Genomic DNA, 115,343 nt, shown 5'->3' on the forward strand with positions numbered 1-115,343 from the left:
AGACGATCGAGCACGGCGTCCGCCACTTCGCGCGCGGACACTTCGCGCTGCCGCACAAGTTTCGCGAGCTCGGTTGCCGACAGTTGCCAGAGATGCGTCATCACTTCTCCTTGTGGAAGGACATCACAATCACTCGCGGCGCCACGCTTCAACGATAACGTGGCGCCTCATCCGCTTACTGTGCGTCGTGCTTCGCACGTTCCGCGGCCGCGATGATCGCGTCGGCCACGGCCTTCGGCTGGCTCAGCATCGCGACATGGCTGCCGTTCACGTGCGTGACCGTCGCACCGATCCGCTTCGCCATCGCCTCCTGCAGCTTCGGATCGATCATCCGGTCCTGCGTCGCGACGACGAACGTCGACGGCTTTGCATGCCACGCGGCCTGCGCGACCTTCTCCGAAATGCAACCGCCGTACCACGGCCCTTGCGTCGCCGCAACGATGCGCTGCTGCGCGGGCGGCAGGTCCGGCGCGAAATCCTGCGCGATCGCCTTGTCCGACAGCCGCGCGAAGCCGCCCGTGTCCTTGCGCAGTTCACCGGCCCATGCCGGTGCCGGCAGACCTTGCGTGACGTCGGCGATCGACTGGCCGTTGTCGGGCGCGAATGCCGCGACGTAGACGAGCGACTTCACCTTGTCGTCGTTACCCGCATCGCTGATCACGACGCCGGCCCACGAATGACCGACCAGCACGACCGGCCCCTTCTGCTCGTCGATCGTACGCTTCGTTGCGGCCGCATCGTCGGCAAGCGAGCTCAGCGGATTCTGCACCGACACCACGTGCAGCCCGCGTGCTTCGAGCAGTGGAATCACGCGGTTCCAGCTCGAACCGTCGGCGAACGCGCCGTGCACGAGCACGACATTCGTGCCCTTCAGGTCGTCCTTCGGCGCGGCCTGCGCCGCGACCGCACCGAACAGTCCGCCGATCACCGCGGCGGATACCAGAACCCGTTTCATCGAACCGGCCATCGTCATGCTCCTTTCTCTGTTGTGTTGTTACATGAAGTGAAGTGCCGCGGTAGCGGCCGCGCCGGCATGCAGCAGGCGCGGCAACGGATCACGAATGCGCGTACAGGTCGTCGGCGGCGTTCCGCGCGGCGCGCGCCGGTGCCGCGTCGCGATGGCTGGCGGGCGTCGACGCATCGGCCACGTTGTCGCCCTGCGACTTCGACGGGCCGTTCTGGTCGGAACGCGCGACTTGCAGCGCGGCGGCGACATCCTCCGGGTAATGCGGTTCGCTGCGGGCCGGGTTGTAGCCGGCCTGTTCCAGCCGGACGAGTTCGGCGCGCACGTCGGCACGCGACAGGCCATGGCCGGTATCGGCGAACGACAAAGCGGGGACGGCGGCGAGGACGGCAACAGCGAGGATTCGGGCGGCTTTCATGAGTGTTCTCCTTGACGGAAGTTGGGGTGTCGATCACTTGGCATCCGATGCGAACGTCGGGCATCGAACGTTTCCTGCATGTCGACAGTAGAACCCGCCCACGTATCCGGCATGTTTCCGAAACCGGTGCTTTGTGCATGCCATTTTTTCCGGAACGGCCGCAGATACAGTGCGATACAAACCCGCCTGCCGACGTGGTCCCCGACACACACGCACTACAAAAAAAGGCGTGCCTCGCACGGCACGCCTTTCCGTCAAACCCGTCGCTTCGTGTCACGTCACGGCGCGAGCCGTGTGAACACGTAGTCATGATTCTTCACAAGCGCCTGGTGACACGCGAAACACGTCTGATGCTGGCCGATATCGGCCGGCACACCGTTGATGAAGCGCCCGAAACCCCAGCCGCCCGTCGACGCATAACGACGCGAGTCCTTCACCATCACCTGCACGGTCGTCGCCTGGCCCGGCACCGTCGCCGGCGCGAACTCGTCGGACTGCTTGCGCTTGTATGCGAGCTTCACGAGGATCGTGCCGTCCGGAAACGGCAGCGTCGCCTGTTCGAGCGCGCGGATCGCGACGGGGTTGCCGAGCACCACGCGCAGCTCGTCGAGCGGCGCGGCCTCTTCGGCCGGCGCAACCATTTCCCATTTCCGGTAGCCGGGCGGGATCGTCACGCCGTAGATCGGCGACGCGGCCGGTTTCGGCTGTTCCGCGAACGCGGCCGGACCGCTCGCCGACAGCGAGCCGGCCAGCAACGCGCCCGCGACGAGCGCGCGGCCCATGCCGCGACGCCGGATGCCACTGCGAGCCCGCATCACAGATGCTCCACTTGCAGGATCGCGTCGGCGAACGCCTGCGGCGCTTCCTGCGGCAGGTTGTGGCCGATGCCGCCGTTGATCGTCCGGTGCTGGTACTTGCCCGTGAATTTCTTCGCGTACGCGGCCGGGTCCGGATGCGGCGCGCCGTTCGCGTCGCCTTCCATCGTGATCGTCGGCACGGCAATCGCGGGCCCGGCGGCGAGACGCCGCTCGATGTCGTCGTATTGCGCTTCGCCCTTCGCGAGCCCGAGGCGCCAGCGATAGTTGTGGATCACGACGGCCACGTGGTCGGGGTTCTGGAACGACGCAGCCGAGCGCGCATAGGTTTCGTCGGAGAACTGCCACTTCGGCGACGCGAGCTGCCAGATCAGCTTGTTGAACGCGTCGCGGTTCGCCGCGTAGCCGAGCTCGCCGCGCTCGGTCGTGAAGTAGAACTGATACCACCACTGGAATTCGGCCTGCGGCGGCAGCGGCTTGCGGTTCGCCTCCTGGCTGCCGATCAGGTAGCCGCTCACCGACACCAGCGCCTTCACGCGCTGCGGCCACAGCGCCGCGATGATGTCGGCCGTGCGCGCGCCCCAGTCGTAGCCGCCGAACACCGCGCGGTCGATCTTCAGCGCATCCATCAGCGCGACGATGTCGACGGCCGTCACCGCCTGCTGGCCGTTGCGCACCGTGTCGGCCGAGCGGAACGTCGTCGACCCGTAGCCGCGCAGGTACGGCACGATCACGCGATAGCCGGCCGCGACCAGCAGCGGCGCGACTTCCGCGTAACTGTAGATGTCGTACGGCCAGCCGTGCAGCAGGAACACGACCGGGCCCTTCTTCGGCCCGAGGTCCGCATACCCGACGTTGAGCACGCCCGCGTCGATCTGATGGATCGTACCCAGCGACGCAACGCCGGCCGCGCGCTTCGCCGTCGATGCATCGGGCGCCGACTGCGCGCGCGCCAGGTTGCCGAACCCGAGGTCGGCGAGGCTCAGGCCCGCAAGCGCCGTACCCAGGATCAGGCGGCGGCGGGTGTTCACGGTATCAGGCATGACTCGTTCTCCATTGTCGATCGTCAAGGAAGGGGCCCGCGGCACGTGCGGGCGCTCCGGTATCACCGTTCGCAGCGGCGGCGCATGGCACCGCGCGGCCGTGTGAAACGCTTCACCGGTTTTATATCCGAACCATCGGGATGCTTTGTATCGCAACGTATCTGTGTGCGAACACGACACACAGCGATTCAAAAAACGTTGGGGAAACGACGGTTTTCTGCAGGCCGCGCGGCTGATCGGCTCGGCTCGACACAGTCGACAGAACGAAAACAAGCGCGAGCCGCAAGCAAGCCAGCCCGCACCCACCGCTCAACCCACCCTTACCCGCGCCGCAACGGCCGGAACCCGGCACGCACTTCGCGAGCAAACAGTTCCGGCTCCTCCCATGCCGCGAAATGCCCGCCCTTGTCGACTTCGTTGAAGTAGATCAGGTTGCGATAACTGCGCTCGGCCCAGCTGCGCGGCGCCTGGTAGATCTCGCCCGGAAACACCGTGATCGCCGCCGGCAGCGAGATATCCACCGCATTGAAGTTGTTCGAATGATCCTCCCAGTAGATCTGCGCGGCCGACGTCGCGGTGTTCGTCAGCCAGTACAACGAAATGTCGTCGAGAATCTCGTCACGCGGGATCGAGCGTTCGGGCACGCCGCCGCTGTACGTCCACTGCGAGATCTTGTCGTACATCCACGCGGCCTGACCGGACGGCGAATCGGCGAGCGCATAACCGACCGTCTGCGGACGCGTGACCATCATCGCCGAGTAGCCGCAGTTGTCGCGATAGAACGTCGCGAGCTTCTCGTACGCGGCCCTCTCCTTCGGCGACAGCGAAGCCGGCGCGGGCGAGTCGGTCGCGAGCAGCGCAGCGATGTCCGGCGGTACCGTCGCCGGCATGTTCACGTGAATCCCGGCCAGGCCCTGTACGCGCTGCATCGCCATCCGGTGCGAGATCACCGAGCCGCAGTCGCCGCCCTGCGACACGAAGCGCGTATAGCCGAGCCGCGCCATCAGCTCGCCCCACGCGCGCGCGATGTGGTCGGAACCCCATCCCGTCTGCGTCGGCCGGCCCGAAAAACCGAAGCCCGGCAACGACGGCACGACGACGTGAAACGCATCGTCCGCGCTCGCGCCGTGCGCGGTCGGGTCGGTCAGCGGGCCGATCGCCTTCAGCAGCTCGAAGATCGAACCGGGCCAGCCGTGCGTCATGATCATCGGCATCGCATTCGCGTGCCGCGAGCGCACGTGGATGAAGTGAATGTCGAGCCCGTCGATTTCCGTGATGAACATCGGGAAACCGTTCAGGCGCGCCTCGCCCTTGCGCCAGTCGTAGTCGGTGCCCCAGTAGCGCAGCAGCGCCTGCATGCGCGCGAGCCGCACGCCCTGCGATTCGTCGGCGACGGTCTCGCGGCCCGGCCAGCGCGTCGCCGCAATGCGGCGGCGCAGGTCGGCCACGGCTTCATCGGGAATGTGCGCGGTGAACGGGCGTATGCCGCTGCCGCCGGTCGCGGCATGCAGCGCGGTGGGTAGCATCGCCGATACCCCGGCGGCCACGGAAGTGGCCAGCAGGTGGCGACGCATCGGGGAAAACGGTGTGGAAGACATCGTTCGGCATCTCCTTTCGTGAAGTGGAAAGTGAACATGCCGCGCGCCCGCTCGCGCCCTGGCTTTCAATCCGGCGCGCCCTGGTCACGCGGCGTCGCCCATTTGAAAGGTCTGATGTATCCGGGAGTTGTCTGATTTGTACGCGTTTGTAGCCGCTGCGCGGCGAGCGAGCGGCCCGCGCGGCCGCTCGCCGATACGATGCTCAGAGCGCGTTGACGATCGCGCCGTCGACGCGAATGTTCTGCCCTGTGATATAGCCCGCGCCGTCCGACAGCAGGAACGCGACCGTCTTCGCGATCTCGCCGGTCTTGCCGAAGCGGCCGGCCGGAATGCGCGCGACGATCTCGGGCGTTTCCGGCCAGCTGTCGATGAAGCCCGGCAGCACCGCGTTCATCCGGATGTTCTCGGCCGCATAGCGTTCCGCGTAGAGACGCGTCCATGCGCTCAGCGCCGCGCGCAGCGCCGACGACACCGGCATCGGCTGCTCCGGCGCGTCCGCCGCGAAGCTCGAGATGTTGACCACCGCGCCGCCGCCCTGTTTCTGGAAGATCGGCGTCACGCGGCGCATCACGCGCACGACGTTCAGCAGGATCAGGTCGAGCCCTGCGTGCCAGTTGTCGTCGGTGATCGCCAGCAGTTCGCCCTTCGGCGGATGACCGGTGTTGTTCACGACCGCGTCGATCCGGCCGTAGCGCGCGACCGCCTCCTGCACGAGCCGGTCGATATCGGCTTCTTCCGTCACCGATCCCTGGATGCCGAACCCGCCCAGTTCCTCGCCGAGCGCCACCGCGCTGCCCGACGGCGACATCAGCGCGACGCGATAGCCCGTGGCTGCCAGTTCGCGCGCGATCGCCGCGCCCATGCCCTTGCCCGCCGCCGTGATCAACGCCACTTTTTCTACAGTCACGATCTGCTCCCTCGCTTGAATCCTGCCGCCGCGCAGCCGCCATTCGGCGCGCCATGGTGGTAATGTAGGCGCATCGCAGACGACTGTCGAACCAGTATTTCTGCCTCCAGACGATAGTTTTTCTACATCCTGACAATGCTGCCCCGCCCTTCCCGCCTGCCGCCGCTGAATGCGCTTCGCGCGTTCGAAGTGTCCGCGCGGCACCTCAATTTCCGCGCCGCGGCCGACGAGATCGGCGTCACGCAAGGCGCCGTCGCGCAACAGGTGCGCCACCTCGAGGACGTGCTCGGCCTGAAGCTGTTCGAGCGCCTGCCGCGCGGCCTCGCGCTGACGCACGACGGCGCCGCGTATTTCTCCGACGTGCAGCGCGCGCTGCACGCGATCGCCGATGCAACCGACAAGCTCGTGAAGCGGCGCGCGGCGCTGACGATCAGCACGACGCCGTCGTTCGCGTCGAAGTGGCTGATCCCGCGGCTCGCGCAGTTCACCGACGCGCATCCCGACTACGACGTGCGCGTGATCGCCGACCAGCAGCTCGCGACGTTCCGCCACGACGGCGTCGATCTCGCGATCCGCTACGGCAAGCCGCCGTTCGGCAAGCATCTCGCCGCGCATGCACTGTTCCCGCTCGATGTGTGCGCCGTATGCAGCCCCGCGCTGCTGGCCGCACCCGCGTCGCCGCGCGCACTCGCCGGCCACGTGCTGCTGCACGACGCGCACGACCTGTGGCCCGAGTTCATTGAAGCGATGCCCGAGCCGGTCGATATCGATCCGCACAAGGGGCTGCGCTTCAACCAGACGTCGCTCGCGATCGATGCGGCCGTCGCCGGCCAGGGCATCGCGCTCGCGACCGATCCTTTGGTCGAACGCGATATCGCAGCAGGCCGGCTGTGCAAGCCGTTCGATTTCGCGTTTCCGCTGTCGGTGGGGTTCTATCTCGTGTATCCGGCCGAGCGCCGCGACGACGATGCGATCGTGATGATGCGCGACTGGATGATCGGGCAGGCGGTGGCGGACGAGCGGCCTTGAGCGGCCATCGCCCGGATCAGGGGGCGATCCAGCGGCCTTCGTAGCCGCTTTCTTGCAGATCGAATACCGCTCGGCGATTGCCCGCGCGCGCGAGTTCGAGCCAATCGATCCGCGTTACCGTCATGTGGATCACGCAAAAGTTTTCGTAGCCGTCGCCGGACGGCGCGGTGTCTTGCCTCGCCGAGACATGCGCTGCTTCTGGCGACTCGACCGGCGTGCCGGGCGGCAACGGTGCGCGATACAGCAGCAGCGTATGCGGGCGGCTCGATTGCCAGATCGCGCGCCGCTGCGCTTCGTCGTCGCAGATCGACGCAACGCCTTCCGCGCGAATCTGCACGAGCGCATCGAGATCGCTCGCGACAATCGCGATACGCGGATCGCGGCGCAGCTCCGCGACCTTCTGCGAACGCGCATCGGTATGAAACGACAGCACGCGATCGGCGCGGCTCGCCTGGCGCAGCACGATCGTCCGCACCTTCGGCGCGCCATCGAGGCCGAGCGTTGCCGCCTGCAGCATCGTGAACGGCGAGCGCTGCACGCCGACGCCGGATTCGAGGCAGGACCACAGGCGGTCGTACGTTTGCGCGAGCGATTCGGAAGTCGAGTCGGACATGACGGGCGGCGATCGGACGTGTTTCGATCGCGCAAGCTTAACCGTTTGCTCCGGCCACGGCTCGCGTGCGATGCGGCCGCCGCCTTGGTGCCGCTCAGTTATAGCCGAGCACGACCGGCACCGCATCGCCGACATCGGTCGCCGGCTCCGCGCCGAACCGGCCGAGCACGTCGGCCACATACTGCGGCCCCGCGCTGATCTGCGACGAGCGATGCTTTGCCGGCCGGTTATCGCCGGCGCCAGACGCTGCGTCCATCGATGCCGTTTCGTTGACGGTGATAGTCACGTTCATGTCTCCTCACGCGGCCAGCGCCGCACCATACGCGCGCACGAGGCGCGCGACGCCTTCCCGGATCGCGTCGACGTCCGGCGCGGCGAACGACAGGCGCAGCGATGCCGCGTCGACGTTGTCCGCGAAGAACGCGTTGCCGGGTACGAACACGATCTTGTTTGCGATCGCCTGTTGCAGCAGCACGTCCGACGACACCGCGCCGATCCGCGCCCACACGAACATCCCCCCTTCGGGGCGATGGAATTCGATCGCATCGCCGAAACCGTCGCGCAGCGCGTCGCACATCGCGTCGCATTTGCGCTGGTACGCGGCCGTGATGCGCGGCAGATGGCGTTCGAGCGCGCCGTCGGCCAGATATTCGGCGGCGGCCGCCTGCGTCCACGGCGAGCTGCACAGATCGACCGTCTGCTTCGCGATCACGCAGCGTCGCGCGATTTCGGCCGGCGCGATCGTCCAGCCCACGCGCAGCCCCGGTGCGACGATCTTCGACAGGCTCGCGAAATGCACGATCCAGTCGCGTGCGCCGTCCACTTCATCGGCGAGCGCGAGCATCGACGGCACGGCTTCGCCCGCGAAGCGCAGGTCGCCGTACGGATCGTCCTCGACGATCAGGAAACGGTATTGCGCCGCGAGACGCAGCAGCTTCAGCCGGCGTTCGCGCGTAAGCGTCGCGCCCGTCGGGTTCGCGAAGGTCGGGACGGTATAGAGCAGTTTCGGCTGTGCGATCGCGCCGGACGCGAGTTGTGCTGCGAGACGATCGACATCGAGGCCGTCGCCGTCGACCGGAATCGTGACGATGCGCGCCTGCTGCAGACGCAGCGCCTGCAGCGTCGCCGGGTAAGCCGGCTGTTCGGTCAGCACGACGTCGCCTGGCGACACCATCACGCGCAGCAGCAGGTCGAGACCCTGCTGCGAGCCGGTCGTGACAAGCAGTTCGGCCGGCGCGCACGCGACGCCGCGACGCCCCATCAAGGCGATCAGTTGCTGCTTCAGTTCGGCGAGGCCGTCGGTCGGGCCGTATTGCAGGCAGCGGACGGGCTGCGCGTATGCGCGTTCGGCGGCCGTGTTCAGGCCGTCGACGTCGAACAGGTCGCTGGCCGGATAACCGCCCGCGAACGAAATCATGCCCGGTTCGGACAGGTACTTGAACAACTCGCGGATCGGCGAGCCGGCGGGATTCTGGAATGAGGGCGTGAACGCGTACATGTCGTCGTGAGCAGGATGGCGCGGACGGCCGGGATAGCCGCCAGGTGCCTGCCACCGGGGCGCTTCTGGCGCCACGGCGGCGAATTCGAGCCACGATTGTCGATAGTCATTAAGGCCGCGGCAAACGATATCTATGCACTAGGTCTTGCGGTTTGGTCATCAAATGGGGTTGTCTCGGCGATCCAGTCCGGCCGATTGTTTCGTCACGCACAGCCCTTGCCGGCCCCTGTTTGCCGGGGTGAAGCAGACTCAGCGCCCCGTCCCGGCGGGCTCGCCCGCGGGCGGCTTGGCCGTCCGGTTGTTGAGTTCGCGCATGAGGTCGTCCGACACATAGTGGGGACCATCGAACAGATACACCGGATAGCCGCGATAAACCACGAGCTGCTTGCTCAATTCCTCGGCGCTGGCTGAACGGAATCCGCCACGTTCGGCCGGCCGGAAGGCCTCGGCGATGACCCGCACGCGCCGTTTGCCCAGGCGTGAAGCCAGCTCGTCGAGGTAGGTGCGCGCGACCTGCGGCTCGCGGGCATAGACGCCGCAGCCGTCCTGGAAGAACACCCCGACGTCCGCGGGCAGCCACGTTGCGAGCCAGTCCGCCAGCGTTTTTCCGCCGATATTGGTCTGGTCGTAGACGCTCACCCAAAGCGGACGAGGCAGTCGCTGCAGGATCTCGGCAAGCTTGGGCGCCTCCTGCCAGGTCGGATCGATTTCGACCGGGAAGTAGTAACCGGTGACATGCAGCGGCAGATGCACGCGCGCCACCTCCGCGGACTGGTCCGCGAGCGTCGACAGGTGGGTGCGTGCGCGTTTTTCGTCCTGGTAGCCGGCCAGGCCCAGGATCACGTTTCTGGCCCACGGCGCACGACCGATGCGTTCCCAGTCGGGAAGGCGCGCCGCGGTATGGATGCGGGTATTGGCAACGAACGCGGTATCGTCCACGACGGTCCATTGGATCAACAGATCGTGTACGCCGAGCATCTGCCAGTTTCCGACGGGATTCGTCGTCGTGTTGTCCACCTGCCAGACGATTCCGTCGGCGTGAACGTCGTGCGCTGTCCAGCTGCATGCGGCCACGACCAGCGATGCGCCGATTGCCGCGAGCGTCGCCGCCCGATGCAAACGCGGCGCGCCGGAAAGCCGACGCGGTCGGCCTGCCGGTCGAAACTGGTCCATACGCTGTTGAATTTTGCGCACGGCCGGGATGGCGGATGTGGTCATCGCTGGCTCCCCTAGCATTGTCGCGCGTCATCGTAGCCGATCAAACGCAAACGTGCGACCCGCATTTCCGATGCGGGTCGCACGAGGTTACCACCACACTCGCGTCACTTGGCAGTCGTGCCGTCTACCCACTTGTAGCCGAGATTCGTAATGCCGGTGATCAGGCTCTGGAAGTCCTGGTACGCCGGCAATCCGAGATCGGGTTCAAGCCAGTACGGATGGAAGAAGAAGGACGCGAAACCGTCCCGCACCGCCAAACCATATTGAGCATTGGTGACGAGTTGCTGCCACGGATACGAGATACACGAGAACGGGTCGATATTGCAGATGTTGTACTGGACACTGCCCAGGTTCTCCGGGATGATCCGCACTCCGTAGTAATCGGCGTTGATGATGTACGGGAAGAACTGCCCGGCCGAAAAGTCCTGGTTGGCTGCCCCCGTTCCGATTTGAGGCTTAGTCGCGGTGTAGTAGACGGCCCGCTGGAACGTCGTCGGGAACGTGAGGGCGGTGGCCGCCGCTGCCAACGGCGACACCTGGTACTGCGGCGCAGCCCAGCCGACGACCTTGTAGCCGTTGGTCGTGAACTCGAGGATGCCCTCGGCCATTCTGCCTGCCGCCCATTGAACGGAGTCCTCGTCGACGGGACGGTTCTGGACCGCATACCAGAACTCATAGTCGCTGCCGCTGACCGCGGTAAGAAGATTCGGCGTCGAATCGTACTGGTGCGTAAGGCCGTGCACCACGATCGAACCGCCGCGCGCGACCGCGTAGTTCAGCGAACTCCTGAGGCCCGTTGCCTGCGCAAGATGGATCGTCTCCGGGACGCCGCCGGTGTAATAGCCATTCGGATCCGTATACACGGGGATGGTGGCCATCGTGAACGGAATCCTCTTCAAGTACAGGTAGTCCGTGAGCTTTTTCATCGAACTCGTCGTTGTATATGCGTCGAGATCCTCCAGACGTACGAGAGCACGGTGATTCACCGGTGCATTGGTCTGCAGTATGTCGTGCAGGATGTCGCATATCACCAGGTACCGATCCGTCGGGCCGATGTAGGAAAACGGCATATCCGCGAAATACCAGAACTTGCCCGAGCGCATGACGTATGGCGTGGTCGCCCCGCTCTTGCTGTTCTTGATGGTGACGAGTGCCTGCGCCTTGGTGGCATCGACGATCTGGGTCAGCCCGATATCCGGGTCCGCACTGATGGCACCGGTTGACGCGTTATACGCGTAGTACTTGACCATCGGCAGGTTCTTGTACGTGACCGTGTCGTAGAAGCCGGGATTGGGATTGCTCGACGAAGGCGGCGCGTTCAACCCGGCAATGCCGAGAAAGCTGAACCCGAAGGTCTGGTTGAAGGTGTAGGCCGTGTTCCATGCAAGCTGCCACAAGTTGTATTTGAACCAGACCACGGTCTTCGTGGTGGTCATCACGTCGCTCATGAACGCCGTCGGAATCGGGTTGTTGTAGTAATCGCCGATGTAGAACGTGACGTCGTGGTTCGTGACCATGCCGGACGTGTAGTTCTGTATCGGAACCAGATCGACCGTCGCGTTGAAATGGCCAAGCAGGTTCCTCAACATGATGCTGTACATCAGGCCAAGCTTCGAATACGGGTCGTTGGCCGGGTTATCGTATAGCACGAGCGTACGTGCCGTGGTGACCTGCGCGTGCGCCGTGCCCGGCAACGTCATTTGCGCGAGTCCGGCAAGCAGGGCTATGACAAGCAAGATCTTTTTCATGGCCGTTTCTCCCTAGTCGCGTTGCACGTTGCCACCGGCTTTCTTGACGGACTTCAAGTTGAACTTGGGGCGCCCCGTCTCCTTGTATGCCTTCTCCCATTCCTCGTCGGACATACCCGGCTTCACCTTGACCTGGGCGGAACCGTTGGGTAACGGAGGCGGCTTGATCTTTACCGCAGACGAATTGCCCTTCTCCTGCGCATTCGTATCCTGAACAGCGACGGCGAAGGCGAGCGCGGAGATTAATGTGACGAGTGATCCAACGGTGCTCAGTCCGTTCTGAAAATATCGATTGCGATGAGAAATCATGATTTTCATCCTTTGATATGCAAAATAAATTCATCTCGTTAACGAAACGAGCACGGCTGGTGCCATTTAATAATCAGGGCGTTATGTCGTTATTTTTTCCTGCGCACTTGATGCCAGACAAAAATACAGGACGGGATTGTTTTTATTTCAAGCTAGAAACGTACCATCGGTCGCAAATGGGCACGGGATCAGGGCGCCGAAATCGGCACACCATGGCAATCCAAAATTGTTTAGAAAAAACGTTTCAGGTGTGCAACGTATCCGCTTTCGAGGCTGTCATCTGACAAACAAGTGAAGCCTGTTCGGACGATTCAGGGAAAACCAGTTCCCTCAACGCTTTGCGCATGGTGACGCGGCAATCGACTCGTATGGCTCGAACATGTCTTGGCGACTGGAGAGGCCGGTGATCGCCGGATTCGCGTGACGATTCCCCCGACGGGGGCAGCCGGGGCGCGGCAACGGGTCCGCAAATCATGTTTCGTCAGATCAATCGATCATGCGTTTCAGCACTGAAACGTTTGGCTCGAATTCGGTGGGTCGATCTTGTGCGACGCCCCGCAGACGCCCGGACGGCCAAGGGCGGCGCGGCAATGGCGCGCGACTTGCTTTATGACCTGCGTATTGAAACGACTGAAACGACGGTGCGCAGGGAGCGCTGCGGGGAGCTGGATCGAGAGCGGATGCAAGCATTAATGGTGCAGGATCCATCCCGGCGGGAGACGGAAGTATGCGAGGCAAATACCAACTTTCAAAAGTCACCCACTGAACACGTTTCACCTTTAAGGATATTACGTGGTCGCATCGAGAAAGCTCCAGGCTGACCGAGTCTTTTTCGAGTGACAGGAGTTTTTGCGGTTCAAGCCGCGAAGTGGGAGTGACGGGGTCGACGAGGACGGGCAGATATTCGTCCTTCGTTGGTGCAAGGGAGAAGAATTGCATACAAGATAAAATCGCGGGGAAATGATGGATAACACAATATGGATTGCATATTTATATGCACTTAACATTATCACCATTCTGACCGCGATCGTCATCCTGGTAAGCACACTGGATGACCTTACGCTCGACGCCTGTTATTGGTCATTCGAAATCGGGCGATTTCTGCGTCACGAAAAAACACAGACTATCGATATCGGCATGCTGCGCGCCGAGGAAGAACGCTATCTGGCGCTCATGGTGCCGGCGTGGAAAGAGTATGACGTGATCGCCAAAATGATTGAAAACACATTGGCGACCATGGAGTACGAGCGATATGTCATCTTCGTTGGAACCTATCACAACGACGCCGAAACCACGGCGGAGGTCGAACGGATGGTCCGTCGTTATCCGGGCAGGGTGACGCGCGCAACGGTCATGAACGATGGGCCGACCTGCAAGGCAGACTGCCTGAACTGGATCATCGAAGCGATCCTGCGCTACGAAGAAACGCATCATATTCAGTTCGCGGGCGTCGTGATGCACGACTGCGAAGATGTCATTCACCCGATTGAACTCAAATACCTCAGTCATGCGATTGCGGATAGCGACCTGGTCCAGCTCCCCGTTCTGTCATTGCCGCGGAAATGGAACGAGTTCGTGGCCGGATGCTACATGGACGACTTCAGCGAAACGCACCAGAAGGACGTACCGGCGCGAGCCCGTCTGACCGGCGTCGTCCCCGGCGCGGGCGTTGCATCCTGCTACAGCAGGCGCGCCATCGAAGCAGCGATGAAGGAGAGCGGCGGCTGTCCGTTCAACACCAGCTCGCTGACCGAGGACTACGACTTCAGCTTTCGGTTGAGAGACCTGGGCATGAAGGAAACCTTTGCCCGCTTTCCGCTTTCGGATATCCCGCAGGATGCAGGGGCCAAGCCCGCAAAGGGCGGAGCCGCCAATCGAAACCTGCTGGCCACCCGAGAATATTTTCCGAAGACATTTCGCACCGCATATCGACAGCGTGCGCGCTGGATCCTCGGCATCGCCTTTCAGGGGTGGGAGCAACTCGGCTGGAAGGGCGATTTCCTCACCCGCTACATGTTCTTCCATGACCGGAAGGGTATCGTCACATCTCTTTTTTCCGTGATTGCTTATGGTGTACTGATCAATTTCGTAGCGATTGCCGCCCTTCAGAAATTCGGTCATGCCGTCCCCGTCAGCGCCCCTCTCGTCACGGCGAGCGAATGGATGGCTCCGCTGCTCTGGGTGAACACCGTCATGCTGTTTGCCCGCGCCGGGCAGCGCTACTACTTTGTCAGCAAGCTGAACGGTCCCGTCCAGGGGCTGCTCTCGATCCCGCGGATGTTCGTCAACAACCTGATCAATTTCTACGCGGTTTGCCGGGCGTGGCGCATCTATCTCGGCCACCTCGCAAGCGGCAAGCCGATCGCATGGGACAAGACCAGTCATACCTACCTGTCGAACGAACAGCTCGGGAAAGTACGCCGCAAGATTGGCGAGATTCTCGTCGGCTGGGGCGTGGTCTCACTGGAACAATTGCAGGCAGGCCTGGAGAGACAGCTGACATGCGGCAAGCGGCTGGGCGAACTGTTGATCGAAGGTAGTGCGATCTCCACCGAATCGCTGGCGGATGCGATCGCGGAACAAGCGGAACTCCCGCGGGTAAGCCTGGGCAATGTGGCGGTCGGCCACTTCGCGGATTCGCTGGCATTCGAACTGCAGTACACGTATCGGGCTATCCCGTTTTCAACCGCGGACGACGGAACGTTGAACGTGGCGGTCGGGCGGCCGCTCACGCAAGACGAACAGGATATCGTGCGGCGCGGCGCCAAAGCGAACATAGCGTATTTCATTGCCTGCGATACGGAGATTGCAGCCGAACTCGCCCGACACTCGCGCTTCGTCGAACTCGCGCGAGTGCGTGACGGCGACGATGCAGCGTCGCAGGTTTCTCCAATGCAAAAGCCGTCGGGAGAACAGGCATGAAACGCTCCAGACTCCCGATCGCTGTTGGCCTCAAGCGCTGCGCGCGATTGAGCGCACTGGCGATCGCCGTATCGCTGGCCTGGCAGGCCCCCGCACACGCCACGCAGCCGCTCGCTCCCAAGGCTTATCGGCTCGCCGACGGCGCATACAAGGCAATCAGTGCCGGCGACCTGCCCCGCGCGGAAGAGTATGCACAGCGCGCCCTGAAGATTCAGCCCGGAAGCGAACAGCTCGGGTTGCTGCTCCTCGATGTATTCAAACGTGAAGGGAAAATCGACGAAGCGGACGCCATGATGGAATCGTTAAGCGTTCGTTTTCCGAAAAGCGCCGCGGTACGGGCCGAGCATGGCTACCTGGCGCAGCGGCAGGAACGTTACGACGTGGCATGCAGCGATTTCTCGGCCGCCGTCGCGACAGGTAAATGGAGCAAGGAGCAGCAGCGCAACCTGCGTCTCGCATGGTCGGACAGTGCGCTCGCGGCGCATCGTCCGCATGAAGCCGGCGTTGCGCTGGCGCCGCTGGCAGATGAGAAATCGGCCGCGATTCAGTTGCGTATCGCGCAGTTGAGCCTGATGTCGGGCGATCGCGAAAGCGCGATCCGCGTGGCGGATCTTGCCGCCCGCGACGCGACGACGGACGCCGAGCGGAAGATGGCCGCGTCGATCGTGACGCAGGCCCAGCAACCCGAGCAGGCGCCGCAGATACCGGTGGACGATACCGCGACACAGAAGTTGCAGCAGGCCTATGACCTGCTGCGCGAACACAAGGATCGCGAGGCGCTCGACGCATTCCAGGAGGGTTTCGACGGCGGAGCCGGCAACGCGATGAACTACGCGGACGCAGGTTATGCCGCCAAGCGTATCGGCTTGAACCAGCAGTCCGTCGAGCTGTTCGAGCACAGTCTCGACGCCGATGAAAACGAACACAAGTTCGATGCGCAGCACAAGTTCGGCTATCGGCGAGAAGTCGAGCAACTTCAGCGCACCTGGGGCTTCGTGCTGAGCGCGCCCTACCAGTCGGCCGCGTTCGGCCCGCAAGGCACCATCAGCGTGTTGCAGCCGGGTATCGAAGCGTACTGGCAGCCACCGAAGATCGGCTACCAGAACGGACGCATTCTCCAGTTCTTCGTGCGCGGATACGGCACGGCATACGACGGAAGCGGCAACGTGACCGGCATGCCGACCGTGCAGGGTTCGGTGGGGGTTCGCTACAAGCCGATACCCGACCAGAACGTGGTGATGACCGCCGAGCGGCTTTTCCACGTCGGCAGCCTGTCGATGACGGACTGGCTGATGCGCCTGGGCTATTCGTCGGAAGCGGGGACCGACCTGCGGGTCACCGAACCGAGCTGGCGTAGCTGGCAGGCCTATGTCGAAGGTGCGTACTTCATCAAGGCAGGCCGATACATCATCTATTCGGAGTTGCGTTACGGGCACACCTGGCGTTTGACGGCGCTCAGCGATCGGCTGACCGTCTATCCGCATGCCGCGGTGGCCGGCGATCACGACAACCGCCAGCCGGACAAGACGGCGATCGGTGCAGGGCCCGGCATCCAGTTCCGGTACTGGTTTCGCGAAGGCAGGTATAGCGCGCCGGCAAGCTATCTGGATGTCACGGTGCAATACAGGTTTCCGTTGACGTCAGCGGTACGCGCACGTGGTCTCGTGGTACGCGCAACATTGTGGTTTTAACCTGCGACGCTGACGCTTACGCGCGGATGGCGCAATTAGCTGGGCGACTTAAGCGTGATGATCGTTTGACGCAGCAACTGGAAGTAGGAGCTCGTCGAGTACGGGAGCATTTGTTCGACGTAGTTCCACCAGAAGAAACCGCCGATGAAACGCGGGTCGGTCATGCTGTTGACCATCGGGTAATAGGTTTTGATCAGGTTCTGCTGTACCGACGCCGGCGCGGAGATATCCGACGTACCGATTTCGCCGAAGCCGACCTTCGCGTTCGGGAAAATGCTTTCCAGCGCCGCGAAATCGTTCTTCCACGACGGGCTCAGCCCCGGGCAATCCTGGTACGGGTAGTAGCTGAACAACGCGTAGTCGGCCTGCTGGCGAACCGTCGAGGACAGGAAGTTCGTCGGCCAGGTCTTCCAGTAATCCTGGGGTTTCTCCCAGCAGTTGGTACCCTTGCTGTCGTCGTTGTAGTACAGCGTGATCGCAGTCTTGCCGCCGTTCGATTTCACGATCGTGTTGGCCGCGGCGACCATCTGGCCGATCTGCTGTTCTTGCGAATTGACCACCGAGTTCGTACCGCTCGGGTCGTTGCGCAGCCACTCACCGTTGATTTCGTTGGCGATCTCCCACACGTCGACGGTGTTCTTCAGTTGCGACACCAATTCCTGCGTTCTCGCTTGATACGTCGAGAGCGTCGTCGGGAAATAGTAAGAATCGTAGATCTCGCCCATCACATACGCGACCGAATGCAGGCGCAGCAGCGGTGCGTAGTAGTCCGAGGCCGGCGTACCCGGATCGAACACGACACGCACCGTCGGCCGATACGGCAGGTTCTGCAGCGACGCGATGATCGCATCGAGTTTCGTCAGATCGTCGAGCGTGACGCCGTAGACCGGATTCTTCAGGGGTTCGACCTGAGCTTGGGCGGACTGGGACAAAGGCAAGAGCCCAGCATAAGCAATGCACGCGGCAACGGCCGTGCGCGAGATGTTTTTCGTCAGTCTTTTCAAAACGTCCTTCCGTCCTAAAGTAAGAAGAAGCGCGATTTTAGACGAAAATAAAAGATAATTATCGGACGATATCGACAGAAATGGCTCCGGAACATCGCGGGGCGATGCCTCGCGCAGGAGAAGTTGCGACGCGATGCCTTCGGGAGAAATGTCCAGCATCCCTAAACGAATACCCAACAACATTGGTTCACAAGGCGGCCGAATAGTGAAACCCGTCACCAGCGGGATTCGGCCATGGATGCCTTGCGAACCCGTCGCCGCCCCGCTTCCGACGCTCGATCGCGCAAACGTATGCGGGTGATTTCAATCACCTCAACGCCGCCATAGTCACCATCCGCCGCGCCGGCGAACTCGAAGCGAGGGTGTTCACGGATGCGCTGACGCTCGGCACGAACGGTCCCATCGCCGCGTGACTACCCGTTTCGGTCTTGAGCCGGCTGTACGCGATGCGGCTGGCGCCCACGTTCGGACCGACCGGCAGGTTGACAGCGCTCTCGAGCAGCGACATCGGAAAAAAGCACGACCGCAGCAATCGTGAATTCCTCAGTCCGCTCCGCGTTCGGATCATCGTTGATATGCGTATCCGCCAACGCCGCCGTCCGCAGATCGAGCAACGGAGTGTTCCTTGCCGGGTAGGTGGAAACGCCAGGCTTCTTGCCGATCACTGCGTAGACGAATCCGTGCGGGCGTGACAGTTGTCGATGTGCGTATCGACGGACATCGCGACTCCCGCGGCAAGGGCCGGAGCGATAGCGCCCCGGCGGTCAGTCGCGTTCATGCGAAGCCCGGGACAGCCCGCAGTCGACCTTTGCCGTGCGCGAGCCGTTCCCGAGCCGGGCCCCGAAGACAGCGCTCGTCCTTGGCAAGGTCAACACACATCGACCGCCGAAGCTGCGCTCGCATATGCCCGAGAACGGGGTAATTTTTCCGATGGCGTGGAGACCGGCTACCCGCGATTTACGGCGGGTATGGAAGCAACGATCACCGCAGGGGCGACCCAGGGTCGCCTGGTCGTGAAACGCACTCGCTGCGGCAGGTAACGAGTTGGGGTATGCGGCGCCAACGCTCGTACGCTCGCACCTACCGCGCGGCCGATGCTGACATAAAATGGAAAATGCTCTGTTGAAGATGAGCTGATGGCAAAAAAAAGGAGTGCCAACATGAGACGCCTTTATTTCCTCGTACCCGATACGCAGATGGCGAAGGCGATCGTCGACGACTTGCTGCGCGCGCGCATCATCTGGCGCCATATCCACGTCCTCGCCAATCACAGTGTCACGCTCGATCAGTTACCCGAAGCATCTTTGCTGCAAAGCAGCGATGTCGTGCACGCGCTCGAGCGCGGCGTCGCATTCGGCGGCGCGACGGGCGCGCTTATCGGTCTCGTCGCGCTTGTGTTCCCCCCTGCGGAGCTCGTGATTGCGGGCGGCGCCGTCGTCGCATTGACGTTGGCGGGAGCGGGCTTCGGGGCGTGGACGGCCGCCATGATCGGCATCGCCGAGCCGAACGCGCGACTCCAGCGATTTCGCGACGCCATACGGGAAGGCCAGATTCTGATCATGGCCGACGTGCCCGGATTACGAGAGCAGGAAATCGAGGAGATGGTCGCCCAGCATTTTCCGAAGGCGGATCTGGAGGGCGGCGAGCCTACGACACCGATCTTTCCCTGAAACCCGAAAACCGGCATACGCAATACCCGAGGCCTGCTCTGTATCGAGCATGCTGGTTTCACACCAGTGTGAAATCGGCATACGTCCACGCGGGACAATTGTCGGGGGTGCTCCCGCTGCCCCGGCACGCCGGTACAGGGGCTATTCCGTGACATCCCGTGCCTCTTTGCGTCGCATCAAATCAGACGCCCGCAATCGCGCGGCGCCGCAATCTCCGCTCCATATCCCGACACGCGCCGGCGCCCTCGCCAGCATCCATCGATGCGTATCGCCGAGCGCGCTATCGCATAACCGCAACCACGGGCGGCACGCTGCCGCGCGCCAACTGCCTGCCTGCCGACACGACGATGCCGAACTTCGAGCGGAACGCCGCCGTGCCATCCATCGCGCAGGGTTTTTGTACCTTGCGTTGGCACCCATATCTGCCATTCTGAATCGAATAAAGGGCGTACTTTTTGACGCGAGTGGCGCCTTCTGAACCCGAGTGCCGAAGCTGAACCGTCGGCAAGGAGGTCGTATGGAACTGAACATTCAATCGCACCATTGGCAACGGCGCAGGCCCGACTGGCTCGCCGCTGCCGTGGCCGGTCTTGCGGGCGGCGCCCTGGTGATCGTGCTCGAATTCTTCTGGTCGACCATGGTGCTCGACGAAAGCCCGTGGCAACCGACCCACAAGATCGCGGCAATGGTGATGGGCCGCAGCGCGCTCGAACAGATGTCGGTCTTCAGCTTCGGCATCGTGGGGACGGCGCTGGTACTGCACTACGTGCTCGGCGCCATCATGGGGATGATGCTCGCCGCGATCATTGCGCCGTTCCGCTTCGATTCGAGCGTGGGCATGGAGGCCGTCATCGGGCTGGCCTTCGGGATCGTCGCGTATGTGTGGAACTTCCATGTGATGACAGCCGTGTTCCCATGGTTCGTCTCCGAGCGGGGTTCCGGGCCCTTGCTGGCAAACCTGCTGTTCGGCGTGGTCACCGCCGTCGTCTACGGCATGCTCGAACGGCGCAAGCGGGACGCGATGCACTGACGCGCCGTTTTTTCTGCCGTGCTTAAAGACCCGGCGCCCTCGCGGGACGGCCGCCTCGACAACCGATGCCGGAGGCGGCCATTTTGCATTGCATCGCAGCGATGCGGCTTCTCCATTCGCGCGATACACCTATGGCGCGCGCTGCCCCGTTGCGCTGCCTTGCACGATGCAAAGGAGAGGACTACCTTTGCTTTAAAGCCGCTTGCAACGCTTGGCGAATCGGACCTGGCAGACTGCCGGCGAAAACAACGATACGAAGTACGGCAAGGCGGCACAACGACGCCAGGAGCGCTTGTCGGCGGCTCCGGCGAGTGACACGCAGCGAGGCGGCCCATGGCCCTTGCGATTGCCCTGATCCTGATCATCGTATTGGCGGTGGGGTTTCACTTTGCCAGTCCCTGGTGGATCACGCCGATCGCGTCGAACTGGGTGCGCATGGACGACATGCTGACGATCACGATCGTCATTACCGGCGCGCTCTTCATCGCGATCAACCTGTTCATCGTGATCGCACTGGTGCGCTACCGCCACCGCAGCGGGCATCGCGCGGCCTACGAGCCGCACAACAGGCGGCTGGAATGGTGGCTGATCGGCCTGACCGCTGTCGGCGTGGCGGCGTTGCTGGCACCGGGGCTCTTCGTCTACGCGGACTACATCCGGCCGCCGCGCAACGTGCTGCAGATGGAGGTGCTCGGCCAGCAATGGCAATGGCGCTTCCGCTTCGCCGGCCCCGGCGGCAAGCTGGGCACGACGGACGTGCGCTACATCGGCAACGACAACCCCTTCGGCCTGAACCCCGGCGACCCCAACGGCCGTGACAACTACCTGATCGAGGCGCCCGAGGTACACCTGCCGCTCAACCGGCCGATCCAGGTCCTGGCACGCTCGCGCGACGTGCTGCACGACTTCTACGTCCCGCCGTTCCGTGCGCGCATGAACATGGTGCCCGGCATGGTGACCACCTTCTGGTTCACGCCGACCAAGGCGGGGCGCTACGACATCCTGTGCGCACAGCTTTGCGGTATCGGGCACTCCGGCATGCGCGGCGTGGTGGTGGTGGAAGACGAAGCATCGTTCTCGCGCTGGCTCGCGCAGCAGACCACGTTCGCGCAGCGGCAGCAGGCCAGGGTGCAGGCAGCAGCAGCCGCTACCGGCGGCAGCGCCCAGGCGCTTGCCGACCAGGGCAAGACGCTCGCGGCGGCCAAGGGCTGCGTCGCCTGCCATACCGTGGACGGCAGTCCACGCGTGGGCCCCACCTGGAAAGGCCTGTACGGCAAGACCGAAACGATGGCCGACGGCAGCACCGCGAAGGTGGACGAAGCCTATCTGCGCGCCTTCATCCGCGACCCGAAGGCCCGCGTCGTGAAGGGCTTCTCGCCCGTCATGCCGACTTTCGACCTGAGCGAGCAGGAACTGACCGCGCTGGTGACCTACATCGAGTCGCTAGGCGGTCCGGCCGCCAGCAGCGCAACGAATCCCTAGCGAATTCCCCGCGGAGCACATGCAATGCCCTACGCGCACACCGACCACGTCCCGCAAAGCTTCTGGACCCGCTATATCTGGAGCCAGGACCACAAGGTCATCGCCGTGCAATATGCGCTGACGGCCATCGCCATCGGCCTGGTCGGCATGGTGTTGTCGGACCTGATGCGGCTGCAGCTCGGCTTTCCGGGCAAGTTCAGCTTCATCGACGCCAACCATTACTACCAGTTCGTCACCATGCACGGGATGATCATGGTGATCTACCTGCTGACGGCGCTGTTTCTGGGCGGCTTCGGCAACTACCTGATCCCGCTGATGCTGGGCGCGCGCGACATGGTGTTCCCGTTTCTCAACATGCTGAGCTACTGGGTCTACCTGCTGGCCGTGCTGGTGCTGGTGGCGAGCTTCTTCGTGCCGGGCGGGCCGACCGGCGCGGGCTGGACGCTGTATCCGCCGCAGGCCATCCTGCCGGGCACGCCGGGCGTGGAATGGGGCATCGTGCTGATGCTCGTGTCGCTGGCGATCTTCATCGTCGCGGCAACGATGGGCGGCCTGAATTACGTCACCACCACGCTGCAGGCGCGCACCCGCGGCATGACGCTCATGCGCATGCCGCTCACGGTGTGGGGCATCTTCATCGCGACCATCATGGCGCTGCTGGCGTTTCCGGCGCTGTTCGTGTCGGCGGTGATGATGCTGCTCGACAGGATACTCGGCACCAGCTTCTTCATACCGGCCGTGGTGTCGATGGGGCAGACGCTCAAGCATGCCGGCGGCAGCCCGCTGCTGTTCCAGCACCTGTTCTGGTTCTTCGGGCATCCGGAGGTCTACATCGTCGCACTGCCGGCCTTCGGCATCGCGTCGGACCTCATCAGCACGCACGCGCGCAAGAGCATCTTCGGCTACAGGATGATGGTGTGGGCCATCGTCGTCATCGGCGCGCTGAGCTTCGTGGTCTGGGCGCACCACATGTTCGTCGCCGGCATGAATCCGTACTTCGGCTTCTTCTTTGCCACGACCACGCTCATCATCGCCATCCCGACCGCGCTCAAGGTCTACAACTGGGTGCTGACGCTGTGGCGCGGCGATATCCACCTGACCGTGCCGATGCTGTTTGCCATCGGCTTCATCAGCACCTTCGTGCTGGGTGGGCTGACCGGGCTCTATCTCGGCAACGTGAGCGTGGACATTCCGCTGTCGAACACGTACTTCGTGGTGGCGCACTTCCATATGGTGATGGCTGTGTCGCCGATCCTGGTGGTGTTCGGCGGCATCTACCACTGGTATCCGAAGGTGACGGGCCGCATGCTGAACGATACGCTCGGGCGCGCGCACTTCTGGATCACCTTCGTCGGCACCTATGCGATCTACTTCCCGATGCACTATCTCGGCATCCTCGGCATGCCGCGGCGGTATTACGCATACGAGGGCTACAGCTTCATTCCCCATTCGGCGCAGACGCTCAACACCTTCATCACCGTCGTTGCGCTGATCGTTGCGGCGGCGCAGTTGCTGTTCCTGTACAACCTCGCGTGGAGCCTCGCGCGCGGTAAGCGCGCCGACGGCAACCCGTGGCGGGCCACCACGCTCGAATGGCAGACGCCGCAAACGCCGCCCGTGCACGGCAACTGGGGCGCCGCGCTGCCCGTCGTCTACCGCTGGGCTTACGAATACAGCCCGCCGGGGCACGAGGAAGACTTCGTCCCGCAGAACCAGCCGCCCGCGACGGCGCCCGAGCCGGCGGCCCACCCGACGCTTCAACCCGGCGAGGCCCGCGAATGACCACACTGCCCCGCCCCTTCGTACCCGACGCGCCACCGGTCCTGCCGAATGCGAGCCGCATCGGCCTGATGGTCTTCATGGCGGTGGCGACGACCTTGTTTTCGCTGCTGCTGCTCGCCTATGGCATGCGCATGCGCGAGCCCGACTGGCAGCCGATCCCGCATCCGGCGCTGCTGTGGTGGAACACCGGCGCGCTGGTGCTGGCAAGCGTTGCCATGCAGCGTGCCCGGCAGCTGACCTTGCACCGCGTGGCGTGGCTCGCGTGCGGCGGCGTGCTGGCGGCCGTGTTCGTGATCGGGCAACTGATCGCCTGGCGCATGCTGTCGGCGGCCGGGCAGACCGTCACCGTCAATCCTTCCAATAGCTTCCTCTACCTGCTCACCGGCCTGCACGGATTGCATGTGCTGGGCGGGCTGGCGGCCTGGGCCGTGACGATCGCGCGTCTCCGGCGCACGGACCCGTTCCGGGCCCAGCGCGCCATCGCGCTGTGCGCCCTCTACTGGCATTTCCTGCTGGCTGTCTGGCTCGTGCTGCTGGCGGCGATGTGGTGGCTCACCCCTGCGTTCGTCGCGGCCATCTGCGGGCCGCTGTATGGAGCCGCGCCATGACCGCACCCACGCTTCCCACCGAATCCGCCGACACCCCGCCCACCGACGCCGGGCCTGACGGCTGGCGCGGCATCGTCACGGACTGGTCGGCCGACCGCGAAGCCTTCAAGGTGCCGTGGGGCAAGGCGATGATGTGGATCTTCCTGCTGTCGGACACCTTCGTCTTCAGCAGCTTCCTGATCGGCTACATGTCGGTGCGCATGTCGACCACGGTGCCGTGGCCCGATCCCTCCAAGGTGTTCGGGCTCACGGTGGGCGGCGTGGACGTGCCGTTGCTGTTGATCGCCATCATGACGTTCACGCTGATCACCAGCAGCGGCACCATGGCGATGGCCGTCAACTTCGGCTACCGGCGCAACGCCAGGCGCGCCGCCGCCCTGTTGCTGGCCACCGCGCTGCTGGGCGCGACCTTCGTGTCGATGCAGGCCTTCGAATGGACCAAGCTGATCGTCCATGAAGGGATCCGCCCGTGGAGCAACCCGCTGGGCGCGGCGCAGTTTGGCGCGTGCTTCTTCATGATCACCGGATTCCACGGCTTTCACGTGACCTGCGGCGTGATCTACCTGCTGCTGATCGCGCGCAAGATCCTGCAACCGGGGTTTACCGAGCACGGCAACTTCCAGATCGTCGAGATCGCCGGCTTGTACTGGCACTTCGTCGACCTGGTGTGGGTGTTCATCTTCGCGCTGTTCTATTTGTGGTGAGGCAGGCCATGGACCACACCGATCCCGCCGATCGACCCGACGCCGCGCACGGCCAGCAGCATCCGATCGGCCTTTACCTGAAGATCTGGGGCCTGCTGTTCGTGCTGAGCACGTTGTCGTACATGGTGGATTACTTCCACGTGCAGGGCCTGCTGCGCTGGGTGCTGATCGTCGTGCTCATGATCGCCAAGGCCGGGCTGATCGTATCGATTTTCATGCACATGATGTGGGAGCGGCTGGCGCTGGTATACGCCATCCTGATCCCGCCCCTGTGCCTGCTGGTGCTGATGGTGCTGATGGCTGCCGAAGCGCATCACACTTTCGGCATGCGGGAACTCTTCTTCCACTGATCCCTTCGCCGCCCGTTCGTCACGCGACAAGCGCTTCGCACATGCAGGAGGACGCCATGAAATTTTCACGCCGACGTTTTATTGCAACCACCACCGTTCTGGCATCCGCGCTGGCATTTGGACGCCGCGCGGCGGCGGCAGATGCCGGCGCCGTTCAGGAATCCGATGCAAATGCCCAGGCTCTCGGTTACAAGACGGATGCAAGCCGGGTCGACCATGCGAAGTTCCCGAACTTTCAGGCGGGCCAGGCTTGTGCGAGCTGCCAGTTCTTCCAGGGCAAAGCCGGCGTCGCGATGGCGCCGTGCACCATTTTCAGCGGCAAGCAGGTCAATGCCAAAGGCTGGTGCAGCGCCTATGCGAAAAAGGCGTAGCGGGGACGGCGTGGCGGCCGTGCTGCCGGCGGCTTGAAACGGCATCGGCGTGCCAAAGTGGAATTGCGTCTCATGTGCGCGTTGGTGCGGCCGCTCGTCGATGCGTGTCGAGCGGCAGCAACCGGCCGAGTACCGACAAACGCGGGGGGTGGCCGTAGCCCTCCCCCACGAGCGCCGATCGATCAGGCAGAAGCACTCCGATTAGCCTCGATCACCGTCAACGCCGCCATATTCACGATCCGCCGCACCGTCGAGCTCGACGTGAGGATGTTCACCGGCGCGTTGACTCCGAGCAGGAACGGCCCCACCGCCACATTGCTGCCCGCCTCGGTCTTGAGCAGGTTGTACGCAATGTTCCCCGCATCGACGTTCGGACAAACGAGCAGATTGGCAGCGCCCTTGAGCGGCGACATCGGCAGCAGCCGCGACCGCAGCCCTTCGTCGAGCGCACAGTCGCCGTGCATCTCGCCATCCGCCTCGATATCAGGCGCCTGCTCCCGGACGATCTCCAGCGCCCGGCGCATCTTCACACCCGAAGCCGCGCTGCCTGAACCGAAGTTCGAGCGCGACAGCAACGCAGCCTTCGGCGTCAGGTTCAGCCATTCCATCTGCCGGGCCGCAGCAATCGTGAATTCCGCGATCTGCTCGGCATCGGGATTATCGTTCACGTGCGTATCCACCAGCGCCACCGTCCGCTGGTCGAGCAGCAGAATGTTCATCGCCGCGTAGGTGGACGCACCGGGCTTCTTGCCGATCACTTCGTCGACGAACCGCAGGTGATTGTGATACTCGCCGACCGTCCCGCAAATCATCCCGTCCGCGTCGCCGAGCCGCACCATCATCGCGCCGATCAGGGTCAGGCGACGCCGCATTTCGACGCGCGCCATCTCCTTCGAAATGCCGTCCCGGCACCGCAGTTCCCAATACGTCGTCCAGTATTGCGGGAACCGCTCGTCATATTCCGGATTGGTCACTTCGACATCCTGACCGAGCCGAATACGCAGACCGAACCGCTCGATCCGCGCCAGCAGCACCTCCGGACGCCCGACCAGGATCGGACGCGCAAGCTTCTCGTCGACGATCACCTGCACGGCGCGAAGCACGCGCTCGTCCTCGCCTTCGGTGAAGACGATCCGCGCCTTGCCGCCGTCACGCACAAGCTGACGCGCCGTCGCGAACAGCGGCTTCATGAACGCACCGGAGTGGTAGACGAATTGCTGCAGTTGCTCGACATACGCGTCGAGATCCGTCAGCGGGCGCGTCGCCACGCCGCCTTCCATCGCCGCCCTGGCCACGGCCGGTGCGATACGCACGATCAGGCGCGGGTCGAACGGCTTCGGAATCAGGTATTGCGGACCGAAGGCCACGTCGTACGCGCCATAGGCCGCCGCCACCACTTCGTTCTGCTCTTCCTCGGCCAACCCCGCGATCGCGTGAACGGCGGCGATTTCCATTTCGCGGGTGATCGTCGTCGCGCCCACGTCCAGTGCGCCGCGGAAAATGTACGGGAAACAGAGGACGTTGTTGACCTGGTTCGGGTAGTCCGAGCGGCCCGTCGCGATGACGACATCGTCGCGCGTCGCATGCGCCAGTTCCGGGAAGATCTCCGGCGTCGGATTGGCCAGCGCGAGAATCAGCGGACGCGCCGCCATCTCCTTCAGCATCTCCGCGCTCAGGATGCCGCCGACCGACAGGCCCAGGAACACGTCCGCGCCGCCGATGACTTCGGACAGCTTGCGCGCATCGGTTTCCTGCGCGAAGCGCGACTTTGCCGGGTCCATCAGCGTGGTACGGCCGCGATAGACGACGCCTTCGATGTCGGTCACCCAGATGTTTTCGACCGGCAGCCCGAGGTCGACCAGCAGGTCCAGACAGGCCAGCGCGGCCGCACCGGCCCCCGACGTCACGACCTTCACCTCCGAAATCGACTTCCCGACGACCTTCAGCCCGTTGATGAAAGCAGCCGATACGGTAATGGCCGTGCCGTGCTGATCGTCATGGAAGACGGGAATCTTCATGCGTTCGCGCAGCTTCTGCTCGACCGTGAAGCACTCCGGCGCCTTGATGTCCTCGAGATTGATGCCGCCGAACGTGGGTTCGAGGCCGGCGATGATGTCGACCAGCTTGTCCGGATCGGTCTCGTTGATCTCGATGTCGAAGACGTCGATCCCGGCGAACTTCTTGAACAGGACGGCCTTGCCTTCCATCACCGGCTTGGATGCGAGCGGGCCGATGTTGCCCAGACCGAGCACCGCGGTGCCGTTGGTGATCACGCCCACCAGGTTGCCGCGGCTCGTGAAGCGGTGCGCCTGCAGCGGATCGGCCGCGATCGACTCGCACACACCCGCCACGCCCGGGGTGTAAGCCAGCGCGAGATCGCGCTGGGTCACGAGCGGCTTGCTGGCGACGACCGAGATCTTCCCCGGGGTCGGAAACTCGTGATAGTCGAACGCTGCCTGCTGCTGTGTCTCTGTCTGTTTCATGTTTTTCGGTCCGGGCACGGGCGCCAGGCCAGTCCCGGCGCGATCCATGGAGGTGATTCTAGGGATCCGCCATAAGGAGATGATTCTGTTTTAATATCGGCCCATCACTTTTTCATGATGGATGCGTGACCAGTCAATGACTTTTGACGCAAACGACGTGGTCAGGCGGCTTGGCGCACGTCTGAAGATTCGGCATCTGGTGCTGTTGCTGCAGATCCAGCAGCACGGGTCGCTGACGCGCGTCGCCGAGCACATGGCCAGCAGCCAGCCCGCGGTGACGAACGCGCTGTCCGAGCTGGAGAGCATGTTCGGCACGCCGCTGTTCGAGCGCTCGTCGCGCGGCATGCGGCCGACCGCGCTCGGCGCGGTCGTGCTCGAACGGGCGAAAGCGATGATCAAGGATCTCGACCACCTCGCCCGCGAGATGGAGGCCGTCGCCGCCGGGCATGCGGCCCACCTGCACATCGGCGTGATTCCGTTCATCTCCGGCCAGATGCTGTCGGCAGCGCTGAAGCGGCTGCAAGCGCGCATGGAACGGCGCCTGACCGTAACGATTCACGAAGGCACCAGCGATCAGCTGCTGCTGCAACTCAAGGATCACAGCGTCGACATCGTGATCGGGCGCGCTTCGTCGGCGATCGATCTGGGCCGGGTTTCGTTCGAGGTGCTGTACCAGCAGCAGCCGCGCATGATCGCGAGCCGGCGCCTTGCCGCGAAACTGGCCCGCACGACGCTGGACTGGAACAAGCTGCACGCGCTCGACTGGATTCTCGGCGCGCCGCATACGCCGATGCGGGAACAGGTGACCGACCTGTTTCTGTCGGCCGGCATCCCGCCGCCCGTTCCGATCGTCGAAAGCTACTCGTCCAAGCTGATCGGCGAAATGATCGCGTCGAGCGACGAGGCCGTCTCGATCGTACCGGCCGATATCGCGGAGGAACTGGTACGGATTGCCGGCGTGGCGATCGTGCCTTACTCGCTGGTGTGGACGCTTCCGCCCATTGCGCTGTTTACCCGCTCCGCTGATTCGCACTCGCCGGCGCGGGATTTGCTCGTCGAGGCGCTACGGGAGGTGTGTAAGGAGACGTATGGGGAAGCGCGGAGGTAAGGTTTGTCCCAGGCAAGGGACCTGCCGCACGGCTACGAACAATTCATACTCGCAATGCGAGCGGTCAATCCTGGCTGCTTCTCATATTCGCGCATGCACGCTCTCAGTCACGCCAATGTTCACTCATGGCTTCGAATACCTCCGTCTACCGCTATCGATAAAAGCGTGACGCGAGAGACAGTCCCGCCGCCCAACGTGGCTCGACAGAAATTCACCCCTCCGCCCGCTGACAAACCACCTCGATATTGTGCCCATCCGGCCCGATGACGAACGCCGCGTAGTAATTCGCGTTATAACGCGGCCTCAACCCCGGCGCGCCATTATCTTTCCCGCCCGCCTCGAGCGCCGCACGATAGAACTCGTCGACTTGCCGCCGATTCTCGGCCTTGAACGCGATGTGAAGATGCGCGGGCTTCTCCGTCGTCTGGAACAGGCACAACGAAGGCTGCCACGGCCCCGGCGGACAAAGCTCGACGCCGTACGAAGGCTCCCCCTCCCCCGCGACTACTACACCAAGCGGTTCAAGTGCCTTGAGGAAAAACGCCTTGCTCGCTGCGAAATCGCTGACTCCGAATTTGACGTGGTCAAACATCAGTTCCCCCTCGGATAGTTGGGCTCGCCCGCGCCCCGACGTGATGTATGGATCACCGCGATGTTGCCACATGCAGCCGTCGACGGCAGCCCCGTCCGCCCCATCACCCCAGCTCGAACGACGTCACCCCGAACACGCGATCGAGCGCGATCGCGGGCGCGTCTTTCGTGTACATCCGCGCGGTTTCGAAGACGCTCGTCATGCCGTGCCGTTCCGCCAGCGCGACGGCCGCTGGATTCTTTTCCGGCACGTCGAGCACGACGACCTCGCCGGGCATGCTCGCCGCCAGCGCGCGAAACAGCCCGGTGGCGACGCCTGCATCATCGGCGAAGAGCGGGCCGATCTTGCAGCCTGCGTTGCAACGGCGCACGACACCGTATCCGGCGACACGGCTGGCGTCGACCGTTGCGAGCGCAACGGCATCCGGTTGTGCGATCCACGCGGAGACGAAACGCTCGCGCGCCGCGGGGAAACACTGGCGATCGTAGGCAAGCAACTGCTCGAACGGCACATCGGCCGCTCCCGCTACATGCGCGCACCCGATGCCGTCCACGCGCCCCTGATAGCGGATGTTGCGGTACGCGAGCCGGAACCCGGATTTCCTGTAGTTCGCCTGCTGGGCGACGACACCATCGAGACCAATGTTGCGGTCTCCAAGATAACGCATGCCGTGCTGCCAGATTCGCATACCGAAGCCTTTGCCGCGAAACCCGGGTTTCACGATGTAGAGGCCGATGAAACCAAAGTGTTCGTCATAGGCGACGGCGGAAAGGCACGCGACCGGCTCGCCGCGCCAAACACCGACGAAGAACCCTGCCGGGTCCGCTTCCCTGAAACAGTGCGGATCATGCCAGCCGGGGTTCCACCCTTCCTCAGCCGCCCATTCGACCGACATGGCCAGCTCGTCGGCCGACATGGTGCGCACGATAAAGTCACCGCCTTGATCCATGGTTCGCCCCACTCGCGGCTTTAAAGATCGCCGCCTCGTGTTACGGAAAATGCATCGGGAAAGCGCCGGCAAGCGAGCGCCGGCCAACTGACAGAACAGGCCGCGCAATCGTGCCCGAAGCCACGGCAGCCGATCGCGTCATCATAATCCCAAGGGCGGGTAACAGAGTGGAGCGGTCATCACAGTTGTTCCGGTTCGATAGGCACCGCAATTGACGCGTATCAGCGACCCGGGCGACCGGCAGCAACGAGTCGCCAAGCACCCCTCCACCGAAATCCACGATAAACAAAAAAAGCCCGACAAAGTCGGGCCAATGGGTTTGAGACACAAGGAGAATACCGCCCACCCCACACCGGGCGGTCACGCCGTGCTACACGACGTTCTTTTCGACGATCGGCCGGTTTTCCAGCACTCGCGCCCAGCCGAGCGGCGACAGGTCGAGCGTTTCGTAACGCCCGCCCAGAATGAGTTCACTGACGCCGCGCCCCGTCGCCGGCCCTTGCTGCAGCCCGTGGCCGCTGTAGCCGTTCGCGAACACGACGTTGTCGAGCTCCGGGTGATACCCGATGATCGCGTTGTGGTCGAACACGTTGTACTCGTAGTATCCGGACCAGCAGTTCTCCACGCGCAGCGCCTCGAACTCCGGCACGCGATTCGCGAGCGTCGGCCAGATCACGTCGTCGAACAGGTCGTGATCGACTTCGTCGAGCGGCAAATCGTCCGGGTCGCGATCCGGGCTCGGCGACGTGCCGCAAATATACGTGCGCCCTTCCGGCCGGAAATACACGCCCGTCGGATCGATCAGCAGCGGACAATCGGCGAGCTTCGCCGGCGACGACACGTTGAAGATGCTGCGGCGCCGCGCATACACGGGAATGTCGATACCCATCATCGACGACAGCGTGCGCGTCCACGCACCGGCCGCGTTGACCAGCGTGTCGCACGCATAACGCTCGCCGTCGCCCGTCACGACATGCGTGATCTTCCGTCCATCGCGTTCGACCGACTTCACGTCGGCCGCCACATAACGCGCCCCGAGCGCCTGCGCTTTCTTGCGCAGCGCCTGCACGAGCCCGTAGCCGTCGAACCAGCCTTCGCCGCTCACGCCGTACGCACCCGACACGAGATCGTCGACGTTCAGCCACGGAAACTTCGCGCGCAGTGCATCGCAATCCATCAACCGGATATCGGCGCCGAGGCTGGTCTGCAGCGCATGGTTCTCGCGCAGCGTCGCATCGCCGGCCGCCGTCGCGAGGAACAGGTAACCGCCTTCGTGCAAATCGATCGACGGCCGGTTGCCGTCCACTTCGAGCCGTTCGCCGATCGTGCGCAGGAAGTCGATGCCGAACAGCGACATCTCGATCGACAGCGGCGTCGAGAACTGCTGGCGAATCGACGCGGCCGACAGCGCCGACGACGATCGCGCATAGGTGGGGTCGCGCTCGATGACGGTCACGGCGACCGTCGGATCGGTGGCGCGCAGGAAATAGGCGATCGAGCTGCCGATCACACCACCGCCGACGATGACGACTTGAGAACTCACGACTGACTCCAGTTGCACGTAAAAGGCGCGGCCAGCCGGCCACGCCCGTTGGTTGTTCGTGCCGCGTCGCGCGCGGCGTCGCGTCCGCGGACTTCCCGGGCGATCGCCCCGGCGTGCGCCGCGATCGCAACCGATCGCTCACGGTATTTCAGCACGTCCGGCATCGCCGCGAAAGTCCGCGCGCTTGCGTTCAATCCGCCGATTTCGTCGTGACGGGCTGCCACGCGGCGTTCTTCACTTCATACAGCGTCGAGCTCGGGTTCTTCAGGTCGCCCGTGTTCGTGAACGCGATCGTGCCCGTGATGCCGTCGTAGCGCGTGTCCTTCAACGCGCCGTTGAAATCGGCCGGCTTCGTCGAATTGGCCTTCTGCATCGCGTTGATCGCGATCCACGTCGCGTCGTACGCGAACGGCGCATACGCGAGCATGTCGACGCCGTACTTCTGCCTGAATTTCGTTTCGAACAGCTTACCCTTCGCGAGGCGCGACAGCGGCTGCCCGTATTCCCACACGGCCGCGCCTTCCGCCGCGTTGCCGGCCAGCCTGATGAAGTTCGCGTTCATCACGCCGCCGCCCGCGAGAAACTGCGCGCGGATACCGAGCTGGCGCATGCGCTTCACGAGCATCGCGGCCTGCGCGTCGAGGCCGCCGAAGAACACGAGATCGGCATTCGTGCTCTTGATCTTCGTGAGCTGCGCGCTGAAGTCGACGGCCTTGTCGTTCGTGAATTCGCGCGCGACGATCGTGCCGCCGTTCGCCTTCACGGACTTCTCGAATTCGTCGGCTTCGCCCTGGCCGAACGCGGTGCGATCGTCGATGATCGCGATGTGCTTCGCCTTGGTCACGCTCGCCGCATACGCGCCTGCGTTGCCGGCGTTCTGCGTGTCGGTCGCGATCACGCGGTACACGGTGCCGAGCCCGGCGCGCGTGATGTCGGGATTGGTCGCCGACGGCGTGATCATCGGAATGCCGGCCTTCGCGTAGATCTTCGACGCGGGCAGCGTCGTGCCCGAATTGAAATGGCCGATCACGACGGCCACCTGCGCGTCGGCAAGCTGCTGTGCGGCCTGCACGCCGGTGCGCGGATCGCTCTGGTCGTCCTGCGACGCGACGACGAACTTCACGGGCTTGCCGCCCACCGTCGTGCGCGCGGCATTCGCTTCGTCGACGGCCATGCGCACGCCGTTCTCGATGTCCTTGCCGTACGCGGCGCCGCCGCCCGTCAGCGGGCCAGCCACGCCGACCTTGACGACCGTCTCCTGCGCATGGGCCGCGCCCGTCTGGAACGCGAGGATCGCGGCGGTCAATGCAACGCCGGAAAGCGAACGAATGCGGAACGTCATGGCAATCCTTCTTCTGTGGGTCGGGATGCAACGCGCGACTGCCGCGCGTCGGCGACCTCTCGCGTGCCGGTGATGTCGTCCGCCGCCAGGGCGCCATTCGACGAAGGCGTCAAATCGGTCGGCCGATCACTGAGGTTCCGTCTCCGAAGAACCTTTCACCGCGAAAGAGGTGAACGGATTGTGGGTAGCCAATACCCGTGCAGCAAACGAATTATCGGAACTACGTTGTGAGGATTTTTCATCAAGTTCCGCGCGGCCGGCCCGCGCGACGGCCGGCCGTGAGCCGAAGGCGCCAGTGGAGATACGCGCCGGCGCCCGTCCAGAAAGGCCGGCTGCGGTCATGCCGATGAAGCATCATTGCCGCGACACCGGCACGCCATCGCGACGCCCGCGGCGGCGCGTCATCCGGTCAGTGCCGATCCGCGCCCGTATGCTTGCGCACCGCGTCGGCCGCCTCGCCGGCTTTCTCCTGGATCTTGCCGGCCTGCTGTTCGGCGATACCTTCCGCTTCCGTCTTGCGGTCGCCCGTCACCTTGCCGAGCGCTTCCTTGACCGACCCCTTGACCTGCTTGAGCTTGCCTTCGATGCGATTCCTGTCCATGGTCGTCTCCTGCGACGGTTGGGAAAAGCCGGCGGCGTGACGGCCTGCGCCGCACCGCCGAGTGGACAGGTTTGCACGCATCCGCCGCGCGCGGCAGATGCGGATGCACCAGCACGCATGGTGCATTCGCACCGGCGGCGTCAGTCCTTGCCCTTCTCCCCACCCTTCTCGCGCGCGCCGTTCGCTTCGGCTGCGCCGACGATCCCGCGCTCGCGCGCCCACACGATCGCCTCGCCGCGGCTGTGCACGTCGAGCTTCGCGTAGATCGTCGCGACGTGATTGCGCACGGTGTTCGGCGCAAGCCCGAGGCGGCCGGCGATCTCCTTGTCGGCGAGACCGTGGCACAGCAGATCGAACACGTCGCGCTCGCGCGCGGTCAGGTCCGACAGTTGCGCGCCCGCGTCCGGCGCATTCGCGCGCCGCACGTTCGCGAGCTTCTCGATCAGCGTGCGGCTGAACCACGACGCATCCTGCATCGCGGTTTCGATCGCGTAGACGAGCTCCATCTCGGTGCGCTTGCGATCGCTGATGTCGAGCAGCGCGACGAGCAGGCAATCCCGCCCGTGAATCGCGACAGGATCGGCCGACACGACGCAATCGCGCACGTCGCCGTCGCGCGTGCGGATCTGCACATCGGCGCTGCGCACATTGCCGTCGCGCACGAGCCTGGCCTCGATACGCTGCCACGCACCGCGTTCGGCCCACAGCCCGATCTCGTCCGCGGATTTGCCGAGCAGGTCGTCCTGCGGATGGCCCGTCATCGCGGCGAATGCATCGTTGACGTCGAGCAGCTCGAAACGGTCGGCCGTGACGATCGCGGTCGCGACCGGCGCCATCCGGAATGCCGTCGCGAAGCGCTCCTCGCTCTGCCGCAGCGCGCGCTCGGCCTGCTTGCGCGGTTCGAGATCCATGAACGTGAACAGCATGCAGGCTTCGTCGTTCATGTCGATCGGCTGCCCGGCGACGACGACCGCCTTCGTGCCGCCGTCGGCGACTTTCAGCACGGCTTCCATCTGCGGAATCGTCGCGCCTTCGCCGAGCCGCTCGATCGCAAGCTCGCGCCGCTCGGCCTGTTCGAGCACGTCGATCTCGTACACCGAGCGGCCGAGCACGTCGTCGCGCGCGTGGCCCGTCAGGTCGAGAAAGCCCTGGTTGACCTTCACGTAGCGCAGATCGTCGAGCCGGCAGATCACGGCCGGCGCCGGATTCGCGTTGAAGGTGCGCTCGAAGCGTTCCTCGGCGCTCGCCCATTCGGTTGCGTCGTGCAGCACGAGCGCGAGGCAGTCGGGCTCGCCGGCCGTGTTCGTCAGCACGAGGCTGCGGATCCGGTGGACCCAGCTCACGGTTTCATCGGCGGCCGATTCGACTTCGACCGTCACGTCGCTGAACTCCTCGCCGGCGATCACGCGATCCATCGGATAGTGGCCGTCGCGCACCGGATGGTTGTTCCGGTAGCGCAGCCGGAAACGCTCGCGATATTCGGTGACGGTCGCGCCGAGCGCCGTCAGTTCGGTCACGCCGTGCATCGCGAGGGCGGCCTCGTTCGCCCACACGATCCGCTGGTCGGGCTCGATCAGGATCACGCCCTCGGTGAGCCCCGCGATGATCTGGTGCAGCTGGCGCCGGTCGGTATGCGACTTGAGCGCCTGTTCGTTGACCTGTTCGTTCATCGAATGGTTGTCCATGTCATCAACATGACTGCCGGGCCGGCTGCGCCTCTGTCGACACGCGCCGGCCGGCGCGTTTGGCGATGATCGCTTGCCGCCCATCGGCGCGACAGGCGCGAATGCACTACCCGCCATAGTACATTCGCACGGCCCGCCGCTACCGTACGGCATCCCGCCGATCGTCGCCGCTTCCGCCCCGCCCTCCCCCCGCATCTCGGGCAACCGACGCACTCCAACCCCGCCACCGCTCCCGGTGCAAACGCACTAGTCGAACAGGTGAATTTGCGCGATGTCCCCATCCGTTCGCATCGGTACGCTGGTACTGCATCGGCGCTCATGCGCTGCCCTCCGAACCGCACAGGAGAAGCACGATGAAGCTGCATCAGACACCCGATCCGACGCGGCCCGAACCGCCTCCGGACAGTCCGCCCGAACCGTCTCCCGGCACGGACCCGCCGGTTCCGCTGCCGCCCGACGTGCCGCGCCCCGACATCCCGCCGCGCGAGCCCGGCTACGACACGCCGATCGCCCGGTGATCGACAACGGCGTTCGCGCTTACCCATTCAACACGTCAATCGACGGAGAACTTCAATGAACAAGACCCGGCATTTTTCGACCCTGCTCGCCGTTGGCGCAGCCTTCCTGCTGAGTGCCGCGCCGCTCGCGAGCGCCTATGCGCAGGACACGTCGGCCGACAACGGCAACGGCATGCAGGCCGAATCGAACCAGCCCGTCACCGACACATGGATCACGACCAAGGTGAAGGCCCAACTGGCCTCCACCGACGGCGTGAAGAGTCTCGACATCGGCGTGAAGACGGTCGACGGCGTCGTCACGCTGACGGGCGTGCTGCCCTCGAAGATCGCCGTGAAGAAGGCGATCGCCGTGTCGCGCGCGGTCAAGGGCGTGAAGCACGTCGACGCATCCGGCCTGAAGGCAAAGGCCTGACCTCCCGCGCGGCGGCTGCCGCGCTTTTATCCCATTCCGACAAGGAGCACACGATGAACGAGGACAAGATCAAGGGCCAGTGGAAGCAGCTCACCGGCAAGCTGAAGGCCAGGTGGGGCAAGCTGACCGACGACGATCTCGCGGTCGCGGAAGGCAATCGAGACTATCTGGCCGGGAAGATCCAGGAACGTTACGGGATCGCCCGCGACGCGGCCGAAGCGCAGTTGAAGGAATTCGATCGCGAGCTGTAACGCAACCGGCAAACCGCAACCCTCAACCCGCCGCGGCGCCGCCGGCGTCGCGGCCACCAGGACAACGACATGGGCAAATATCTGATCGCCTGGCTGCTCGGCGTACCGGTCGGGCTGCTGGTGCTGTTCTATCTGATCACGCATATCCTCTGACATCGGCGCGGCACCCGGCATGCTCCGCCGGCCTCCTCAGGCTACCCACCCGGCGAGGACATCGACGGCGACACGGCAATCCGCCGCTGCCGATCGAACGTCCGCGCGCATCCCGCTGTATCACGGGCCACCCAACGCAAATCGGGCAGGGCGCATGCGCTCCCTGCCCGATCGGCTCGTTGCTTCGGCAGCGGGGCGCAGCGCCCCGCTTTACGTCCATTACTTCGCCGCGTTCGCCGTCATCTTGAAGATGCCCTGCGCGTTGCCGGCATCGAAACGCAGGTCGGTTACCCAGCGGCGCGCCGTCTGGTCGAACGTGCGCTTGCGCGTGATGAACTCGTAGAACGAGCCCGGCACGTTGCGCTTCACCGTGCCGCCGTCGCGCGTGCGGAACTCGCGCTCGACGGTGTCCGCGCGATACGCGGTCTGGAACACGCGGCCCGAGCGCGAGCGCTCGACTTCCGGCTTCATCGGCCGGCCTTTCGCCTTCTCGTCGTCGGACAGCTTGAACACGTCGGCGACGCGGTCGGTCGCATGGTTGAACGCGTTGCCTTCGGTCGAGATCCACGCCATTTCCGCCGATTCCATCAGCAGCGTTTCGTAGTCGAGTTCGTTCGGCAGGTCGTGCTGGCGCGCGAAGGCGCCGACGATCTCCGGCAGCAGTGCGTGCGCGGCGTCGAGCGACAGCCAGCCTTCGCGTTCGACTTCCCACAGCAGCGCAACGGCCGCCGGTGACAGCGGATCGCGCGACGAACTCACGACGTTCGTCACCGCCTGCTGGAATTCCTTCGAGAAACGTTCCGGGTGCAGTTCGCTGACGAAGAACTGCGCGATTTCGTCCGGCGCATCCTCGTGCGCATACGCGCGGCCGGTCATGCCGAGCTTGTCGAGCGGATAACGGCCGTTCAGGCGGAAGCCGAGCGGACGCAGGATGCGCGTGAACGCGGCCTCGCCCGGCGGCAGCGCGCCCGTGTGCGGCCAGCGCACCGTGCGCAGCGCGCCGTGGTCGAAGTAGACCGAGCCGCCGCTTTCGATCGCGTCGGCCGTGTACGCGCGGCCGTTCGCCGAACGCTCGAGCAGCCCTTCGAACAGCGCCATGTTCATCGCCTGCGCGATCTCCGCGCGCGTCACGACGCCGTCCTCCCATTCTTCGAGGATGGCCGGCATGTTCAGGGTCGAGAACAGGGCGTCGGTCTTCGCCTGTCCCAGCAGCTTCGTCAGCAAGCTCTCGATATTCGGATTGCGCATCAGGATTCTCGTCTCGGGGGACCGCCGGCAATCGTGCCGGCAACTCGTCGGCCGGCGGCCCGTCGGGCGCCTGACCTTGCGTGGGGAGCATTATTCAAAGGGTTGCAGCCGGGCGTAAAGCGAGATTAAATTGACACGTGATGAGTTTTTGGAATTATCGACCGTCCCCGACCCGCTCGCCGGCCCGCGCCGCGCGGGTCAGTTCGTCAGACAAATAGAGCATCATGCGCAAATTCAAGATCCCCAACATGGGCGCACTGGTGGCTTTCGAAGCCGCCGCGCGCCACGAGAGCTTCACGCACGCGGCCAAGGAGCTGTTCCTGACCGAAAGCGCGGTATCGCGGCAGATCGCGACGCTCGAGGCGAGCCTCGGCGTGCGGCTGTTCGCGCGCGTGAAGCAGCGCGTCGTGCTGACGCGCGCCGGCAAGCTATATGGCACGCAGGTGCGGCGCGCGCTGGAAGCGCTCGACCGCGACACGCTGTCGATCATCGCGCACGGCAGCGGCGGCGGCTACCTGGAGCTCGCGGTGCTGCCGACGTTCGCGTCGCACTGGCTGATCCCGCGCATCAAGAGCTTCTACGACCGCACGCCCGACGTGCGCGTGAACATGGGCAGCCGCACCGACCTGTTCTCGTTCGAGGACACCCATTTCGAGGCCGCGATCCACTACGGCAAGCCGACCTGGCCCGGCACGTCGTCCGACTACCTGTTCGGCGAGGAAGTCGTGCCGATCTGCTCGCCCGCGCTGCTCGACGGGCCGGTCGAGCGTGTCGAGGATCTGCTCGCGTATCCGCTGCTGCACTCGACGACGCGCCCCGGCGCGTGGGCGCAGTGGTTCGAGACGCATGGCGTCGAAGATATCCGCACGATGCAGGGCGTGCGCTACGAGCTGCACACGATGCTGATCAGCGCGGCCGCGGCCGGGCTCGGGATCGCACTCGTGCCGAAGTTCTTCGTCGAGGAACAGTTGCAGCAGCTCGGCCTGGTCGTGCCGTGCGACGCGGCGACGGTCGGCGATTCGGCGTACTACCTCGTGTATCCGACGGAATTCAGCCACAGCAAGCCGCTGGAGCTGTTTCGCGGCTGGCTGCTCGAGCAGGCGAGCGCGTATGCGGCGCCGGACGGGGATGCGGACGGCGCCGACGCGGAGGATGACGAGGACGTCGAGTAGCGCGCTCGCTTCAGGTCACAGCGCGCGGGCGCGGCCGTTCACGTTCGACACATCAAACGCTTTCCGGATCATTGGCAGCAAGGTGCGGGTCGTCGTGACGAAGACCCGCACTGTCGCGCAGCGCAAGCGTTACATGTGCCACTTCACCGTCGCGGTCAGCGTACGCGGATCGCCGGGCATGTTGTACAGGTCTGCGTTGCCGTGCGCTGCAATGAAATAGCGACGATTGAACAGATTGTCGAGCGTGAGCGTCACGTCGACCTTCTTGCTGCGATAGCCGGCGCCCAGGTTGAACACCGTGAACGACGGCAGCGTGACGAGATCGCTAGCCGACGTGTAACGCGCCGACTGGAACTGCATGCCGGCCGCCGCATAGAAGCCGTACGGCAGTTCGCGCTTCAGCCACAGGTTCGCGCTGTGGCGCGGCATCAGCCCCGGCGTGTTGCTCGACAGCGCGAGGCCGGCCGCCGTCGATTGCGGCGAACCGTCGACGGTGCCGTTCATGTAAGCGTAACCGGCGTACACCGACCACTTCGGCGCGATCTCGCCGGTGAAGCCCAGCTCCATCCCGCGCACGTGTTGTGTGCCGATCGGCAGCGCATAACCGGGATTCGCGGGATCGCCGATCTGCTGGTTGGTCTGACGCATGTCGAACAGCGCGACGCTGGCCGTCGCCTTGCCGCCGAGGTCGAAGCGCGAGCCGACTTCATACGCGGTGGTCTTCTGCGGCGCGAGCGCGGCGCCGTTCGAGAACGCGCCGGAACTGATCAGCGTATCGGCGAGCGGCGAGAACGACTGGCTGAACGAGCCGTACAGCGTCAGCCAGTCGAGCGGTTCGTAGATCAGGCCGACGCGCGGGCTCCACGCGTGATCGGTGCGGTCGAGATTGACGTTCGACGACGTGTAGTCGTGGCGGATCTGGTTCAGGTAGTCGAAGCGCAGGCCCGCGAGCACCTTCCAGTGCTCGGTCAGCGAGATCAGGTCCTGCGCATAGACGCCCGCGAGCCCGACGACGGTCGACGCGTTCGTCTTCGCACGCGCGCCGGTCGGCACGCCGGGCAGGATCACCTGCTGCGGATTGAAGAGATCGTAGGTGGCGACCTTCGTCACGTTGTAGATCGTGTCGAACTTCTGCTGCTGCGACAGTTCCAGCCCGTACAGCAGCTCGTGGCGCATGCCGAACAGCGACGTCTTCTGCGTGAGCTCGAACAGGCCGTCGATGCCGTGGTCGGTGCGCTGGCGCGTCGACTGGTCGAGCGTCACGACCGGGTGCGCGGCCGTCTTGATCGGCTCGAACGTCACGTAGTTCTTGCGTTCGAGCGAGAAGTCGTACGCGCGGATCGCGCCATGGAACGACAGCGTATCGCTGAAGCGGTGATCGAGCGACACCGTCGCGCTCTTCGCGGAGACGTCGTTGTACGAGCTGTTCGCCGCGTCGGCCGAGCCGTAATACGTGTTGATCGGCACGTCGACCGGCCGGCCGCGATACGCGGGCAGACCCTGGTCGGACGTGCGGCGATCGTGCAGGTAGTCGAATTCGACGTTCAGCACCGTGTTGCTGTCCAGCTTGAACTGCGCGGACGGCGCGATCGCCTGGCGGTTGAGCTGGAACTGGTCGCGAAAGCTGTTCGAGTTCTCGGCCGCGCCGGTGATGCGGAAGCGCGCCGCGTCGTTCGCATTCCAGCCGAGATCGAATTCGCCGCGCCGCTCGCCGCGCGTGCCGAGCGTCACGCCCACGTCGCGCACCGGGTTCGCGTCCGGCCGCTTCAGCACGCGATTCACGATGCCGCCCGCCGAGCCGCGCCCGTACAGCACGGCAGCCGGCCCCTTCAGCACCTCGACGCGCTCGACGTTCGACAGGTCGCGATAGTAGAGCGCGTCGTCGCGAATGCCGTCGACGTACTGGTCGGTGATGCTGTTGAAACCGCGGATCGTGATCTGGTCGCGCTGGCCGTCGCCGACCGAGAAGCCGACGCCCGGCACGTTGCGCAATGCGTCCTGCATCGACGTCGCGTTCTGGTCCTCGATCACCGCGTGCGGGACGACGTTCACCGTCTGCGGCACGTCCATCAGCGACATGTCGGTCTTGGTCGCCGCGCGCGACCGGCCCGCGTCGTACGACGCATGCTCGGCGGCCGCATTGACGGAAATCGCGGGCAAGGTCGCCGCGGCGTCGCTCGCCTGCGCGAACGAAGTACGGGCGCCGGCCAGCGACGTGACGATCAGAAGCGCATGGCAAGCGCTCGTGTTGAGTTTCATCGTAAGCGTAGGGGGTGAAGGAAAACGGCGAACGGAAACGCGTCCGGTCGACGCGCGAATCGCGCAGCGACCGACGAAGCTTTCCGTGAACTAGATGGCGCGCGGGGGATCGCCCCGTCGCGCATGCCGGCGGCGAACGGCCGGCGCGGGTGGATGCCGGCCGGCACGACCGGCACGAAAAAAGCCGTGACATCCCGTCACGGCTCGTAATGGTGCGGAATAATAAACGAGAATGATTCGTGTTTTCGATTAATTTTTAACGTGTCGCCTGCCCGCAACGTGCATGCGCATCGCGTTCTGCATTCCTGACGAATGCCTTTCATTTCGAGGTGCTGATCCGCATATCGACGTAAGCGCGTCGAAAGAAATCGATCGGCCGTATCGAATGGATTGCGCGGAAACGGTCAGGCAGAAGGTGGGTTCGGGATACGACGACGAAAAGCCTGGAGAGGATCACGAAGGATCCGGTGAAGCACGGGCGGCACGTATTCAACGGTCCGGTGCGCGCCGGACCGGGCAACCCCGACCCGGCGCTCCGGGCAGCCGACCTCGCATCGGCAGCGCGGCGGACCTTCTTCTGTTGTTCACTACGTCTGCTCTCTCAGGCTCGCTTCATTTTTTTCTTCGTCGCGCTGCGCCATTATCCGCCCAAACCAGCCGAAGTGAAACGTTTGCGGTTGCAACAAACGCGTTATACCGGCCATTCGGTAACAGTCTTTCTGAATGCTTACGATGCATGCGACGAGATTCGGCAATTCTTGCATTCGCATCGGCGTTCCTTTTTAATGGAACTGGTTCCAATCGCCGATTCGGCCATGTTCCCGCGTGACGTGCCGTCGTGCCCGCGTCATCATGCCGATTCAGGATCGAGGATCATTCAGCTCAGGATTCGCATCGCCCGTCCTTCCCGGACACCTAGTCAAACGAGACCGTCATGCCCGATTCCGCCTCCCTGCAACAACTGTTTCCCGCGTATCAAGACATCCCCGCCGAGTTCCGGCTCGCTTCGCCGATTCACCAGCGCGTGTCGCTCGTCGACGGCGAACTTCGACCGTGGAACGGTGCGACCAAGACCGTGCTGTCGCCCGTGTGCGTGCGGCAGGCGGACGGCAGCGTCGAGCAGGTCGAGATCGGCAGCTATCCGGTAATGGGCGAAACGGAAAGCGACGCGGCGCTCGACGCAGCGGTGCGCGCGTACGACTCGGGCCGCGGCGAGTGGCCGACGATGAAGGTCGAGCAGCGCATCGCGTGCATGCAGGACTTCATCAAGCGGATGGTCGCGCAGCGCGAACTGGTCGTGAACCTGATCATGTGGGAGATCGGCAAGAGCCTCGCCGATTCGCAGAAGGAGTTCGACCGTACCGTCACGTACATGACGCAGACGATCGATGCGCTGAAGGAGCTCGACAACGCGAACTCGCGCTTCGTGATCGCGGAAGGCACGATCGGCCAGATCCGCCGCACGCCGCTCGGCGTCGTGCTGTGCATGGGCCCGTACAACTATCCGCTGAACGAGACCTTCGCGACGCTGATCCCCGCGCTGCTGATGGGCAACACCGTGGTGTTCAAGCCGCCTCAGTACGGCACGCTGCTGTTCGAGCCGCTGCTCGAAGCGTTCCGCGACGCGTTCCCGCACGGCGTGATCAACACGATCTACGCGCCGGGCGCGGTGGTCGTGCCGCACATGCTCGCGTCGGGCAAGATCAACGTGCTCGCGCTGATCGGGTCGAGCAAGGTGGCCGATCACCTGAAGAAGCAGCACCCGAAGTCGCACCGGCTGCGCGCGATCCTCGGCCTCGACGCGAAGAACGCGGCGATCGTGCTGCCCGACGCCGATCTCGACCTCACCGTGAAGGAATGCCTGCTCGGCGCGCTGTCGTTCAACGGCCAGCGCTGCACCGCGCTGAAGATGCTGCTCGTGCACCGCTCGATCGTCGACGAATTCCTGAAGCGCTTCACCGCCGCGCTCGAACAGCTGAAGATCGGCATGCCGTGGGAAAAAGGCGTCAGCATCACGCCGCTGCCCGGCATGCATCGCACGGCCTACATGACGGACGCGATCGACGACGCGAAGGCCAAGGGCGCGCAGGTCATCAACCACTCGGGCGGCGAATTCAGCAAGACGCTGTTCTATCCGGCCGTCGTGTATCCGGTATCAGAAGGAATGAAGCTGTACCGCGAGGAACAGTTCGGGCCGATCATTCCGGTCGCGCCGTTCGACGACGTCGACACCGCGCTCGACTACGTGACGACGTCGGATCATGGCCAGCAGGTCAGCATCTTCGGTTCCGATCCGGTGCAGATCGGCGCGCTCGTCGATCCGCTCGTGAACCAGGTGTGCCGCGTGAACATCAACTGCCAGTGCCAGCGCGGGCCCGACGTGTTCCCGTTCGCGGGCCGCAAGGATTCGGCCGAAGGCACGCTGTCGGTGAGCGATGCGCTGCGCGCGTTCTCGATCCGCTCGATGGTCGCGGCGAAGCAGACCGACAGCAGCAAGCAGTTGCTCGACTCGATCGTGTCGGATCACACGTCGAAGTTCATCAATACGGGCTTTATCTTCTGAAGCCATCGTGAAGCGGGAACCCTCCGCCGCGCGTCGATGCTGCGGAGGGTTTCAGCGAACACCGCGCTGTTTATCATGCATTCGACGCCAGCAGCCTGATCCCCGCCACGCCGAACACGACGGCGAGACACGCTTCCATCGCGCGACGGCCGCGCACATACAGCCGGCGCGCGCCGTCCATCGAGAACACGAGCGCATAACCGCCGAACACCAGGCACCCGATCACGACACAGCCCGGCACGACCGCGCCGTGCGACGCGCCCGCGCCGTTCGACGACAGTGCGACGATCGACACCCACACGAGAATGGCTTTCGGATTGGTCAGGTGCAGCATCGCGCCGCGCATGTAGAAGCGCGACAGCCGCTGCTCGCGCGCCGCGTTCGGCGATGCCGCCGCCGTGCCCGACAGCGCCGTGCGCCCCGACTTGAATGCGAGCCACAGCAGGTACAGCCCGCCGAAGATCTTGATCGCGACCAGCAGCTTCGACCATGCGAGTAGCGCAGCCGACACGCCGAGCGCCGCCACGGTCGCCCAGAACATCGACCCCGAAATGACGCCGAGCGCGAACGCGAGCGCCGCCTTGCGGCCCTGGTTCGCGGCGACCGACATGATCGCGAGATTGCTTGGCCCCGGGCTGGCCGTGCCGATGAAATAGGCCGTGTAGGCCAGCAGCAGGTTGGCCGAGAAGAAGGCGTGGACGCTCATGTCGAATCTCGCAGGGTTGGTTCCGGGATTGTTGGCAAACGCGGGCCGTCTGCCCATGGACAATTGCGCGGCCAATCGCTGGGCCAGTTCGACGGCCACGCCAATCGAATCGCCGTTCGTGAAACCGTCTCGGATATGAAACACCCGGCGCATTCACCGCCCGTTTCCGCCATGCAACGGAGCTCGTCCCGTTTCGACGTTCCCGCCAGCGAACGCACGGCAGACGCGGGCGGAACGCGTGGATCGGCACGTTTCGGCCGTTCGCCGGCAGAAACGCACCGCGCGTTCCGCCCGCGTTACGTTACATCCGTGAAGCATTTCGCGTCGCCGAGCCCCTCCGTGGGCCTGACGTCCACCACGCCCCGCCTGTAGACATCCTCCTCGACCGCCTGCGCAACCCACTACCGGCGGGACTCGCCGGCCGGCGCCGGATCGCCGCTCGACATCGCTCGACAATCGGATCGCGGCGCTGGTACGGAAACTGCATTCCGTTCCGGTAAAAGCCGCGCCGACGACCCGCGCGGACACAAATTCAACCTCGGGCGCATCCACGAATACGCCCGAACGATCCGCGCAAGCAACGAGGCCCCTCATGGATGCGCTGCCCAATTCGTCCGACACGGCGTTCCAGCTCTTTCTCGCGAAGGTGCTCGAACAGCCGCTGCCCGACTGGACCGAAAAACAGCAGATGGAACTCGAGATGGCACGCACGCTGTCGACCGAAATGGTCCACATCGCCGAAGAGATGCGCGGCCGCGCGCCCGATCTCCCGCGCTGCCTCGTGCTGCTTCGCTACGCGAAGGTGCTCGACTTCATGCTGACGTCGCTCGCCGCGCACCGCGACATTCATCCGCAGACGCTGCGCACGCTGTTCCGGCTCGCGAACCTGAAGGTCGACGATTCGTATCCGGCGTGACGCGGCCTGGCGAGGCCCGATACGACGGAATGCGCGCATCGATCGCCGCCGCGATCACGAAGCCGAGCGATGCATGACGCGGTAACCCCGCGCACACGCCCGCTCGCTCGCCGGCTTATCCCGATCATCAGCGCTGTGGCCGGCCCCCTCTCCGCAAACGGATGTACAATCGCGCGCCATGAACGCACTTCGCCGCTTCCTGCTCCGGCAAGGCGTCGCGCGACAGCTTCTGTGGGGTTTCCTCCTCGTGACGCTGCTGTCCCGCGCGCTGATGTCGGGTGCCGTGATGCTCGATCCGGACGGTCCGGATGCGGGCTCGGTGGTGCTGTGTTCGGGCCGTGGCCCGCTGATCGTCGACGTGGCCGCACTGGCCGCCCGCTTCGACGCCAGCACGCCAATCACGCCGGCCAACGATGCGCTGGCGCTCGTCGATGCGCTCAAACACGACGCGCACGCCGACAAGACGGCACCCTCCGGAAACGGCGACAGCCTCTGCGCATTCGGCGCCGCCCTGTTCACGGCACTCGCGTCGTTCGTCCTGCTGGTGCTGCTGTTTCCCGCCGCGATTCCGCGGCGTTTCCGGATTCCTCCCGATTTCCTTCCCGTCGTGCGATCGATATTCGACGATCGCCCGCCCTCCCGCGCCCCTCCTCTGTTCTGCTGAACGTTCCGCCCAGCGGCTCGTGCATGTCGATGTGCATAAGCCTTCATGCCGTTCGTTTCACTAAACCCGATTCAAGCGTTCACCCGACTGTCCGCGTCGCGCGGGCGGCGCCGCCTTGCGCATGGCCTGCGCATCAGGCCGCGTTGCCCATTACGTCGACGCTCGCATGCCGGTGTGCGGCGCGTTGACGGCGGCCGGCCTGCGCCGGCCTCGCCGATCGACGATCATGAGGAACTGACACCATGTCGACCACCACCATCGAGCGGGCGATCTCGCCCGCCCATTCCGCAAGCGCCGGTTACCGGACGCTCTGGCGCTGGCATTTTTATGCCGGCCTGTTCGTCATGCCCTTCCTGGTGATCCTCGCGATCACGGGAACGCTTTATTGCTTCCAGCCGCAGATCGAGCCGCTGCTGTATCCGCACCGGCTGCTCGTCGAGTCGCGCGCCACGCCGAAGCTCGACCCGGACACGCTGCTCGCCCGTGCACGTACCGCGATGCCGACCGGTGCGACGCCGGTTTCCGTCCAGGTCTCCACCGCGCCGGACCGCAGCGCCGAATATGTGTTCCGGCTGCGCGACGGCAGCCGCGAGAGCGTCTACGTGAACCCGTACGACGGCAGCGTGCTCGGCACGCTGAGCGTCGAGCGACGCTTCATGCAGGTCGACCGGATGCTGCATCGCAAGCTGCTGCTCGGCAAGACGGGCGAGTTGCTGATGGAACTCGCCGCGTGCTGGACGTTCGTGATGATCGGCACCGGCATCGCGCTGTGGTGGCCGCGAGGCGCGGCGCGTGTCGGGCGCGCGCTGCGGCCCGACCTGTCGCTGCGCGGCCGGCCGCTGTGGAAGAGCATCCATGCGACGGCGGGCATCTGGCTCGCGGCCGGCACGGTGGCATTCATCCTGTCGGGGCTGCCGTGGTCGGGCTCGTGGGGCAAGAACTTCAAGGCGCTCGCCGCGACCGTGAACCTCGGCGCGCCGGAGGGCGCATGGGGCGGCGCGTCGGTGCGTTCGGCTCGCCCGGGCGCTGCCGCGGAGCCAGCGCGCGCGCAGGCCGCCGCGCCGTCCGGCCATCACCACGAATCGGGCGAGTCGATGCCGGGAATGGTGATGGACGACCTGCCGCTGCCGCAAACGCCGTGGGCGGTCGGCAACGTGCCCGTTCCGCATTCGCCGTCCGCGCCAACGCCGGCGCCGCTGCCGCTGGCACGCGCGATCGCGATCGTCGCGGGGCTCGGCGTGACGAGCGGCTACACGCTCGCGCTGCCGTCGGGCGCGGACGGCGTGTTCACCGCGTCGTACTTCCCGGCCGACCCGAAGGCGGAGCGGACGATCTACATCGATCAGTACAGCGGCGCGGTGCTGAAGGACATCCGCTACGACGACTACGGCGCGGTGTCGCAAGCCGTGTCGTACGGCACGTCGCTGCATATGGGTCGCTACTTCGGGCTCGCGAACCAGATCGTCTGCGCGGTGCTGTCGCTCGGGCTCGCCGCGATGGCCGTCACGGGCGCGGTGATGTGGTGGAAGCGCCGCCCGGCCGGGAAGCTGGGCGCGCCGTCGCGCGAACGCGGCACGCCGCCGATGCGCGGCTGGATCGCGGGGCTCGTGCTGCTCGGGATCGTATTCCCGCTGATGGGGATGACGATCGTCGCGGTCTGGTTGATCGACCACCTGCTGTTCGGCCGTGCGGCGCGCGCGGCAGCATGACCGCGAAGCGATTCCACCGATTCAAAGGATTCCGAAGCATGAAGTTCAGAGCAATGCTGCCCACTGCCGTTCTCACAGCTTTCGCGTCTGCCGGGCAGGCACGGGAAAGCGACGTCACGCGCGCGGGCTCGCCGCGCGCCCCGCCATCCACTTCCGATAGCGCCGCGTCTGGCATTGGGCGGCCAGTTGCTGCCGGACCAGCGCGCGCAGCGGCGACACCTGCGGGTTCGTGCGGCGCCCTTCGCTGAGCCGCGTGAGCTGGAACTTGACGACGGCCATGTTGGCCAGCGCGCCCAGCGCCTTGTTCTTCCACCGGATCGGCTGCAGCACCGGCGCGCTGTCCTTGCCGGCCCGCCAGTCGCGCGGCAGGTTCGGATCGATCGACAGCGCGGTCGCGATGCCGACCATCGCCACGCCGCTTTCGACCACCTGCTCGGCGACCGCGCGGCGCCGGATGCCGCCCGTGACCATCAGCGGCATCCGTGCGACGGCCGTGATGTCGCGCGCGAATTCGAGGAAATACGCTTCGCGCGCAAGCGTGCGCCCGTCGCGGGCCTCGCCCTGCATCGCCGGCACTTCATAGCTGCCGCCCGACAGTTCGACGAGATCGACGTCGAGCGGGTTCAGCAGCTCGACCACGCGCTTCGCGTCGTCCGCGCTGAAGCCGCCGCGCTGGAAGTCGGCCGAGTTCAGCTTGACCGCGACGACGAACGCGGGCGATACCGTCGCGCGCACGGCCCGCACGATGTCGAGCGGCAGGCGCGCGCGATTTTCGATGCTGCCGCCCCACTGGTCCTGCCGGCGGTTCGTCAGCGGCGACAGGAACTGGCTCAACAGATAGCCGTGCGCCGCGTGAATCTGCACGCCGGTGAAGCCGCTTTGCTCCGCAAGCTGCGCCGCGCGCACGAAACGCTGCCGCACCTCGGCGATATCGGCCTCCGTCATTTCCTTCGGCACCGGGAACTGCTTCGACAGCGCGCCGAGCGCGAGCGGCACGGCCGACGGCGCGAGCGTCGTCTGGCCAAGCGCCGCCTGCATCTGGCGCCCCGGGTGGTTGATCTGCATCCACACGTGCCCGCCGCCCGAGCGCGCGATCTGCGCCCAGCGGCGGAAGCGGTCGAGATGCGTGTCGCTCTCGAGCACGACACCGTTCGGCCCGGTCATCGCGCGGCCGTCCACCATCACGTTTCCGGTCAGGATCAGCCCGGCCTGGCCGTCGGCCCAGGCCTGGTACAGGCGCAGCAACGCGTCGGACGGCGCGTGGTCCGCATCGGCCATGTTCTCTTCCATCGCGGCCTTGGCCAGCCGGTTCGGGATCACCGCGCCGTTGGGCAGTGTCAGGGGCGTAAACAGGTTCATGGAGCGCATCCTCGATTGACGATGCTCAACGATAACTTTAAAGTCAACTTTAAGGTCAAGCCCCTTTGGAGCACCCCATGAAAATCGGCGAACTGGCGCGGGCCAGCGGCCTCGCGGCATCGCGCATCCGCTTCTACGAAGCGAGCGGCCTGCTCGAACCGGCCCGCCGGCAGGCGAACGGCTATCGGGAATACGGGCCGGAAGCGCTGACGCGGCTCGCGATCATCGACCGCGCGCAGCGCGCGGGTTTCGCGCTCGACGAAATCCGCGCGCTGCTGCCGCCCGATCTCGGCGCATGGGCGCGCGACGAGTTGCTGGTCGCGCTGCGGCACAAGGTCGACGAGATCGCGCTGCTCGAACAGCGTCTCGCGCAGAACCGGCGCCATCTGGAGACGCTGATCGACGAGATCGAGAACAAGCCGGCGGGCGAGGATTGCGCGGGTGCCGCGCAACGCATGCTCGACCGGCTGTGCGAGCAGGCCGGCGAACCGCTGGCACCGGCGCCCGTCGCACGGCCGACGCGCAAGCGCGCGTGACCGATTGCACTGCGTCACCCACCGATCGATCAACCCGCAGTGCGGCGAGACGAGCCGACGCATGCACGGCACGCGAGCGGGCCGCTGATCCTGATCGACGGCGTCGATGAACGGCACAAGGCGACCGACATCCTGCGGTGAAACCCGACGCCTGCGATACCTACGAAGCGTTCCGCTCCATCGGCTCGCCGACGACGAAGCCGCCGCCCTGGAACCGCTGCGCGGGATCGTCGTAGTCGGCGGTCGGCGCCGTGACCGGGAACAATCCCGCGAACTGCTCGGAGCTGTCGCGCGGACGGAAGCCGAGGAAACCGGCCTTCGTGTTGTCCCACCACTTCACCGGGTTGTCCGACGCGCCGTAAACGATCGCGTGCCCGACGCGGTTCGTCAGCAGCGAGCAGCGCACGAGCTCGATGAAGTCGCGATAGCTGAGGAACGTCACGAGCATGCGCGGGTTCTTCGGTACCTCGAACGACGAGCCGATCCGCAGGCACACGGTCTCGATCCCGAAGCGGTCGAAGTAGTAGCGCGACAGCGATTCGCCGAAGCACTTCGTCACGCCGTACAGGCTGTCGGGGCGCAATGGCGAATCGGCGTCGAGCACTTCCGTGACCGGATGGAAGCCGATCGCATGGTTCGAGCTCGCGAACACGACGCGCTTCACGCCGTGCTTGCGCGCGGCTTCATACAGGTTGTACGTGCCGGTAATGTTCGCGCCGACGAGATCGTCGAACGGCGCATCGATCGAAATGCCGCCGAGATGGACGATCGCGTCCACGCCGTCGACGAGCTGCATCACCGCCGGCCGGTCGGCCAGATCGACGACACGGGTTTCTTCATGCGCGGCCGCGTCGCCGAGCGCCGCGATATCGCTGACGCGCACGACGTCGGCCCATTGCGCGAGTGCGCCGCGCAACTGGCGGCCGAGGTTGCCGGCCGCGCCCGTCAGCAGCAGGCGCCCGAACGGTTTGCGCGCGCCGGTGGATGAGGCGTTCATCGAATCTCCTTCTCCTTGAATCTGACCTGGACTCCGATCCGGTTTTTACCTCGGATCGGAAAACGTTTTCCAACTATACGCGGGACCGCAACCGAACGTCAATGGTCGAACCTGTTCGCAGCCATCCGCACTTTCCCGATATCGGAGCGTGGCCGCGTGCCGGCTTTTTCTGCCACAATCCGGCGTTATCGAACGAAAACGTTACCCTTCCGATGAAAAAAGTTTCCCCGACGATCCGCGACGTGGCCGCGGAAGCCGGCGTGTCGGTCGCGACGGTATCGAAATACGTGAACGGCACGCAGCGCTTCTCGCCGGCGGTCGAAGCGCGGCTCAAGGAGGCGATCGACCGGCTCGGCTACCGTTCGAACCCGCTCGCGCGTTCGATGATCACCGGGCGCACGCGCACGATCGGCCTCGTGATCCTCGACATCAGCAATCCGCACTTCACGAACGTGGTCAAGGGCGCGAACCGGATCGCGCTGCAGCACGACTACACGCTGCTGCTCGTCGATACCGAGGAGAACCAGGCACGCGAACGCTCGCTGATCGAGGCGCTCGCGCAGCGCGTCGACGGGCTGATCGTCAGCACGCGGATGCCCGACGACGAGGCCGGCTGGATGCTCGATCTCAACAAGCCGCTCGTGCTGCTGCGCCGCAGCCCCGGCCTGCCGATTCCGAGCGTCGGCATCGACAACCGGCTGTCGACCTACATGCTCGCGCGCCACCTGCTCAATCTCGGGCACACGCGCATCGCGTATCTCGGCTTCGGCACTGCACGCGTGAACGACGAACGGATCCAGGGCGCGCGCGACTGCCTCGCCGAAGCGGGGCTCACGCTCGACGTGCACGACGCGCACGCACCGACGGCCGAAGCCGGCGAACGCGCGTGCTCGCGCGTGATGCTCGGGCCGCAGCGCCCGCAGGCCGTGATCTGCTACAACGACCTGATCGCGCTCGGCTTCATGAAGGAAGCCGCGTCGCTCGGCTTCCGGCTGCCGCAGGACGTGTCGGTCGCGGGCATCGACAACGTGCCGTACGGCGAATACGCGGCGCCCGCGCTGACCACCGTCGACATCCAGAGCGAGAACATGGGCGAGCTCGCGATGCAGAAGCTGATCGACGCGCTCGCGGGGCGCACCGATGCGAGTTATTCGACGTTCGAGCCGCGGCTGATCATGCGTGCGTCGACGGCAGCAGCCGGTTGAGTCGCCTGCCGAGCGCCTCAAAACGAAAACGCGCCGCCCATGGCGGCGCGTTCGTTTTCCGAACTACGATCAAGCGTCGAGTTTCGCCGGCTTCATCTTCGGCGTGAGCACGTGCATGATCGCCAGCGCGAGCAGGTATGCGAGCGCGCCGATCGCGAACAGCACCCAGTAGTGGCCCGTGCGTTGCAGCACCTGGCCGATCACTTCCGAGAACAGCACGCCGCCGATCGAACCGGCCATCCCGCCGATGCCGACCACCGACGCGACCGCGCGGCGCGGGAACAGGTCGGACGCCGTCGTGAACAGGTTCGCCGACCAGCCCTGGTGCGCGGCGGCGGCGAGGCCGACGATCAGCACCGCGATCCACAGGCTCTGCACCTGCGACACGAACGCGATCGGCAGCACGCAGCACGCGCAGATCAGCATCGCCGTCTTGCGCGCGCGGTTCACGCTCCAGCCCGCGCGCAGCAGCATCGACGACAGCCAGCCGCCGCCGATGCTGCCGACCGTCGTCAACGCATAGATGCAGACGAGCGGCAGGCCGATGTGCTGCATGTCCATCCCGCGCGACTCGTTGAGCCACTTCGGCAGCCAGAACAGGTAGAACCACCACACCGGGTCGGTCAGGAACTTGCCGACCAGGAACGCCCACGTCTCGCGTTTGCGGATCAGCTCGCCCCAGCGCGGCGCACCGGCGTTCGCGTTCGCCGCGTCCAGCGCTTCGGCTTCGTCGCGCGGTTCGTCGTATTCCGCGGCGAGCGCGCGCGTGTCGGCCTGCCGATAGAGCACGAGCCACACCGCGAGCCAGATGATGCCGATTGCACCGATGATCACGAACGCCGCGCGCCAGCCGTAGGCCACCGCGATCGCCGGGATGATCGCCGGCGCGAACACCGCGCCGATGTTCGCGCCCGAGTTGAAGATGCCGGTGGCGAGCGCGCGTTCGCGGCGCGGAAACCATTCGGCCGTCGTCTTGATCGCGGCCGGGAAGTTGCCGCCCTCACCGATCCCGAGCAGCGCACGCACGAACGCGAAGCCCGTCACCGAGCCGACCGCCGCATGGAGCATCGCGGCGATGCTCCATACCAGCATCGCCACCGCATACGAGATGCGCGTGCCGAGCCAGTCGACGATGCGCCCGAAGCCGAGCAGCCCGAGCGCATAGAACGCGGAAAACGCCATCACGATGCGGCCGTACTGCACCTGGCTCCAGCCGATGTCGTGCTGGAGCATCGGCGCGAGCAGGCCGAGGATCTGCCGATCCATGTAGTTGATGACGGTCGCGAAAAACAGCAGCGCACAGACGGTCCAGCGGTAGCGACTGGCGACGGCGCGCACCGTGCCGACGACGGCAGATTGCATGAATGTCTCCGATGCGCGGCCGCGCCGTCGCGCCGCACGATATTCGTTGACCGGCGATCGGCGCCGGGGCGGACGGCCGTCGCACGCTATCGCGGCACGGCCGATCGCCAACCAATCTGGAAAACGTTTTTCAAAGCATAGGGCGTCGGCCGGCACGCTGTCAGTCGGGGATTTCGATGAGTCATCTCAAATTGGTCTCGGTAAAAGAGACGACTGTTTCGAAGAGTGGTATTAACCGTTTTTCCTGGATTTTCCAACGCGCGAATCGGGGCACGGACGCCGATACACATGTCCGATTCCAGCCAGAATCGATGACGGGGATGGTTTACAGTCGTTTCATGCGCCTCGATCCCGACACCTGCTACGACGCCCTGCTTTCGCGGAACCGCCGCTTCGACGGCTGGTTCTTCGTCGGCGTCGCGACGACGGGCGTGTATTGCCGCCCCGTCTGCCCGGTGAAGCCGCCGAAAGCGCAGAACTGCAGCTATTACCCGACCGCCGCGGCCGCCGAGAAAGCCGGCTTTCGGCCGTGCATGCGCTGCCGCCCCGAGCTCGCGCCCGGTCACGGCTTGCTCGACCTCTCAGGCAATCTCGCCGATGCGACCGCCACGCTGATCGAGGACGGTTTCCTGAACGAGCATTCCGTCGACGCGCTCGCGCGGCGCGTCGGCGTGACCGAACGCCATCTGCGCCGGATCTTCGCCGCGCAGTTCGGCGTATCGCCGGTCGAGTTCGCGCAGACGCACCGGCTGCTGATGGCCAAGCGGCTGCTGACCGACACCGCGCTGCCGGTGGCAGTCGTCGCATCGACGGCCGGGTTCGGCAGCGTGCGGCGCTTCAACGACCTGTTCCGGCAGCGCTACGGCCTCAATCCGCTGCGGCTTCGCAAAGGGTCCGGCGCGTCCGCCGATGGCGACATGACGTTCCCGCTGCCATACCGGCCGCCGTTCGCGTGGGCCGACCTGATGCGCTTTCTCGCGCAACGGCAGATCGGCGGCGTCGAGCGGATCGACGCGCAAGGCTATGCGCGCGTCGTCGAATTGCCGAATCGCAACGATGGCAGCCGCCTGACCGGATGGTTATCCGTCGCGCACGTGCCGCAGCGCTTCGCGCTGGCCGTCACCGTGTCGCCCGCGCTGACGCCGGTCGTGCCGGCCGTGCTCGCGCGCGTGCGGCGGCTGTTCGATCTCGACAGCCGCCCCGACGTGATCGACGCGCATCTCGGCGCACTCGCGAGCGGCTCACCCGGCTTGCGCGTGCCCGGCGCGTTCGACGGCCTCGAAATCGCACTTCGCGCGATCGCGGGCGAACGGCTCGCGGCGGCGCATGCGGGTGCGGTGCTCGCGCGCATCGCCGAACGCTTCGGCACTAAGGTAGAAGGCGCGCCGCCGGGGCTGACGCACGCGCCGCCTTCCGCGGTTACGCTGGCCGCCCTGCCGCCGGCGGCGCTTGAAGAACTCGGCATTACGCGCGAAACGGCACGGGCGATCCTGTCGCTCGCACGCGCTGTCACCGACGGCATGCTCGCACTCGAACCGATGGCGCCGCTCGACGCGACGCTCGCCGCGCTGCGCGCGATGCCCGGCTTCGACGAGCGCGCGGTGCAGTACGTCGCGATGCGTGCGATGGCCTGGCCGAATGCATTCCCGGCCGACGATGCGTTGCTTCCCGCCCGCGGCGAACACATCGAACACATCGAACACATCGAACGCTCGCGCATGCCATCATCTTCGCCGCATGCCTCGCGCTGGGCGCCGTGGCGCGCGTATGCCGCATTGCATGTGTGGCGCCTTCAAGGAGACGTATTGCGATGACTCCCGCTCACCTGATTCCGAGCCCGCTCGGCGACATCGCCGTGCGCATCGAGGACGATGCGCTGACGGGCCTGTTCTTCGTCGGCCAGAAATACTTCCCGTCGCTTTCGATCGCGCAGGAAGCAAACGCGCTCGTCACTTCGCCGATCGCGCGCAAGGTCGCGGAAGAAATCGCGGAATACTTCACCGGCATGCGCGAAACGTTCTCGGTGCCGATCCACCTGCGCGGCACGACGTTTCAACGGCGTGTATGGAAGGAACTGCTCGCGATTCCGTTCGGCGAGCTCGTGTCGTACGGCGACATCACCGAACGCGTCGGGTTGCCGATGAGCGCCGCGCGCGCCGTGGGCGGTGCGGTCGGCCGGAACCCGGTGTCGATCATGGTGCCGTGCCATCGCGTGGTCGGCGCGTCGGGCAGCCTGACCGGTTATGCGGGCGGCATCGACCGCAAGCGCGCGCTGCTGTCGCTAGAAGGTGCCGGGTTCGAGCGTGGCGCACATCATCCGGTGCAGACAGCGCTCGCGTTCTGAGTGACGGCGCGCGGCACGCGTGGCCGCATCACGCGTTCAATACAGGCCGGCGCGCTTCACGCTTCGCATACGCACCGGGCGTCATGCGGAATTTCGCCTGGAACAGCGCGATGAACGACGACGTCGAGTCGTAGCCCAGTTGCGCGGCCACCGCACCGATCGGCTCGCCGGCGTCGAGCAGCGGCAGCGACGCGAGCAGCCGCACGGCCTGCCGCCATTCGGTGAACGACAGCCCCGTGTCCTGCCGGAACAGCCGCGACAGCGTGCGCCGCGTCGCGCCGACCTGATGGCCCCATTCGTCGAGACTGCGCGTATCGCCCGGATGCGCATGCAACGCGCGCGCGATTTTCAGCAGGCGCGGATCGCGCGGCAGCGGCACCGTCAGCGGCGCCGGCCGCATCCGCGCGATCCGGTCGGCGATCAGGCAGACGAGCGCGCCGTCCGGCCCCGCTTCGTCGTAGTTCACCGGCAATTCGGCCGTGGCCATCACCAGCTCGCGCAGCAGCGGCGTCATGCAGAGGATCGTGCAATCGTCGTTCGCATCGCTGCGCGCGATCGCTTCGTCGAGATACAGGCTATGGAATGCGACGCAATCGCGCGTCGTCACCGCATGCGGCACGTGCGGCGGAATCCACATCGCATAGTGCGGCGGCAACAGTTGCCGACCCGACGGCGTCGACACCTCGAGCACGCCGCTCGTCGCATACATCAGCTGGGCCCACGGATGACTGTGCGCGTCGACGCTCACGTTGCCGGGAATCCCGAACGCACGCACGTACAGCGGCCTCGGCAGGCGCGCCATCGGCGGCACTGCGTAAGGGTCACCCGATTGTCCCGCCAGCAACATAAGACGTCCTCCGAAGGTCATTGCACGAACGAGCGCGATGCTACCGTGGCGGCTCTTCTTTCACACGGCTTCCGAACATGAGCGCTCATACCCGCACCACCCGCAAGACCGTCACCGCGATCCGTTCGACCAAAGGCATCGGCAGCCTCGTGTCGCTGACCGCGTATTCCGCGCCGATGGCGAAGCTCGTCGACGACGTGGCCGACGTGATCATCGTCGGCGATTCCGTCGGCATGGTGTTGTACGGGATGCACGATACGCTGCGCGTCACGCTCGACATGATGATTGCACACGGTGCGGCCGTCGTGCGCGGCGCCGCGCAAGCGTGCGTCGTCGTCGACCTGCCGTTCTCGACGTACCAGGAATCGCCCGCGCAGGCCTATCGCTCCGCCGCGCGGCTGCTCGCCGAAACCGGCGCGCAGGCCGTGAAGCTCGAAGGCGGCAGCGAGATGGCCGACACCATCCGCTTCCTGACCGAGCGCGGCATACCGGTGATGGCGCATGTCGGCCTGATGCCGCAGCAGGCCAACGCGACGGGCGGCTTCCGCGCGCAGGGCATGGACCCGCGTTCGGCCGCGCAAGTGTTCGACGCCGCGTGCGCGGCCGAGCGGGCCGGCGCGTTCGGCGTCGTCATCGAAGGCACCGCCGAAGCGCTCGCGCGCCATCTGACTGAAACGCTGACGATCCCGACGATCGGCATCGGCGCATCGCCCGCGTGCGACGGACAAGTGCTCGTGACCGAGGACATGATCGGTGCGTTCGATGCATACACGCCGCGCTTCGTGAAACGTTACGCCGATGCGAATACGGTGATGCGCGACGCGATCCGCCAGTACGCGCACGACGTGCGGCAGCGCGTGTTTCCCGAACCGGCGCATTGCTTCGGGTATGGCAAGCCGCTGCAACTGGCGGACGCGGCCGCCGCCTGACACGACGCGATCACGCGCGCTTGCGCATCGCATGCGCGACCCGCGCGTTCGCCTCGAATTTCGCGCGATGCGTCGAGAAGAACGTCCGCACGTTGCGGACGTTCGATGCGCCGGTGAACAGCCGCCGCGCGAATTCGTCGTATTCGGCGACGTCGGCAAGATCGGCCACCACGACGAAATCGGGGCCCGGCGACACGCGGTAGCACTGCGTGACGGCCGGCTCCGCGCAGACGTACGCTTCGAACGCGTCGTAGTCTTCGGCCGTCTGCCGGTCGAGGCTGATCTCGATCAGCGCCGTGACGGCCGTGCCGATCGCGACCGGATCGAGCACCGCGACCTGCCGGCGGATCACGCCGGCTTCCGTCAGCCGGCGCACGCGACGCATGCAGGTCGGCGGCGACGACAGCGCGCGCTCGGCCAGTTGCAGGTTCGACACCGACGCGTCGTCCTGCAGGATCGCGAGGATGCGCAGGTCGAGATCGTCGAGGGTGATGCCGGCCATCGGCGGCTCCTTCGGGTCAGGGCGTGAAATTTAATTTCAGCATGATAGACGATCTACGCGTCGTTTCATTTATATCGATATTTTGAAATTTAATTCCATTCAACCGCCTCTACCATCGCTCTCACTGATCCAGACAGGACATTTACGGAGCGCGATATGTGTGGAATTGTCGGGGCGGTTGCCCAGCGGGACATCCTGCCGAACCTTGTCGACGGCCTGAAGCGGCTCGAATACCGCGGCTACGATTCGTGCGGCGTCGTGGTCTACCGCGACCGTGCGCTGGCACGTGCCCGCAGCGTCGATCGCGTGGCCAACCTGCAGCGCGAGATCGCCGAGCATGCGTTGTCGGGTTACACCGGCATCGCGCATACGCGCTGGGCCACGCATGGCGCACCCGTCACGCTCAACGCGCATCCGCACTTCTCGCCGAGCGACGCCAACGCGCGCATCGCGCTGTCGCACAACGGGATCATCGAGAACTGCGACCAGTTGCGTGCGGAACTGCAGGCGCAGGGCTACGTGTTCGCGAGCCAGACCGACAGCGAGGCGATCGCGCACCTGATCGACCACCTGTACGACGGCGACCTGTTCGATGCGGTGCGGCGCGCGGTCGCGCGACTGCGCGGCAGCTACGCGATCGCGGCGATGTGCCGCGACGAGCCGCATCGGATCGTCGGCGCGCGCGACGGTATGCCGCTCGTGGTCGGCGTCGGCGAAGGCGAGAATTTCCTGGCGTCCGACGCGATTGCGCTGTCGGGCATCACCGATCGCATCGCGTATCTGGAGAACGGCGACGTCGCCGATATCCAGCTGCATCGCTACTGGATCGTCGATGCGGCCGGCCAGCGCGTCGAGCGCACGGTGCAGCGGGTCGCCGCGCATAGCGGCGCGGCCGATCTCGGGTCGTACCGCTACTACATGCAGAAGGAGATCTTCGAGCAGCCGCAGGCGGTGGCCGATACGCTGCTCGACGTCGCGTCGATCATGCCCGAGCTGTTCGGCGACGGTGCGTGGCGGGTGTTCAACGATGTCGACTCGGTGCTGCTGCTTGCGTGCGGCGGCAGCTATCACGCGGCGCTGACCGCGAAGTACTGGATCGAGAGCATCGCGAAACTGCCGGCGAGCGTTGAAATTGCCAGTGAGTTTCGCTATCGCGACAGCGTGCCGAATCCGCGCACGCTGGTTGTCGCGGTGTCGCAGAGCGGCGAGACGGCTGACGTGCTCGGCGCGGTGCATGTCGCGAAGCAGCGCGGGATGATGCATACGCTCGCGATCTGCAACGTCGCGACGAGTGCGTTGATGCGCGAATGTGCGCTGCAGTTCGTGACGCGTGCGGGGATCGAGATCGGGGTGGCTTCAACGAAGGCTTTTACGACGCAGCTCGTTGCGTTGTTCTTGCTGACGTTGTCGCTTGCTCAGGTGCGCGGGCGGTTGAGTGATGACGAGGAGAAGGAACATTTGCGTGCGCTGCGGCATCTACCCGATGCGATGTCGAAGGTGCTCGCGCTGGAGCCGCAGATCATGGCGTGGTCGGAACTGCTCGCGCGACGCGACAACATGCTGTTTCTCGGGCGCGGGATGCATTACCCGATCGCGCTCGAGGGTGCGTTGAAGATGAAGGAGATTTCTTATATTCACGCCGAAGCGTATCCGGCCGGCGAGTTGAAGCATGGGCCGCTTGCGCTGGTGAGCAACGAGATGCCGGTGATTGCGGTTGCGCCGAATGACATGCTGCTCGAGAAGCTCCGGTCGAACATGCATGAGGTCAGTGCGCGGAACGGGCGGCTTTTTGTCTTTGCGGATGTGGACTGTGGGTTGGTGCCGGGTGACGGGATCGAGGTGATTCGGCTCAATGAATACTACGGGCCGCTTTCGCCGATTCTGCATACGGTGCCGATGCAGCTTCTCGCCTATCACGCTGCGTTGGCAAGAGGAACGGATATTGATAAGCCTCGGAATCTGGCTAAGTCGGTGACGGTGGAGTGAGGCGGGCGGCGACTGCCGGGGGCTGGCAACTTCGAATAGTTTCACTTAACGCGCCCCGCGAAGTTTCACTTAACGCCCTCCGAAATCCCCGCAAACGACTGCCGGGCGGGGCTTAAGTGAAACTGTTCCAACGGCATTTGCGCTCGGCCAAAGCGCGGGATGCCTCGGAAAAATCGCGCCCATCCACGCGCCGTATTGAGCCCCTTTCCATTCATGACGAGTGACTATCCCATCAGCTCAGGACACGTCGGGCTGAGGCAGTCAGCACTTCGACTGCGGAACGTTCGGCCGCGTCGGCCGAGGCAGCCCTTTGGGCCATACCTTTCAAGTAATTGCGTCGCCCCCTGTACGCAACGGCTGTCTGGTTTCGGCGGACAGGGAAGAAAGCGCTGTCGGCTCATGCCCTGCCTTTCACCGCATGATGCAGGTTTCGCTGTGGCGAGCTAAGAAACCCCTGTGTTCCGGCAGGCATAGGTTTCGCACGGGCCCCAGAAGGCACGAGCGCATATACTTTGATTGTCTCTGAGCATACGCAACATCTTGAAACGATGAACGCCCCGCAGGGAGAGCACATGAAGCTTGAAGACCGAATCGCTCTCTCTATTAAGAGACGCAAAAGTGTAGTCATACTACGCTCCGAGGTTGCATCACTTGGCAGTGCCTCGCATGTGAGCCGAGTACTTGCGAAAATGGTCGGCGATGGACGCCTGATACGTGTCAGCCTCGGCGTTTACTGCAAAACACGCATCAACAGATTCACGAACGCGCTGGCGCCAGCCGCCCCGTTCGAGACGGTCGCCGCCGAGACCTTCAAGAAGCTGAACATTGAAGTACACCCAGGACGGTTCGCGCGCGAGTACAACGCGGGAACTACCACCCAAATTCCAATGGACGGTTTGGTCAACACGGGGGCACGCCGGATACGTCGAAAAATCCGGGTCGGAAGCAAGACGGTGAAATACGAGATAGGTCGATAACGGTGCATTGGCCGTTTGAAGCAGCTTTTCGCGGCACAAGCTGGAAATCTCGCCCGCCCTCCTCATATATGCAAGCAGAAGGCTGACCTAGCGCCGCAGTCACGCGTGCCTGTAGCGAATCGGATACGTGCGCCGATTTGGTTGGATGATGTGATGTTCGCCGCTTCATATATGCGGCGAACATTGGTCAGATTCCGAGAGACATGTTGGCGTCGGGAATACCTTCACACTCGCATCGTGGCTTGTCAAAGCTCACGGGCTGTACGAGAGTGGCTCCAATGCGCGGAACTAAGGACAACATTCGCGGACGGTGGTGCCATGAATTTGTGTGCTGTTGGTCATGCCACCCCTGCAATCTGTAATTGTCTAACATGCGGCTGTTCGGATGGCCGTATCTATTCTTGCCTGACGAAATGACGAGACGTGCGTCTGAGACGGTGGTCTCTGGAATGGCGAAGACATTCAATTTTCCGCCATGATGACTGGCGACCATCGCGACAATTCGACGTGAATCCCACGAGCTAACTCGGTCAAACTGAATGCTATCAAATTCGCAATCGCCCGGCAGTAACACAAGCCCCCGCTTCCAACCGTCATCGATACGAACGACCATCGCCAATCCGGAGTTGTTACGATAGGACACGTCTCGTTTTTTGGTGGAGCACTTGAGTAGCGTCAGGTTGCCAGTTTCCCACATGCTCTTTCGCCTAGACCAGAAATGCAGTGCCCGTCGCCCCTCCCATCGTTGATGGTAGAGTTTCAAAATAAGAAGATAATGGCTTGGACCAAGCTTCATTGCCTTCTCCGGTGCAGGTACAAGCCACGGGCGGTGAAGCGCCGCACTTTTCCACGTCGCGAAAGGCGCGCCTCGGGCCCTGTCGTAACGCCAGCTTTCGAGCGCATATGCCCAATGGTCCCAATCCCAGTGTGAGAGCACAACCGGTGCTATGCCAGCATTACTTTGCACATCGAAAAGCTGCGGCGGCGGATTTGGCGCGCCAGCTATATTGGTCTGAATGGGCCAGCCTAGGTCGAAGAACAATACCGGATGCTCGTGCTCATCGACTACTGCATTGCAATTGCCTTGGCCAACGTGATAGGCAACCACATGTCGTCGGCCTTCGCTTGCAAACAATTTTTCAAGCCGCCTCGCAAACCGTTCAAACGACTTGGGGGCAAGCTGCGTTGCGTCAAAAATGCGCTCGGCCGCGGTCTGAGTGTCGGCGTCGAGTGCCTCCGGTCGTGAAATATACAGAGTAATGGCTTCCGCATCAGCGGCTGTCGGGGCAAGGGAAACAAACGTCGCAGGAATGTCTACCGCCGCTGCATCGTCGCGTACCTCAGAGACCGTAAGCGTGAACCAAATTCGTACGGACGCGTTGTTGATTCTATCCAGTAGACTCGGCGCAAATGATTCGCGCCTGACCTGGAGTACGGCTCCCATATACTCGTCAGCCTGTTCAGATGAAAATTGAGCCAGCCCTCCGACTCGCCGCATGACTGAAAATGTCTTTTGAGAAATACAGTCTAGATACACGTGTTCTTGGTCGACATCACCATCTAACGACTCTAGAACCGCGAAGTAACGCATGAGGGACCTCCGCCTTTTTTGCTATTCATTGCTTATCGGTCGCATCAGGTAAAACTTGATTGTGACCATGGATTGAAGCTGGGCGAAGCAAGCCCCTCGCATCCAGCACCCCCTAGGGCTTAGACAGCTGCTCGATGATACGTTGAGCCAGGATGGTGGCCGCTTCGTACATGGCGTTTGCGATGACCGCTGCGAACCCGTCGCCACGCAGTCGGGCGATAGTCTCACCGCGAGGTATTGCCTTTTTAGACAGTGTCGGTGGCTCAGCCTTCTTGATTGAGGAGGCACGTCATCAAGAGACCGCACGCCGATTATCCATTATTTTGAAGTAAATCCATGAAACATGCGGGAATTATGCCCCTCCCGAGTCTAATGGAAGAGCACTGAGGGCATGTCGGCGTACGTCGGCCATAAGTCCCGCCCGCTTATTGTCTACATAGGGTTTCCCCCGTATGATTTTGCTCGGCCGTGAGAGAGGCCGGCACAAGGAAAATCAAATGGGAGCGCAGGACCTTATCGCGTTGATGAATGCCGAAGTACTCCAGTCCGACCGGATTGTGAAATTGGATACCCCGGCCGGACGGAATGTACTGCTGCCACATATCGTGGCGGGTACTGCTCGCCTGGGCGGCAATTTTGAGATTGTCGTCGATGTTGTTTCGCTGCAGGATTCAATCGAGTTGAAGTCGCTCATTGCGCAGCCTGTCACACTTTGGACTCAGCAGGTCGACAAGACCTACCGGCCGAGGCACGGCTACGTGCATACGGCAAAACGCTTGGGCGCCGACGGGCGACTGGTGAGTTTGCAGCTGACTTTCTCGTCGTGGCTCTATTTCCTGAAGTTCCGCAAGGACGCTCGCATCTTCCAGGACCAGACCGTCGAGACCATCCTCGAAACAGTCTTTCAGGGACATCCGCAGGCGGTAGGTGCCTATCGCATCGATGTGCAGAAGCCCTCGCCCGCGCGCTCATTCTGTGTCCAGTACGAAGACGACTGGAACTTCATGCACCGGCTGATGGAGTCGGAAGGCTGGTTCTACTATTTCGAGCACGCTGATGACGGCAAGTCGCACACCCTTGTCATAACAGACGACCTGTATTCACTCAAGCCACTTGAGCCAGAACATGTCCGGTTCTATCGGGCCGGCGTCACGCGCCAGCCCGACGCGCTCGTGCACTGGTCGGGCACGCGGAGCTTGCAGAGCACGTCGTATTCGACGAGTACGTTCGACTATAAGAATCCCGACGCGCGCAAGGAAAAGTCATTCCCTACCGTCGCGAACCAGGGCGACCTGCCGCAGCAGGCTGAGGTCTACGAGTACACCGGACCGTACACATACTTGGACGATGACCGCGGCGACCAGCTTACGAAGCTCAGGCTAGAGGACTGGGAATCGCGCGCCAAGCGCTTCTACGGCGTAGCTAGCGCACCGAGCATTGATGTGGGGCACTGGTTCAGCTTGTTGGACCATCCAGGGCACGACCGGGATAGTGCCGACGACCGCAAGTTCGTTGTTGTCGAAACAAACTGGTACGTCCGCAACAATCTGCCAGTGGGCGAAAGTCGCCCCTACCCGCATAGTCTGGACGCCCGTCTTGCCGAGGTTCGCGATGCTCACCATGAGTCAGCGTCGGCATTCACGGTCAAGGACGCCATGGGCAGCGAGGGCTTCTTCCTCGTCGAGGTCGAAGCGCAGCGTCAGAAGGTGCCGTTTCGCAGCCCGTTCGAGCACCGGAAGCCCGTCATGCACCTGCAGACAGCGACCGTCGTTGGCCCAGGAAATGAGGAGGTCTACACCGATTCACTGAACCGCATCCTTGTGCGCATGCATTGGGACCGACGCGAGGGTCTTGGAGCAACATGTTGGGTCCGGGTCGCCTATTCCGACACGGGCGGCGGTTACGGCAGCGTGCATGTGCCGCGAGTCGGTGAAGAAGTCACCATCGATTGGGTCGGTGGGGATTGCGACCGCCCCATTGCGACAGGTCGCGTCTACAACGGGGCGACGCAGCCTCGCTGGCACTCGAATGGCATTCTGTCTGGGTTCAGCTCGAAGGAGTATGGCGGCGGCGGATACAACCAACTGGTGATGGACGATGCGACGGGCCAGAATCGATTGCAGCTCTTCTCGTCGCAGAGCAGCTCCATGCTTCACCTGGGGTACCTCATCGCGCAGAATGGCAACACGCGCGGCAATTACCTCGGAAGCGGCTTCGACCTTCGCACGGATGCCTACGGCGCGATTCGCGCCAACCGCGGGCTTTTCCTCACGACGCATTCTGGCTTGGGGACGGCACCCCAGCAGCTCGAGGTCCAACACGCCCAGCAGCAACTCGCCGGCGCGCACAACCTGGTCGAGTCGCTTTCCGATGTCGGCATCCAGCACCAGGCCGAAAGCCTGAAAGCGGGCCAAGATGCGCTCAAGGCTTTCACGGACGCCACGACTGACAACGCTCAGGGGCAAAGCCAGGGGAACGGCGGTCGCACAGCGGGAGGCGGCACGGGCTCAGCCAACGCGTTCAAAAAACCTATTCTTCTGGCCGCAAGCCCCGCGGGCATTGCTTTGTCGACGCAGCAGTCGGTGCACTTGGGCGCGGACGAACACGTGAACGTGGTCAGCGGTCAAAGCACTCACATCGCGGCCGGAAAATCGCTGCTCGCGAGTGTCGCCGAACGCATCAGCCTGTTCGTCCAGAACACCGGGATGAAGCTCTTCGCTGCGAAGGGCAAGGTGGAAATCCAGGCGCAGTCGGACAACATCGAGGTGACCGCGCAGAAAACGGTCAAGGTGCTGTCGGCGACAGACAAGGTTGAAGTCGCGGCAAGCCAGGGTGTCCTGCTGACATCTGGTGGCGCGTACATCCGAATCCACGGCGGCAATATCGAGATTCACGCCCCAGGCAAGATTGACATCAAGGGGGCACAGCATGCGCTCGCCGGTCCCACGAGCGCGCCCTACGACTTGCCGGCCCTGCCCAAGGGCGACCTGCACAACAAGCTTGAGCTGAACCTCACGGACGGCAAACTAAAGCCTGTGCCTGGTGCACCGTACAAGGTCGTCTTCGACAACGGCACCACCCTAACCGGCAAGCTCGACGCGAACGGCCACGCGTTGCTGCATGACGTCCCAGAAGGGACTGCTCAGGCGTTCTTCGGCGAAGACGTGCGCCCGTTCGTGCAGCAGCCCTTGCCGGCAGCGACGGCACTTGAGCAGGACGACATCCTGAAGGAGTTGCATGCGGGTGGCCACCAAGGCATTACCCAGGAAAACCTCGCGAGCCTGTTCAACCAATTCTCCGGCCGCCCTGACCTCAAATGAATACCACCGACCAACAAGCCATTGAAGACGCTGTCGAGCAAATTGGGCTTTCGATGGCGGCCAATGCATTTCCGCTGTTCTACGTCGCGCAGAATATCTATGACACATCGGAAAGCGTCCTGAACGTTTGGAACGCGCGCAGCAGTGCCGACGAGATGGCTCGGGTCGAAACGGGTATTGACCTGGTCTTTGCCGTCGTCGGCTGGGTGCCGGTGGTCGGTGCAGGAGTCAAACGTACCTTCCGACTCGTCAACCACAAGTCCGAAATCTATGGACCGTTGCTGTTCGATATTCTGCGGCTCGTACTCCAGCGCGCGCATTGCCCGACCAGCCCCGAAGAGCTGGTCGACAAGCTGTTTGATGCGTCGGGGCTGAAGAAGCTGCTGACTGAGTCGCGCGAACATATCGAGAAATCCTGGGTGTACCGCGAGATGCCGCAGGCGGGACAGGCGACCTTCAGTCAGGCGCTCGCCTTCGTCGAGGTCAATCTGCCGTTCTGGTTGACCCAGTTCGTCGAGCGCAAGCTCATGCACTGGAGAAAGAAGCAACCAAACTCGTCGGCGGAAGGTTCCGTTGCGCTACGCAAAGAGACCGAGAAGCCGGGGAAGGTTGGTGTTGAGGCGGAACAGGGCCATAACCGGTCGACCTCCGCGCCGTCCACGGGCGTCGTGAATGCCAAACTGGCGGTGACGGAAATCACCAACAGCCTCACGGGCCTGCTTGGTGAGCACATTACCGACTACTACTGCTACGGGAAGCTGAAATGGGGTAGCGGCTGGGAAGCCCACGACCAGGGATACCTGGGGTGCTGGGCGCGTGAGCCAGGAGTCGATGTCCCCGGCAAGCTTAACGACCACGGCAAGCTCGCCAAGCTGTTTGCGCCGAAAGCCAAAGGACAAGGAATTGACGGTGTGTGGCGGGCAACACCATCGAACAATGAAGGAAAGCGATTTGCCATCGTCGAAGCCAAGTCCTCGAAGGTAGACCAGCCTACCAAAGCGCCGAATGGCAAACGCAACATGACGCCCAAGCTCGGTACGGCGGAGCGAATAGTCGATGAAGTGCGACCACATGGGGATGAGTTGCTTGAGCCGCCCGTAGAGACACCCAGCGCGATATCGCCGACTCCAGTTTCCGGCGGAAAGGTCAAGGGAAGTCGTGCCCCCGCCAAGTCAGGCGGAGCCGCGCCAACGACTCCGCCGGCCGCTCCTTCGGGGCCCCCAGCAAAGCGAGCAACACCTAAGATTGTTCAGATGAGCACCGATTGGATTACCCAGAATCTGAAGGACGCGGTTGGAAGTCGTTTGCAGATGGAAATCTTAGAGCACGGCTATTCTCGGCATATCGTGTATGTTCCGTTTTATCTTCCTTGTGCAGCCGCGCACGAGGTGGCGTTGTTGGCCGGCAAGGAACATGACCATGGCGACCACGATGTCCCGCTCACGCACCACTACCGTGAAGCGGAAGTCGAGGAAGCGGTAAAACGAAAGGAAGCGCGCTTAGCTAAGGCAAGGCAGGTCACAGAATGAATGATTTTTCGACGCGAAAACGCCAACGCTTCATCAGCGAGCAGTATTTCGACTGGCTGTCGGCCTTCCAGGCCCAGTCCATCGAGAAGTGGACGCACACGCTGCCTGCGAATGGCACCGAGGCGGTAAAACGCGCAACGGCTGCCTGGTTGCGCGCTACCGCCCGTTTTGAGCTGATGATGCTTCGATACACGGCGGGAGAGCCCATCGCATCAATGCGGGAAGAGCTGGAAGAGGTGGTGACTGCGTACGAAGAGTATGCGGCGCGTCAGCGGGTCGCCCGCAATGACCCGCAATGGCCGGCACTGCTGCTTACCGAGTTACCCGATTATGAACGAGGGATGCAGCTCATCGGTCTTTGCCACCTATTGCATCGGGGTGATCTGCTGCCGCGCATCGCGGCCCTCGAGGACGGGTACTATCGTGGACAGGACACCCTGTTTGAGGACCTTCTTGCCTACGGCATGGAGGGACGGGTAGATGTCGACCAGTGGTATCACGAGTCGTACCGCGATTGCATCAACAGCATTTACGTCGACGGAGACGATGAAAGCATCGCCTATCTCAATACGTACCTCGAAAACTGGTATGCCTCCATGGAGAAGGCTGGATGGCATGACACGCATCTCGACCTGTCTGAACGTGGCGGCGGGTATTTCGGATATTGGGCAATTGAGGCAGCGGCGATAGCATACCTTCGCGGGCTGGACGATGCACCGCTTCAGAAACATATTGTCTATCCGAAGGATTTGGTGGACTTCGCCAGAACCTTTGAAGAACTTCCGAAATCCGCGCCAGCGCCTACCGGCCCAAAGGCGGTGCGAACCGGCCAAGTCTGTCCTGAAACCGGTATCTGGAAGGCACACGGCTATCACGTGCCTGGCGTGCTGGTCCAGCAGGGCGAGCCCATGCCTGAGGTGTTCGCGCCTGACAAGACTGGGGCTTACCGCATGCAGTCCGCTCTCTGGGAATTCGAACGCAAAGCGTAAGTTCTTGTGGCTGGCGCTACCGAAGAGGTACGTCAGCCGCTCAAGTTACTGTTGGATTTGCCGATACGCCAGAATGGAATGCTGCCGAGTTGGGTAGCAGCAATAGCGGACCAGGAACAAACGACGTGGAACTGAGTCATCAAGGGCGCGGCCTACTGAAAAATCTCCGGCATCTCTTTGTCGGCAATCATGCTCGGGAAGAAGATGTAGTACCCACGGGCGAGTCTACTGAGCGCTACCTCGCGACTACGTTCGTTGTCTGGCGATTCGAGCACGACGTCACGACGACTACGTCGAAAGGTAATGCCTCAATATCCGGCGCACACTTCGGTTATAACTCCGCCGACTTCCAGAATCACCTGCGGATGTTGTGCGAGAAGGCTGTACGTAACCGTGACATTCGCGTTCCGTTCATGCAGCGCATCGATGTCGCCGGCGCGAATGGACTCGAGCTATCGGCAGCAGTCCATCCTGTTCACGATTTCGGCTCATACTCCGTGTTCCGCCAATGCGGGAGTTGCAGTGGTAGCGGCAGAGTGTCGTGTGGAGGCTGTTCGGGCAGAGGACGGAACAGCTGTTCCAACTGCGGCGGTGTCGGCTCGAGGAATAGAACGGTTACGCATACCCGATGGAACGGCAACCGTAACGAGACTTACACGCAAACAGTTCGCGAGACTTGCGGCTTCTGTATTGGCAGTGGGCGTGTTGTTTGCGCGCGTTGTGGGGGCTCAGGTAAGCAGACATGCGGTGCATGCGCGGGACATGGATTCTTCACCGACGTTGCTCGTGTTCAAGCGTTGGCACGCCCGTCATGGCACGTGCCGCCCCACCGCGGACTGGCCGCCGATGCGCTTGTGCGAGCCCTTGAGCGAGGAGGACCGACCGGTGCCCGGAGATTGGTCCCGTTCGAGCTGACCGGTACGGAATACAACGACAATGACAACTGGGTCGCGTGCTATGAAGGCACCGCCGACGTTGTCGAACTCAGCCTCAACGTTGTGCAGAAGCCGTACAAAGTAGCCGCTGTCGGCAGCAACATCGTCCCTATCGTGACGCCTCCGGTATTTGACCAACTGCTGCGTGCCGAGTTAGAGCGGATTGCGGCATTGAGCAATAGTAAGCGGGGACGCTCGAAGGTCCGGCGGCAAGCTAAGAGGCTCTTCTCATCACTATGTGAGTTGCCGGTCCTGGACCGTTCGATGCGCGCACTGGCGAAGCTCGACAAGCAGGCCCGAGCGAATCCCGAGCATGCGGTCACCCGCGCAGCGGAGGGTTTCATCACGAAGGAGGCAGCGGAGTCGATTGGCGGAGCGTTTCTCCACGTACTTGACAAGATTTCGCCGCCAAACTCGCCGGCGGCTTGGGCTCTTGTTGCTGCGTTCCCCGCAGTCGCTGGTTTCGTCGTTACGGCCAACAACTTCGCAAACTTTTCGATAGCGAATCCGTGGGGCGCTCTGCTACCTCTGACATTCGCCGTCGTCATTTCAGTGCTGACCATGATACTGATGTCGCCGTTGGGCTGGATGCTCAGCGCCGCGACAAGCTCTCTTCTGCGGCGAAAAGTGCCAATTGAATACCGCCAGCGCGGGCGCAACTGGGCGCCATTGAAAGGAGCGTGCCTGTTCTCGGCTATTGCGGCTTTTGGTGGCGCGCTGTACGGTGCTGCCGGCGCCATGCACTGGGTGCCAACGGTGCGAGAAGCAGCGACTCCAGCGATTGCGTATGCGATGACGCATACCGCTACGGATTCGCAGGCGCACGTTCTTCTCGCAAAATTCGCGACATCGGCCCCGGCTGGAGTGGGAACTGCAACGCTAAGCGAAACCGACGTTCGTCGCGCGGTCCAACGACAATTGATTACCCGTGGATATCTGCGTGGGCAAGCGGATGGAAACATTGGGCCTCGCACGATTGCGGCGATAGTGCGCTACGAGCGCCATGAACACCTGAGTTCGGCAACTTCGATGCAGGACCTCATGGCGTACATGGAGCAGCATTAGCGGGAAACTACTCGCCCGAAACGCTGCTCTTGAAACATCGTAGCTTGCGCGCACTGCGCGTCGCTTGGGAGAAATCACGGAATGAAGGAGTCGACGGAAGGCAAGCTTTGCGGCCCTGCTGTTTGGCCGGCGAGGAAGGACAGGTCGAGCGACAATTTCGCTTGGAGACTGTTTCGCGTTCGAGATGAAAAGCGAGACCGATATCACATGCTCGCGGTTGGAACGCAGGAATCGGGGGACACCGGGCGCGAACGCATCGACCTTGTCGCTTTTCGAGTTGAAACCGACCGATTCGGTGATTCGCGTGCTCGTGAAGAGGTGTGCTCAATGTCTGCCCACCGTTCGTTCGGATTGACGCTGACGAATGGCTTTGTGATTGTCGAGCAAGAATCTTTGCGCGGTCTGAATATCGGAAGCTTATGCTTTAACGAAATCGTGAAGTGGGCGCGCCGGCTCGCGCCCGACGACCACGTGATGCCTATTCAGTTACTCGGCAGTCACGTTGGCGCGTATGGAAGGCGAAATCTCGAGCGCCGCCATCGCTTCTACCAGCGATTCGGGCTAACGTTCGAATTCGAGAGTGGGGACGTGCACCCGCTGGCGAGCGGCGAGTCTAAAGACATGGTAGGACGGGACCTTGTCAGCCATTCGATGGCCAAGTTTCCGAACATCGTAGAGGTTGACCTATTGGCCACGCTCCAAAGCCTCGCGATGGCACAAGAAGAACTGGAGGATGACGCGCGTGGCCTGAAAGATGGCATCGCCAGTTTGCTTGCCGAGCGACGCCGGCGCAGCGACGTAGTGGTGCGTGTGGCGCGGCTGCTCCGGTTGCCGGTCGTTGTGGCCGCACTTGCGGTCGGCGCGATTCTCGCCCGTCCCGGGCACTTCGGGCTGCATCTGTAACCCTTCGCCTTTCTTTCCAGGAGGTGACCTACCAATTTGACGTACACAGAACGGCAACGCGGCGCTCTACGCGACGTCGCTAGGCACTCACCCGGCATCGAAGTCAGCACTTTATTCGCACTCGTTACGCCATTACGCGAAAAGGTCTCGAACGCGCTCGAAGGGAAGTCCTGATTCTGCGGCACGTCGAACCTTCCGTTCGAGCACATGATTCAACGGAAGCTGTCTGTCCAATGCGTCGAAGAGGTCAAGGCCATCCATACAAATGACGCGCTTGGCGCGACCGAAGGCGGCCAACCCGTCGGCAGTGAATCCACTGTTGCTCACGAATAAGCCTCGGGCCCATGCGGCTTTCTGCTCAAGCTTTCCGTGGAAGGCGTGTAAATCGGCCGCTCCCGTGAGTTCGGACTGCCACTTGGCCTCGACTAGGTAGGTTTCTCCCTGTAGCACAAAGCTGCCGTCTATCTGCTCGCCGCGATGGCGAAAAGGCTCTCGCGCTTCGAGGCCAAAGCAGTCAAACGCCTCCTTGAGCCACGCTTCAAACGCGTAACCTCGCGGATGGGGAGGCAGCGACGACAGCTCAAGAAGCTTGTTCTTGAGTCCGGCGATTCGCTGAACATCAAGCGCAGACTTTGGCGGTGGATTTGCACCAAAGGTGACCTCCGGCTTTCCCTCGAGGCGATTAATGAGAGAAAGGAACTGTCCTTCGGCGTTGACTACCCAATCGTCCCGACCCTGCGACTGCCGAACGGCTTCGCGGTATTTCCATAGGGCCTTGAGCGTCTTGATGGCGGTCGCCAAGTCCACTTTGTTCAAAAAGCACCGCAACCGCTTCGCTTTGGAGGTGCCGTTATCAAGGTAGGCTGGGTCATCGATGTCGACATCGAGCTCTTCGAGGAAGAATATGCCCATAGTTCGGTCTGAAAAGTTGAGCACATATCCGCTATTCATTTCAAACAAGTCGTCGACGAGCTTCATGTCGAAGGTTCGAATATTCGGTGTCTTCATACGTTGCATAGTGTCCCTGCGCCGTGGTAGTCGTGCCGGCTTCAGTTTTCTGCCTGCACTGCAGGCCGCCGCTCTTCTTGGGTTCAATCTTGGAGAACCAAGAAAGTATGCCCGAACCTGACCCGAGCATTGCCAAATGTTCGGCGTCGATGACAGCAGGCTCACTACACATGTAACGGCCCGCGCGTCGTTGCAAACACAGAGCCGTGTCGATACCCTACGGATGGACTCCTCGTATTATCCCGCACATGCGCTCCATTTCATCGATGCCTCGGAACATAAGGATTTACCTTGCCTGACCACATCTGCTACGAATGCTTTGAAGACTCCTTCCTCCGTGAAAGAGTCCAACGCGAGGGGGACGTTGACGAGTGCAGAGTCTGCGACGAACGGCGCGAAGGCATATCTGTCGAACAACTCGCCGAATGGCTAGAGCCCGTTATGCGCGACAACCTTGGTTGGGGCCGTGAAGTACCAGACTTCGGCGGCGGCGACAGCGACCGCATCAGTTACCGCCGCCTTGGCGCCCCCCCTCGAATACTGGGTGCAGACCTTTCTCGGACAGTATTTCGATTTCCAGAGCGAAATAATCGATGCCGTCATCGACAGCGAGTTCGTCTATCCAGGGGATGGCGAAGAGGCATTCTGGGACGAAACGATGGAATACGAAGAGGTCAAGCACAGTGGAGGAGACTTCGGTCTTGCATGGCAAGAGACCCTCCAGGAAGTGCGGCATAGAAGGCGCTTCTTCAGCGAGAAGGCCCGTAAGTTTTTCGCCGAGCTGTTCGCCGATGTGGAACACATGCACTTACCCGGCAAGCCCCGGTCACCCGTCGTGCGCACGCTCCGAACGGGTACGCGACTCTATCGAGCACGGGTTATCACAAGCACCCCGCTGCTTGCCGAAATGGTCGCCGACCCTTTGACACACATCGGCCCACCGCCTCAGCACCTTGCCCGAGCCGGCAGGATGAATGCGGAAGGAATTTCAGTCTTCTACGGCTCGCTGGAATCGGCAACCTGTTTGGCAGAAATGCGCCCCGCGATTGGCAATGACATCGCGCTTATTGAACTGCGCACAAACAGGCCCCTGCGTGTTTTGGATTTCTCGAGGCTTGAGAGAGCGCGCTCCAGCAAGCCTCTCAGCTATTTCCAACCGGACTTCCAACAGCAACGAAAGCGGCGCAACTTCTTAAAGATACTTCATACGCTGATTGCCCAGCCAGTCACGCCAGGTCATGAATCTGACTACCTCATCACCCAAACGATGGCAGAGTTTCTTTCCCACGTCGCAAGTCCTTCGTTCGATGGAATTTTGTTCAAATCGACGCAGCATCAGAACGGGACAAACATCGTGCTGTTTCCGAATGCGATGCTCGACGATGCTGGTGAGCCTCTGGCATTGCCAGTGTCTCTCACAAATGGGAAAGTAAACCTGTTTCGAACCGAATCCATTTCTTATTCGCACGCGAAGCTGGACTTCTATCGGCGGGAGGACTCGGATGAGGTTATTGTCTTTCGCGATGACGAACCTCAACCAGACGATGCGCTTTGGGACGACTGGCCGGACTAGGAAAGCGTATGGTGCGAAGGGATGGTCAGCTTGTGACTGGAAACGTAGCGCGACATGAGGGTGATTCGCCAGCGCGTTGGCGCGAGCTTGACGCCCAGTTCGCCGCGCGACGGCGGCCGCGTGGCGAGAACATAAAGCTGCTGATAAGTTCAGGCCTGGCAAGCGAGAAGCGCAGGCTGGTCTGTGTAGCGGGCTACCATAACAAGAGATTTTGGGAAGCATTTCGCCTGTACCCGGGCCTGCTGTCGCGATAGTCGCCGTCGGTACGGAGCCGGGGCTCTTCTGCCAGTCGCATCGATGGGCTCGCTGGCGCGCTGCCGACGAGCAATAACGTTGACCGGGAACATGCAGCAGCGGCACGAACGGCGTTGCCACAGGCGAGACAGGGGCGGGGATTTGACGCGAGCCCTCCATGTCGGGTTGCGACTGGCGAGCGCTACGCCTCAATCAGCCCTGAACCCACTGGCCCGGGACGGGATAGAGAGAGGACTATTCGGTAATTGCTTCGTTAAACGACCGTCGCGATTTGCCTGGCGCGTTAGTAAGCGAGTCTCAGAAAGCTGGACATATCTCGGCCGCTGGTTTGCGTCGAGATGCCGCTCTCGGCGGACGTCTTTGCGATTGACCTGACGCTCCGCCGTGGTTTTGTGACGCGATGAGCCTCCTTCACTTTCTCATCGCGAATTAACTGAAATAGAGAATTTATCGAGGGGTCGGCAAAACCTCGTAATTGAGTGTCAGATAAGCGTCGACATTCTGAAATCTATGCCATTCATTATTTGTCGTCGTCAACGACACCTGCAATCCGAATTTTTCACCCACATGTCGAGGAGTTAGCTTCAAATTGAATGACGTGCCGACGCCCGACTCCGCCGGATAAATATTATTGACGACCCATTTAATTTCATATTCGCTCGGCGAAAACGAGGAGTCCACTTCAACTTCAAACCTAATTTCGTCTTCAACATGCAGAGAATACGCGTCAACGTTGTAATGAAATTGTGCCTCTGCAGGATACACCAGGGTTCCCATATTGTCCGAAAATCGGATAAAAACTGGAGCCGGAAATTTCTCGTTTTTAGCCATTTTAGAATAATATATTTTTAATGATTTTACGATATCGCTGGAGTAACATAGGGCGCGCTCCAAATCGTGAATCGACTGGGTCGGGCCATTTGCATGGGACAATGCATTGCGTATTGGAATAAGTACCTTTATGATTCTTCGGATATGGTCTTTCCCCCACGGAAACTCCTGCTCAAACGCATCCTTGAAAAAGTTATTGTAGGGCTCTTGCTTTGCAAGCACTGCCCCGAGGTCGTCTAATAGTAGGGCATCAATGGGCCGACTATATTGCGTCGGATTTTTCTCCGAAAATTTCTGTGCTGTGTCTTTTGCTTTTTGGGAAAAAATGGGCTGACCAGCTAATATTGCCCCGTCGATATAGTCTGCACCGAACTGCGCGGAAAGTTTATCGTGAATAATCCTACGAAGCCAGAGTTCACATGTTTCCAATCGCTGACGACAAGCATTATGTACGTCGTTTGAATCAAGAAGATGAAGCGCCATAAAGCATTCCTGTCCTGAATATTAATGTTGCACTACAAGTCGAAGCTGCCGAGCCACATTGAGACCGCCGGTATTTTCTGCATTCGAGAGCCGAAGTCGACATACCAACCCTGACTCATCCTGTTGAGAAGCATCCATATTTACGCTAATTTCTTAAAATGTACATCGGGTCGACGTCGAGTGTTCGGCGAGCCTCGGTGCGTCGTTCCGCGATAGCGTTTTGGCTCTAATTTTAGTCACCTACCCCAATAACGGCTTTTCACTAAGAATCTTGAGTGTCCTCCGGCGGCACGATTTCGCGATAGCGGAGTGCGCGCCATTTCGACTGTGCGTGCCTGATAGTCGCGATAGTCGTTATCGGTTCGGAGCCACTGGTTTTGTCAGTCATGTCGACTGGCGCGCCGGCACTCTTTCGACAAGCAATAGCGCTGGCGGAGATGCATTACGTGAGCGCGGACGTGGCGGCTAGTCAGCATATTCGCTAGGCTGAGACGGCCATGGGGGATTCAGTAATTACTTCGCTAAACCGCACATCTCGCGCGCGGTTAGCTCGGCACCACAGCCCATTCACTCGCAGCTGTATTCGCCCGGGTGCTGGATTCTCGCCCGCGCCTTGATGGGCGATAGTGATGTGAGAATTCTGTCAGGACGAACCAAGAACTATTGGCCCGTTTGCGGATAGAGGGTGCAGTTATTGACGAAATCCCGGATTTGGCCCCGGACTGCCCGGATGTCCGCAGCCCCCGTGCTCCCTACCGCCCCGTCCGCCGCCACCCAGGTGGTGATGGTGTTCGAGACCAGCAGTTTCTGGATTTCAGCCGGCGAGAGAACGCGCTGTACCCAGACTGTCGACTGAACTACACTCAGGCCATCGGCTGAGCCACCCTTGCGCCGGGTTTGAATCGTCTGGTCGTCGAACGTGAAGTAGGACTGGGTCGCCCATTCGTATTTTCCTTTGGCATCCTGAGGGCTGGTCACGATACCGCCCATCATTTCCAGCTTGCCACCTGCACAATCGATGATGAACCGGGCGCTGTAGCTCGTGTATTTCTGCTCGACCCGCAGATACGTCGCTCCTTGGGCCTGTTTCAATTCGGCGGTCGTTGGCAGCGCCCCATTGTTCGAAAAGTGGAGCCTGCTGGCATCGGCGGCACTCAACCAAAGAATGTCATTGGGCTGAACCGAAGCTGACGCCGAAAAAGCCAGCGCATCCACCCCCATTCGTTGCAGGTACGCGACCAGCAAGCCGCTTACTTCCTGACTGACTTCACTGCCAATGTCCTTCTGCGAGGAAAACTGATGGATGCCGAGACGCGTGTTTCCGCCCGAGTAATAGCGTCCGAGTCCGCCTGCAAACGCGTAGGCACACGCGCTCGCGCAGAAGCCGCGCGAGACCATCTCGCCACCGGCATAGCTTGCGATTCCCGTGTCGAATCCGAGCTTCCTGATGGTGCCACCAAGCGACATGCCGCCCATGAGTGAGCCGCCTGGTGAATCGAACAGCACCATCCCACTCTCAATGTGATTCACGCGAACAAATTGCTCCAACTCGCGCGCACTGGTTGCCGTAATCTCGCCTTCTGCGTAGATTGGTGTGCGTCCCCCGTGAAGGCCCATCCATACAATGACGGCTCCGGGGTTGTGCTTCGGAGCCGAGAACGTCATCGCATTTACCGCATTACTTGCGACGCTGAAAAACAGCAAGATTAGCCGCAGTAATTTCATGGTCTCATGCCCCGACTTTCCATCGAATATTCGTCTCAACGACAGTGATTCTTTTCCCTAACGCGTCCTCTTCGTGGACGGTGAGGAGCGACAGTGTACATTTCGGATGGCCGATTCTGGGCGTCGCAACCGTCGATTTAGCTTGATTAGTTTGTTTGGCTGCGAACCCGTTGCTGAACTCTTGCTCGACTTCGGCTCAGGAAGCAGAATCGTCCACCATGCTATCGGTGGGACTGAATCGCCGATGTTGGCTTCATACTCACGCAACCGTGCCAGGCCCGGAAACTCGTCAATCGCGCGGGCTATGAGGCGGCGCGCAGAATCCTCATCACCAGCAAGCCTATACAACTCAGCGATGGTGAGCGCCCCCGCTGCACCGAGAACGGTACCAACATTCAGTTTTTTGCCTCCATATCTACGTCGAATGTATGTGTCGAATATCGCTTCGCAGCTTTCTGCGCTCCAAGGCGGCAATTGACCTCCATAGACGTACAGAAAGAATCCTTCGGGGCATTCCGTGTCCAACTCGCTAATGAAATTGTCCATGCGCTTCCGATAACGATGCCTTTCCTCTTTTGGCAGGAAGTGAGAGAACCAAAAGTGAAGCGCAATTAGTGGCCGTCGTTGCTCAGGTTTTGCCAGTGACAGCAACAGCACCTCAATTTTTTCTGTGACGCCGCGAATGTCTGTGACTGGCGAAGCACTCAGCAGCGCCTGCTCGACTTGCTCTAAGAATCCATTCAAATACAAATAAGCAGACTGGACGGAATATCCTTCCGCATTATATATCCACATACTTGGTGAAAGCGGCGCCCGCAATAGATTGGGGAAGTCGTCCATGTATGCGACTTCCTCGGATTCTGTCGTCGGGGCGCGAGAAATAAACTCGAGAATTACAGTGCGCGCGACGCGTGCTAGCCCCTCAAACGTCAAAAAGGGCATGCCATCCACGGCCATCAAATCGGTCAATGCCATCGGCGATGCCAGCAGTCGCGGTATCGACTTCAGTGCGTGGACATAACCTGAACGGACGTTATACGCATTCTTCAGCGCAACTTCCAAGTCCCCCTTACCTACTGGCGCTACTCGCCCCTCGGCTTCGCCCCGAAAAAAATCGCGACCAAGATGAGCCAAGGTAAATTCGCGAAACCTTCGGCTGATAGCAACATGTTCTGCCCCAAGGATTGCTTCGCGAACGGCGAGCGCGACATCAGTTGACGCCCCTTCGAGAGCGCGGTCAACAGGCTGTCGTTTCTTCTGGTCGTAATCGTCCCACTCAGGGCTAAAATCATCGAACTCCTGCGCGAGCGATTCGATAGCGGCAACCAACAGGGCATACGCAAGGTCTAGGTCATCGGCCAGACGATGAGTTGCCGTCACGTACCGTCGAATCGCTTTCATTGCGCCAGAAAACGATTTTCGCTCGAGCTTGAGCAGGTCGTCCAAGAAGGTGGAGAGACGCGGGCCGGCCTGGACGTCATACGGCAATGACATATCAAACATTTTTGATACGTATTGCTTGGGAAGTTTGGGAATACCTAGTGGCGGCCGTTGCGCGGTAAGCAGGCGCATCGCCAAGTCGTGGTCTGGTGTCAGTAGGCGCTGTAGGGAAAACGAAGATACAGCGGCAAAATCATGAATGAATGCATCCGGGCCGACCGACAGAATTACGCCTACTGCGCGAACGTTCGGCTGGCGTTCGATGACCTCACATACGAGGGTTTCGATGTCTCCCCAACGCGCTGCGGGTGATAAATTGCCGGCCGGCGTCGTGATGCAATCGCCCAGCAACGTATGGAGGTTCGAATACAGCACACCTCGATGAATCGTGTCGTAGGTTTCGGTGGTGTTGAAAAACTTGCCAGTGCTGATTTGGAGCATTGTTTTATCCGTGGGCTAGTTCCTGCGCCACGAATTCTTGGTGCACTCGTGACTCTGGTTGTTGCACGTAACACACTAGCGTGTCTACATCATTTTCCCCATCGGAGTCAATGAAGGACTGGGGCGTGAGATGAGAAACTCAAACTCAACGGAGGTCGGCTGGCATGGTCCATGGGTATGCGAGAGCTCTTGCTGATGCTCGCCTCTGCTGACGAGGTTACCGTCTGCGGACTCATTCAGACGATGGCAATATGCTCGCTCAGGCGCTACCCGCTCAATGTCGACCTTGAAGTTTCGGCCGCCGCATTGCCCGGGGTCGCCGATGATTGCTGCGCTTGCAACGAGTTCGAGTTCCGCATCTGTCATCTCGAACACGCTGAGATTTCGTAACGCCAAAATTTGAGCAGCGCCGAACTCTGAAGCAACTTAAGCAACCCGCTTCGATTCTCCAAGGAAGTGTGTCAAGGCGTGACGGGAGACGCGATGTAGAGGGCCTCCCCGCAGTTCCCAGCGTACGTAACTCAATGTATTGCAAAAGCGAGTGTTCGGATGTTGACGGTGGTCACGCAAACATACGTTCTATTTGACGTCGCCGGGTCAGCCACGCAAGTTATTGATTTACCGAGAGAGTTCGGGCGTAACCGGAACCTGCGGTGACGCGTAACCAGAATTAATGTACCTCAGCAGGCTGGCAACTTCGAATAGTTTCACTTAACGCGCCCCGCGAAGTTTCACTTAACCGCCCTTAACTTCCCGCAAACGACCACTGGCCGGGGTTTAAGTGAAACTGTTGCTTCGGCGAACCGGCTTGGCTGAACGTGATAATAACCAAGAACAAGGATCCGCCGATATCTACGCCGCCGAATAAGCTAACCGCACCGCAACCGCCCCCTCACGCGATGTACTTATTCTTGATGCGAATATCGCGCCCCTGAAACGGGCCGGTATCGTGATCGTGCACATGCACGATCACCTGCTTCGATTCGAACAGCCTCGATACCTCGCGAAAATCCTGATTCACGCGCTTCATGCCCTCGAACATCTCGGCATGCAGCACTGCGTCGTCGAGCTGCATTTGCGCGCTTCCTGCGGCCCGTTCAAGATGGACGTGCAGGAAGCTCGTCAAGTGCTCATCCTCGGTCGCGGCGAGCTGGAACGTGCTGATTGCATCGTGCAGCACCAGCGAAGCGGACAGAACCTGCTCGATATCGGACGGGAACACCTTCGCGCCGTAGAACGGCACACTCGAATCGTTGCGGCCGTAGACAAACAAAAACGGGAAATGGCTGGTCCGCGACGCGAAGTCCGTCAGGCGCATGCCATGTGCCGACAGGCGCTTGTTCAACACCCGGAATGTATACGTCCCTCCCGAATCGCGAATGTTGTAGCGGATCTTCGGCGCGGCGCCGGACTGGCGTCCGATGGTCACAAGCAGTTCGCCGTCGGCATTCGTTTCGATCACGTAGTCGAGCGCGTTGTACTGGAAAATCATCGGCGGCGTCTCGCGGCCGAACAACTCGCGGCACAACTCCGGGCGGCTCATCAGCGCGCGCCGCAAACCAATCGTCGTCGGTGTCTCGACGCCGATGTTGATCTCGAGGTCCGACGCGCCATACGACGAAATGACCGTGCTCGCCTTGCGCAGCAGATGGTCGCGCAGCGCTTCCGACAACCCCTCCCCGCCAACGATGAAATCGATGTGATAAGGCGTCAGGTCGAGATCGCATTCGTCGACCACCGAACGGATAAACGGCGGGTAGCCAAATATCAGGTACTGATATTTCGGCCCGAACAGTTTCAGCGTGTTGATCAGCTTGGCCTTGTCCGGTCCGATGGACTTCATGATGCCCACGTCGACGAGCGACATCGATACGTTCATGCCCGTCGCCCACGGCCCGAGCGCAAAGCAGTTCAGCAACATCTTGCCGGAGTCGCGAAACACTAGCTGATAGTTCAGTTGCAGGATGCGCTTGACGTCGCTGCGTTCGGCCGCGCTGCGCACCCAATTGTTGGGCTGGCCGGTCGACCCCGACGACTCGTCGATGACCACACCTGACTTTGGAATGGCTCCGCCATAGCAGCGCTGCTCGATCGAATAGCGCTTGATGTAGTTCTCCTTGGTCATGGCGGGCAGGTCCGCCAACCGCCACTTCCCGCCGGCCCGGTAGCCCTCGGCCTTCAGGAACTCGATGTACGCCGGGCAAGCCGTGCTCGCCTTGAGAAATGCCACGCGGGCGCGTATGCGGCCGACATAGGCCAGATAGGGCTGAAACACCGGTGCGTTGAGGAACACATAAAGGCGGCCGTCGACGCTGATCACGCGGCGAAGGAACCATAGCGTCCAGAGAATGGCCTCGAGAAACAGGCGATAGAGCGTATTCATGCGGATCTCGGAGAGTGGGACGGAACCGGCGAATCGACGAGGATATCGGCGAGCGCCCTGCGCTGGCTTTGCGGCGGCGTACGCGAGTAGCCGACCTTGAAAACGAGCCATGCCCTGTCTACCTGGGCATGCGCGTTGAACCACGCGGCGGCGTCAGGGTTCGTGACCAGGTTGCCGTACGGATGCAGATACAGGCCGAGGCTCGTCAGCGCCAGCCAGAAGCGCAGCAGGAAACGACCCGACTCGATCGCATTCTCCGGGTTGAAGAAATCGCCGCTCAGCACGCCGATTGCGGGTACATGGCCCAGTTGCGCGCGATACCGGCGCTTGAAATAGAAACGCGTCGGCCTGAACGTCAGGATTTTCGACAGATGCGCGGAAAGCCAGAACTCCGCGCGCGACAGGTTCATGCAGCGCCAGTCGAGACCGTCGCGATGGCGGGTGGTCGAGCGTTCGGTGAAGCGAAACCAGGCGGTGATTTCGTCGTGGTAATCCGCGACGTTCATGTCGTGGAACACGGCGTCAATGTTCGCAGCGATGATCGGCTCGATAAGTCCGGCACCCGACAGGTGCGTATATCGATGTCCCCATTCGTCGGCCAGCGCCGCCAGTTGCGTGACCGCCGCGTCCGGTACCGGTGTCGGATCCATCGGAATGCGCGACGTGCGGCGTGCCATCATCAGCGCGGACGGGTCGTCGCGCGACACCCCGGCGTTGGCGACGAGCCGCAATGCTGAAAACGGAATCAGCCCCGGCGGGGTCGGCCGGGACAGGATGGTCGCGAATTCCTGCACCGGACGATGCAGTTGCCATTCGACACGCAAGCCGTGCGGTGCCGCGAGCAGATCGATCGCTTCGATGAACATGCCCATCGCGGACAACAGGAACGAACCGGTCGCGTCCTCTTTCGGCAGCGTGCGCGTGCCATCGACGAAAAGCTCGGCGCAATCGTCCGAGATCAGTTGCACACGCCACGGTTGAACGTTATGGGGCGACGGTGCATGTCGGGCAACGGACAGGATCGTGTGCCAGACGGAAAAGGCTTCAGTGGAAATCCCCGGCATATCTCGTGGCTTCCTTATTGTTGTTCGGCGGATTGCCGTTGTGCGCGAGAACCCGGTCCCTCTCAAGACCGGGGTTAAGCTGTGCGCATCTTACATGATGGTCAATGTCCCTTCACGCGTGCCCCGGCCGACCACAACTGGGAGAAGGGGGCACACCCCCCACTTGCCCGGCCGATCAAACCTTTCCTTACTTTGCAAAGTCGCCCCAGCCGCGGTTCTTCGCGTCGCGAACCCGAAGCGACGCAACGCCCCCTCGACAACGACATCCCGGAACATTGGTGCATGTCGCGCACGGCTGTATTGTTTCGACCGGCCGCCGACTACACCGCGGTCGCACGCACTCGTGCAGAGGATCAGCGTCGAAGCACGGGACATGCGTGCACGCCGGAAGCCGGTCAAGATCATCGCCTCGTCCAGGAAAAACGCTACTTCGACAGACGCAGCTTCTTCGACAGCACGACACCGCTCGACGGGCTCACCAGCCAGATGGCATGGATATCCATGTGCAACCTGGAGATTCTGGTCGTAATGTCCGTCGGCTCGTCAATGCTCGGATCGACATGCTCGATTTGTTCGGTCAGGTAAGGCCGAACCAGGCGCCCGGAAAAAACGAGTGCGAAGTCGCCATGCGTTTGGGCGTACACGGCGGGCGAAAGCCGCATGCGGCTACGAACCGTGGTCATTTTTCCTTTCCCGGACTCGAGTTCGATGATGTCGATCTGCTGGATGTACCCTTTTGCCTTCGCTTCGGGTGCAATCACCAGCCCTCGCCCTCGTGGCCCCGTCGTGACCTTTCTGAGCAGGATGTCCGTCCGGTCGTCTCGCTCTACGTCGAACAGATCGACATCCAGCGTCAATAGGTGCCGCTGTGACTGGTACCTCAGCCCGTACCGCACCGGCACCACGAACGTCACGTCACGATCCAGATCGACGGCCGCCAGGTCGGGATTCGGGACATGCCGGCCGGCAGCGCCGGGGACCAGGCCGCGAACCCGGTTGCTCAACGAAGGTGGGATGGTGCTGATGTGCTGCTTCTTCAGCGCATCCCGAATTGCAACCGGGTCGTCGCCGACAATCGGTCGTGCGGGTGACGTGTCGTGATTGACAGCGGGCGCGATGTGCGTCGTGCCGTCGACAGCCTCCGCCTCTGCATGCGCCGCGACTGGCGCCAGCATCATCGTCAACGCGACAACGCACACGAAGTTCGAACGACCCAACTTGGATTTCCGGTGAAACACGGCGAACTCCTGATTTTCTCGCAGAGCGGTCAACGACGAGCACTATAGAGTGGAATGATCGGCAACGCATCCACTGCTTGAATTCACCGATGGTCGGCTCATCTCATCGTAAGCTCATTGTCGGCCCGGCAGCAGGTCAACGGGCACACTGCCGTGTTGCCCGGGCGACAACAACCGACCGGAAGCGAGCGGCGGCGCACATGTCGGCATGTCGCCGCGCGACCAGTCCGGTGCCGGGCGGACCTTGACGCAAGTTCCGCCCGCCGCCCCCCATCAAAACACCGTATGCAACCCCACCCGCGCCACCGTCTGGCTCGCCGAACTTGAAGCCCCATTGGGATCCAGCACGCCATTGACCTGCGCATTCGCGCCGCTGTTCGCGCGCTGGTAGTCGGCCGAAACATAAACCATCGTCCGTTTCGACAACAAGTATTGAAGCGCCACGCTGAGCTGATGAGCATGGTTGTTGTTCACCGCTTCATTACCCTTCATGTACATGTATTTCGCACCCAGCACGACGTCCGACCTGACGTGCCACACCCCGCCGCCTTCGGCCATCCACACTCCGGCATCGTTGAACGAATTCCGCACGGTAGTCACCAGCGCACTCGCGGTAACGACACCAAAGTCGTAGTGCATCCCGATGCCCCAGTTGCGCACGCTGGTCGACGGCACGCCCGGCGCCGGACCGTACTTCTCGTTCGTATAAGCCGCGCCCACGCCAAACGCGCCCACTTCATAGTTCAACCCGGCGCTGACCGCATTGTCCGCGCCGATCGAACCGGCCATCCCGCCGAACGCATACATCACGCCGCCGGACAAACCCGCGACCGCCGGCGATCTGTATTTGACCGAATTCGCGATCGGCTTGCTGCCTGCCGTGCGATCCCAATCGAACGCACCGGTCGGATTACCCGGCAGCGCAAGACGCTGGAACGGACCATTCCTGAAACCGTACAGCCCCGAGATGTCCCTCGCAATCGCATTCCCCTTGGAAAAGAGGGAATCCACCATGAAGTCGTACTGATTACCCAGCGTGATGCTGCCGAACCGGTCGCTCTCGAGGCCCACGTAAGCGTTACGCCCGAAAATTCCGGACCCGATGATCGCGCCGTTCGCCATCGAGAACTGGTTCACGAGCGCGAACGTGGCGCGATATCCGCCGCCGAGGTCTTCGGTGCCGCGGAGGCCGAAGAGGTTGGGTGCGAATATCCCGTCGTCGAATTTGACGTTCTTTCCGCCACCCTCGTTGCTGACATACGTGATGCCGCTGTCGATAAGACCGAACATCGTCACGCTGCTCTGCGCCCATGCGCCCTGCGCTACGGCAAGAATCGCCACTGCTCCAAACCCGAGTTTCATCACGTCTCCGTCTTTTTATGGAAATGCGAGCCTGCCACCCGCTACGTGGCGGGTTCTCGCTCAATACTTCGCACAACAATGCCTTGATCCCGGCAGATATAACGACGCCGACAATATGATTAGCTTTACTGATTTATAAATTCGAAGATCGCTGTATGAAAAATGGATTGCCCCACCCACACCGATCAGAACACTCGAATCAAGCGCCTCGCCAGATAACCCATGCGGCAGAATCCACCTCGACAGCCACGGCTTCCAGCGCCGAGCCAGAACACGGTCCGTCGATACAGACACCGTCATCGAACCGGAACAGCGCACTGTGATGGGCACACATCAACACCTGCGACCGGTAGCAGGAAACATTGCCCGGCACAAAATCGAGCGGCACCGAGAAATGCGGGCACCGATTCACATACGCCCACACTTGCTCGCCGCGTCGCACGACGATCACGGGGCGTCCGATGCAAGCTTCGTCGACGACCCGCGCGCCGCCGTCAGGCACATCGGAAAAGCGGCACAGTTGCGTTGCGTCCATGGCTCACACTCTCTGCTCGGGGTTTCCGAGGCTCCAGTCCCACGGACGCACTTCCACGCGCGAGAACAACCCCTCCTTCACGTACGGATCGTTTCCGACGAACTGCATCACCGCATGGATGTCGTCGGCCTCCACGACGAGCAGCGTTCCGTTCATCGCGTCCCCCTGCGGGTCCAGCGTCGGGCCGCCGAGCCGCACATACACGCCGTGCTGCGAAGCCGCGCGCAGGTAGCTCCGATGACTGGGCCGCACGCGGTCGCGCACGTCGCGCATACCGGGCTGGTCCGTCGCAAACACCGCGAAAAATCGAGCCATTCGATCAGCTCCGGTCAAGGACGAAGTCGTACGTCGCTTCGCGGTAGGGGCCGTTCAGTCCGAACTGACGGGCGAGCTCGTCATCCGCGGCGCGCGGGCGATACGCGACCATCAGCGACGGCTTCACGCCGAAGACGGCATCCGACTTCAGGTACGGGTCATCCTCGTCGAAAAGATGCGTGACGAGCGTACGGAAGCCCGGCGCGTCGATCATGAAGTGCAGATGCGCGGGTCGCCACGGATGGCGGCCGGTGGCGTCGAGCATCTTCCCGACCGGGCCGTCGGTCGGAATGGGATAGCTGACCGGCAGAATCGTCGTGATCGCGTAACGGCCTTCGGCATCGGTCCGGTAGCGGCCGCGCAGGTTGCCGTGCGGCTGCGCCGTGTCCTGCCCGGAATACATGCCGTTTTCCGCGGTCTGCCACACGTCGAGCACGGCGTCCTTCACCGGAACACCGTCGGTGGTCAGCACGCGCCCATGCACGACGACCGGTGCGCCCGGCGTGAGCGCCATGTTCTCGCCATGCGCACGCTCGGGCATCCCCTTGATGTAGAACGGGCCGAATACCGTCGTCTCCGTTGCGCCGGTTGCGAAGCGATGGTTGATCGCATCGACGAGCATCGAGACGCCGAGCGTGTCCGACAACAGGATGAACTCCTGGCGCACCACGTCGTCGCACATCTGCCCCGTCTCGGTCAGGAAGCGGATCGCCGCCATCCACTCGGCTTCCGTCAGTTCCGTCTCGCACACGAACGCATGAAGATGCCGCACGAGGCTCTGCATCAGCACGCGCAAGCGCGGGTTCGGCGTGCCGTCGAAGCTGGCGACGACCTGCTCGGTCAGCCTCGTGTCGCTGTCATGGTGGTCATTCGTCATGTCTGCCTCCCTTTTTGCTTCCAGCCGTTCAATGCGGCGCGCGCCCTTCCCACGCGTCCTGAAGCAGTGCACGAATCGCCGCGCGTTCGATCGGCCGCGGATTCGCATACGGATTCCGGCATGCGAGGTCGGCCGCTTCGTCGAGGCCTTCCTGCGGCATCCCGATGTCGGCGAGCGCCGGCGCGATGCCGAGCTGCTCATTCAGCCCGAACAGCAGCGGGCCGGCTTCGGCCGCATCGTTCCCGCCCAGCGCTCGCGCGACGCGGCGCAGCGCGTCGGGCGCGGCGGCATGGTTGTAGTGCGCGGTATGCGGCAACATGGCCGCATGCGTCTGCGCGTGCGGCAGGTTGAAGGTGCCGCCGAGCGTATGACAAAGCTTGTGGTGCAACGCCATGCCGACCGCGCCCAGGCAGGTTCCCGCGAGCCACGCGCCATACAACGCGCGGCTGCGCATCTCCCGGTCTTCCGGATCACGCACCACGACAGGCAACGCTTCGCCGAGCGCGCGAATCGATTCTTCGGCCATCAAACTGATCACCGGGTTCGCGTCTTCCGCATAGAGCGCCTCGACGGCGTGCGCCATCGCATTGATACCCGACGCCGCCGAAATGCCCGGCGGCAGCGACAACGTCAACGACGGGTCGTAGAGCACGGTACGCGGCAGCACGCGTGCGTCGCGCCCGGTGCGCTTCAGCCGGCCTTCGGTGAGCCCGTAGATCGGCGTCATCTCCGAGCCGGCGTAAGTCGTCGGCACGGCCAGGATCGGCAGCGACGATTCGAGCGCAATGGCCTTGCCCAGCCCGATCGTCGAGCCGCCGCCGATCGCGATGCAACAGTCCGCGCCCAGTTCGGCGGCCATCTCGCGCGCGGCACGCGCGACTTCGACTGGAACGTGCATCACCGCCTGTGCGCACACGCCGGCCGCACGCTCGCCCAGTACCGCCTTCACGCGGTCGGCGAGCGGCCGCTGCTCGGGCGTGGACAGGATGAGCGCGCGCTGCGCGCCGAGCGCCGACAGCTCATCCGGCAGCCTGGCGAGCGCGCCCCATTCGAACACCACGCGGGAAGGCGTGCCTTGATAGACGAAACGTTCCATGAAAGCCTCAGCGCTTGAAGTGCGGCGGCACGTTGCCGTCGACATTGACCCAAACTGACCGAGCTTCAGTGTAGTCGTGCATGGCTTCGAAGCCCATCTCGCGGCCATAACCCGACTTGCCCACGCCACCGAACGGGCTGCCCGGATTGACGCGCTTGTAGCAGTTGATCCAGCACATGCCCGCGTTGATCTGCGACGCCATCTTGTGGGCGCGCGAAAGGTTTTGGGTCCAGAGGCCGCTGCCCAGCCCGTATTCCGTCGCGTTGGCGATGGCAAGCGCTTCGTCGTCGCTGCCGAAGCGCAGCACGGTGACGAACGGGCCGAACACTTCCTCCTGCGCGATGCGGTCGGTCGCGCTCTTCGCTTCGATGACCGTCGGGCGCACATAGTAACCGCCGGCGAGCGCCGGATCTTGCGGCGCGCTGCCGCCGGCGAGCACGCGGCCGCCCTGCTCGCGCGCGACGTCGACGAACGACAGCACGCGCTCGAGGTGCTGCTTCGACGTCAGCGGGCCCATCTCGGTATCGGCGTCGAGCGGGTTGCCGATCCGGATCGACGATGCGAGCGCAACGAATCGCTCGAGGAACGCGTCCGCGATGCGTTCGTGCAGCACGAGACGCGAACCCGCGATACACGCTTGCCCCTGGTTGTGAAAGATCGCCCAGGCGGCGCCGTTGATGGCCGCGTCGAGGTCGGCATCGTCGAAGACGATGTTGGCGCCCTTGCCGCCCAGCTCCAGTTGAACGCGCTTCAGGTTGCCCTGCGACGCGTCGACGATCCGGCGGCCGGTTGCCGTCGAACCCGTGAACGCGATCTTGCCGACGCCCGGGTGTTCGGCGAGACGCTGGCCGGACGTATGCCCGTAGCCGGGAACGATATTGACGACGCCCGCGGGAAACCCGACCTCGGCCATCAGCTCGGCGATGCGCAACGTCGACAGCGGCGTGATTTCGGACGGCTTGAGTACCACCGTGTTGCCGGCGGCCAGCGCCGGGCCCATCTTCCAGCTCGTGAACATCAGCGGGAAATTCCACGGCACGATCTGGCCGACGACGCCGATCGGCGCGCGCTGCACATAGTTCAGGAAGCCGGTTTCGACGGGAATCACCGAACCCTGCAGCTTGTCGGCCATGCCGCCGAAGTAGCGGAAGCACGCCGCCGTGCGCGGCACGTCGAGCGCGCGCGAATCGCGAATCGGGTGGCCGGTGTCCAGCGATTCGAGCTGCGCCAGCTCCTCCGCATGGGCCTCGATCGCATCGGCGAGGCGCAGCAGCAGCCGGCCGCGTTCGGCTGCCGGCATGGCCGACCATTTCGGGAACGCGCGGGTCGCCGCTTCGACGGCCAGGTCCACGTCCGCCGCGGTGGCCGCGGCGATCTTCGTGATGACGGAGCCGTCGTGAGGATTCAGCACGTCGATCGTGCCGCGGTCGACGGCGTCAACGAAGCGCCCGTCGATGAAGAGTTGGGTTTGCATGAATCGTCCTCGGTGTATTGCTGAAGCGAAAGCTGAAGCGCTGCTCAGAACGCGATCGGATACGGCGCGAGCTCGCCGCTCTCGTAGCGTTGCGGCAGGTCCGGCGTCGCGTTTTCCCAGACCAGCAGCATCGAACGCTTCGTCGAATAGCCCTGGTGCCGGATGTCGGCGGGCATCGCGCAAATGTCGCCTGCGCGCATCGTGACGCGTGCCCGCGGTGCGCCGGTGTTCTTGTCGCCGATGTCCCACACGATTTCGTCGGACAGTTGCAGGAACCATTCGACGCGGTCGTTGCCGTGGAAGACCGGCAGGATGAATTCCTCGGTGGTCGGGCAAAACAGGCTGCGCCCGCACACCGACGTGACCGACGGATTCCACGTCACGTCCGAGCGCGACAGGTACTTGAACAGGTTGAACGCGTGCAGCTCGCCTTCGAAGCCCGGCTCGACATGCACTTCCGGCTCGTCCTGCGCGACGTCGAGAAACGCGCGGTTGACCGGCAGCTCGTCGCGCAGCGGCGAATCGCCTTCGAGGCCCGGCATGCGGCGCGTCGCGATACGCGTGCGCTCGATTGCCGAGCCGTTGTCGCCGTGCTTGCGCCCGAATGCCGTGCCCGTTTCCTCGGGCGCCGCGAACGGGTCGAATCCTTCGTTCGTCCAGTCGTGCAGCATCGCCTTGAAGGTCGCCATGATCGTCGGCGTTTCGAAGGTCTCGGTGTAGTCGACCCCGGCGTCTTTCAGGATGCCGTTGAAGGTGCCCGCATACATGTCCACCTTGCCGTAGTGATTGCGCGTGCCGAACACGTGATCGAAATTCACCCAGCCGTAGAAGAAGCCCCATGCCACGTCGCGCATCATCGCGCGCAGGAACGCGTCGGCCGGCATCGCATGCGTGCGGGTCTGGCCTTTCGCGGGCCAGCTGATCTTCACGAAATACTCATCGCGCTGAAACGCGAACTCGCCGAGCTGGAAGCAGCGGTAGCCGGTAACGGCATCGGCTTCCGTGGCTCGCACCAGATCGGCGGCAAAACCGGCGGAGGGATCGAGGGTCTCGAGGGTGGCCATAACGTGTCTCCTGGAATAGTCGAATGTGTGCGGTCGCAACGGTCAGTGCAGGCAGATATCGGCCCACTTCTCGACGGACAGCTCGCCGAGCACGGTCTGTACGAGCGCGACGCCCGGCTTGCCGGCAACGAAGCGATACGCACAGCCGGCCGGCAGCAGCGCTTGATGTCCCTTGCGCAGGACGACGTACCCCATCTTGCGGCCGGCCGGCTGTGCACCGGCGCTGACGGTGCCGCGGCCCGAAGTCGGCGGCGTGTCGAGCTTGATGAATTCGATCCGGACTTCGCCGTCCATCTGGATCGTGAACTCGTCATGGGCGCACGCGAACCAGGGCGACTGGCCCTCGGTCCTCAACACTTCGATCACGTATTCGAGATTCTTGCCGGCGACGACCTTTTCGTAAGGGGCCGACTTCGATGCCACCTCGAAGACGTTCGAGAAGGCATAGTGCTGGGCGCTGCCGCTGGTGATTTCGATCTCGCCCTTCCTGTAGCTGTCGAGCGAGCCAAAGACGGTGTGGAATGCCGCGTCGGTCATTGCTGTCTCCTGAGTTGAACTGCTTGTTGGATTCAACTCTAGGGGCAAGAGACAGCGGCAACAAGGCAACGGATGGCGATTACGGCATTTGCGTTTCGCGAATAATCGCGCGGGTCACCGCACCCAGCCACGCTCCAGAAGCGGAAGATCCCAAGGGGGCTCGTCGCCGATGTATTCGGCGAGGAATTCGACCAGCGCCTTCACCTTCAACGCCTGTCGCTGCGTTGCGGGATAGACGGCGGCAAAGCTCAGCGGCGCGAGCTGGTAGTCGGTCAGGATCGGCACCAGCCGCCCCGCGACGAGCGCGTCGCTTGCCACGAGCGTCGGCAGGCAAACGACGCCGCCGCCTGTCAGCGCGCACTCGCGCAGCAGGTGAACGGAGTTCGAGCGAATCATGCCCGGCAGCTCCATTTCGACGACCTCGTCGTCGCGCGTCATCGTCCAGCGATTGCGCGACGGATAACCCGAATACAGCGCGGTGGTGTGCTGCAGCAAATCGCGCGGATGTTGTGGCGCACCATGCGCTTCGAGGTAAGCGGGCGACGCGCAAAAGAGACGCCTGACCGTGAACAGCCGCCGCTCGATCAGCGATTCGGAAATCGGCGGAAATATCTGGAACGCGATGTCGAACCCTTCTTCGACGGGGTCGACGACGCGATCATTGACGATGACGTCGAGCTGGATGCCCGGGTAGCGCCGATTGAATTCGACCAGCGGCGCGCCGAAGTGATCGAGCGCGAAACCGGGCAGCATCTGGATGCGCAGCCGCCCGGTCGGCGTGGCGCGAAGCTCGCGCATCTGGTCCGTCAACTCGTTGACGCGCCCCACCACCTCCGCGCACTCGCGATAGAACGCCTCGCCCACTTCGGACAGGCGCACGTGGCGCGTGCTGCGATGGAACAGCGGCGCATTGACGAACTTCTCCAGTTGCTGGATGCGGTTCGTCACGACCGAACTCGTCACACCAAGCTGCCGCGCCGCCTCGGCGAAGCTGCTCGCCTCCGCGACTCTTACGAATGCCTCGATGCTCAGGAACCGGTCCATACCGCGCCCTTTTTTCGACAGCGAAACCGGCAGTCTACCCGCGCCGGGCAACGGGCTGTGTCATGCGAAAAGCGTCACTGTGTCGCCGAATCGATGTCAATCGCGGAGCGGAGCGCACCGCCACCGGCGTTCGCCGGTGCACCCGCTCAGGCATTACCTCGGCTGCTTTCCAGCCGCCAGCTCCGGTTGAACGACCACGCGACGCTGCAGCACGGCGGGCGCGGTTTCCTTCAACAGCATGCTGACCACGATGCCCAGCATGACCGCGCACATCGGCAACCACAGAATGTTCTGGATGCCGAAGTGTGCAGCGACGTAGCCGCCCATCGCCGGCGCGATGCCGCCGCCGAAGATCTCGCCGACGCCGACCACCACGCCGATCGACGTCGACACGAGACCGACGGGCGCAGCCTCGGTCGCGACCGGGCCGGACAGCAGCGACACTAGCCCGAGCGTGAAGAACGACGCGACGAACAGGACACCGAACAACGCGAGCGGCTGCGGGCCGAGACCGCGGAAGATATAGAGCATCACGGCCGTTCCCGCGAAGCCGACGATACTCGCGAGGCGGCGGCCGACCAGGTCGGAGAGGCCGGGCAAACCGAACTGCCCGAGAAAGCCGCCGAAGCCGATCGCCGACACCACGAGGCCCATCTTCTGCGTGCCGAGCGACAGGTAATCCGTCAGGTACAGCGGCAGCAGCGCGCCGAGCACGAAGACACCGGTCATCGCGCAGCACAGTGCGGCCATCGCGACGAGGATGTTGCGGCTCTTGAGCACGTGGCCGAGCGAAGCCGGCGCGTGTTCCGACGCGACCGCCTTCACGACCTTCGGCTCACGGATGACGAAGAACATGATCGCGCCGAGGATCAAGCCGGGAATCGCCACCAGCGCAAAGACCCAGCGCCACGACACGAAGCCGAGCAACTGGGTGGCGATGATCGGCGACAGCGCCAGGCCGAACAGCGCGAAGCCGCTTTGTTGCAGGCCGAGATTCAGGCCGCGCCGCCGCGGATGCGACGCGTCGGCCGTCGCCGCGAAACTCGTCGGGCAGAACGAGCCCTCCGCGACGCCCATCAGCCCGCGAATCGCCATCAGCCCGAGCAGGCCGCCCGCGAGCCCCGAAAAACCCGACAGCAGCGAGAACGCGATGATGGCGGGAATGAGCACCTTCCTGCGGCCGATCTTGTCCGAGATGCCGCCCATCAGCGCCGCGAATACGCCCCACGACAGGCCGAGCACGCCGATGCAGTTGCCGACGTCCTGCGCGGTCAGGTTGAGGTCCTTCATGATCGAAGGGAACAGCGGCGCGATGAGCCAGCGGTCGAGGCCGACCAGCCCGAAGCCGAGCGCCAGCAGCGTCACCGCCTTCCACTCATAGGAGGTATCCCACTCGTTTGCTTTCATATCCGTCTCCGAGGACGCTGGTTCGCCTGCGCGCGCCGCAGCGCCTGCGCATGAGCCAGGTCCGATGTTTTTCGTGTGGTGTGCGATGTGAATCGCGACGAAGCGCCGGCTGCCTTTCCGGTTCGACGCATCGAATCCAGCCAGCCGACGCCACCACGATAGGTGCACGGCCGCGGATCGGGTATGGAACAACCGGCGAACGCGCCATTCGCGAAATGCAAATAATCGGGCGCAAGGGGGCGGGAAGTGTCTGCGGGGAAGCATCGGGCGAATCGCCGCAGCGGCTGAATAGTGCTGACGACCGCGTCACGGGGGAATCCCTCATAGACATCGAGACAGCCGCGAGCAGCCCGGCCCGGGCCATCAAGAAATCAATTCCCCCATTCCACCTCGGAGGAAAATGTTATTCCATATCGAGCGGGTTTCCCAAGCAATTTTGGATTCTTTTTCCCTCCTGTCCCCCGTATCATTTCTCCCATTCCGAAAGAGAAAGACCAAGAGAAGGACATGAGCGATACCACCACGCTGCACTACCTCGACTACGCGGCAACGACGCCCGCGGATCCCCGCGTGATCGAAGCGATGACGGCCTGCCTCGGCTTCGACGGCATCTTCGGCAATCCCGCATCGAGTTCGCATGCCGCCGGCCGGCTGGCGCGTGAGCAGGTCGAGCGCGCACGCGCGCAAGTCGCCGCGCTGATCGGCGCGGATGCCGACGAGATCGTCTGGACGTCGGGTGCCACCGAATCGAACAACCTCGCGTTGAAGGGCTATGCGGAAACCGCGACCGACAAGCACCACCTGATCACGAGCCGCCTCGAGCACAAGGCCATTCTCGACACGATGGCGAACCTGTCGAAGCGCGGGATGTCGGTCACCTTCCTGACGCCCACGCGCGACGGCGAAATCACCGCCGACGCGGTCGCCGCGGCGATCGGCCCCGACACCGGCCTCGTGTCGCTGATGCTCGTGAACAACGAGATCGGCACGCTGACCGACATCGCCGCGATCGCGCGCATCGTGCACGCCGCGGGCGCGCTGCTGCACGTCGACGCCGCGCAAGCGCTCGGCAAGACGCCGATCGACGTGCGCGCGCTCGGCATCGACATGATGTCGATGTCGGCCCACAAGGTGTACGGCCCCAAGGGCATCGGCGCGCTGTTCGTACGCCGCGACATCGCGGACCGGATCGCTCCGCAAATTCATGGCGGCGGACACGAGCGCGGGTTGCGCTCGGGCACGCTCGCAACGCATCAGATCGTCGGCATGGGCGTCGCGTGCGAACTGGCCGCTGAAAAACTCGGCGGCGAAGCCACGCGGATCGCGGCGCTCGGCGCACGCCTGACGGACGCGCTGCTCGCGCTCGGCGATGTCACGCAGAACGCCGCTGCCGCGCGCCGCATCCCGCACACGCTGAGCCTGACGGTGAATGCGCCGGGCTTTTTCCCGTTCATGCTCGGCGAAGCGCTCGCCGTGTCGTCTACATCCGCATGCAACTCGACCAGCGGCGCACCGTCCCACGTGCTGACCGCGATCGGCCTCGACGCGGAAACTGCCGGCCGCACCGTGCGCGTGAGCTTCGGTCGCTTTACGACGGAGCAGGACGTCGATTTCGCGATCGCCTGTTTCCGGAAAGCAATCGAGCAATGTCGCGCGACGGCTGCGAACGGGTTTTCCGCTTCGCGGCAGATCACGCCGGCCGACCTGAAAGCGATCCGGAATGCAGGTTTCCGCTCGGTCATCTGCAACCGTCCGGACGGCGAAGGCGACGATCAACCTGCGTTCGACGAGATCGCAGCAGCAGCCCGCGAACTGGGCCTCGAAGCGCGCTACCTGCCCGTCGAGCGCGATCGCATCGGCGACGCTGAGGTCGATGCATTCGGTGCGTTGGTCGATTCGCTGCAAAAGCCGGTGCTCGCGTATTGTCGAAGCGGGAGCCGGTCAGGAATGCTGTGGAATCGTTTGTCGAGCCGGCGTACGGCCTGACGCGGAACACTGCCCGAACACGCCGCCGCACCACCCGCCTTCGCACGCAAAGGATGCCGATGCGTTGATGCGTCGCCGGGTGGTGGCGCCGGGCAACCCATCAAGCCTCGGCGACCCGGCCGACGACTGCCGTTGCATGACCCGCCGGCAATCCTGTCGCTCGCGCGCCCCTATTCGCCGACGCCCCCGTCGCCACTCACCGGCGAATAAATCGCCAGCTTCAACGCGGGATCGTCGTTCGCCTGGAACGTCGCGTATTCATAACGCTGCGTGCCGCGTTGCGCATGCACGAGCACCTTCTGGCCCGACGCCCCGCTGCGCACATCATGCGCACCCCACCATTGCGCAAACTCATCGCTGCTCGCGCGCAGGCGCTCCACCAGCGCAATGAACGCCGGATCGTTCGCATGGAGATCATGGTTCGTGCGAAACAGCGCGATCATCCGGTGCGCTTCGTCGTTCCAACTCTCGGCGAAGAGGCGGCGCGCGTGCGGATCGACGAACATGTAGACCAGAATGTTGCGATCGGCTTCCGCGAGCCGATCGAAGCCGAGCAGCTCGGCTGCCGCGGCATTCCACGCGAGGATGTCCCAGCGCCGCCCGGTAACGTACGCAGGCAGGTGAAGATTCGCAACGAGCCGCGCGATGGCGGGCGGCACACTCTCCGGCACGAACGCACGCGACGGGTCGCGCCGCGCGAGCGCGCGCAGATGGGCGGCCTCGGCCTTGTCCAGTCGCAATGCGCGTGCCAGCGCATCGAGCGTCGCGTCCGACGGGCTGACGTCGCGCCCCTGCTCGAGCCGCACATACCAGTCGACACCGATACCCGCCAGTTCCGCGACTTCCTCGCGCCTCAGGCCGGGCGTGCGCCGGCGCGGGCCGTCGTGCAGGCCGACGGCATCCGGCCGCAGCTTCTTGCGCCGCGAGCGCAGAAAATCGCCGAACGGGGTTCGCGTCGTAACGGTCATCGAGGTCGCTCCGTGCAGGGTGGTATCGGGGAATCCTGGGCTCGTGCCGGGCCTTGTTGCGGATTCTAAGCCTGCCAGAATCGGCTCGTCCCCCACCCTCCGGAACAGTCATGAAAGCTGCGATTCTGAAGTCGCTCGGCATGCCGCTCGCAATCGAAACGATGCCGGACCCCGTGCTCGGCACCGGCGAGGTCATCGTGGATGTCGTCGCGACGCCGGTGCTGCCCTATGCGCAGGAAGTGTTCAGCGGCGAGCGTCAGTACCCGATCGAACTGCCGATGGTGCCCGGCTGCGGCGCAATCGGCCGGGTCCGGCAAACCGGCCCCGACGCGACGAAGTTGCAACGTGGCGACTGGGTGTTCTGCGATCCGACCGTGCGTTCGCGCGACGATGCGCTGATGCCCGACATCGTGCTGCAGGGCTGGAGCGCGCGCGGCGAAGGCGGCAAGCAATTGCAGCGCCATTTCCACGACGGACCGTTCGCCGAACGACTGCGGGTGCCGACCGAGAACGCCGTGCGCATCGGCGACATCCCGCCGGCCGACGCCGCACGCTGGTGCGCGCTCAATACGCTGCTCGTGCCGTACGGCGGGTTGCTCGCGTCCAATCTGCGCGCGGGCGAGATCGTGCTCGTCAGCGGCGCGACCGGCAACTTCGGCAGCGCAGGCATCGCGGTGGCGCTGGCGATGGGCGCGCGGTGCGTGGTCGCGCCCGGCCGCAATGCGCGCGCGCTCGCGGATCTCGAGCGCCGCTTCGGCGAACGCGTGCGCACCGTCGCGCGGACCGGCGACGAAGCCGCGGATCGCGCACGCATGCAGCAGGCGGCGCCGGGGCCGATCGACTGCGTGATCGACCTGATGCCGCCGTCGGTGCCCGCGACGACGGTGCGTGCCGCGGTAATGGCGGTGCGCCCGTACGGGCGCGTGGTGCTGATGGGCGGCGTAGGCATGCTCGGCGGTGCGGGGCTCGAGCTGCCGTATCCGTGGCTCATGCGTAACGACATCACGCTGCGCGGCAAGTGGATGTGCCCGACGGAAGCCGTGACACTGATGACGGGGCTCGTCCGCGGCGGGCTGCTCGACCTCGCGCATTTCGACGTGACGGTCTTCGCGCTCGACGATGCGAACGAAGCGGTCGCACATGCGGCGGCGAACGGCGGGCCGTTCAGGATGACCGTGATCGCACCTTGAGCCCGGCGCGTGGTGCTCGGGCGAGCGATCGTTGCGGCGTGCGATTCGACGGAAGGCGCGCGGCACGCTCTGCGCGAGTTTCCGCCCGCGAAGGCCTGGCTCATCGACCGGGAGATCATTCCGCGCGGGGCTTTCCTCGGTCGGGAGGCGTTGTTGCGGCGGGCGATGCACGAATTCCGCCCGCTCAGCGCGCGCCCGGCACCGCACGCTGCAGCAGCTACCTCGGATACTCCAGTTGCAGCGCGACCCAGCCTGACGTCGCGTCGCCGTAGCGTGCCGCGATGTCCGCGAGGACGCCGGGAAGCACCGCTTCGCCACGCCGATCGTCCGGAATCGTCACGCGCTCGTGCCGGACATTCGCCGGCTGCGTCAGCAACCGCAGCCCGTGCTTCGACTCGATCACGCGCGCATCCGACGCCGCGACAACATCGCTGCGCCATGTCCGCGCCCAGGCGTCGGCGGTCAACGCAACCGAAAGTTCGTCAAACCCGTTCCCGACCGGAAGATCGAACGTCTCATGCCGCCAGAACGCAACGCGGTTCATCAGCGCGGTCGTCACCGCACGCGCGGTCAACACGAACCGGCTACCGTCGTGAACATCGCTCCAAGCCTGCGCGCCGACGCTCCGCGCTGCCTCGTGCGCCGCTGCCGGCCCGAGCAGCGCACTCACCAACGCAAGCGAAGCGGGAATCGACGCCGACACGCCGGTCGTCGTCATTACGTTGCCGTCCATCACATAACGACGATCGTCGACCCACATCGTATCGGCGAAACGGCGACGCAGGCGGTCGCGCGAATACCAGTGAGACGTCGCGGTGCGATGCCGCAGCAGGCCGGCGTTCGCGAGAACCTCTGCGCCGTCGCAGATCGCCACCATCGTCGCGCCGGCGGCGGCCTGCTTGCGCAGCCACGCCAGCACCGCCGGCCGGTCGGCACGATGTATCGCGGGCACGATCACGACATCCGCACCCGAGGGGACGGCGGCGTCGAACCGATCGAACGTGGTATCGGCCAGCATGCGTAGCGCGGGCATCAATTCGACGGCGCCTTCGTCGGCCGACACGGCAACCACATCGGCCGCACCGGACGTCTTCAGAATCGCGTAAGGCACGATGAAATCGGTCGTCTCCGTTCCGGCGTTGTCCGCGACGATCGCAACGAGAGGCCGCCTGCGGCCCTCCTTCGGCGCGCTTGTCGTCAGTGTTCGTACGACCGGCAGCGTGTCCTCCGCCATCGTCTGCACCGGCCGCCCCAGCGCCCATGCGCCAAGCACCCCGCATACGAGCAGCACCGCTGCCGGGCGCGTCGCCCAGCTTGTTTTCCGTTCCCGCATCGCCCACCCGCGTCAATCGATTGCACGTCCGGAAAATTACAAGGATCATGCTCGCGGTCACAAGGACAACTCCACCGCACTTTCTGCCATGTCACAGTCAACCGGTTCGGCACGCGACATCGTTGTCGTCGGCTTCGAAGGCGTCCAGTCGCTCGACATCACGGGCCCGATGGAAGTGTTCGCGGTCGCGAACCGTCACCTTCCCGGCCATGCCGTGCCGTACCGGCTCACGCTCGCATCGCAAGACGGGGACGACATCGTCACGCACGCGGGCCTGCGCCTGGCCGGTGCGACCGCACTTGCGGCGCTGCCCGGTCGTATCGACACGATCATCGTCGCCGGCGGCAACGAAGCGGCGCTGCGACGCGCTGCATCGGATGCGGGCGTGCTGCCGTGGCTGCGCACGCGGATCGCGAGCACGCGGCGAATCGCGAGCATCTGCACGGGCGCGTTCGTGCTCGCCGCGGGCGGATGGCTGGACGGCAAACGTGCGACCACGCACTGGAACCAATGTTCGACGCTACAGGCACTGTGTCCCGAAGTGCGGGTCGAGCCGGATGCGATCTACGTGAGCGACCCGCCGTTCCATACCTCGGCCGGTGTGACGGCCGGCATCGACCTGTGTCTTGCACTCGTCGAGGCGGACTGCGGTGCGCCGACCGCGCTCGCGGTCGCACGCGAGCTCGTGCTGTTCATGCACCGTCCCGGCGGACAAGCGCAGTTCAGCGTCGGGCTCGACATCCAGGCAAGCGCGACGCCGCGCATGCGCTCGCTGCTCGCCGACATCGCCGACGATCCGACCGGCGATCTTGGCGTAACCGCGCTGGCCACCCGCATGCACATGAGCGAACGGACGTTTGCGCGCAATTTCTTCAAGGAGACCGGGCTCTCGCCCGCGCAATACGTGCTGGCGGCGCGGGTCGAGCGCGCCAAGGTGCTACTGGAGCGCGCCGACTGGCCACTCGAGCGGATAGCGGAACGTTCGGGATTCGGCAGCGTGGACGCGTTGCAACGTGCGTTCGCGAAACGGGTCGGCACATCGCCGCGCGACTATCGCGCGCGCTTCGGGCGGCGACGCGACAAGCGACAGACAGAATAGGCCGCCAACGGTTTCGGCATCCGTAGCGATCGAGCCGCGATCACGCCACGCCGGGAGGCCGCTTGTTCTGCCGCTACTGCATTTCGACACATGCGGGGCTTCCGTGCTTCATCCGGCATTCAGGACGAGAAAAGAACGGGCAGGCACGCCCTCAAACAGTGCACGCGTCCGGATTTTCACTAAATTGCCGAAATCCGATATTGCCCGGAAATTTGGTTTCATACCGTTCACGCATCGGACCGGAACGCGACCGCCGTTCAACCGCGGCAGCGCGTGCCGCCGACGAATTCCAGGAGCGGGCCGTCATACAAGGCCCGGGCGGCGATGACAGTCCTGCCACGCAGGACATTCGTGACGGAGCGAACATGGACGCAAAACTCGCGCCTGATTCAGGCAACGACAGTGACGTAAGCCTCCTGCACAAGATGGGCTATGCGCAGGAACTGTCGAGACGTATGAGCGGTTTCTCGAACTTCGCCGTGTCGTTTTCGGTGATCTGCATCCTGTCGGGCGGCATTACCGCGTTCCAGCTCGCGTTTTCCGCCACCGGCGGCGCATCGATCGGCCTGGGCTGGCCGTTGGGTTCGCTGTTCGCGCTGATCGTCGCCGTGTCGATGTCGCAGATCGCATCCGCGTTCCCGACGGCGGGCGGCCTCTATCACTGGGGGGCGATCCTCGGCGGGAAGAAATGGGGGTGGATGACGGCGTGGCTCAACCTCATCGGCCTCATCTTCGTGATCGCCGCGATCAACTTCGGCACCTACGATCCGTTCTTCAAGACGCTGATCGCGCCGATGTTCGGCGTCAGTCCGGACAGCCTGACCTGGTGGCATCAAACGGCGTTCATCACGTTCATCACGATCTCGCAAGCCATCCTGAACGCACGCGGCATCAGGATCGCAAGCAGGATCACCGACCTGTCGGGCTATCTGATTTTCGTGGTGACGATCGCGCTGGTCGTTTCGCTGCTCTACTACTCGCCTGTCGCGTTCGATGCGCATCGGCTGGTCACCTTCACCAATTTCACCGGTGTCGACGGCGGTGCGTGGCCGAAGCAGGCCACGCCGCTCGCGTTCCTGTCGGGCCTGCTGCTGGTGACCTACACCATCACCGGCTTCGACGCTTCCGCGCATACGTCGGAAGAGACCCACGATGCGGCCAAAAACGTGCCGCGCGGCATCATCGGGTCGGTGTTCTGGTCCGCGATCTTCGGCTACGTGATGGTGTGTGCGTTCGTGCTGGTGATGCCCGACCTGACCGCCAGCATGAAACAGGGCACCGGCTTTTTCGAAGCGATACTCGCGCCGATTCCGAAGACCTTGCGCGTCTGCCTCGAACTCGCGATGTTCTTCATCAACTACGTGTGCGGGCTCGCCGCGATCATGTCGACGTCGCGAATGGTTTATGCGTTCGCACGCGACGGCGGGCTGCCGGCGTCGAAACTGCTGCGCAGCGTGAATCACACGCACCGGACGCCCGGGCCCGCGATCTGGACGTGTGCGGTGCTTGCGATCGTCGTCACGTTGTATGGCGATGCGTTCTCGGTGCTGAGTGCCGGAAGCGCCGTGTTCCTGTTCATCTCCTATGCGATGCCGCTCGGCTCGGGGATGCTGGCCGAAGGCCGCACGTGGACCGAAAAAGGTCCGTTCCAGCTGGGCATCTGGTCGAAGCCGTGTGCGTTGCTCGCGCTGGTCGGCGCCTGTGTGCTTGCGTATGTCGGCATCCAGCCGCCGAATGAAAAGGTGCTCTACGTGCTCGTCGGTTTCGTGGCGGCGCTCATGGTGATCTGGTACGGCTTCGGGGTGCGCAATACCTTCGCGGGGCCGCCGGTGCTGAAGGACACGCGCAACCTCGAGCGCATCCGCGAACTCGAGGCGAACGTCGATCCGTCCGTCTGAAGCCCGTTGAAACACGCTGAAACCGCCGACTCGCCGGTGTCATGCCGCGAGTCGGCGTTTTTCGACATCGATGCGGAACGACCTTGATTCGGCAATCCAACCCTTCAGACCGTCGAACTCTCGACTGACGATCATGCCCGTGATCTTCGCGAGGGTCGCGTTGCCAGTCACGACAGTCCTCGCGTGCAACCAGCGCACCGACCACGCGGCCGCCGATGATCCGGGCGGCCGCGCCGGTTCGTCACGCCCCCCACTATTCCCCGCCGCCGTAGAACTGGTTCATCCGATCGAGCTCGCCCGACTTCTGCGCGCGAATCAGTTCCTGCTTCACCTGAGCGCGCGTGATCGCCGCGGGGCCGCCCGCCTGTGACCCGGCACTGGGCATGGAGCCCACCGCGGTGGCGCTGATCGCCGCATCCGAGGGCGTGCCGGGACTCGCGTCGGCTCCGCCGTCCGCCCGGGCAAGCCCGGCCGCACCCAGCATGCAAACGGCGGCCAGTGCCGCCTTGTACATCGTCTTCATCGTGGCACCTCATATGAAAAGAGATTGCGACTCATACAGCGGGGACGGGGCCGATGTCCATCCGCGCGATTCGACACACCTCGCCGATGCGACACCATCGGCCGTGACGGCATGCATCGCTCGTCGCGAATCGCGAGCAATCTGCCGCGCCGCTCCAGTCATCGGCCGGCCTCGCACGTTCGAGGTTCTATCGAGCGACCTTCGCGTCCTCCTGTAACGTTCCCCGGACCAGTGCATTCGCATGCGAATGCACAACATTGCCTCACAGCAGCTAGCGCGTGCTCTTGCCTGCGCGTCGTGCCGCAACGCGAATCGAACGTTCCTGCGGCGCGCGCCCGCGATCGGGCAAATCTCGCGCTTCGAGCCACCGCGCACCGGGCGGGGCAACCGGCAGGAATGGATTAATGATAGGGATCGGCCTGCCGGTTTAACGCCCCCTGACGAGGGGGCAATTGTGGAATTCGTCGACATGCCGACCTAAACTGGACACCGTATGCGCAAGGTGCACGCGGCCCTCGTTCGACGCGGTCGCGTGCAAGCCCGTCGTAGCTCCAGGGGCGCACCATGTCCGACAAGTATGTCGCGCTAGCGGGCCACATCCGGCGACTGTGTTCGTTCGGCATCGAACCGCGCCTCGTCATTCCTCATGTGGTTGAAGCGACGCGGCGCATCGTGGGCGCCGACTGGGGCATGTTCTTCTATACCGACGAGCACTATGCGGTGTCGGATGTGTACAGCGAAAACGACACCGTCTATCAAGTCCTGCCCACCTACTTTGCCGAAGTCCACAACACCGAAAAACAGGAAGTGCTCGGCGTCACGTTCTCCGATGCAATGCGCCGCGGCCGCGGATTCGAAAACAGCGCCCGTTACGACGCCGCGCTGCTGAAGAGTGCCATGTATGCGCAGCTGTGGCGGCCGGTTGGCATGCGGCATTGTCTCGAGCTGACGGCGACCGATGGCACCCGCGGCTGGGGAAGCCTGAAACTGTGCCGCGCACCCGGCGGCCACCCGTTCTCGGAAAAGAATCATCGGGACATCGCGCCCTTCGCGCGACATATCGCGCATGCGCTTTCGTGCCCGATACATCCGCCGTCGCGTGAAGCGGAAGGCAGCCAGTCGGCGATCATGGTCATCGACAACACCGGGAAGGTCTTGCTGCAGAGTGAGGACAGCATAAGAATGCTGGCGCTCGCATCCGGCGAACCGCTTGCGTTCTATCGTCGCGGCTGCTTTCCGAACTGGCTTGCGCCGCTGCTGACGAACGTCAATCGCATCTGGTGCGGCCTCCCGGTGGCTCCCGCCACGATGGAACGCCGCAATGCAGCCGGCCGCTTCCGATTCAACGCGTATCGCTTTGCGCACGCGAGCGCGATGCACTGCGAGCAGGCGATCGTGATCTACATCGAGCATTTCCTCCCGCACGAACTGGAAATCGAGCGGCTCGGCTTCGAGTTCGGTCTGACGGAACGACAACGGCAGCTCTGTTCGCTACTCGTCCTCGGCCACTCGCAAACCGCAATCGCGCGCTCCCTCGCGCTGCGCGACAGCACCGTCGTCGATCATGTTCGAAAGATCTATCGCAAGCTCAACGTCCACAACCACGACGAATTGCGCAGCGTCTTTCGCGTTGGCCGGCACGATTAGCGTCGCATGCCGTGTCGCGTCGAAAGCGCAGTCACCACCGGACGGCACGGCACCTTCTCGCCCTGATATCGCCCGGCATCATCGAGTCAGACGGCCGAAAAGCAGTTGTCGACGAACAGATGGGTGCCGTTGACGAAACTCGACTCGTCGGACGCCAGGAACAGCGCGGCCGCCGCGACCTCCGACGGCTCGCACAGCCGACCCTGCTGAATCGCGATCGCCGCCTCGGTCGCGTCGCCCCCCATCGCCTGCAGGTCCTTGAGTTCGCGCATCCCATGCGGCGTACGGATGAACCCAGGTGCCAGCGCGTTGCAACGAATCCCGCGGTCGCGGTACTCGACGGCAATAGCCCGCGCGAACATGTGGCACGCCCCCTTGGTCGCGTCGTAAAGCACTTCGCCCGGCGTCGCGCAGACCGCGGAAATCGACGACGTACACACGATGCTGCCCCGCCCCTTCTCGAGCATCTGCGGCAGCACCGCCTTCGTCATCAGGAACATGCTCTTGACGTTCACGCCCATCAGCCAGTCCCATTCCGATTCTTCGATGTCGAGGAACGGTTTGACGATCAGCGTCCCGGCGTGATTGAACAGGATGTCCGCATTGCCGTACTGCTCCCGCGCCGCATCGACGGCCTGCCTGACCTCCGCCTGTTTCGACACGTCGGCGCCGAGGCCGATCGCCTGCAGGCCGGCATCGCGCAGCCTGGACGCGAGCGCTTCGGCGGCGTCGCCGTCCCGGTCGACGATCGCAACCTTCGCGCCCTGTGCGGCGAACAGTTCGGACGCAGCAGCGCCGCACCCGCCGGCGCCGCCGCTCACGATGGCGACCTTGCCGGCCAGGCGGCCGTCAATCTTGACATTCATTCTTCGTTCTCCTGTCTGGTTCGATCGTCGCGCTCAACTGAACAGCGTCCGAAGATGATCGTTGAGGAAGTGGCCCTCGGGGTCCACGCTGCGGCGCAGTGCGCGGAATGCTTCGGCCTTGGGGAACCAGCGGTCCACGTCCTCGCGGTTCGTGAAGTGCAGCTTGCCCCAGTGCGGACGCGAGTCGTAGTCGCGCAGGATGTCGTCGACGTCCTTCAGGAACGGCCAGTAGTCGACACCGTTCGGGCCGCCCGAGCATGAAATGGTGACGCTGTCCTGGTGGTTGAACGGGCTGATCCATGCCGGATCGCCCTTCGTGAAGCGGTACTCGACCGGGAAAATGCAGTCGCGGTGCTTCGTGAGAACGAGGTCGCGGACGCGGCGCAGCGCTTCCTTGCCGTGTTGCGCGGGCACCGCGTATTCGAGTTCATGGAAGTTCGGTACATAGTGGATCGCATACACCTCGGAGCTGTATGCGATCTTCTCGTGCTCGCCTTCATGGAACGTGCGCTCGGCGGTGACGTCCATCACCTTGATCTCGCACACGTCGTAGTCCTTCTTCGAATTCGACACCTTCGCGGTGTCGGGCAGGCAGTACAGGTGGCGGCTTTCGGACGTCGGGCACCAGAAGAAGCCGAAATGGCGATGCTTCGCCGCCAGGTCGTCGTATTGCTCCATCAGCGCTTCGAAATCCTCGCGCCAGACGCGGTCGTGCAGCCAGAACGCGTCGGTCACCTGCAGCGTCATCTCCGAGACCACGCCGAACATGCCGATATTCACCTGCGTCGCATGGAGCAGGTCGAGGTCCTTCCGGTCGCTCACTTCCATGATCGAGCCGTCCGGACGCACGATGCGCATCCCGACGACCTGCGACGACAGGTTGCTCAGCGTCGTCCCCGTGCCGTGCGTGCCGGTGGCGAACGCGCCGGCGATCGCCTGCGAATCGATGTCGCCCTGGTTGACGAGCGACAGGCCGATTTCCTTCAGGTGACGCGTCACCGCATTGAGCTTGGTGCCGGCCTTCACCGTCACACGCTTGCGCGCTTCATCGACATCGACGATGCCCTGGTAGTCCTGGAGCGACAGCAGCAGGCCGCTCGTCGCCACGATCGGCGTGAACGAGTGCCCCGACCCCGAGCACCGGACGTGCTTGCCCTGGCGCGTCGCGGTGCACACCAGCTCCGCGATCTCGGCCTCGCTGGTCGGCGACGCCAGATGCGCGGCCACGCACGACTGATTGCCCACCCAGTTTCTCCAGAATCCGCCACGGGGAAGTTCCATCAACGTCTCTCCAGATAGGCACCGCGGTGCGTTGTCGGCATGGTTCGGTGAACTGCGTCGCATTCGTGCCAAAGGTAGGGCGCCGAAACGCTTTTCACTATCGGATTTCGGCAAGCGAGGGTTTCCACGAGGCTGCGCTTTTTGATCGGCTCGCCGAGCGACTACAATGATTCGACCCGGCCCGCCCCTTCCCGCCCCCGATGACGCCGTCTGCCCACCCGAGCGATTTCTCTGGCGCCCCGTTGTTCGCGCGAACGGTCGCGTTCTGCGCGTTCACCGACGTGGAGGAACAGGCGCGGTCGTTCGAAGACTGGAACCTGAATTACACGCAGATCTCGGGCGGCCTGTTTCATGGCTCGTCGTCGATCGTGTCGCTGGGCGGCATCAAGCTGCTGGTCGAGAACCTCGACAAGGTCATCCTGCAGCGGGGCGCGGTGCCGTCGAACCGGATCGCCGTGGCCGTGCCGCTGGAACTGGAAGGGCATGCGCGCATGTGCGGCGAGAAAAGCGGGCGCGACAGCCTGCACGTGTTCTCGAGCCTGCCGGAATTCGAGTTCTACTCGCCCGACCGGCACGTGCTCGTGAATGTCGAGATCGAGCCCGACAAGCTGTCGACGCAGGCGATGCGCACGGTCGCCGCGTCGCTGCGCGCGCGCACGCTCGCGCCGCTGATCCCGATGCCCACCTACGTCGCGGACAATCTTCGCGATCTGCTGCGCCGAACGCTGGCCGCCGCGGCGAAAAGCACCTCCGTCGAAGACGTGGCGACGCAGAACCGGATCGAACTGCTGGAGCGCACCGTCCTGTATGCGATCTCGGAAGTGTTGACGGCGGCCGCGCCGGAGGCCGGCGCGCGAGCCGCACGCCCGACGAAGTACTGGTCGCTGGTCAACGCGGTGCAGGAGCGGCTTCAGGACGCATCGACCTGCCCGCTGTCGATCGCCGAACTGTGCGTGCAACTCGGCATCAGCCGGCGCACCGCGCAGTATGCGTTCCACGACGCGCTCAATCTGAACCCCATTGCGTATCTGCGGGCCGTTCGACTGAATCACGCGCGCCGCGAGCTTCGGCTCGGCGAATCCGTGACGTCTGCCGCAACCAAATGGGGCTTCTGGCACCTGAGCAGTTTCGCGCAGGACTATCGCGCGATGTTCGGCGAGTTGCCGTCGGCCACGGCCAGACGCTACGCGGCGCGCCAGGCCATCTGAAAGCCTCTCGCGGTTCGGCGGCCGATGCCGGACCCCACACCGGCCGCCGTCCTGCTCACGCCATCACTCGTCCTGCTGTTCCTGCTGCGCCTGCACCTGCCGCTGCTGGATGAACTGCCTTACATCGCTCATCGTCACGCGGCCCGTGTGCTTCGCATCGATCTCGTCGAAGTGCTTCGACACGAAACCGAGCCCGCTGCTTAGCGCCTGCGCCTTCGTCACCGCCGCGCCGTTGCTCAGCACCGTATTGGCGCCGAGCCTCGCGTCGACACGCCGCTGCGCCTGCTGCTGCAGCGTGGCGCCGGTCGACGGCAACACCGGCGCCGCACGCGTGGCAGGAAAGAACGGACCGTCGACACCGCGCCCGCCATGCGGCAGCTTCACCGGCGCCACCGCCTGCGGCGGCAATGCGTAGGCGCTGCTCGCCACGGCACCGAGGACGATCAACGCAGACATACGCCGAATCAATTTGATTAGGGACATGATCACTCGCATTCAATGGATGAATAGAGGGTTCCTTTGGCAAGGAGTCCGTCGCTCAAGGGGCCGCCGCCAGCGTCGTCGCGGCCGTCGCGCCCGGCACGCTGCCGGTCGGCACGCTGGGCGGGTTCTCGTCCGGCCAGGGCGGCGGCAGCGTGTGCAGCGTCAGCGCCGTCGGAATCCGCGCACCCTTGTAGAACGTCTTCAGGTCACGCTTCATCTGCGGACGCGCGACATCGTCCAGATAAGTCATGTGACCGCCCTGAAAGAAGTTCACCTGCAGCTTCGGATTCAGGCCCTTCACCGTCTGCAACCGCGCGAGTTGCTTCTCGGTGTTGAAGAACGGCGTCGCGAGATCGTGGAAGCCATTCTCCGCGAGCACGCGAAGCTTCGGGTTGAGCTGCAGCGCACCGAGCAGATCGGGGATCGTGTCGGGCATCGGCTGGCCGTCGTGCGAGAAGTCCCATACGCCGATGATGTTGTCGTTCAGCGGCAGGTAGGTCGCATTTGGCGCGGTGTAGCCGAGGTAGTCCGGCATCTGCGTCGCGAGCGCGTTCGTGAACGGCTGCGAGATCAGGATGTCGGACGGGTCGCCGTCGGTCTGCAGACGCGGATCGGAGTTCGGCAACGACACGCGTCCGTCATACCGGCCGACCGTCGTTCCGGGCAGCAGGCTCGTGCCGAACGGGTTCGCGTTGAAGTAGCCGCGCAGCGCCTGTTGCGTCAGGCTCGACGGGATCGACCACAGCTGGAGCGTCGCATCGCTCGGGAACACCGGCGTGCCGAGCGCATCCGGAATGCCGAGCTGGCTCAACACCCACGACTGCGAATACTTCTGCAGCTGGTTGTAGATCAGCGTCGTAAACAGTTCCGTCTGCAGTGCGTACAAAGCCTGGTTCACCGGCGCCGGCGATACCTGATTGAAGTACGCCGCGACCGCCGCATAACCGGGCAGGTAGCCGGCCACGGTATCGGTTTCGAGCAGCAGCCCTTCCGTCGACTGCGTGATCGCCACCGCTTCCACCGCATCCGCGAAGTAGTTCAGGATTGCAGACTGCAGCACGATGCCCGTCAGGTGCACACCGGCCGATTCGAGCGCGAGCGCCAGCATGTCGGTCCTCGGCGTGCCGTACGATTCGCCGTACAGATAGATAGGCGACGTGCCGCGGCTGTTGACGTTCAGGTAGCGCTGGATGAAGTCGCGCATGATGTTCACGTCCGCATCGGAACCCCAGTACTTCTGGTTGGTGTTCGGCAACACGGCTTCCGACAGCCCGGTTCCCGGCGGGTCGATGAACACGAGATCGGTGGTGTCGATCAGGCTTTCCGCGTTGTCGACGAGCGGGTAGTTCGGCCAGTTGCTGCCGAACAGCGGATCGGGCGTGGCGACGCGGGTCGGCGCGAACGAGCCGAGGCGCAGCCAGATCGACGACGAGCCGGGGCCGCCGTTATACACGAACGTGACGGGACGCGGCTTGCCGTTCGTGCTCGGCGCGGTGTACGCGACATACGACATCGACGCTTCCGCATTGCCGTTCGCGTCCTGCGCGGTCAGGTGGCCGGTGGTCGTCGTGTAGTTGATGGTCGTGCCGCCGGACTTCCACTGGTAATGCATGACCGCCGCTTTCTCGGACACCTGCGCGGCGGCGAGGCCGTCGGTCGCATTCATCGAATACGCGACCTGATCGACGTAAGGCTGGTTGGCCGCCGGCGTCTGGCTGCCGGCCGATTGTTGCGCGCCGGCCTGCTGGCTGGCGGTCGCCTGCGCGAGGCTCGACGCACCGACGGACGACGAATCGTCGCCGCCGCATGCCGCGAGCGCCAGGGTCATGACGGTCAATGCACCTAGCCCGGCCAACCGGCCGTGACGGCCACGGCGGCCATGACGGCTGCCGGTACAGCTCCTGTCTGGTTTCATCTCTGCCCTTTGATTTGGTTCGGATACCGCTTCACAAAGGCCGCCTTCACCGGCGAGACGCGCAGCAACACCCGCCACTCGCGCAAAAGGCGGTTGGGATCGGACTGCTTCAAGAGACTGAACGTGATACAGACACAGCAAACTGCCGGCGAGAATCGTGCGTGAACCGCCCCCTGCAGTTTGGACTTCTTTTCTGATTACCGAAATTTACGACATCGACAAAATAGGCGGTGCTGCGCCGCGTTGTCAAAGATCATTCCGATATTAAAAATCCCGTAATGATGCGAAGGCCGGCCAGTGTCTGGCATTTGAAAGCAAGACGGATTATTCGCGCAAGGCGCTCTTTATCGGCAATGCTTCGTCGAATATTTTACTTTTCGTACACAACGCAAAAGCCTTTGCTGTATTGATGCAGCGCCCCAAAATCCTTCATATCGACAGGAATTTTCTTTCATTTTTATTATCCACAATCGATTAAAGCAGCGTAGCCGCACGCATGTGCGATTCGGTGATTTGATTCACCTCATCCATTTGCCAATCCGGGTGCTTATGTGCACCTCGCCATCCATAAAATACCGATTCAGCCAATTCAATCCGGTTGCAGTGGAATTATTTACCCGATATCCGACCGGATTTTCCGCGGCGCGGGCGGCGGCGCGCGATACACGCGCCTCCGCCCGTCACCAACAATCAACCCGCCATCAATGCCCGCCGCCCGGCAGCGCGATATCGATCAGCACCGGATCGTGATCCGACGAACGATATGCATCCGGTGCGTAGTACGTCTTCTGCTGCTCGGCCGACTTGTACGCCATCGTGTATTGCAGCGCGAGCGGCTCGTCCGCGTTGATGTGCCATTCGTGCACGGCCTTCACGTGCGATGCAAGCGGCAGCGTCGCGAGCGCGTGATCGAGATAGCCGGCTTCGCCGTTGTATACGTAGCTGTACGCATTCGCGCCGATCCAGCGCGCGACGAGGTTGCGGTAGCCGCGTGATTCGAGCGTGCGGATCGGATCTTCATGCGTGTAGCTGTTGAAGTCGCCGATCAGCAGCACGCCCTGGCCCGCGACACCCGTCGGCGTGCCGGCGAGCCAGTCGGCGACCTTCGCCGCCGCACGCGTGCGCGTCGGGTTCCAGCAGCCCTGGCCGTCGCCCTGGTCGAGATCGTCGTTCGCGGCGTCCGGGCAGTTCTTCGACTTCAGGTGGTTCACCGCGATCGTCAGCGCCTGCTTGCCGCCGATGCGGCGGAACGACTGCGCGAGCGGCTGGCGGTTCTTGTCGTCGATCGCGAGCGTGGCCGCGCGGCCGACCGGTTCGACCTTGCGGCTGTCGTAGATCATCGCGACCGCGATCGCATCGCCGCCGAGGCGCGACGTGCCCGGATCGACGACGCGCCAGTGGTTGCCGAGCTTCGCCGCGAGCTGGCGCACCGCGCTCAGTTCGCCGTAGCCGTTGTTCTGGATTTCCATCAGGCCGATCACGTCGGCGTCGAGCGCCTTCAGCGCGCTGACGATCTTCGCCTCTTGACGCTGGAATTCCTGGTAGTTCTTCGCACCGCGGTTGTTCGGATCGTCGAAGCCGCCGCCGAGACCGTTGCCGTTGAAGTAGTTGAGGACGTTGAACGATGCGACGCGCAGGTTCGATTTCGGATCGCGCGCGGGCGCATTGGTACGAGGGTTCGTGCGCGCCTCGAATGCCGGCACGGCCGCGCCGGGCAGCGGCTGCACGCGCCATGCGCCGTAACGCACTTCGAGCACGCCTTCGACGTCGCGCACGGTGTAGCCGGCGCGCAGCGTGTTCGCGGCCGACAGGCCCGGCGCCGGATACGGCACGGTCGCGGGGTTCTGCTTGTTCGACCCGTCGTCGAGGACCAGCCGGTTGCGTGCGTTCGCATCGATCTGCGTCTGCACCTGGGCCGGCGGCACGACACTCGTCGGCGTGCGCAGGCGGCCGTTGCTGAGCAACACGCTGCCGTAACGGCCGAGCTCGTAGTTGTCGGTGACGTTCAGCGTCTGCGGCAGGCGCACGAGCATCCCTTCATACGCGGCGAACGCGTTCGGGCCGTCGACCGGCAGCGCGAGCGTCGCGGGCGTGACAGTCTGGCCGTTCGCGCACACCGCGATCGCACCCGACTGCGTGAGCTGCGTCTGCCCGTATTTCTCCTCGACCTTGCCTGTCACGTGCACGAGATCGCCGGCCTTTGCACGCACTTTCGGCGCATAGACGAACAGGCCTTCGGACACGCCCGGCTGGTTGCGGCGCTGCGCGTCGGCCTGCTGGACGAAGAAGCCGCCGAAGCCGTCCGTGCCGCCGAAATCGGCAGTGACGACGGCTTCGATCGACACGTTCTGGCCGGCGAGCGGCGACGGCGCGCCCGGCCCCTGGATATCGGCAATCGGCGTCGCGCTGCCGCCGCAGTTCGGGCTGACGGGCGCGGCGGTGGCGGCGATCGCCGGCGCAGCGAGCGTGGGCAGAAGCAATAACGGGGCAAACAGGCGGATTGTCGAGCGCATGACGGGGAATCCCGGTTGTGAAGGTGGCGAAAGCTTAACGGCGCTCAATGACAGTTTTTGGTAATCGACAGACAGGCCGATGTAATTTCCGCTATCTCGCATAAAAAGCGGGGAATCGTCCGACAAAAAATCTGCCGTGCTCGCGACGATTCCCCTGAGTGACCTTCGTCAACGCACCGTAGCGCTAGACCGTCCCCGGCAGCGCGCTCGACACGAGCACGGCCGCCACCATCAGCACGCCGGCCAGCACGACCGCCTCGATCCGCAACACCGCGCCGAACCGGCGCAACGGGCCGGCCGGCATCGCGGCGGCCGGGTCCTTCAGCGCGGCCAGCAGCTTCGGCATCCCGAAGAACCGGTTGTGTCCGCCGAGCATCGCGGCGATCAGCACGAGCGCGAGCTTCAGCAACAGGATCTGCCCGTATGTCGATGCGAGCAGGTTGGCGGGCGTATCGACGCCGCGCCATCCGTTGTACGCGCCGGTCGCGAACAGCACGATCAACGCATGGGTCGACGCATCGGAAAGCGACTGCACGAACGACGCGCCGGTCTCGCGTTCGCCCGCGGGCATGCCAACGAGCCGCGGCATCACGCCGAACGCCGTCACGAGCACGAGCCCGACCCACGCGCTGATCGCCAGCAGATGCAGCCAGTCGACCCACACCGGCACGCTGAACAGCCCTGCGTCGACCGGATGACCGCCGTTGCTGCGCGCGAGCGCGACGCATGCGAGCGCTGCCCACATCGCGAACGGAAAGCGCGTGTCGTTCGCATGTCTGATGAACGACAGCAGCACGACGACAACCATGAACACGGCGCCGGCCAGCCACGCATGGCCGAAACCGGTGCCCACGAGCATCGCGCGGACGGCCGGCCCTGCGTCGAGCATCGACACTTCGCTCATCAGCGCGCAGTGCGCCCAGAATGCGGTGATGCTCGCGAGCAGCGACGCGACCGACGCAATGCGCAGCGTCGCGACGAGACGCCGCCCGATGCCGTGCTGCCACGCCGACGCGCCGCGCGCGAGCCAGTGGCTGCCGAGCAGCGCGCCGACGATCACCGCGAACCCGGCATTCTGGATCGCCACCGATACGAGCCGCAGCAGGCCGACGAAGCCCTCGTTCACCCTTTCACCTTGAACGTATAGGTGCCCTTGGTGCGATGCGCGTCGGCCGTCATCACCGCCCACTGCACCGTGTACGCGCCCGGCGCGAGCTTCGGCATCGCGATGGTCATCACGCGCGGATTCGACGCATCGACCTTCGCTTTTTCCTGCGTGACGGCGTTGCCGTTCGCGTCCGACACCTTCACCGAACTGAAGGTCGGTTCGAGGTCTTCGTTGAACGTAAGCCGCAACGCGTCGGGCGCCGTATCGACCGTGCTGCCCGTCGCGGGCGCGGCGCTTTCGAGCTTGCCGTGTGCCGATGCCGCGACCGGCGCGGCCGCGAGAATCGCGCCGGCCGCGACGAAGGCGGCCAGCCGCGTGAGAGTCGTGATCTTCATGTTCATGCCCGGCGTCACGGCTTCTTCAGTTCGACGACGGTCAGCGCGCCGCCCACGTCCTCGGCGACGAAGTCGATCTTGTCGCCCGCCTTCACCTGCGACAGCATTGCAGGGTCCTTCACCTTGAACACCATCGTCATCGCGTCCATCCCGAGGTTGTCCAGCGGGCCGTGCTTGATCGTCAGCCTGCCCGCGGCCGTGTCGACCTTGCGGATCTCGCCGTGCGACATCCCGTGCTTCGCGTCGGCGCCCTGCTTCGCGCCGCCGCTCATGTCCATGCCGGCCATGTCGCCGGCCGCGTACGACGCGGCGGAAAACACCAGCGCGCAACCCATTGCAATCGAAACCAGTCCCTTCTTCATCATGCTTGCTCCCGAGTGAGTGAATCGAAACCGGCGGCCGCATCGGCACGGCCGCCGCGTGCTGCTACTGCTGCTCAGCCGTCCGGCAATTCGCCGGTGTATTCGTATGCGACGGTGCCCTTCGGATGCCGGAACCAGCCCGGGTCGCGATAGTCGTTGCGGCCGAGCCCCTGCCGCACCTTGAGCACCGTGAACATGCCGCCCATCTCCAGCGGCCCGAACGGGCCCGTGCCCGTCATCATCGGCAGCGTGTTGTCGGGCAGCGGCATCTCCATGTTGCCCATCGCGCCGCCGGTGCTGCCCATCGCCATGTAGTCCGGCACGAGCTTGCCGATCTTTTTCGCGAGATCCTTCTGCGGCACGCCGATCAGGTTCGGCACCTGGTGGCCCAT

102 protein-coding genes and 1 pseudogene (2 of these 103 running past the window's edge) are annotated in these 115,343 nt (G+C 63.5%); 41 read left to right on the top strand and 62 right to left on the bottom strand.

The features are described 5' to 3' along the window. The 7 genes from BT264_RS07710 to BT264_RS07745 form a co-directional block, all read right to left on the bottom strand. Positions 1 to 101, bottom strand: the 5' portion of a protein-coding gene (locus tag BT264_RS07710) for an amidase family protein (protein WP_072442279.1). The gene continues 1,300 nt to the left of window position 1, outside the view; only the first 101 of its 1,401 coding nucleotides appear in the window; its start codon is at positions 99 to 101; its stop codon lies beyond the left edge, outside the window. A 74-nt stretch (positions 102 to 175) separates the two neighbouring features. Beyond that, positions 176 to 967, bottom strand: coding sequence for an alpha/beta fold hydrolase (locus BT264_RS07715; RefSeq protein ID WP_072442302.1), 792 nt, complete (start codon positions 965 to 967; stop codon positions 176 to 178). An 88-nt stretch (positions 968 to 1,055) separates the two neighbouring features. Beyond that, positions 1,056 to 1,382 carry a DUF4148 domain-containing protein gene (locus tag BT264_RS07720; protein WP_072442280.1) on the bottom strand — a complete coding sequence of 109 codons (327 nt, stop codon included), beginning with the start codon at positions 1,380 to 1,382 and terminating at the stop codon, positions 1,056 to 1,058. A 278-nt stretch (positions 1,383 to 1,660) separates the two neighbouring features. Further along, positions 1,661 to 2,197, bottom strand: coding sequence for a cytochrome P460 family protein (locus BT264_RS07725; RefSeq protein WP_072442281.1), 537 nt, complete (start codon positions 2,195 to 2,197; stop codon positions 1,661 to 1,663). Continuing rightward, on the bottom strand, positions 2,197 to 3,240 hold the full coding sequence (locus tag BT264_RS07730; RefSeq protein ID WP_072442282.1) for an alpha/beta fold hydrolase: 1,044 nt from the start codon (positions 3,238 to 3,240) through the stop codon (positions 2,197 to 2,199). The genes BT264_RS07725 and BT264_RS07730 overlap by 1 nt, the downstream gene beginning before the upstream one ends. A 320-nt stretch (positions 3,241 to 3,560) precedes the next feature. After that, positions 3,561 to 4,838: an epoxide hydrolase family protein gene (locus tag BT264_RS07740; protein ID WP_072442284.1), complete on the bottom strand. Its 1,278-nt coding sequence runs from the start codon at positions 4,836 to 4,838 to the stop codon at positions 3,561 to 3,563. A 202-nt stretch (positions 4,839 to 5,040) separates the two neighbouring features. After that, a complete protein-coding gene (locus BT264_RS07745; protein ID WP_072442285.1) occupies positions 5,041 to 5,745 on the bottom strand; it encodes an SDR family oxidoreductase in 705 nt (234 codons plus the stop codon). 135 nt (positions 5,746 to 5,880) lie between these two features. Between BT264_RS07745 and gcvA the strand changes: the two genes are divergently transcribed. Then, complete coding sequence (gene gcvA, locus BT264_RS07750; protein WP_072442286.1) at positions 5,881 to 6,774, top strand: transcriptional regulator GcvA; 894 nt, start codon at positions 5,881 to 5,883, stop codon at positions 6,772 to 6,774. A gap of 16 nt (positions 6,775 to 6,790) precedes the next feature. On the opposite strand, the gene BT264_RS07755 is transcribed toward gcvA, so the two are convergent. From BT264_RS07755 to BT264_RS07780, 6 genes are all read right to left on the bottom strand, one after another. Beyond that, complete coding sequence (locus BT264_RS07755; protein WP_072442287.1) at positions 6,791 to 7,387, bottom strand: pyridoxamine 5'-phosphate oxidase family protein; 597 nt, start codon at positions 7,385 to 7,387, stop codon at positions 6,791 to 6,793. Positions 7,388 to 7,481: 94 nt separating this feature from the next. Further along, positions 7,482 to 7,673, bottom strand: a complete 192-nt coding sequence (locus BT264_RS07760; protein WP_083533953.1) for a hypothetical protein — start codon at positions 7,671 to 7,673, stop codon at positions 7,482 to 7,484. Between the two features lie 12 nt (positions 7,674 to 7,685). After that, positions 7,686 to 8,885 carry an aminotransferase-like domain-containing protein gene (locus BT264_RS07765; RefSeq protein ID WP_072442289.1) on the bottom strand — a complete coding sequence of 400 codons (1,200 nt, stop codon included), beginning with the start codon at positions 8,883 to 8,885 and terminating at the stop codon, positions 7,686 to 7,688. Positions 8,886 to 9,134: 249 nt separating this feature from the next. After that, a complete protein-coding gene (locus tag BT264_RS07770; protein ID WP_072442290.1) occupies positions 9,135 to 10,103 on the bottom strand; it encodes an alpha-amylase family protein in 969 nt (322 codons plus the stop codon). 104 nt (positions 10,104 to 10,207) lie between these two features. Continuing rightward, positions 10,208 to 11,851 (bottom strand): DUF2334 domain-containing protein, encoded by a 1,644-nt coding sequence (locus tag BT264_RS07775; RefSeq protein ID WP_072467027.1) that lies wholly within the window; start codon positions 11,849 to 11,851, stop codon positions 10,208 to 10,210. 12 nt (positions 11,852 to 11,863) lie between these two features. Further along, positions 11,864 to 12,160: a hypothetical protein gene (locus BT264_RS07780; protein ID WP_072467032.1), complete on the bottom strand. Its 297-nt coding sequence runs from the start codon at positions 12,158 to 12,160 to the stop codon at positions 11,864 to 11,866. Positions 12,161 to 12,633: 473 nt separating this feature from the next. Between BT264_RS07780 and BT264_RS37945 the strand changes: the two genes are divergently transcribed. The 3 genes from BT264_RS37945 to BT264_RS07790 all read left to right on the top strand — a co-directional run bounded on the left by BT264_RS37945 (position 12,634) and on the right by BT264_RS07790 (position 16,773). Then, positions 12,634 to 12,981 (top strand): hypothetical protein, encoded by a 348-nt coding sequence (locus tag BT264_RS37945; protein ID WP_143155716.1) that lies wholly within the window; start codon positions 12,634 to 12,636, stop codon positions 12,979 to 12,981. Positions 12,982 to 13,120: 139 nt separating this feature from the next. Then, positions 13,121 to 15,082, top strand: a complete 1,962-nt coding sequence (locus BT264_RS07785) for a glycosyl transferase family protein (RefSeq protein ID WP_177318368.1) — start codon at positions 13,121 to 13,123, stop codon at positions 15,080 to 15,082. Next, a complete protein-coding gene (locus BT264_RS07790; RefSeq protein WP_072438489.1) occupies positions 15,079 to 16,773 on the top strand; it encodes a bacteriophage N4 adsorption protein A in 1,695 nt (564 codons plus the stop codon). The genes BT264_RS07785 and BT264_RS07790 overlap by 4 nt, the downstream gene beginning before the upstream one ends. A 35-nt stretch (positions 16,774 to 16,808) precedes the next feature. Here BT264_RS07790 and BT264_RS07795 read toward each other — a convergent pair whose 3' ends face one another. Next, entirely contained in the window at positions 16,809 to 17,777 is a 969-nt protein-coding gene (locus tag BT264_RS07795; protein WP_072438488.1) for a hypothetical protein, read from the bottom strand. A 307-nt stretch (positions 17,778 to 18,084) separates the two neighbouring features. Beyond that, positions 18,085 to 18,285: a phosphate acyltransferase gene (locus BT264_RS07800; protein WP_072438486.1), complete on the bottom strand. Its 201-nt coding sequence runs from the start codon at positions 18,283 to 18,285 to the stop codon at positions 18,085 to 18,087. Between the two features lie 652 nt (positions 18,286 to 18,937). On the opposite strand from BT264_RS07800, the gene BT264_RS07805 reads away from it, so the two are divergent. The 8 genes from BT264_RS07805 to BT264_RS07845 all read left to right on the top strand — a co-directional run bounded on the left by BT264_RS07805 (position 18,938) and on the right by BT264_RS07845 (position 25,774). Then, positions 18,938 to 19,447: a DUF1269 domain-containing protein gene (locus BT264_RS07805; protein WP_072438484.1), complete on the top strand. Its 510-nt coding sequence runs from the start codon at positions 18,938 to 18,940 to the stop codon at positions 19,445 to 19,447. 517 nt (positions 19,448 to 19,964) lie between these two features. Continuing rightward, positions 19,965 to 20,477 (top strand): hypothetical protein, encoded by a 513-nt coding sequence (locus BT264_RS07815; RefSeq protein WP_072438480.1) that lies wholly within the window; start codon positions 19,965 to 19,967, stop codon positions 20,475 to 20,477. A 333-nt stretch (positions 20,478 to 20,810) separates the two neighbouring features. Then, on the top strand, positions 20,811 to 21,959 hold the full coding sequence (locus tag BT264_RS07820) for a c-type cytochrome (RefSeq protein WP_072438478.1): 1,149 nt from the start codon (positions 20,811 to 20,813) through the stop codon (positions 21,957 to 21,959). Positions 21,960 to 21,983: 24 nt separating this feature from the next. After that, positions 21,984 to 23,741, top strand: a complete 1,758-nt coding sequence (ctaD, locus tag BT264_RS07825; RefSeq protein WP_072438476.1) for a cytochrome c oxidase subunit I — start codon at positions 21,984 to 21,986, stop codon at positions 23,739 to 23,741. Then, on the top strand, positions 23,738 to 24,349 hold the full coding sequence (locus BT264_RS07830; RefSeq protein WP_072438474.1) for a cytochrome c oxidase subunit 3: 612 nt from the start codon (positions 23,738 to 23,740) through the stop codon (positions 24,347 to 24,349). Before ctaD ends, BT264_RS07830 begins: the two co-directional genes overlap by 4 nt. Continuing rightward, a complete protein-coding gene (locus BT264_RS07835; RefSeq protein ID WP_072438472.1) occupies positions 24,346 to 25,053 on the top strand; it encodes a heme-copper oxidase subunit III family protein in 708 nt (235 codons plus the stop codon). The genes BT264_RS07830 and BT264_RS07835 overlap by 4 nt, the downstream gene beginning before the upstream one ends. 8 nt (positions 25,054 to 25,061) lie before the next feature. Beyond that, on the top strand, positions 25,062 to 25,403 hold the full coding sequence (locus BT264_RS07840; protein WP_034181991.1) for a cytochrome C oxidase subunit IV family protein: 342 nt from the start codon (positions 25,062 to 25,064) through the stop codon (positions 25,401 to 25,403). Positions 25,404 to 25,459: 56 nt separating this feature from the next. After that, positions 25,460 to 25,774 carry a high-potential iron-sulfur protein gene (locus tag BT264_RS07845; RefSeq protein WP_072438546.1) on the top strand — a complete coding sequence of 105 codons (315 nt, stop codon included), beginning with the start codon at positions 25,460 to 25,462 and terminating at the stop codon, positions 25,772 to 25,774. Positions 25,775 to 25,956: 182 nt separating this feature from the next. Here BT264_RS07845 and BT264_RS07850 read toward each other — a convergent pair whose 3' ends face one another. Next, the gene (locus BT264_RS07850) at positions 25,957 to 28,257 is read right to left on the bottom strand and encodes an NADP-dependent malic enzyme (RefSeq protein ID WP_072438470.1); all 2,301 of its coding nucleotides are present in this window, start codon (positions 28,255 to 28,257) and stop codon (positions 25,957 to 25,959) included. A 136-nt stretch (positions 28,258 to 28,393) separates the two neighbouring features. Between BT264_RS07850 and BT264_RS07855 the strand changes: the two genes are divergently transcribed. After that, on the top strand, positions 28,394 to 29,365 hold the full coding sequence (locus tag BT264_RS07855; RefSeq protein WP_072438468.1) for a LysR substrate-binding domain-containing protein: 972 nt from the start codon (positions 28,394 to 28,396) through the stop codon (positions 29,363 to 29,365). A 211-nt stretch (positions 29,366 to 29,576) separates the two neighbouring features. Here BT264_RS07855 and BT264_RS07860 read toward each other — a convergent pair whose 3' ends face one another. From BT264_RS07860 to BT264_RS07890, 7 genes are all read right to left on the bottom strand, one after another. Continuing rightward, on the bottom strand, positions 29,577 to 29,957 hold the full coding sequence (locus tag BT264_RS07860) for a VOC family protein (protein WP_072438466.1): 381 nt from the start codon (positions 29,955 to 29,957) through the stop codon (positions 29,577 to 29,579). Between the two features lie 103 nt (positions 29,958 to 30,060). Further along, positions 30,061 to 30,906, bottom strand: a complete 846-nt coding sequence (locus BT264_RS07865; protein WP_072438463.1) for a GNAT family N-acetyltransferase — start codon at positions 30,904 to 30,906, stop codon at positions 30,061 to 30,063. A 370-nt stretch (positions 30,907 to 31,276) separates the two neighbouring features. Next, positions 31,277 to 32,449, bottom strand: a complete 1,173-nt coding sequence (locus tag BT264_RS07870; RefSeq protein ID WP_072438461.1) for an NAD(P)/FAD-dependent oxidoreductase — start codon at positions 32,447 to 32,449, stop codon at positions 31,277 to 31,279. Continuing rightward, positions 32,446 to 32,673: a hypothetical protein gene (locus BT264_RS07875; RefSeq protein WP_072438459.1), complete on the bottom strand. Its 228-nt coding sequence runs from the start codon at positions 32,671 to 32,673 to the stop codon at positions 32,446 to 32,448. Before BT264_RS07875 ends, BT264_RS07870 begins: the two co-directional genes overlap by 4 nt. Next, positions 32,640 to 33,791, bottom strand: coding sequence for a branched-chain amino acid ABC transporter substrate-binding protein (locus BT264_RS07880; RefSeq protein ID WP_072438457.1), 1,152 nt, complete (start codon positions 33,789 to 33,791; stop codon positions 32,640 to 32,642). The genes BT264_RS07875 and BT264_RS07880 overlap by 34 nt, the downstream gene beginning before the upstream one ends. 409 nt (positions 33,792 to 34,200) lie before the next feature. Beyond that, a complete protein-coding gene (locus BT264_RS07885; RefSeq protein ID WP_072438455.1) occupies positions 34,201 to 34,392 on the bottom strand; it encodes a CsbD family protein in 192 nt (63 codons plus the stop codon). A 140-nt stretch (positions 34,393 to 34,532) separates the two neighbouring features. After that, positions 34,533 to 36,062: a helix-turn-helix transcriptional regulator gene (locus BT264_RS07890; RefSeq protein WP_072438544.1), complete on the bottom strand. Its 1,530-nt coding sequence runs from the start codon at positions 36,060 to 36,062 to the stop codon at positions 34,533 to 34,535. A 368-nt stretch (positions 36,063 to 36,430) separates the two neighbouring features. Between BT264_RS07890 and BT264_RS39120 the strand changes: the two genes are divergently transcribed. Genes BT264_RS39120 through BT264_RS07900 form a run of 3 tightly spaced genes read left to right on the top strand, consistent with a single transcriptional unit; the run spans position 36,431 to position 37,258 of the window. Then, the gene (locus BT264_RS39120; protein ID WP_175964246.1) at positions 36,431 to 36,595 is read left to right on the top strand and encodes a hypothetical protein; all 165 of its coding nucleotides are present in this window, start codon (positions 36,431 to 36,433) and stop codon (positions 36,593 to 36,595) included. A 55-nt stretch (positions 36,596 to 36,650) separates the two neighbouring features. Continuing rightward, positions 36,651 to 37,007, top strand: a complete 357-nt coding sequence (locus tag BT264_RS07895) for a BON domain-containing protein (RefSeq protein ID WP_072438453.1) — start codon at positions 36,651 to 36,653, stop codon at positions 37,005 to 37,007. A gap of 53 nt (positions 37,008 to 37,060) precedes the next feature. After that, complete coding sequence (locus BT264_RS07900; protein ID WP_072438451.1) at positions 37,061 to 37,258, top strand: CsbD family protein; 198 nt, start codon at positions 37,061 to 37,063, stop codon at positions 37,256 to 37,258. Positions 37,259 to 37,630: 372 nt separating this feature from the next. On the opposite strand, the gene BT264_RS07905 is transcribed toward BT264_RS07900, so the two are convergent. Beyond that, the gene (locus BT264_RS07905; RefSeq protein WP_072438449.1) at positions 37,631 to 38,659 is read right to left on the bottom strand and encodes a DUF1338 domain-containing protein; all 1,029 of its coding nucleotides are present in this window, start codon (positions 38,657 to 38,659) and stop codon (positions 37,631 to 37,633) included. A 224-nt stretch (positions 38,660 to 38,883) separates the two neighbouring features. On the opposite strand from BT264_RS07905, the gene BT264_RS07910 reads away from it, so the two are divergent. Further along, positions 38,884 to 39,831 carry a LysR family transcriptional regulator gene (locus BT264_RS07910; RefSeq protein WP_072438447.1) on the top strand — a complete coding sequence of 316 codons (948 nt, stop codon included), beginning with the start codon at positions 38,884 to 38,886 and terminating at the stop codon, positions 39,829 to 39,831. Between the two features lie 129 nt (positions 39,832 to 39,960). Here the strand turns inward: BT264_RS07910 and BT264_RS07915 are convergent, their stop codons facing one another. After that, a complete protein-coding gene (locus BT264_RS07915; protein WP_072438445.1) occupies positions 39,961 to 42,090 on the bottom strand; it encodes a TonB-dependent receptor in 2,130 nt (709 codons plus the stop codon). Between the two features lie 934 nt (positions 42,091 to 43,024). Between BT264_RS07915 and BT264_RS07920 the strand changes: the two genes are divergently transcribed. Then, a complete protein-coding gene (locus BT264_RS07920; RefSeq protein WP_072438443.1) occupies positions 43,025 to 44,653 on the top strand; it encodes an NADP-dependent glyceraldehyde-3-phosphate dehydrogenase in 1,629 nt (542 codons plus the stop codon). 73 nt (positions 44,654 to 44,726) lie between these two features. Here BT264_RS07920 and BT264_RS07925 read toward each other — a convergent pair whose 3' ends face one another. Then, the gene (locus BT264_RS07925; RefSeq protein ID WP_072438441.1) at positions 44,727 to 45,359 is read right to left on the bottom strand and encodes a LysE family translocator; all 633 of its coding nucleotides are present in this window, start codon (positions 45,357 to 45,359) and stop codon (positions 44,727 to 44,729) included. Between the two features lie 592 nt (positions 45,360 to 45,951). Between BT264_RS07925 and BT264_RS07930 the strand changes: the two genes are divergently transcribed. From BT264_RS07930 to BT264_RS07945, 3 genes are all read left to right on the top strand, one after another. Further along, positions 45,952 to 46,275: a DNA-binding protein gene (locus BT264_RS07930; RefSeq protein WP_072438439.1), complete on the top strand. Its 324-nt coding sequence runs from the start codon at positions 45,952 to 45,954 to the stop codon at positions 46,273 to 46,275. Between the two features lie 178 nt (positions 46,276 to 46,453). Continuing rightward, on the top strand, positions 46,454 to 46,939 hold the full coding sequence (locus tag BT264_RS07935; protein WP_072438437.1) for a hypothetical protein: 486 nt from the start codon (positions 46,454 to 46,456) through the stop codon (positions 46,937 to 46,939). 242 nt (positions 46,940 to 47,181) lie between these two features. Continuing rightward, a complete protein-coding gene (locus BT264_RS07945; RefSeq protein WP_072438435.1) occupies positions 47,182 to 48,648 on the top strand; it encodes a PepSY-associated TM helix domain-containing protein in 1,467 nt (488 codons plus the stop codon). A 114-nt stretch (positions 48,649 to 48,762) separates the two neighbouring features. Here BT264_RS07945 and BT264_RS07950 read toward each other — a convergent pair whose 3' ends face one another. Further along, complete coding sequence (locus BT264_RS07950; RefSeq protein ID WP_072438433.1) at positions 48,763 to 50,007, bottom strand: NADH:flavin oxidoreductase/NADH oxidase family protein; 1,245 nt, start codon at positions 50,005 to 50,007, stop codon at positions 48,763 to 48,765. Between the two features lie 77 nt (positions 50,008 to 50,084). Here BT264_RS07950 and BT264_RS07955 point away from each other — a divergent pair, with 77 nt between their 5' ends. Further along, positions 50,085 to 50,543: a MerR family transcriptional regulator gene (locus BT264_RS07955; protein WP_072438431.1), complete on the top strand. Its 459-nt coding sequence runs from the start codon at positions 50,085 to 50,087 to the stop codon at positions 50,541 to 50,543. 60 nt (positions 50,544 to 50,603) lie between these two features. After that, positions 50,604 to 50,684, top strand: a pseudogene (locus tag BT264_RS40435) (DUF1330 domain-containing protein); the annotation flags it as partial. A 19-nt stretch (positions 50,685 to 50,703) separates the two neighbouring features. On the opposite strand, the gene BT264_RS07960 reads toward BT264_RS40435, so the two are convergent. Then, positions 50,704 to 51,540, bottom strand: coding sequence for an NAD-dependent epimerase/dehydratase family protein (locus BT264_RS07960; protein WP_072438428.1), 837 nt, complete (start codon positions 51,538 to 51,540; stop codon positions 50,704 to 50,706). Positions 51,541 to 51,641: 101 nt separating this feature from the next. Between BT264_RS07960 and BT264_RS07965 the strand changes: the two genes are divergently transcribed. Further along, on the top strand, positions 51,642 to 52,745 hold the full coding sequence (locus BT264_RS07965) for a LacI family DNA-binding transcriptional regulator (protein ID WP_072438426.1): 1,104 nt from the start codon (positions 51,642 to 51,644) through the stop codon (positions 52,743 to 52,745). Between the two features lie 69 nt (positions 52,746 to 52,814). On the opposite strand, the gene BT264_RS07970 is transcribed toward BT264_RS07965, so the two are convergent. Further along, positions 52,815 to 54,107, bottom strand: coding sequence for an MFS transporter (locus tag BT264_RS07970; protein WP_072438542.1), 1,293 nt, complete (start codon positions 54,105 to 54,107; stop codon positions 52,815 to 52,817). A gap of 320 nt (positions 54,108 to 54,427) precedes the next feature. On the opposite strand from BT264_RS07970, the gene BT264_RS07975 reads away from it, so the two are divergent. Beyond that, entirely contained in the window at positions 54,428 to 55,921 is a 1,494-nt protein-coding gene (locus BT264_RS07975; RefSeq protein ID WP_072438424.1) for a DNA-3-methyladenine glycosylase 2 family protein, read from the top strand. Further along, positions 55,918 to 56,451, top strand: a complete 534-nt coding sequence (locus BT264_RS07980) for a methylated-DNA--[protein]-cysteine S-methyltransferase (protein WP_072438421.1) — start codon at positions 55,918 to 55,920, stop codon at positions 56,449 to 56,451. The genes BT264_RS07975 and BT264_RS07980 overlap by 4 nt, the downstream gene beginning before the upstream one ends. Before the next feature lie 28 nt (positions 56,452 to 56,479). Here BT264_RS07980 and BT264_RS07985 read toward each other — a convergent pair whose 3' ends face one another. Beyond that, positions 56,480 to 57,298: an AraC family transcriptional regulator gene (locus BT264_RS07985; RefSeq protein WP_072438420.1), complete on the bottom strand. Its 819-nt coding sequence runs from the start codon at positions 57,296 to 57,298 to the stop codon at positions 56,480 to 56,482. Between the two features lie 77 nt (positions 57,299 to 57,375). Between BT264_RS07985 and panB the strand changes: the two genes are divergently transcribed. Beyond that, entirely contained in the window at positions 57,376 to 58,227 is an 852-nt protein-coding gene (gene panB, locus BT264_RS07990) for a 3-methyl-2-oxobutanoate hydroxymethyltransferase (protein ID WP_072438418.1), read from the top strand. A gap of 10 nt (positions 58,228 to 58,237) precedes the next feature. On the opposite strand, the gene BT264_RS07995 is transcribed toward panB, so the two are convergent. After that, positions 58,238 to 58,729: an Lrp/AsnC family transcriptional regulator gene (locus tag BT264_RS07995; protein WP_034181959.1), complete on the bottom strand. Its 492-nt coding sequence runs from the start codon at positions 58,727 to 58,729 to the stop codon at positions 58,238 to 58,240. A gap of 156 nt (positions 58,730 to 58,885) precedes the next feature. Here BT264_RS07995 and glmS point away from each other — a divergent pair, with 156 nt between their 5' ends. Together glmS and BT264_RS08005 are read left to right on the top strand one after the other, a co-directional pair. Beyond that, entirely contained in the window at positions 58,886 to 60,715 is a 1,830-nt protein-coding gene (gene glmS, locus BT264_RS08000) for a glutamine--fructose-6-phosphate transaminase (isomerizing) (RefSeq protein ID WP_072438416.1), read from the top strand. Positions 60,716 to 61,287: 572 nt separating this feature from the next. Next, a complete protein-coding gene (locus tag BT264_RS08005; RefSeq protein ID WP_072438540.1) occupies positions 61,288 to 61,692 on the top strand; it encodes a DUF6088 family protein in 405 nt (134 codons plus the stop codon). Positions 61,693 to 61,879: 187 nt separating this feature from the next. Here the strand turns inward: BT264_RS08005 and BT264_RS37955 are convergent, their stop codons facing one another. Further along, a complete protein-coding gene (locus BT264_RS37955; protein WP_143155715.1) occupies positions 61,880 to 63,283 on the bottom strand; it encodes a ComEC/Rec2 family competence protein in 1,404 nt (467 codons plus the stop codon). Between the two features lie 497 nt (positions 63,284 to 63,780). Between BT264_RS37955 and BT264_RS08010 the strand changes: the two genes are divergently transcribed. From BT264_RS08010 to BT264_RS08030, 5 genes are all read left to right on the top strand, one after another. Then, positions 63,781 to 66,603, top strand: coding sequence for a type VI secretion system Vgr family protein (locus BT264_RS08010; protein ID WP_072438538.1), 2,823 nt, complete (start codon positions 63,781 to 63,783; stop codon positions 66,601 to 66,603). Then, complete coding sequence (locus tag BT264_RS08015; protein WP_072438414.1) at positions 66,600 to 68,132, top strand: hypothetical protein; 1,533 nt, start codon at positions 66,600 to 66,602, stop codon at positions 68,130 to 68,132. Before BT264_RS08010 ends, BT264_RS08015 begins: the two co-directional genes overlap by 4 nt. After that, entirely contained in the window at positions 68,129 to 69,121 is a 993-nt protein-coding gene (locus BT264_RS08020; protein ID WP_072438412.1) for a PoNe immunity protein domain-containing protein, read from the top strand. Before BT264_RS08015 ends, BT264_RS08020 begins: the two co-directional genes overlap by 4 nt. Before the next feature lie 896 nt (positions 69,122 to 70,017). Next, positions 70,018 to 71,121, top strand: a complete 1,104-nt coding sequence (locus tag BT264_RS08025; protein ID WP_072438410.1) for a peptidoglycan-binding domain-containing protein — start codon at positions 70,018 to 70,020, stop codon at positions 71,119 to 71,121. A gap of 207 nt (positions 71,122 to 71,328) precedes the next feature. Further along, positions 71,329 to 72,024, top strand: a complete 696-nt coding sequence (locus BT264_RS08030) for a hypothetical protein (protein WP_072438408.1) — start codon at positions 71,329 to 71,331, stop codon at positions 72,022 to 72,024. Positions 72,025 to 72,156: 132 nt separating this feature from the next. Here BT264_RS08030 and BT264_RS08035 read toward each other — a convergent pair whose 3' ends face one another. Continuing rightward, positions 72,157 to 73,002, bottom strand: coding sequence for a restriction endonuclease (locus BT264_RS08035; RefSeq protein ID WP_072438405.1), 846 nt, complete (start codon positions 73,000 to 73,002; stop codon positions 72,157 to 72,159). Positions 73,003 to 73,498: 496 nt separating this feature from the next. On the opposite strand from BT264_RS08035, the gene BT264_RS08040 reads away from it, so the two are divergent. Beyond that, complete coding sequence (locus BT264_RS08040) at positions 73,499 to 74,605, top strand: RES family NAD+ phosphorylase (protein WP_072467028.1); 1,107 nt, start codon at positions 73,499 to 73,501, stop codon at positions 74,603 to 74,605. A 702-nt stretch (positions 74,606 to 75,307) separates the two neighbouring features. Here BT264_RS08040 and BT264_RS37960 read toward each other — a convergent pair. From BT264_RS37960 to BT264_RS08125, 16 genes are all read right to left on the bottom strand, one after another. Beyond that, positions 75,308 to 76,174, bottom strand: a complete 867-nt coding sequence (locus tag BT264_RS37960; protein ID WP_072438401.1) for a hypothetical protein — start codon at positions 76,172 to 76,174, stop codon at positions 75,308 to 75,310. A 660-nt stretch (positions 76,175 to 76,834) separates the two neighbouring features. Next, the gene (locus tag BT264_RS08050) at positions 76,835 to 77,899 is read right to left on the bottom strand and encodes a COG3904 family protein (RefSeq protein WP_072438399.1); all 1,065 of its coding nucleotides are present in this window, start codon (positions 77,897 to 77,899) and stop codon (positions 76,835 to 76,837) included. A gap of 57 nt (positions 77,900 to 77,956) precedes the next feature. After that, a complete protein-coding gene (locus tag BT264_RS37965; RefSeq protein ID WP_143155713.1) occupies positions 77,957 to 79,780 on the bottom strand; it encodes a hypothetical protein in 1,824 nt (607 codons plus the stop codon). A gap of 892 nt (positions 79,781 to 80,672) precedes the next feature. Further along, positions 80,673 to 82,163, bottom strand: coding sequence for a phenylacetate--CoA ligase family protein (locus BT264_RS39825; protein WP_072438393.1), 1,491 nt, complete (start codon positions 82,161 to 82,163; stop codon positions 80,673 to 80,675). Next, positions 82,160 to 83,293: a nitroreductase family protein gene (locus BT264_RS08070; protein ID WP_143155712.1), complete on the bottom strand. Its 1,134-nt coding sequence runs from the start codon at positions 83,291 to 83,293 to the stop codon at positions 82,160 to 82,162. The genes BT264_RS39825 and BT264_RS08070 overlap by 4 nt, the downstream gene beginning before the upstream one ends. 359 nt (positions 83,294 to 83,652) lie before the next feature. After that, positions 83,653 to 84,465, bottom strand: a complete 813-nt coding sequence (locus BT264_RS08075) for a hypothetical protein (protein ID WP_072438537.1) — start codon at positions 84,463 to 84,465, stop codon at positions 83,653 to 83,655. A 273-nt stretch (positions 84,466 to 84,738) separates the two neighbouring features. Continuing rightward, the gene (locus tag BT264_RS08080; protein ID WP_072438389.1) at positions 84,739 to 85,827 is read right to left on the bottom strand and encodes a porin; all 1,089 of its coding nucleotides are present in this window, start codon (positions 85,825 to 85,827) and stop codon (positions 84,739 to 84,741) included. A gap of 199 nt (positions 85,828 to 86,026) precedes the next feature. Beyond that, positions 86,027 to 86,362, bottom strand: a complete 336-nt coding sequence (locus BT264_RS08085; protein ID WP_072438387.1) for a Rieske (2Fe-2S) protein — start codon at positions 86,360 to 86,362, stop codon at positions 86,027 to 86,029. A 3-nt stretch (positions 86,363 to 86,365) separates the two neighbouring features. Continuing rightward, positions 86,366 to 86,677, bottom strand: a complete 312-nt coding sequence (locus BT264_RS08090; RefSeq protein ID WP_072438385.1) for a YciI family protein — start codon at positions 86,675 to 86,677, stop codon at positions 86,366 to 86,368. A 4-nt stretch (positions 86,678 to 86,681) separates the two neighbouring features. Then, on the bottom strand, positions 86,682 to 87,554 hold the full coding sequence (locus BT264_RS08095; protein ID WP_072438383.1) for an intradiol ring-cleavage dioxygenase: 873 nt from the start codon (positions 87,552 to 87,554) through the stop codon (positions 86,682 to 86,684). Positions 87,555 to 87,582: 28 nt separating this feature from the next. Next, a complete protein-coding gene (locus tag BT264_RS08100; RefSeq protein ID WP_072438382.1) occupies positions 87,583 to 88,650 on the bottom strand; it encodes a maleylacetate reductase in 1,068 nt (355 codons plus the stop codon). Between the two features lie 7 nt (positions 88,651 to 88,657). Then, on the bottom strand, positions 88,658 to 90,124 hold the full coding sequence (locus tag BT264_RS08105) for an aldehyde dehydrogenase family protein (protein WP_072438380.1): 1,467 nt from the start codon (positions 90,122 to 90,124) through the stop codon (positions 88,658 to 88,660). Positions 90,125 to 90,168: 44 nt separating this feature from the next. Continuing rightward, positions 90,169 to 91,188, bottom strand: a complete 1,020-nt coding sequence (locus BT264_RS08110; protein WP_072438378.1) for a hydroxyquinol 1,2-dioxygenase — start codon at positions 91,186 to 91,188, stop codon at positions 90,169 to 90,171. A gap of 42 nt (positions 91,189 to 91,230) precedes the next feature. Further along, positions 91,231 to 91,725 (bottom strand): cupin domain-containing protein, encoded by a 495-nt coding sequence (locus tag BT264_RS08115; protein ID WP_072438375.1) that lies wholly within the window; start codon positions 91,723 to 91,725, stop codon positions 91,231 to 91,233. 114 nt (positions 91,726 to 91,839) lie between these two features. Continuing rightward, entirely contained in the window at positions 91,840 to 92,769 is a 930-nt protein-coding gene (locus BT264_RS08120; protein WP_072438373.1) for a LysR family transcriptional regulator, read from the bottom strand. 153 nt (positions 92,770 to 92,922) lie between these two features. After that, the gene (locus tag BT264_RS08125) at positions 92,923 to 94,176 is read right to left on the bottom strand and encodes an MFS transporter (RefSeq protein ID WP_072438370.1); all 1,254 of its coding nucleotides are present in this window, start codon (positions 94,174 to 94,176) and stop codon (positions 92,923 to 92,925) included. 507 nt (positions 94,177 to 94,683) lie between these two features. Here BT264_RS08125 and BT264_RS08130 point away from each other — a divergent pair. Then, on the top strand, positions 94,684 to 96,162 hold the full coding sequence (locus BT264_RS08130; RefSeq protein ID WP_072438368.1) for an aminotransferase class V-fold PLP-dependent enzyme: 1,479 nt from the start codon (positions 94,684 to 94,686) through the stop codon (positions 96,160 to 96,162). A gap of 170 nt (positions 96,163 to 96,332) precedes the next feature. On the opposite strand, the gene BT264_RS08135 is transcribed toward BT264_RS08130, so the two are convergent. Further along, entirely contained in the window at positions 96,333 to 97,130 is a 798-nt protein-coding gene (locus tag BT264_RS08135) for a helix-turn-helix transcriptional regulator (protein ID WP_072438366.1), read from the bottom strand. 110 nt (positions 97,131 to 97,240) lie between these two features. Between BT264_RS08135 and BT264_RS08140 the strand changes: the two genes are divergently transcribed. Further along, positions 97,241 to 98,320 (top strand): alcohol dehydrogenase catalytic domain-containing protein, encoded by a 1,080-nt coding sequence (locus BT264_RS08140; protein ID WP_072438364.1) that lies wholly within the window; start codon positions 97,241 to 97,243, stop codon positions 98,318 to 98,320. 217 nt (positions 98,321 to 98,537) lie between these two features. Here BT264_RS08140 and BT264_RS08145 read toward each other — a convergent pair whose 3' ends face one another. Beyond that, positions 98,538 to 99,653, bottom strand: coding sequence for a DJ-1/PfpI family protein (locus tag BT264_RS08145; protein WP_072438362.1), 1,116 nt, complete (start codon positions 99,651 to 99,653; stop codon positions 98,538 to 98,540). A gap of 88 nt (positions 99,654 to 99,741) precedes the next feature. On the opposite strand from BT264_RS08145, the gene BT264_RS08150 reads away from it, so the two are divergent. Next, a complete protein-coding gene (locus tag BT264_RS08150) occupies positions 99,742 to 100,752 on the top strand; it encodes a GlxA family transcriptional regulator (protein ID WP_072438360.1) in 1,011 nt (336 codons plus the stop codon). Between the two features lie 365 nt (positions 100,753 to 101,117). Next, positions 101,118 to 102,650 carry an amino acid permease gene (locus BT264_RS08155; RefSeq protein ID WP_072438358.1) on the top strand — a complete coding sequence of 511 codons (1,533 nt, stop codon included), beginning with the start codon at positions 101,118 to 101,120 and terminating at the stop codon, positions 102,648 to 102,650. Positions 102,651 to 102,689: 39 nt separating this feature from the next. Here the strand turns inward: BT264_RS08155 and BT264_RS39830 are convergent, their stop codons facing one another. Further along, positions 102,690 to 102,821 carry a hypothetical protein gene (locus BT264_RS39830; protein WP_256260585.1) on the bottom strand — a complete coding sequence of 44 codons (132 nt, stop codon included), beginning with the start codon at positions 102,819 to 102,821 and terminating at the stop codon, positions 102,690 to 102,692. An 82-nt stretch (positions 102,822 to 102,903) separates the two neighbouring features. Then, a complete protein-coding gene (locus tag BT264_RS08160) occupies positions 102,904 to 103,173 on the bottom strand; it encodes a DUF4148 domain-containing protein (protein WP_072438356.1) in 270 nt (89 codons plus the stop codon). A gap of 672 nt (positions 103,174 to 103,845) precedes the next feature. On the opposite strand from BT264_RS08160, the gene BT264_RS08165 reads away from it, so the two are divergent. After that, complete coding sequence (locus BT264_RS08165; RefSeq protein WP_256260586.1) at positions 103,846 to 104,820, top strand: helix-turn-helix transcriptional regulator; 975 nt, start codon at positions 103,846 to 103,848, stop codon at positions 104,818 to 104,820. 86 nt (positions 104,821 to 104,906) lie between these two features. Here BT264_RS08165 and BT264_RS08170 read toward each other — a convergent pair whose 3' ends face one another. Both BT264_RS08170 and BT264_RS08175 read right to left on the bottom strand, forming a co-directional pair. Then, positions 104,907 to 105,686, bottom strand: a complete 780-nt coding sequence (locus BT264_RS08170) for an SDR family NAD(P)-dependent oxidoreductase (RefSeq protein WP_072438352.1) — start codon at positions 105,684 to 105,686, stop codon at positions 104,907 to 104,909. A 33-nt stretch (positions 105,687 to 105,719) separates the two neighbouring features. Further along, positions 105,720 to 106,967 carry a D-arabinono-1,4-lactone oxidase gene (locus BT264_RS08175; RefSeq protein WP_072438350.1) on the bottom strand — a complete coding sequence of 416 codons (1,248 nt, stop codon included), beginning with the start codon at positions 106,965 to 106,967 and terminating at the stop codon, positions 105,720 to 105,722. Positions 106,968 to 107,209: 242 nt separating this feature from the next. Between BT264_RS08175 and BT264_RS08180 the strand changes: the two genes are divergently transcribed. Next, positions 107,210 to 108,175 carry a helix-turn-helix domain-containing protein gene (locus BT264_RS08180; protein WP_239483241.1) on the top strand — a complete coding sequence of 322 codons (966 nt, stop codon included), beginning with the start codon at positions 107,210 to 107,212 and terminating at the stop codon, positions 108,173 to 108,175. Between the two features lie 63 nt (positions 108,176 to 108,238). On the opposite strand, the gene BT264_RS08185 is transcribed toward BT264_RS08180, so the two are convergent. The 7 genes from BT264_RS08185 to BT264_RS08220 all read right to left on the bottom strand — a co-directional run. Then, a complete protein-coding gene (locus tag BT264_RS08185) occupies positions 108,239 to 108,631 on the bottom strand; it encodes a 2-oxoglutarate dehydrogenase (protein WP_256260587.1) in 393 nt (130 codons plus the stop codon). An 82-nt stretch (positions 108,632 to 108,713) separates the two neighbouring features. Next, positions 108,714 to 110,573 (bottom strand): S10 family serine carboxypeptidase-like protein, encoded by a 1,860-nt coding sequence (locus BT264_RS08190; RefSeq protein ID WP_072438344.1) that lies wholly within the window; start codon positions 110,571 to 110,573, stop codon positions 108,714 to 108,716. 701 nt (positions 110,574 to 111,274) lie between these two features. Then, positions 111,275 to 113,086 (bottom strand): ExeM/NucH family extracellular endonuclease, encoded by a 1,812-nt coding sequence (locus tag BT264_RS08200; RefSeq protein ID WP_072438342.1) that lies wholly within the window; start codon positions 113,084 to 113,086, stop codon positions 111,275 to 111,277. Positions 113,087 to 113,270: 184 nt separating this feature from the next. Next, positions 113,271 to 114,212: a copper resistance D family protein gene (locus tag BT264_RS08205; protein WP_072438340.1), complete on the bottom strand. Its 942-nt coding sequence runs from the start codon at positions 114,210 to 114,212 to the stop codon at positions 113,271 to 113,273. Next, complete coding sequence (copC, locus tag BT264_RS08210; RefSeq protein WP_072438535.1) at positions 114,209 to 114,589, bottom strand: copper homeostasis periplasmic binding protein CopC; 381 nt, start codon at positions 114,587 to 114,589, stop codon at positions 114,209 to 114,211. The genes BT264_RS08205 and copC overlap by 4 nt, the downstream gene beginning before the upstream one ends. A gap of 14 nt (positions 114,590 to 114,603) precedes the next feature. Next, positions 114,604 to 114,951 (bottom strand): copper-binding protein, encoded by a 348-nt coding sequence (locus BT264_RS08215; RefSeq protein WP_072438533.1) that lies wholly within the window; start codon positions 114,949 to 114,951, stop codon positions 114,604 to 114,606. Positions 114,952 to 115,025: 74 nt separating this feature from the next. Then, positions 115,026 to 115,343, bottom strand: the final stretch of a protein-coding gene (locus BT264_RS08220) for a multicopper oxidase family protein (RefSeq protein ID WP_072438338.1). 978 nt of this gene lie beyond the right edge of the window; only the last 318 of its 1,296 coding nucleotides appear in the window; the start codon falls outside the window, past its right edge — the gene reads right to left on this strand; it ends in the stop codon at positions 115,026 to 115,028.

Source organism: Burkholderia sp. NFPP32, from assembly GCF_900119325.1.
GTDB lineage: Bacteria > Pseudomonadota > Gammaproteobacteria > Burkholderiales > Burkholderiaceae > Burkholderia > Burkholderia pyrrocinia_C.

What these genes read in the sequence shown, in the direction of transcription:
- BT264_RS07715 (WP_072442302.1), bottom strand. Translation starts at nt 967, where the DNA reads ATGGCCGGTTCGATGAAACGGGTTCTGGTATCCGCCGCGGTGATCGGC.
- BT264_RS07720 (WP_072442280.1), bottom strand. Translation starts at nt 1,382, where the DNA reads ATGAAAGCCGCCCGAATCCTCGCTGTTGCCGTCCTCGCCGCCGTCCCC.
- BT264_RS07725 (WP_072442281.1), bottom strand. Translation starts at nt 2,197, where the DNA reads ATGCGGGCTCGCAGTGGCATCCGGCGTCGCGGCATGGGCCGCGCGCTC.
- BT264_RS07730 (WP_072442282.1), bottom strand. Translation starts at nt 3,240, where the DNA reads ATGCCTGATACCGTGAACACCCGCCGCCGCCTGATCCTGGGTACGGCG.
- BT264_RS07740 (WP_072442284.1), bottom strand. Translation starts at nt 4,838, where the DNA reads ATGTCTTCCACACCGTTTTCCCCGATGCGTCGCCACCTGCTGGCCACT.
- gcvA (WP_072442286.1), top strand. Translation starts at nt 5,881, where the DNA reads ATGCTGCCCCGCCCTTCCCGCCTGCCGCCGCTGAATGCGCTTCGCGCG.
- BT264_RS07755 (WP_072442287.1), bottom strand. Translation starts at nt 7,387, where the DNA reads ATGTCCGACTCGACTTCCGAATCGCTCGCGCAAACGTACGACCGCCTG.
- BT264_RS07765 (WP_072442289.1), bottom strand. Translation starts at nt 8,885, where the DNA reads ATGTACGCGTTCACGCCCTCATTCCAGAATCCCGCCGGCTCGCCGATC.
- BT264_RS07770 (WP_072442290.1), bottom strand. Translation starts at nt 10,103, where the DNA reads ATGACCACATCCGCCATCCCGGCCGTGCGCAAAATTCAACAGCGTATG.
- BT264_RS07775 (WP_072467027.1), bottom strand. Translation starts at nt 11,851, where the DNA reads ATGAAAAAGATCTTGCTTGTCATAGCCCTGCTTGCCGGACTCGCGCAA.
- BT264_RS07780 (WP_072467032.1), bottom strand. Translation starts at nt 12,160, where the DNA reads ATGATTTCTCATCGCAATCGATATTTTCAGAACGGACTGAGCACCGTT.
- BT264_RS37945 (WP_143155716.1), top strand. Translation starts at nt 12,634, where the DNA reads ATGTTTCGTCAGATCAATCGATCATGCGTTTCAGCACTGAAACGTTTG.
- BT264_RS07785 (WP_177318368.1), top strand. Translation starts at nt 13,121, where the DNA reads ATGATGGATAACACAATATGGATTGCATATTTATATGCACTTAACATT.
- BT264_RS07790 (WP_072438489.1), top strand. Translation starts at nt 15,079, where the DNA reads ATGAAACGCTCCAGACTCCCGATCGCTGTTGGCCTCAAGCGCTGCGCG.
- BT264_RS07800 (WP_072438486.1), bottom strand. Translation starts at nt 18,285, where the DNA reads ATGTCGCTGCTCGAGAGCGCTGTCAACCTGCCGGTCGGTCCGAACGTG.
- BT264_RS07805 (WP_072438484.1), top strand. Translation starts at nt 18,938, where the DNA reads ATGAGACGCCTTTATTTCCTCGTACCCGATACGCAGATGGCGAAGGCG.
- BT264_RS07815 (WP_072438480.1), top strand. Translation starts at nt 19,965, where the DNA reads ATGGAACTGAACATTCAATCGCACCATTGGCAACGGCGCAGGCCCGAC.
- BT264_RS07820 (WP_072438478.1), top strand. Translation starts at nt 20,811, where the DNA reads ATGGCCCTTGCGATTGCCCTGATCCTGATCATCGTATTGGCGGTGGGG.
- ctaD (WP_072438476.1), top strand. Translation starts at nt 21,984, where the DNA reads ATGCCCTACGCGCACACCGACCACGTCCCGCAAAGCTTCTGGACCCGC.
- BT264_RS07830 (WP_072438474.1), top strand. Translation starts at nt 23,738, where the DNA reads ATGACCACACTGCCCCGCCCCTTCGTACCCGACGCGCCACCGGTCCTG.
- BT264_RS07835 (WP_072438472.1), top strand. Translation starts at nt 24,346, where the DNA reads ATGACCGCACCCACGCTTCCCACCGAATCCGCCGACACCCCGCCCACC.
- BT264_RS07840 (WP_034181991.1), top strand. Translation starts at nt 25,062, where the DNA reads ATGGACCACACCGATCCCGCCGATCGACCCGACGCCGCGCACGGCCAG.
- BT264_RS07845 (WP_072438546.1), top strand. Translation starts at nt 25,460, where the DNA reads ATGAAATTTTCACGCCGACGTTTTATTGCAACCACCACCGTTCTGGCA.
- BT264_RS07850 (WP_072438470.1), bottom strand. Translation starts at nt 28,257, where the DNA reads ATGAAACAGACAGAGACACAGCAGCAGGCAGCGTTCGACTATCACGAG.
- BT264_RS07855 (WP_072438468.1), top strand. Translation starts at nt 28,394, where the DNA reads ATGACTTTTGACGCAAACGACGTGGTCAGGCGGCTTGGCGCACGTCTG.
- BT264_RS07860 (WP_072438466.1), bottom strand. Translation starts at nt 29,957, where the DNA reads ATGTTTGACCACGTCAAATTCGGAGTCAGCGATTTCGCAGCGAGCAAG.
- BT264_RS07865 (WP_072438463.1), bottom strand. Translation starts at nt 30,906, where the DNA reads ATGGATCAAGGCGGTGACTTTATCGTGCGCACCATGTCGGCCGACGAG.
- BT264_RS07880 (WP_072438457.1), bottom strand. Translation starts at nt 33,791, where the DNA reads ATGACGTTCCGCATTCGTTCGCTTTCCGGCGTTGCATTGACCGCCGCG.
- BT264_RS07885 (WP_072438455.1), bottom strand. Translation starts at nt 34,392, where the DNA reads ATGGACAGGAATCGCATCGAAGGCAAGCTCAAGCAGGTCAAGGGGTCG.
- BT264_RS07890 (WP_072438544.1), bottom strand. Translation starts at nt 36,062, where the DNA reads ATGAACGAACAGGTCAACGAACAGGCGCTCAAGTCGCATACCGACCGG.
- BT264_RS39120 (WP_175964246.1), top strand. Translation starts at nt 36,431, where the DNA reads ATGAAGCTGCATCAGACACCCGATCCGACGCGGCCCGAACCGCCTCCG.
- BT264_RS07895 (WP_072438453.1), top strand. Translation starts at nt 36,651, where the DNA reads ATGAACAAGACCCGGCATTTTTCGACCCTGCTCGCCGTTGGCGCAGCC.
- BT264_RS07900 (WP_072438451.1), top strand. Translation starts at nt 37,061, where the DNA reads ATGAACGAGGACAAGATCAAGGGCCAGTGGAAGCAGCTCACCGGCAAG.
- BT264_RS07905 (WP_072438449.1), bottom strand. Translation starts at nt 38,659, where the DNA reads ATGCGCAATCCGAATATCGAGAGCTTGCTGACGAAGCTGCTGGGACAG.
- BT264_RS07910 (WP_072438447.1), top strand. Translation starts at nt 38,884, where the DNA reads ATGCGCAAATTCAAGATCCCCAACATGGGCGCACTGGTGGCTTTCGAA.
- BT264_RS07915 (WP_072438445.1), bottom strand. Translation starts at nt 42,090, where the DNA reads ATGAAACTCAACACGAGCGCTTGCCATGCGCTTCTGATCGTCACGTCG.
- BT264_RS07920 (WP_072438443.1), top strand. Translation starts at nt 43,025, where the DNA reads ATGCCCGATTCCGCCTCCCTGCAACAACTGTTTCCCGCGTATCAAGAC.
- BT264_RS07925 (WP_072438441.1), bottom strand. Translation starts at nt 45,359, where the DNA reads ATGAGCGTCCACGCCTTCTTCTCGGCCAACCTGCTGCTGGCCTACACG.
- BT264_RS07930 (WP_072438439.1), top strand. Translation starts at nt 45,952, where the DNA reads ATGGATGCGCTGCCCAATTCGTCCGACACGGCGTTCCAGCTCTTTCTC.
- BT264_RS07935 (WP_072438437.1), top strand. Translation starts at nt 46,454, where the DNA reads ATGAACGCACTTCGCCGCTTCCTGCTCCGGCAAGGCGTCGCGCGACAG.
- BT264_RS07945 (WP_072438435.1), top strand. Translation starts at nt 47,182, where the DNA reads ATGTCGACCACCACCATCGAGCGGGCGATCTCGCCCGCCCATTCCGCA.
- BT264_RS07950 (WP_072438433.1), bottom strand. Translation starts at nt 50,007, where the DNA reads ATGAACCTGTTTACGCCCCTGACACTGCCCAACGGCGCGGTGATCCCG.
- BT264_RS07955 (WP_072438431.1), top strand. Translation starts at nt 50,085, where the DNA reads ATGAAAATCGGCGAACTGGCGCGGGCCAGCGGCCTCGCGGCATCGCGC.
- BT264_RS07960 (WP_072438428.1), bottom strand. Translation starts at nt 51,540, where the DNA reads ATGAACGCCTCATCCACCGGCGCGCGCAAACCGTTCGGGCGCCTGCTG.
- BT264_RS07965 (WP_072438426.1), top strand. Translation starts at nt 51,642, where the DNA reads ATGGTCGAACCTGTTCGCAGCCATCCGCACTTTCCCGATATCGGAGCG.
- BT264_RS07970 (WP_072438542.1), bottom strand. Translation starts at nt 54,107, where the DNA reads ATGCAATCTGCCGTCGTCGGCACGGTGCGCGCCGTCGCCAGTCGCTAC.
- BT264_RS07975 (WP_072438424.1), top strand. Translation starts at nt 54,428, where the DNA reads ATGGTTTACAGTCGTTTCATGCGCCTCGATCCCGACACCTGCTACGAC.
- BT264_RS07980 (WP_072438421.1), top strand. Translation starts at nt 55,918, where the DNA reads ATGACTCCCGCTCACCTGATTCCGAGCCCGCTCGGCGACATCGCCGTG.
- BT264_RS07985 (WP_072438420.1), bottom strand. Translation starts at nt 57,298, where the DNA reads ATGTTGCTGGCGGGACAATCGGGTGACCCTTACGCAGTGCCGCCGATG.
- panB (WP_072438418.1), top strand. Translation starts at nt 57,376, where the DNA reads ATGAGCGCTCATACCCGCACCACCCGCAAGACCGTCACCGCGATCCGT.
- BT264_RS07995 (WP_034181959.1), bottom strand. Translation starts at nt 58,729, where the DNA reads ATGGCCGGCATCACCCTCGACGATCTCGACCTGCGCATCCTCGCGATC.
- glmS (WP_072438416.1), top strand. Translation starts at nt 58,886, where the DNA reads ATGTGTGGAATTGTCGGGGCGGTTGCCCAGCGGGACATCCTGCCGAAC.
- BT264_RS08005 (WP_072438540.1), top strand. Translation starts at nt 61,288, where the DNA reads ATGAAGCTTGAAGACCGAATCGCTCTCTCTATTAAGAGACGCAAAAGT.
- BT264_RS37955 (WP_143155715.1), bottom strand. Translation starts at nt 63,283, where the DNA reads ATGCGTTACTTCGCGGTTCTAGAGTCGTTAGATGGTGATGTCGACCAA.
- BT264_RS08010 (WP_072438538.1), top strand. Translation starts at nt 63,781, where the DNA reads ATGGGAGCGCAGGACCTTATCGCGTTGATGAATGCCGAAGTACTCCAG.
- BT264_RS08015 (WP_072438414.1), top strand. Translation starts at nt 66,600, where the DNA reads ATGAATACCACCGACCAACAAGCCATTGAAGACGCTGTCGAGCAAATT.
- BT264_RS08020 (WP_072438412.1), top strand. Translation starts at nt 68,129, where the DNA reads ATGAATGATTTTTCGACGCGAAAACGCCAACGCTTCATCAGCGAGCAG.
- BT264_RS08030 (WP_072438408.1), top strand. Translation starts at nt 71,329, where the DNA reads ATGCTCGCGGTTGGAACGCAGGAATCGGGGGACACCGGGCGCGAACGC.
- BT264_RS08035 (WP_072438405.1), bottom strand. Translation starts at nt 73,002, where the DNA reads ATGAAGCTCGTCGACGACTTGTTTGAAATGAATAGCGGATATGTGCTC.
- BT264_RS37960 (WP_072438401.1), bottom strand. Translation starts at nt 76,174, where the DNA reads ATGGCGCTTCATCTTCTTGATTCAAACGACGTACATAATGCTTGTCGT.
- BT264_RS08050 (WP_072438399.1), bottom strand. Translation starts at nt 77,899, where the DNA reads ATGAAATTACTGCGGCTAATCTTGCTGTTTTTCAGCGTCGCAAGTAAT.
- BT264_RS37965 (WP_143155713.1), bottom strand. Translation starts at nt 79,780, where the DNA reads ATGCTCCAAATCAGCACTGGCAAGTTTTTCAACACCACCGAAACCTAC.
- BT264_RS39825 (WP_072438393.1), bottom strand. Translation starts at nt 82,163, where the DNA reads ATGAATACGCTCTATCGCCTGTTTCTCGAGGCCATTCTCTGGACGCTA.
- BT264_RS08080 (WP_072438389.1), bottom strand. Translation starts at nt 85,827, where the DNA reads ATGAAACTCGGGTTTGGAGCAGTGGCGATTCTTGCCGTAGCGCAGGGC.
- BT264_RS08085 (WP_072438387.1), bottom strand. Translation starts at nt 86,362, where the DNA reads ATGGACGCAACGCAACTGTGCCGCTTTTCCGATGTGCCTGACGGCGGC.
- BT264_RS08090 (WP_072438385.1), bottom strand. Translation starts at nt 86,677, where the DNA reads ATGGCTCGATTTTTCGCGGTGTTTGCGACGGACCAGCCCGGTATGCGC.
- BT264_RS08095 (WP_072438383.1), bottom strand. Translation starts at nt 87,554, where the DNA reads ATGACGAATGACCACCATGACAGCGACACGAGGCTGACCGAGCAGGTC.
- BT264_RS08100 (WP_072438382.1), bottom strand. Translation starts at nt 88,650, where the DNA reads ATGGAACGTTTCGTCTATCAAGGCACGCCTTCCCGCGTGGTGTTCGAA.
- BT264_RS08105 (WP_072438380.1), bottom strand. Translation starts at nt 90,124, where the DNA reads ATGCAAACCCAACTCTTCATCGACGGGCGCTTCGTTGACGCCGTCGAC.
- BT264_RS08110 (WP_072438378.1), bottom strand. Translation starts at nt 91,188, where the DNA reads ATGGCCACCCTCGAGACCCTCGATCCCTCCGCCGGTTTTGCCGCCGAT.
- BT264_RS08115 (WP_072438375.1), bottom strand. Translation starts at nt 91,725, where the DNA reads ATGACCGACGCGGCATTCCACACCGTCTTTGGCTCGCTCGACAGCTAC.
- BT264_RS08120 (WP_072438373.1), bottom strand. Translation starts at nt 92,769, where the DNA reads ATGGACCGGTTCCTGAGCATCGAGGCATTCGTAAGAGTCGCGGAGGCG.
- BT264_RS08125 (WP_072438370.1), bottom strand. Translation starts at nt 94,176, where the DNA reads ATGAAAGCAAACGAGTGGGATACCTCCTATGAGTGGAAGGCGGTGACG.
- BT264_RS08130 (WP_072438368.1), top strand. Translation starts at nt 94,684, where the DNA reads ATGAGCGATACCACCACGCTGCACTACCTCGACTACGCGGCAACGACG.
- BT264_RS08135 (WP_072438366.1), bottom strand. Translation starts at nt 97,130, where the DNA reads ATGACCGTTACGACGCGAACCCCGTTCGGCGATTTTCTGCGCTCGCGG.
- BT264_RS08140 (WP_072438364.1), top strand. Translation starts at nt 97,241, where the DNA reads ATGAAAGCTGCGATTCTGAAGTCGCTCGGCATGCCGCTCGCAATCGAA.
- BT264_RS08145 (WP_072438362.1), bottom strand. Translation starts at nt 99,653, where the DNA reads ATGCGGGAACGGAAAACAAGCTGGGCGACGCGCCCGGCAGCGGTGCTG.
- BT264_RS08150 (WP_072438360.1), top strand. Translation starts at nt 99,742, where the DNA reads ATGTCACAGTCAACCGGTTCGGCACGCGACATCGTTGTCGTCGGCTTC.
- BT264_RS08155 (WP_072438358.1), top strand. Translation starts at nt 101,118, where the DNA reads ATGGACGCAAAACTCGCGCCTGATTCAGGCAACGACAGTGACGTAAGC.
- BT264_RS08160 (WP_072438356.1), bottom strand. Translation starts at nt 103,173, where the DNA reads ATGAAGACGATGTACAAGGCGGCACTGGCCGCCGTTTGCATGCTGGGT.
- BT264_RS08170 (WP_072438352.1), bottom strand. Translation starts at nt 105,686, where the DNA reads ATGAATGTCAAGATTGACGGCCGCCTGGCCGGCAAGGTCGCCATCGTG.
- BT264_RS08175 (WP_072438350.1), bottom strand. Translation starts at nt 106,967, where the DNA reads ATGGAACTTCCCCGTGGCGGATTCTGGAGAAACTGGGTGGGCAATCAG.
- BT264_RS08185 (WP_256260587.1), bottom strand. Translation starts at nt 108,631, where the DNA reads ATGTCTGCGTTGATCGTCCTCGGTGCCGTGGCGAGCAGCGCCTACGCA.
- BT264_RS08190 (WP_072438344.1), bottom strand. Translation starts at nt 110,573, where the DNA reads ATGAAACCAGACAGGAGCTGTACCGGCAGCCGTCATGGCCGCCGTGGC.
- BT264_RS08200 (WP_072438342.1), bottom strand. Translation starts at nt 113,086, where the DNA reads ATGCGCTCGACAATCCGCCTGTTTGCCCCGTTATTGCTTCTGCCCACG.
- copC (WP_072438535.1), bottom strand. Translation starts at nt 114,589, where the DNA reads ATGAAGATCACGACTCTCACGCGGCTGGCCGCCTTCGTCGCGGCCGGC.
- BT264_RS08215 (WP_072438533.1), bottom strand. Translation starts at nt 114,951, where the DNA reads ATGAAGAAGGGACTGGTTTCGATTGCAATGGGTTGCGCGCTGGTGTTT.